Origin of the sequence: Streptomyces sp. C10-9-1 (genome assembly GCF_024497955.1) — a bacterium.
Lineage (GTDB): Bacteria > Actinomycetota > Actinomycetes > Streptomycetales > Streptomycetaceae > Streptomyces > Streptomyces sanyensis.
The window spans coordinates 1-113377 of the sequence record NZ_JANHKP010000009.1; the positions used below are offsets into that span (position 1 = coordinate 1).

Annotated in this window: 102 protein-coding genes, 2 tRNA genes and 1 riboswitch (1 of these 105 cut by a window edge); of the genes, 40 read left to right on the top strand and 64 right to left on the bottom strand. The window is 74.0% G+C overall.

What is annotated here, in order from left to right; genetic code table 11:
* A partial coding sequence (locus tag NPS70_RS14150; protein WP_374212000.1) for a trans-aconitate 2-methyltransferase occupies positions 1 to 764 on the bottom strand: 764 nt, incomplete at its 3' end.
* A gap of 80 nt (positions 765 to 844) precedes the next feature.
* On the opposite strand from NPS70_RS14150, the gene NPS70_RS14155 reads away from it, so the two are divergent.
* Positions 845 to 1459: a CGNR zinc finger domain-containing protein gene (locus NPS70_RS14155; RefSeq protein ID WP_256524573.1), complete on the top strand. Its 615-nt coding sequence runs from the start codon at positions 845 to 847 to the stop codon at positions 1457 to 1459.
* On the opposite strand, the gene sodX is transcribed toward NPS70_RS14155, so the two are convergent.
* The gene (gene sodX / locus NPS70_RS14160; protein ID WP_256524828.1) at positions 1378 to 1803 is read right to left on the bottom strand and encodes a nickel-type superoxide dismutase maturation protease; all 426 of its coding nucleotides are present in this window, start codon (positions 1801 to 1803) and stop codon (positions 1378 to 1380) included. The two genes, NPS70_RS14155 and sodX, sit on opposite strands and share 82 nt — an antisense overlap.
* A gap of 151 nt (positions 1804 to 1954) precedes the next feature.
* Here sodX and sodN point away from each other — a divergent pair, with 151 nt between their 5' ends.
* Entirely contained in the window at positions 1955 to 2350 is a 396-nt protein-coding gene (sodN, locus tag NPS70_RS14165) for a superoxide dismutase, Ni (RefSeq protein WP_256524574.1), read from the top strand.
* A gap of 106 nt (positions 2351 to 2456) precedes the next feature.
* On the opposite strand, the gene NPS70_RS14170 is transcribed toward sodN, so the two are convergent.
* Positions 2457 to 3023: a DUF4291 domain-containing protein gene (locus NPS70_RS14170; RefSeq protein ID WP_256524575.1), complete on the bottom strand. Its 567-nt coding sequence runs from the start codon at positions 3021 to 3023 to the stop codon at positions 2457 to 2459.
* Positions 3024 to 3125: 102 nt separating this feature from the next.
* Entirely contained in the window at positions 3126 to 4139 is a 1014-nt protein-coding gene (locus NPS70_RS14175; protein ID WP_256524576.1) for a LysR family transcriptional regulator, read from the bottom strand.
* Positions 4140 to 4341: 202 nt separating this feature from the next.
* On the opposite strand from NPS70_RS14175, the gene snpA reads away from it, so the two are divergent.
* Complete coding sequence (gene snpA, locus NPS70_RS14180; protein ID WP_256524577.1) at positions 4342 to 5007, top strand: snapalysin; 666 nt, start codon at positions 4342 to 4344, stop codon at positions 5005 to 5007.
* Positions 5008 to 5119: 112 nt separating this feature from the next.
* Here the strand turns inward: snpA and NPS70_RS14185 are convergent, their stop codons facing one another.
* The 3 genes from NPS70_RS14185 to NPS70_RS14195 all read right to left on the bottom strand — a co-directional run bounded on the left by NPS70_RS14185 (position 5120) and on the right by NPS70_RS14195 (position 8310).
* Positions 5120 to 5563 (bottom strand): DUF6304 family protein, encoded by a 444-nt coding sequence (locus NPS70_RS14185; RefSeq protein ID WP_256524578.1) that lies wholly within the window; start codon positions 5561 to 5563, stop codon positions 5120 to 5122.
* Positions 5564 to 5746: 183 nt separating this feature from the next.
* Positions 5747 to 6784, bottom strand: a complete 1038-nt coding sequence (locus NPS70_RS14190; RefSeq protein WP_256524579.1) for a family 2 encapsulin nanocompartment cargo protein polyprenyl transferase — start codon at positions 6782 to 6784, stop codon at positions 5747 to 5749.
* 107 nt (positions 6785 to 6891) lie between these two features.
* A complete protein-coding gene (locus tag NPS70_RS14195) occupies positions 6892 to 8310 on the bottom strand; it encodes a family 2B encapsulin nanocompartment shell protein (protein ID WP_256524580.1) in 1419 nt (472 codons plus the stop codon).
* 259 nt (positions 8311 to 8569) lie between these two features.
* Between NPS70_RS14195 and NPS70_RS14200 the strand changes: the two genes are divergently transcribed.
* The 3 genes from NPS70_RS14200 to NPS70_RS14210 all read left to right on the top strand — a co-directional run bounded on the left by NPS70_RS14200 (position 8570) and on the right by NPS70_RS14210 (position 11285).
* Positions 8570 to 9538 (top strand): 1-aminocyclopropane-1-carboxylate deaminase/D-cysteine desulfhydrase, encoded by a 969-nt coding sequence (locus NPS70_RS14200; RefSeq protein ID WP_256524581.1) that lies wholly within the window; start codon positions 8570 to 8572, stop codon positions 9536 to 9538.
* 320 nt (positions 9539 to 9858) lie between these two features.
* Complete coding sequence (locus NPS70_RS14205; RefSeq protein WP_018845530.1) at positions 9859 to 10272, top strand: anti-sigma regulatory factor; 414 nt, start codon at positions 9859 to 9861, stop codon at positions 10270 to 10272.
* Positions 10273 to 10295: 23 nt separating this feature from the next.
* Entirely contained in the window at positions 10296 to 11285 is a 990-nt protein-coding gene (locus NPS70_RS14210; RefSeq protein ID WP_305885882.1) for a SigB/SigF/SigG family RNA polymerase sigma factor, read from the top strand.
* A 91-nt stretch (positions 11286 to 11376) separates the two neighbouring features.
* On the opposite strand, the gene NPS70_RS14215 is transcribed toward NPS70_RS14210, so the two are convergent.
* Complete coding sequence (locus tag NPS70_RS14215) at positions 11377 to 11808, bottom strand: hypothetical protein (protein WP_256524583.1); 432 nt, start codon at positions 11806 to 11808, stop codon at positions 11377 to 11379.
* A 150-nt stretch (positions 11809 to 11958) separates the two neighbouring features.
* Here NPS70_RS14215 and NPS70_RS14220 point away from each other — a divergent pair, with 150 nt between their 5' ends.
* Together NPS70_RS14220 and NPS70_RS14225 are read left to right on the top strand one after the other, a co-directional pair.
* The gene (locus NPS70_RS14220) at positions 11959 to 12927 is read left to right on the top strand and encodes a diacylglycerol kinase family protein (protein WP_256524584.1); all 969 of its coding nucleotides are present in this window, start codon (positions 11959 to 11961) and stop codon (positions 12925 to 12927) included.
* 320 nt (positions 12928 to 13247) lie between these two features.
* On the top strand, positions 13248 to 13505 hold the full coding sequence (locus tag NPS70_RS14225) for a WhiB family transcriptional regulator (protein ID WP_003953983.1): 258 nt from the start codon (positions 13248 to 13250) through the stop codon (positions 13503 to 13505).
* A 197-nt stretch (positions 13506 to 13702) separates the two neighbouring features.
* Here NPS70_RS14225 and NPS70_RS14230 read toward each other — a convergent pair whose 3' ends face one another.
* The 6 genes from NPS70_RS14230 to NPS70_RS14255 form a co-directional block, all read right to left on the bottom strand.
* Entirely contained in the window at positions 13703 to 15178 is a 1476-nt protein-coding gene (locus tag NPS70_RS14230; RefSeq protein ID WP_256524829.1) for a PAS domain-containing sensor histidine kinase, read from the bottom strand.
* Positions 15179 to 15501: 323 nt separating this feature from the next.
* A complete protein-coding gene (locus NPS70_RS14235; protein ID WP_256524586.1) occupies positions 15502 to 16578 on the bottom strand; it encodes an SIS domain-containing protein in 1077 nt (358 codons plus the stop codon).
* A 77-nt stretch (positions 16579 to 16655) separates the two neighbouring features.
* On the bottom strand, positions 16656 to 18197 hold the full coding sequence (locus NPS70_RS14240; protein ID WP_256524587.1) for a glycoside hydrolase family 3 protein: 1542 nt from the start codon (positions 18195 to 18197) through the stop codon (positions 16656 to 16658).
* A 9-nt stretch (positions 18198 to 18206) separates the two neighbouring features.
* The gene (locus NPS70_RS14245) at positions 18207 to 19043 is read right to left on the bottom strand and encodes a carbohydrate ABC transporter permease (RefSeq protein ID WP_374212006.1); all 837 of its coding nucleotides are present in this window, start codon (positions 19041 to 19043) and stop codon (positions 18207 to 18209) included.
* Positions 19044 to 19069: 26 nt separating this feature from the next.
* Positions 19070 to 20086, bottom strand: a complete 1017-nt coding sequence (locus NPS70_RS14250) for a carbohydrate ABC transporter permease (RefSeq protein ID WP_256524588.1) — start codon at positions 20084 to 20086, stop codon at positions 19070 to 19072.
* A gap of 151 nt (positions 20087 to 20237) precedes the next feature.
* On the bottom strand, positions 20238 to 21524 hold the full coding sequence (locus NPS70_RS14255) for an extracellular solute-binding protein (RefSeq protein WP_256524589.1): 1287 nt from the start codon (positions 21522 to 21524) through the stop codon (positions 20238 to 20240).
* A gap of 284 nt (positions 21525 to 21808) precedes the next feature.
* Here NPS70_RS14255 and NPS70_RS14260 point away from each other — a divergent pair, with 284 nt between their 5' ends.
* The 4 genes from NPS70_RS14260 (at position 21809) to NPS70_RS14275 (ending at position 24206) form a co-directional block, all read left to right on the top strand.
* A complete protein-coding gene (locus NPS70_RS14260) occupies positions 21809 to 22573 on the top strand; it encodes a GntR family transcriptional regulator (RefSeq protein WP_256524590.1) in 765 nt (254 codons plus the stop codon).
* 311 nt (positions 22574 to 22884) lie between these two features.
* Entirely contained in the window at positions 22885 to 23088 is a 204-nt protein-coding gene (locus tag NPS70_RS14265) for a hypothetical protein (protein ID WP_256524591.1), read from the top strand.
* A gap of 141 nt (positions 23089 to 23229) precedes the next feature.
* The gene (locus NPS70_RS14270; RefSeq protein ID WP_256524592.1) at positions 23230 to 23400 is read left to right on the top strand and encodes a hypothetical protein; all 171 of its coding nucleotides are present in this window, start codon (positions 23230 to 23232) and stop codon (positions 23398 to 23400) included.
* Between the two features lie 56 nt (positions 23401 to 23456).
* Entirely contained in the window at positions 23457 to 24206 is a 750-nt protein-coding gene (locus NPS70_RS14275) for an AfsR/SARP family transcriptional regulator (protein ID WP_256524593.1), read from the top strand.
* Positions 24207 to 24272: 66 nt separating this feature from the next.
* On the opposite strand, the gene NPS70_RS14280 is transcribed toward NPS70_RS14275, so the two are convergent.
* From NPS70_RS14280 to NPS70_RS14310, 7 genes are read right to left on the bottom strand one after another with little or no spacing between them, the layout of a single operon-like run.
* A complete protein-coding gene (locus NPS70_RS14280) occupies positions 24273 to 25475 on the bottom strand; it encodes an endonuclease/exonuclease/phosphatase family protein (protein ID WP_256524594.1) in 1203 nt (400 codons plus the stop codon).
* Positions 25472 to 26479, bottom strand: coding sequence for a glycosyltransferase (locus NPS70_RS14285; protein ID WP_256524595.1), 1008 nt, complete (start codon positions 26477 to 26479; stop codon positions 25472 to 25474). Before NPS70_RS14285 ends, NPS70_RS14280 begins: the two co-directional genes overlap by 4 nt.
* A 38-nt stretch (positions 26480 to 26517) precedes the next feature.
* Complete coding sequence (locus tag NPS70_RS14290; RefSeq protein ID WP_256524596.1) at positions 26518 to 27411, bottom strand: UbiA prenyltransferase family protein; 894 nt, start codon at positions 27409 to 27411, stop codon at positions 26518 to 26520.
* A gap of 11 nt (positions 27412 to 27422) precedes the next feature.
* Positions 27423 to 28448 carry an NAD-dependent epimerase/dehydratase family protein gene (locus NPS70_RS14295; protein WP_256524597.1) on the bottom strand — a complete coding sequence of 342 codons (1026 nt, stop codon included), beginning with the start codon at positions 28446 to 28448 and terminating at the stop codon, positions 27423 to 27425.
* Positions 28442 to 29878, bottom strand: coding sequence for an aspartate aminotransferase family protein (locus tag NPS70_RS14300; protein ID WP_256524598.1), 1437 nt, complete (start codon positions 29876 to 29878; stop codon positions 28442 to 28444). Before NPS70_RS14300 ends, NPS70_RS14295 begins: the two co-directional genes overlap by 7 nt.
* On the bottom strand, positions 29829 to 30968 hold the full coding sequence (locus tag NPS70_RS14305) for a lysylphosphatidylglycerol synthase domain-containing protein (RefSeq protein WP_256524599.1): 1140 nt from the start codon (positions 30966 to 30968) through the stop codon (positions 29829 to 29831). Before NPS70_RS14305 ends, NPS70_RS14300 begins: the two co-directional genes overlap by 50 nt.
* Positions 30965 to 31963, bottom strand: coding sequence for a glycosyltransferase family 2 protein (locus tag NPS70_RS14310; RefSeq protein ID WP_256524600.1), 999 nt, complete (start codon positions 31961 to 31963; stop codon positions 30965 to 30967). The genes NPS70_RS14305 and NPS70_RS14310 overlap by 4 nt, the downstream gene beginning before the upstream one ends.
* Before the next feature lie 168 nt (positions 31964 to 32131).
* Between NPS70_RS14310 and NPS70_RS14315 the strand changes: the two genes are divergently transcribed.
* Positions 32132 to 33289: an endonuclease/exonuclease/phosphatase family protein gene (locus NPS70_RS14315; protein WP_256524601.1), complete on the top strand. Its 1158-nt coding sequence runs from the start codon at positions 32132 to 32134 to the stop codon at positions 33287 to 33289.
* Between the two features lie 37 nt (positions 33290 to 33326).
* Here the strand turns inward: NPS70_RS14315 and NPS70_RS14320 are convergent, their stop codons facing one another.
* The gene (locus NPS70_RS14320; RefSeq protein ID WP_256524602.1) at positions 33327 to 34265 is read right to left on the bottom strand and encodes an aldo/keto reductase; all 939 of its coding nucleotides are present in this window, start codon (positions 34263 to 34265) and stop codon (positions 33327 to 33329) included.
* 210 nt (positions 34266 to 34475) lie between these two features.
* Between NPS70_RS14320 and NPS70_RS14325 the strand changes: the two genes are divergently transcribed.
* The 6 genes from NPS70_RS14325 to NPS70_RS14350 all read left to right on the top strand — a co-directional run bounded on the left by NPS70_RS14325 (position 34476) and on the right by NPS70_RS14350 (position 41866).
* On the top strand, positions 34476 to 35462 hold the full coding sequence (locus NPS70_RS14325; protein ID WP_256524603.1) for a helix-turn-helix transcriptional regulator: 987 nt from the start codon (positions 34476 to 34478) through the stop codon (positions 35460 to 35462).
* Between the two features lie 161 nt (positions 35463 to 35623).
* Entirely contained in the window at positions 35624 to 35905 is a 282-nt protein-coding gene (locus NPS70_RS14330; RefSeq protein WP_256524604.1) for a DUF3311 domain-containing protein, read from the top strand.
* Complete coding sequence (gene mctP / locus NPS70_RS14335) at positions 35902 to 37536, top strand: monocarboxylate uptake permease MctP (protein WP_256524605.1); 1635 nt, start codon at positions 35902 to 35904, stop codon at positions 37534 to 37536. Before NPS70_RS14330 ends, mctP begins: the two co-directional genes overlap by 4 nt.
* 93 nt (positions 37537 to 37629) lie before the next feature.
* Complete coding sequence (locus NPS70_RS14340) at positions 37630 to 38130, top strand: GNAT family N-acetyltransferase (protein WP_256524831.1); 501 nt, start codon at positions 37630 to 37632, stop codon at positions 38128 to 38130.
* Positions 38131 to 38243: 113 nt separating this feature from the next.
* A riboswitch (cobalamin riboswitch) is annotated at positions 38244 to 38320 on the top strand.
* A gap of 160 nt (positions 38321 to 38480) precedes the next feature.
* Entirely contained in the window at positions 38481 to 40847 is a 2367-nt protein-coding gene (locus NPS70_RS14345; RefSeq protein ID WP_256524606.1) for a ribonucleoside-diphosphate reductase subunit alpha, read from the top strand.
* Positions 40847 to 41866, top strand: coding sequence for a ribonucleotide-diphosphate reductase subunit beta (locus NPS70_RS14350; RefSeq protein WP_256524607.1), 1020 nt, complete (start codon positions 40847 to 40849; stop codon positions 41864 to 41866). The genes NPS70_RS14345 and NPS70_RS14350 overlap by 1 nt, the downstream gene beginning before the upstream one ends.
* 87 nt (positions 41867 to 41953) lie before the next feature.
* Here the strand turns inward: NPS70_RS14350 and NPS70_RS14355 are convergent, their stop codons facing one another.
* From NPS70_RS14355 to NPS70_RS14395, 9 genes are all read right to left on the bottom strand, one after another.
* Entirely contained in the window at positions 41954 to 42691 is a 738-nt protein-coding gene (locus tag NPS70_RS14355; protein WP_256524608.1) for a D-Ala-D-Ala carboxypeptidase family metallohydrolase, read from the bottom strand.
* Positions 42692 to 42850: 159 nt separating this feature from the next.
* Positions 42851 to 43486 carry a peptide deformylase gene (gene def, locus NPS70_RS14360; protein ID WP_256524609.1) on the bottom strand — a complete coding sequence of 212 codons (636 nt, stop codon included), beginning with the start codon at positions 43484 to 43486 and terminating at the stop codon, positions 42851 to 42853.
* Positions 43487 to 43595: 109 nt separating this feature from the next.
* The gene (locus tag NPS70_RS14365; protein WP_256524610.1) at positions 43596 to 44603 is read right to left on the bottom strand and encodes a hypothetical protein; all 1008 of its coding nucleotides are present in this window, start codon (positions 44601 to 44603) and stop codon (positions 43596 to 43598) included.
* A gap of 211 nt (positions 44604 to 44814) precedes the next feature.
* Entirely contained in the window at positions 44815 to 46125 is a 1311-nt protein-coding gene (locus NPS70_RS14370) for an HD-GYP domain-containing protein (RefSeq protein WP_256524611.1), read from the bottom strand.
* On the bottom strand, positions 46122 to 47447 hold the full coding sequence (locus NPS70_RS14375; RefSeq protein ID WP_256524612.1) for an HD-GYP domain-containing protein: 1326 nt from the start codon (positions 47445 to 47447) through the stop codon (positions 46122 to 46124). The genes NPS70_RS14370 and NPS70_RS14375 overlap by 4 nt, the downstream gene beginning before the upstream one ends.
* A gap of 351 nt (positions 47448 to 47798) precedes the next feature.
* On the bottom strand, positions 47799 to 48095 hold the full coding sequence (rsrA, locus tag NPS70_RS14380; protein ID WP_187742314.1) for a mycothiol system anti-sigma-R factor: 297 nt from the start codon (positions 48093 to 48095) through the stop codon (positions 47799 to 47801).
* Positions 48092 to 48757 (bottom strand): sigma-70 family RNA polymerase sigma factor, encoded by a 666-nt coding sequence (locus NPS70_RS14385; RefSeq protein WP_256524832.1) that lies wholly within the window; start codon positions 48755 to 48757, stop codon positions 48092 to 48094. Before NPS70_RS14385 ends, rsrA begins: the two co-directional genes overlap by 4 nt.
* A gap of 329 nt (positions 48758 to 49086) precedes the next feature.
* Positions 49087 to 49716 carry an alpha/beta family hydrolase gene (locus NPS70_RS14390; protein WP_256524614.1) on the bottom strand — a complete coding sequence of 210 codons (630 nt, stop codon included), beginning with the start codon at positions 49714 to 49716 and terminating at the stop codon, positions 49087 to 49089.
* A 141-nt stretch (positions 49717 to 49857) separates the two neighbouring features.
* Positions 49858 to 50673, bottom strand: coding sequence for an SOS response-associated peptidase (locus tag NPS70_RS14395; RefSeq protein WP_256524615.1), 816 nt, complete (start codon positions 50671 to 50673; stop codon positions 49858 to 49860).
* A gap of 50 nt (positions 50674 to 50723) precedes the next feature.
* On the opposite strand from NPS70_RS14395, the gene NPS70_RS14400 reads away from it, so the two are divergent.
* The 5 genes from NPS70_RS14400 to hisN all read left to right on the top strand — a co-directional run bounded on the left by NPS70_RS14400 (position 50724) and on the right by hisN (position 55153).
* Complete coding sequence (locus NPS70_RS14400) at positions 50724 to 51452, top strand: M50 family metallopeptidase (RefSeq protein WP_305885885.1); 729 nt, start codon at positions 50724 to 50726, stop codon at positions 51450 to 51452.
* Positions 51453 to 51492: 40 nt separating this feature from the next.
* Complete coding sequence (gene aroA / locus NPS70_RS14405; RefSeq protein WP_256524616.1) at positions 51493 to 52824, top strand: 3-phosphoshikimate 1-carboxyvinyltransferase; 1332 nt, start codon at positions 51493 to 51495, stop codon at positions 52822 to 52824.
* 4 nt (positions 52825 to 52828) lie between these two features.
* A complete protein-coding gene (gene rsgA, locus NPS70_RS14410) occupies positions 52829 to 53857 on the top strand; it encodes a ribosome small subunit-dependent GTPase A (RefSeq protein ID WP_256524617.1) in 1029 nt (342 codons plus the stop codon).
* Between the two features lie 111 nt (positions 53858 to 53968).
* Complete coding sequence (locus NPS70_RS14415) at positions 53969 to 54292, top strand: multidrug efflux SMR transporter (protein ID WP_256524618.1); 324 nt, start codon at positions 53969 to 53971, stop codon at positions 54290 to 54292.
* 60 nt (positions 54293 to 54352) lie between these two features.
* The gene (gene hisN / locus NPS70_RS14420; protein WP_256524619.1) at positions 54353 to 55153 is read left to right on the top strand and encodes a histidinol-phosphatase; all 801 of its coding nucleotides are present in this window, start codon (positions 54353 to 54355) and stop codon (positions 55151 to 55153) included.
* A gap of 152 nt (positions 55154 to 55305) precedes the next feature.
* Here hisN and NPS70_RS14425 read toward each other — a convergent pair whose 3' ends face one another.
* The gene (locus NPS70_RS14425; protein ID WP_256524620.1) at positions 55306 to 57603 is read right to left on the bottom strand and encodes an MMPL family transporter; all 2298 of its coding nucleotides are present in this window, start codon (positions 57601 to 57603) and stop codon (positions 55306 to 55308) included.
* Positions 57604 to 57788: 185 nt separating this feature from the next.
* Between NPS70_RS14425 and NPS70_RS14430 the strand changes: the two genes are divergently transcribed.
* The 3 genes from NPS70_RS14430 (at position 57789) to NPS70_RS14440 (ending at position 60229) form a co-directional block, all read left to right on the top strand.
* On the top strand, positions 57789 to 58937 hold the full coding sequence (locus NPS70_RS14430; protein WP_256524621.1) for a histidine kinase: 1149 nt from the start codon (positions 57789 to 57791) through the stop codon (positions 58935 to 58937).
* Positions 58934 to 59593 carry a response regulator transcription factor gene (locus NPS70_RS14435; RefSeq protein WP_256524622.1) on the top strand — a complete coding sequence of 220 codons (660 nt, stop codon included), beginning with the start codon at positions 58934 to 58936 and terminating at the stop codon, positions 59591 to 59593. The genes NPS70_RS14430 and NPS70_RS14435 overlap by 4 nt, the downstream gene beginning before the upstream one ends.
* Before the next feature lie 237 nt (positions 59594 to 59830).
* Positions 59831 to 60229 (top strand): cyclic nucleotide-binding/CBS domain-containing protein, encoded by a 399-nt coding sequence (locus NPS70_RS14440; protein WP_256524623.1) that lies wholly within the window; start codon positions 59831 to 59833, stop codon positions 60227 to 60229.
* Between the two features lie 82 nt (positions 60230 to 60311).
* Here the strand turns inward: NPS70_RS14440 and NPS70_RS14445 are convergent, their stop codons facing one another.
* The gene (locus NPS70_RS14445) at positions 60312 to 61763 is read right to left on the bottom strand and encodes a catalase (protein ID WP_256524624.1); all 1452 of its coding nucleotides are present in this window, start codon (positions 61761 to 61763) and stop codon (positions 60312 to 60314) included.
* A gap of 156 nt (positions 61764 to 61919) precedes the next feature.
* Here NPS70_RS14445 and NPS70_RS14450 point away from each other — a divergent pair, with 156 nt between their 5' ends.
* Entirely contained in the window at positions 61920 to 62336 is a 417-nt protein-coding gene (locus NPS70_RS14450) for a Fur family transcriptional regulator (protein ID WP_256524625.1), read from the top strand.
* Positions 62337 to 62506: 170 nt separating this feature from the next.
* On the opposite strand, the gene NPS70_RS14455 is transcribed toward NPS70_RS14450, so the two are convergent.
* From NPS70_RS14455 to NPS70_RS14470, 4 genes are all read right to left on the bottom strand, one after another.
* A tRNA-Met gene (locus tag NPS70_RS14455) sits at positions 62507 to 62580 on the bottom strand.
* A gap of 124 nt (positions 62581 to 62704) precedes the next feature.
* Positions 62705 to 64771, bottom strand: coding sequence for a tetratricopeptide repeat protein (locus NPS70_RS14460; RefSeq protein WP_256524626.1), 2067 nt, complete (start codon positions 64769 to 64771; stop codon positions 62705 to 62707).
* A gap of 231 nt (positions 64772 to 65002) precedes the next feature.
* Positions 65003 to 65076: transfer RNA gene (locus NPS70_RS14465), tRNA-Met, on the bottom strand.
* 49 nt (positions 65077 to 65125) lie between these two features.
* Entirely contained in the window at positions 65126 to 68014 is a 2889-nt protein-coding gene (locus NPS70_RS14470) for a UPF0182 family protein (protein ID WP_256524834.1), read from the bottom strand.
* 136 nt (positions 68015 to 68150) lie between these two features.
* On the opposite strand from NPS70_RS14470, the gene NPS70_RS14475 reads away from it, so the two are divergent.
* Complete coding sequence (locus NPS70_RS14475; RefSeq protein WP_256524627.1) at positions 68151 to 68708, top strand: PPA1309 family protein; 558 nt, start codon at positions 68151 to 68153, stop codon at positions 68706 to 68708.
* 99 nt (positions 68709 to 68807) lie between these two features.
* Here NPS70_RS14475 and NPS70_RS14480 read toward each other — a convergent pair whose 3' ends face one another.
* The 4 genes from NPS70_RS14480 to NPS70_RS14495 all read right to left on the bottom strand — a co-directional run bounded on the left by NPS70_RS14480 (position 68808) and on the right by NPS70_RS14495 (position 72086).
* Entirely contained in the window at positions 68808 to 69896 is a 1089-nt protein-coding gene (locus NPS70_RS14480) for a PDZ domain-containing protein (RefSeq protein WP_256524628.1), read from the bottom strand.
* A gap of 84 nt (positions 69897 to 69980) precedes the next feature.
* Positions 69981 to 70157, bottom strand: coding sequence for a hypothetical protein (locus NPS70_RS14485; RefSeq protein ID WP_256524629.1), 177 nt, complete (start codon positions 70155 to 70157; stop codon positions 69981 to 69983).
* Between the two features lie 221 nt (positions 70158 to 70378).
* Positions 70379 to 70837, bottom strand: coding sequence for a molybdenum cofactor biosynthesis protein MoaE (locus NPS70_RS14490; protein WP_256524630.1), 459 nt, complete (start codon positions 70835 to 70837; stop codon positions 70379 to 70381).
* 136 nt (positions 70838 to 70973) lie between these two features.
* Positions 70974 to 72086: an SDR family oxidoreductase gene (locus tag NPS70_RS14495; protein ID WP_256524631.1), complete on the bottom strand. Its 1113-nt coding sequence runs from the start codon at positions 72084 to 72086 to the stop codon at positions 70974 to 70976.
* Positions 72087 to 72301: 215 nt separating this feature from the next.
* Between NPS70_RS14495 and NPS70_RS14500 the strand changes: the two genes are divergently transcribed.
* Both NPS70_RS14500 and NPS70_RS14505 read left to right on the top strand, forming a co-directional pair.
* Positions 72302 to 73795, top strand: coding sequence for a zinc-dependent metalloprotease (locus NPS70_RS14500; protein ID WP_256524632.1), 1494 nt, complete (start codon positions 72302 to 72304; stop codon positions 73793 to 73795).
* Positions 73792 to 74325 carry an NUDIX hydrolase gene (locus NPS70_RS14505; protein ID WP_256524633.1) on the top strand — a complete coding sequence of 178 codons (534 nt, stop codon included), beginning with the start codon at positions 73792 to 73794 and terminating at the stop codon, positions 74323 to 74325. The genes NPS70_RS14500 and NPS70_RS14505 overlap by 4 nt, the downstream gene beginning before the upstream one ends.
* 74 nt (positions 74326 to 74399) lie before the next feature.
* On the opposite strand, the gene NPS70_RS14510 is transcribed toward NPS70_RS14505, so the two are convergent.
* The 4 genes from NPS70_RS14510 to NPS70_RS14525 all read right to left on the bottom strand — a co-directional run bounded on the left by NPS70_RS14510 (position 74400) and on the right by NPS70_RS14525 (position 78205).
* Positions 74400 to 75155 carry an AIM24 family protein gene (locus NPS70_RS14510; RefSeq protein WP_256524634.1) on the bottom strand — a complete coding sequence of 252 codons (756 nt, stop codon included), beginning with the start codon at positions 75153 to 75155 and terminating at the stop codon, positions 74400 to 74402.
* Between the two features lie 18 nt (positions 75156 to 75173).
* Positions 75174 to 75854 carry an AIM24 family protein gene (locus NPS70_RS14515; RefSeq protein ID WP_256524635.1) on the bottom strand — a complete coding sequence of 227 codons (681 nt, stop codon included), beginning with the start codon at positions 75852 to 75854 and terminating at the stop codon, positions 75174 to 75176.
* Positions 75855 to 75867: 13 nt separating this feature from the next.
* Complete coding sequence (locus tag NPS70_RS14520; protein WP_256524636.1) at positions 75868 to 77418, bottom strand: TerD family protein; 1551 nt, start codon at positions 77416 to 77418, stop codon at positions 75868 to 75870.
* Positions 77419 to 77575: 157 nt separating this feature from the next.
* The gene (locus NPS70_RS14525; protein ID WP_256524637.1) at positions 77576 to 78205 is read right to left on the bottom strand and encodes a M48 family metallopeptidase; all 630 of its coding nucleotides are present in this window, start codon (positions 78203 to 78205) and stop codon (positions 77576 to 77578) included.
* A gap of 207 nt (positions 78206 to 78412) precedes the next feature.
* Between NPS70_RS14525 and NPS70_RS14530 the strand changes: the two genes are divergently transcribed.
* Positions 78413 to 79549: a TOMM precursor leader peptide-binding protein gene (locus tag NPS70_RS14530; protein ID WP_256524638.1), complete on the top strand. Its 1137-nt coding sequence runs from the start codon at positions 78413 to 78415 to the stop codon at positions 79547 to 79549.
* Positions 79550 to 79612: 63 nt separating this feature from the next.
* The gene (locus NPS70_RS14535; protein WP_256524639.1) at positions 79613 to 81034 is read left to right on the top strand and encodes an AarF/ABC1/UbiB kinase family protein; all 1422 of its coding nucleotides are present in this window, start codon (positions 79613 to 79615) and stop codon (positions 81032 to 81034) included.
* Between the two features lie 173 nt (positions 81035 to 81207).
* On the opposite strand, the gene NPS70_RS14540 is transcribed toward NPS70_RS14535, so the two are convergent.
* The 5 genes from NPS70_RS14540 to NPS70_RS14560 all read right to left on the bottom strand — a co-directional run bounded on the left by NPS70_RS14540 (position 81208) and on the right by NPS70_RS14560 (position 85054).
* Positions 81208 to 81423 (bottom strand): hypothetical protein, encoded by a 216-nt coding sequence (locus NPS70_RS14540; RefSeq protein WP_256524846.1) that lies wholly within the window; start codon positions 81421 to 81423, stop codon positions 81208 to 81210.
* A 124-nt stretch (positions 81424 to 81547) separates the two neighbouring features.
* Positions 81548 to 81871, bottom strand: coding sequence for a hypothetical protein (locus NPS70_RS14545; RefSeq protein WP_256524640.1), 324 nt, complete (start codon positions 81869 to 81871; stop codon positions 81548 to 81550).
* On the bottom strand, positions 81868 to 82236 hold the full coding sequence (locus NPS70_RS14550) for a WhiB family transcriptional regulator (protein WP_256524641.1): 369 nt from the start codon (positions 82234 to 82236) through the stop codon (positions 81868 to 81870). Before NPS70_RS14550 ends, NPS70_RS14545 begins: the two co-directional genes overlap by 4 nt.
* A gap of 165 nt (positions 82237 to 82401) precedes the next feature.
* Entirely contained in the window at positions 82402 to 82719 is a 318-nt protein-coding gene (locus tag NPS70_RS14555) for a hypothetical protein (RefSeq protein ID WP_256524642.1), read from the bottom strand.
* A 163-nt stretch (positions 82720 to 82882) separates the two neighbouring features.
* Positions 82883 to 85054, bottom strand: a complete 2172-nt coding sequence (locus NPS70_RS14560) for an ATP-dependent DNA helicase UvrD2 (protein ID WP_256524643.1) — start codon at positions 85052 to 85054, stop codon at positions 82883 to 82885.
* A gap of 301 nt (positions 85055 to 85355) precedes the next feature.
* On the opposite strand from NPS70_RS14560, the gene NPS70_RS14565 reads away from it, so the two are divergent.
* A complete protein-coding gene (locus tag NPS70_RS14565; RefSeq protein WP_256524644.1) occupies positions 85356 to 85613 on the top strand; it encodes a glutaredoxin domain-containing protein in 258 nt (85 codons plus the stop codon).
* A gap of 126 nt (positions 85614 to 85739) precedes the next feature.
* Here the strand turns inward: NPS70_RS14565 and nudC are convergent, their stop codons facing one another.
* From nudC to NPS70_RS14595, 6 genes are all read right to left on the bottom strand, one after another.
* Positions 85740 to 86687, bottom strand: a complete 948-nt coding sequence (gene nudC, locus NPS70_RS14570) for an NAD(+) diphosphatase (protein WP_256524645.1) — start codon at positions 86685 to 86687, stop codon at positions 85740 to 85742.
* Between the two features lie 142 nt (positions 86688 to 86829).
* Positions 86830 to 88227 carry a dipeptidase gene (locus tag NPS70_RS14575; RefSeq protein WP_256524646.1) on the bottom strand — a complete coding sequence of 466 codons (1398 nt, stop codon included), beginning with the start codon at positions 88225 to 88227 and terminating at the stop codon, positions 86830 to 86832.
* Between the two features lie 10 nt (positions 88228 to 88237).
* On the bottom strand, positions 88238 to 91987 hold the full coding sequence (locus tag NPS70_RS14580) for a UvrD-helicase domain-containing protein (protein WP_256524647.1): 3750 nt from the start codon (positions 91985 to 91987) through the stop codon (positions 88238 to 88240).
* A gap of 177 nt (positions 91988 to 92164) precedes the next feature.
* Positions 92165 to 93199, bottom strand: a complete 1035-nt coding sequence (locus tag NPS70_RS14585) for a hypothetical protein (RefSeq protein WP_256524648.1) — start codon at positions 93197 to 93199, stop codon at positions 92165 to 92167.
* A 110-nt stretch (positions 93200 to 93309) separates the two neighbouring features.
* A complete protein-coding gene (locus tag NPS70_RS14590; RefSeq protein WP_374212001.1) occupies positions 93310 to 96702 on the bottom strand; it encodes an ATP-dependent helicase in 3393 nt (1130 codons plus the stop codon).
* 119 nt (positions 96703 to 96821) lie between these two features.
* Positions 96822 to 97301 carry an MGMT family protein gene (locus NPS70_RS14595; protein ID WP_308315012.1) on the bottom strand — a complete coding sequence of 160 codons (480 nt, stop codon included), beginning with the start codon at positions 97299 to 97301 and terminating at the stop codon, positions 96822 to 96824.
* Between the two features lie 206 nt (positions 97302 to 97507).
* Between NPS70_RS14595 and NPS70_RS14600 the strand changes: the two genes are divergently transcribed.
* Both NPS70_RS14600 and NPS70_RS14605 read left to right on the top strand, forming a co-directional pair.
* Positions 97508 to 100354 (top strand): lysylphosphatidylglycerol synthase transmembrane domain-containing protein, encoded by a 2847-nt coding sequence (locus tag NPS70_RS14600; RefSeq protein ID WP_256524651.1) that lies wholly within the window; start codon positions 97508 to 97510, stop codon positions 100352 to 100354.
* A 230-nt stretch (positions 100355 to 100584) separates the two neighbouring features.
* Positions 100585 to 102174: an alpha/beta hydrolase gene (locus tag NPS70_RS14605; protein WP_256524652.1), complete on the top strand. Its 1590-nt coding sequence runs from the start codon at positions 100585 to 100587 to the stop codon at positions 102172 to 102174.
* Positions 102175 to 102253: 79 nt separating this feature from the next.
* Here NPS70_RS14605 and moeZ read toward each other — a convergent pair whose 3' ends face one another.
* From moeZ to NPS70_RS14640, 7 genes are all read right to left on the bottom strand, one after another.
* Positions 102254 to 103432: an adenylyltransferase/sulfurtransferase MoeZ gene (moeZ, locus tag NPS70_RS14610; RefSeq protein WP_256524653.1), complete on the bottom strand. Its 1179-nt coding sequence runs from the start codon at positions 103430 to 103432 to the stop codon at positions 102254 to 102256.
* A 61-nt stretch (positions 103433 to 103493) separates the two neighbouring features.
* Positions 103494 to 104255, bottom strand: a complete 762-nt coding sequence (locus NPS70_RS14615; RefSeq protein ID WP_256524654.1) for a spherulation-specific family 4 protein — start codon at positions 104253 to 104255, stop codon at positions 103494 to 103496.
* Positions 104243 to 105202, bottom strand: coding sequence for an NAD(P)-dependent oxidoreductase (locus tag NPS70_RS14620; RefSeq protein WP_256524655.1), 960 nt, complete (start codon positions 105200 to 105202; stop codon positions 104243 to 104245). The genes NPS70_RS14615 and NPS70_RS14620 overlap by 13 nt, the downstream gene beginning before the upstream one ends.
* A 129-nt stretch (positions 105203 to 105331) precedes the next feature.
* Positions 105332 to 106816 (bottom strand): hypothetical protein, encoded by a 1485-nt coding sequence (locus NPS70_RS14625; protein WP_256524656.1) that lies wholly within the window; start codon positions 106814 to 106816, stop codon positions 105332 to 105334.
* Positions 106813 to 108504, bottom strand: a complete 1692-nt coding sequence (locus tag NPS70_RS14630) for a DUF3492 domain-containing protein (RefSeq protein WP_256524657.1) — start codon at positions 108502 to 108504, stop codon at positions 106813 to 106815. The genes NPS70_RS14625 and NPS70_RS14630 overlap by 4 nt, the downstream gene beginning before the upstream one ends.
* Positions 108505 to 108780: 276 nt before the next feature.
* Positions 108781 to 109995: a DUF3152 domain-containing protein gene (locus NPS70_RS14635; protein ID WP_256524658.1), complete on the bottom strand. Its 1215-nt coding sequence runs from the start codon at positions 109993 to 109995 to the stop codon at positions 108781 to 108783.
* Between the two features lie 8 nt (positions 109996 to 110003).
* Positions 110004 to 110966: an alpha/beta fold hydrolase gene (locus tag NPS70_RS14640; protein WP_256524659.1), complete on the bottom strand. Its 963-nt coding sequence runs from the start codon at positions 110964 to 110966 to the stop codon at positions 110004 to 110006.
* A gap of 138 nt (positions 110967 to 111104) precedes the next feature.
* Between NPS70_RS14640 and NPS70_RS14645 the strand changes: the two genes are divergently transcribed.
* The 4 genes from NPS70_RS14645 to NPS70_RS14660 all read left to right on the top strand — a co-directional run bounded on the left by NPS70_RS14645 (position 111105) and on the right by NPS70_RS14660 (position 113059).
* A complete protein-coding gene (locus NPS70_RS14645; protein ID WP_256524660.1) occupies positions 111105 to 111323 on the top strand; it encodes a hypothetical protein in 219 nt (72 codons plus the stop codon).
* A 221-nt stretch (positions 111324 to 111544) separates the two neighbouring features.
* On the top strand, positions 111545 to 112186 hold the full coding sequence (locus tag NPS70_RS14650) for a TetR/AcrR family transcriptional regulator (RefSeq protein WP_256524661.1): 642 nt from the start codon (positions 111545 to 111547) through the stop codon (positions 112184 to 112186).
* A 118-nt stretch (positions 112187 to 112304) separates the two neighbouring features.
* Positions 112305 to 112532: a DUF3107 domain-containing protein gene (locus NPS70_RS14655; protein WP_256524662.1), complete on the top strand. Its 228-nt coding sequence runs from the start codon at positions 112305 to 112307 to the stop codon at positions 112530 to 112532.
* A gap of 251 nt (positions 112533 to 112783) precedes the next feature.
* Entirely contained in the window at positions 112784 to 113059 is a 276-nt protein-coding gene (locus tag NPS70_RS14660) for a hypothetical protein (protein WP_256524663.1), read from the top strand.
* Between the two features lie 78 nt (positions 113060 to 113137).
* On the opposite strand, the gene NPS70_RS14665 is transcribed toward NPS70_RS14660, so the two are convergent.
* Positions 113138 to 113377: the 3' end of a ferritin-like fold-containing protein gene (locus tag NPS70_RS14665; RefSeq protein WP_256524664.1), read on the bottom strand. It continues 486 nt past the right edge of the window; the window shows 240 of its 726 coding nt (coding positions 487-726); the start codon falls outside the window, past its right edge; it ends in the stop codon at positions 113138 to 113140.

A 113377-nucleotide genomic window follows, 5' to 3' on the forward strand; every position in this document is an offset into this window, starting at 1 on the left:
CGCAGGGCGAGCACCAGGGCGTCGCTGGGCGAGGCCCACACGGGGCGCGCCTCGGCGAAGCCGGCCGCGCGGAGCGCCTCGGCGTGCCACGCGGCGGACGGGGTGTCGCCGTCCGCGTGTTCCCCGTAGATCCGGAAGCGCTCGGCGGTCGGCGCGGCGAGGACCGGGTCCTCGGCGGCCAGCGCCCACCAGTCGGCCCAGTCCAGCGCGCCCGCCTCGCGGGCCCGTTCCATGGCCGCGTGGCGGTGGGCGCGCTCGGCCGCGTTGATCGCTGGGGTCGCCTCGTCCTTCATGCGGTCGGCGTTCATCAGGACGCCGCCCTCGCGCACGAGCCCCGCGAGCTGCCCGTAGAGCGCGGCCAGGGGCTCGCGGTGCAGCCAGTGCAGGGCGGTCGCGGTGAGCACGGCGTCGTACCGGGAGTGCGGCAGCGCCGCCGTCCAGTCCGGGCCGGTGAGGTCGGCGGCCACGAAGGAGACGCGGCCGTCGCCCTCGAAGGTGCCGCGCGCGATGGCCAGCAGGGCCGGGTCGAGGTCCACGCCGGTACTGGTGGCACGGGGGAAGCGGGTCAGCAGCCGGTCCGTGATGGTGCCGGTGCCGCAGGCCAGGTCCAGCACCCTGGGCTCGGGTCCGACCGTCGCCTCGACCATGTCGAGCATGACCCGGAACCGGTCCTCCCGGTCCGGCATGTACCACTCCTGCTGGCGGTCCCAGCTCTCCTGCCAGGCCCGCCAGTCGGTTGCCGCGCCCGTGCCCGTCTCCACCACCGGAATCCTTTCGTCCGTAATACCCTCGAACCTACTCCATCCGTTACGCCGACAGTAGACCCTTGCAGTAAGGACTACAAGTGGAACTGGCCCATTACTCGGACTACGCCGTACGCCTGGTCAACACCGAGGAGCCGACCCGCGGCAAGGACTCGCTGACGTCCGTCGACGCCGTCCGGGAGCTCTTCGGTGCCTCGATGCAGGCAGCCCGCCGGGCGACGGACGCGGACGTCACCCGCTTCCGCTCCGTGCGCGCCCGGCTCCGCGCGGTCTTCGCCGCGGCCGACGCGGGCGAGGAGACCCAGGCCGTCGACCTGCTCAACTCCCTGCTGCTGGAGTTCCCGGTCAGCCCCCAGATCTCCGGCCACGACCACCGGGACGAGGACGGCCGGCCGCTGTGGCACATGCACCTGGCGGACCACGCCTCCAACGCCACCTCCGGCTACGCGGCCATCGCCGCCATGGGCCTGGCCTTCCACCTGACCGAGTACGGCGTCGACCGCCTCGGGCTGTGCCAGGCCGCCCCGTGCCGCAACGCCTTCCTCGACACCTCGACCAACCGCTCGCGGCGCTACTGCTCCGACCGCTGCGCCACCCGCGCCAACGTCGCCGCCTACCGGGCCCGCAAGCGCCTGGAGACCGACCGGTCCGCCGACACCGTCCGCAGCGCCGACACCGCCCAGGAGGCCACGTAGAGCGGTGTGCGGCGGCGTCCCGGCAGCATGGGCCGGTAGCGGGCGCGCACCCGCGCGAGCACCAGCTCGTCGGGGACCGGGCCGAAGGCACGGCTGTCCACGACCTCGCCGTCCGGGTTGTCGCCGAGCACCCACCAGCCTCCGGACCGGCGCTCCGCCAGCCGCTTCACGACGAGCAGGTCCTGCTGGAGCGGATGGCGCAGCACCGCCACGTCGCCGGGGCGCAGCTCCGCCCCGTGGTGCACCAGCAACCGGTCGCCGTGGTGGAGCGTGGGGTACATGGAACGCCCGGTCACCTCGGCGATGCCGAACGGCGCTCGCGCCTCATGCCCCTGCTCGCCCATCGGGCCACCTCCGCTGTCCACCGTCTGTTCCGACACCGGTCCCGTCCTGGTACCGGACTTTTGCCCTAAGCCCCAGGGGGCACCCGAGAAAACGCGCTTCCCACGGAGTAATCTCCCACCTGAGAAGACGATCACGAGGAAGGACAGCTCCATGCTCTCCCGCCTGTTCGCCCCCAAGGTGAAGGTCAGCGCCCACTGCGACCTGCCTTGCGGTGTCTACGACCCGGCCCAGGCCCGTATCGAGGCCGAGTCGGTCAAGGCCGTCCAGGAGAAGTACCAGGCCAACGAGGACCCGCACTTCCGCGCCCGCGCCACCGTCATCAAGGAGCAGCGCGCGGAGCTCGCCAAGCACCACATCTCGGTGCTGTGGAGCGACTACTTCAAGCCCCCGCACTTCGAGAAGTACCCGGAGCTGCACCAGCTGATCAACGACACGCTCAAGGCCCTCTCGGCCGCGAAGGGGTCCACGGACCCCAAGACGGGCGAGAAGGCGCTGGAGCTCATCGCCGAGGTCGACCGCATCTTCTGGGAGACCAAGAAGGCCTGATCCCCTTCCCCGGGGACACGGCCCTGCGCGGCAGGGCCGCAGCCGGGGGCGAAGGGCCCGACCGCGATCAGCGGTCGGGCCCCTCTGCTTGCCCGGCGGACGACGGTCACGCACCCGGCACGAGGCGGTTCTCCAGCGCGCGGGGCAGCGGGTAGGCGCGTTCCGCCGGGAGCAGCCTCCGGCCCCTCGCGGTGTGAGCGCCCCGCACCAGGGAAGCCGCCTTGCGGACCTGCGGGGTGAGGTCGGTGAGACCGACGGTCCAGTCCTCGGCGAACGTACGCGTCAACTGGCGGCTGATGCCGACCTGGATGCTGTAGTGGTTGAGGGCCGCCCCCCGGAGCGAGCGCTCCGGGTCCCACTGGACGTGCACGGCCGCACGGGCCACGGCCGCCGGGTCCCCGGTCGTGAGCGCGGCACGCGACAGGGCCTCCTCCCAGCCGTCGCGCTTCATCCGCACCGCGAGAACGCGCTCCTGCCCCGGCTTGCGCGCCCAGTTGCTGCGGTGCATCAGCCACAGGAACGACGGCTTGATCCACGTCATCCTGTGGAACGAGAACGGCTCGACGAAGCGGCCTGCCCGCAGCGCCGCGTCGGCGATGGCGGACGGGTACGCCTGGTAGACCACGATCGTGCGAGCGTCGTAGTCGGCACGGATCTGATACGGGGGTGCCATGCACCGCACCCTGCCATCCGCACCGTGCGCTCCGCGATGTGTTTTGCCCGTCCGGCCCGTCACCGGTCCCCCGGGCACCACCAGCGCCCCCGGGCTCCGGCCTCAACCCGCCGCCGTCCCGCAGGCGTCCGCCCGGTCCGGTGCGGGGCGGTGGGTCCCCGGGGGCAGTCCGTCGAGGAGAGGGCTGCCGTGGCGTCCCAGCCACTGGCGGTAGGGGGCGGCACGGAGCGCGGCGTCGCGGTAGGCGGCGGAGAGGGTCTCGTACGCCGCACCGAACAGGTCGGGTGTCCCGGGGTGGGAGAACAGCAGCAGGCGTACGGCCAGCGGGTCCCCCCTGAGCGGGCGGATCGCCATGTCCTCCCGCGGCACGGAGGTGGGCTGGCACGGAGCGACGGCCTCGCCGACGGCGATCAGCGAGGCGGCCGTGTGGTAGTCCCCGTGCAGGACGGTCGGGTCGATGCCCGCCGAGCGCAGCACCCGGCTCAGCCCGTCCCACTCCCCGTCCACCGTCGGGTCGACCATCCAGCAGTCCTGGGCGAGGTCGGTCAGCTCGACCACCGCCGAGGCGGCGGCGGGGTGGTCGCGTGCCAGGGAGACGAACTGCGGCTCCCGCTGCACCAGCACCCGTGACTCCAGCCCGTCGGGCACCTGCAGGGGGCACCCCTCCACCTCGTGGACGAAGGCGACGTCCAACTGCCCCTCCGCGACCAGGCGCAGCAGCGCGTTGGCCGAGACGTCCATGTGGAGGGAGAGGTCGGTGCCGGGCAGCCGGACGCGCAGCCGGCGCAGCCATCCGGCCAGGGCGCGGCTGGCCGTCGAGCCGATCCGCAGCAGGGGCCCGCCCTCGTGCGCGGCCGCCGCCTTGGCCTCGACGACGAGCGCGGCCATCTCGCCGACCAGCGGCCGTGCACGGCTGAGCACGGACCGGCCGAGCGGGGTGGGACGGCATCCGGTGCGCTCGCGGGCGAACAGCGGGGCGCCGATGAAGTTCTCGATCCTGCGCAGCTGGGTGGTCAGCGAGGGCTGGCTGACGCCCAGCCGCCGGGCCGCTTTGTGCAGGCTGCCGGTGTCGGCGATGGCGCACAGCGCACGCAGATGCCTCACCTCGAGCTCCATGCGACGAGAGTAGGGCCGCCCCAACTGTCCCACCAGACACCGTTGTCGGGGCACCTGGGACGGATCGGGACAGGTCGCGGCGGAAACTCTCGGGGACCCCGATGCGCTCGTCCTATCACCCCTCGGCATCATCCCGCCGCGGGGCCTGCTCCCCCACACTCGCCCTACCGCACATCGTCAACCGGACGAGTAGGAGCCCCCCATGCGTCACCCCAGAGCGTTACTCTCCGCCGTGCTCGGCGTCGGCCTCGCCGCCGTGCTCGGGGCGGTCCCCGCGACCGCCGCACCCTCCGCCCCGGCCAACTCCCCTGCGGCCGCGTCGGACGTCTCCTCGTACGCGGCCTACGAAGGGTCCGCCGAGGACGCCAGGGCGACCGCCGCCTTCTTCGACGCGGTCGTGAAGTCGGTGGCCGAGAAGCGCGCCGCCAACCCCGGCGCCCAGGTCGTGACCGTGGTGTACAACGCCAGCCGGGCGCCCAGCTTCCGCACCCAGATAGCCAGCAGCACCCGGATCTGGAACAGCTCGGTCTCCAACGTCCGGCTGGTGGAGGGGTCCGGCGCCGACTTCTCCTACTACGAGGGCAACGACTCGCGCGGCTCGTACGCGAGCACCGACGGCCACGGCCGGGGGTACATCTTCCTCGACTACCGCCAGAACCAGATCTACAACTCCACGCGGGTCACGACCCACGAGACGGGGCATGTGCTCGGTCTCCCGGACCACTACTCGGGTCCGTGCAGCGAGCTGATGTCGGGCGGCGGCCCCGGCCCCTCCTGCACCAACGCCTACCCGAACTACCAGGAGCGCTCCCGGGTGAACCAGCTGTGGGCCTACGGCCTGGCGTCCGCCGTGGCCCGGGCCTCCTGACCCCCGGCACCCGCGGCAGGCGGCCTCCGGGCCGGGGGCGCGGTCCGCGCCCCCGGCCCGCGCCGACGAAGCGCCCCGCCCTCGTGGCGGGGCGCCTTCGTGCGTACGGGGCTCAGGTCCGGGCCGGCTCCGGGAGGACCGGTTCGGCCGCGGAGGGCAGTTGGCGGCGGATGCGGGCGAGGGCCTCGTCGAAGTCCCCGTCGGCGACCGCCGCCTCGTAGGCGGTCCCCCCGTAGTGGAGGGTGAGGCTGAGTTCGGAGCGGACCGGGGCGCCGCCCTCGGCAGCCGCCTCTCCGAGGGTCAGCAGGCAGCTGAGGGTGGCCGCCCGCTCGACGCCGTCGGCCCGTACGGGCAGCGGCATGTCCCACTCCAGTACGCAGCCCGTCAGGGCGGCCCCGGTGCCCCCGGCACGGAGGGCGGCGAAGGTGGCGCCCGCGTACGCGGTGCCTCTGACACATGTGCTCACGCGGCCGTCGGTCGCGGTGATCGCGACCGCCTCGGCCCCGGCCCGGTCGCGGTACCAGCCCGCCCAGACCTCTGTCGACTCCGATGACATGCGCGGACTGTAGCGCCAGACGGGCGCGTGACGCGTGCCAGGTGGCGTTCCCGGGCGGCTTCCGGCGGCCGGTGCGACCGGCTCGTACCCCGGTGCGCCCTTCGCCGCTTGCGTCCCCCGGTACCGCCGGGGGACGCGGCCGGTCCGCGCTCCTCCTCCCCCGGATGCTCGCGGTGGCGCGGCTCAGCAGCCGCGGCGGGTGACGAACTCGGCGAGCGCGAGCAGGTCCCCCGCCGCGTCCAGGTCGGGAACGGCGCGGGAGAGCTCGCCGAGGGCGCGCGACATGCGGTCCGCGGCCTGGAGTTGGGCCCAGTCGCGCCCGCCCGCCCGCTCGACGGCGTCGGCCGCGCGGGCCGCGGCGGAGGCGCCCATCGGCCCCCGGTACAGAGAGGCCAGCTCCTCCGCCGCCTCCGTGCCCGAGGCCAGAGCCGCGACCACGGGCAGGGACTTCTTGCGTGCGCAGAGGTCGGCGCCGGCCGACTTGCCGGTGCGCGCCGGGTCCCCCCAGATGCCCATCAGGTCGTCGATGAGCTGGAAGGCGAGACCGGCCTCCCTGCCGAAGGCGTCCATGGCGCGGACCTCCTCCTCCCCGGCGTCCGCGTACAGGGCGCCGAGCGCGCAGGAGGCGCCGAGCAGGGCACCGGTCTTGGCCGTGGCCATGCCGAGGCAGTCGTCGAGTGTCACCTCCTCGGGGGACAGCTCCTCGAAGGCGCAGTCGGCCTGCTGGCCGGCGCACAGTTCGATCACGCAGGCGGCCAGGCGTGCGGAGGCGGCCACCGAGCGCGGGTCCCCGTCCTCCGCGAGCAGGCGCAGGGCGAGCGCCAGCATGGCGTCGCCCGCGACGATGGCGTCGGCCGTGCCGAACACCGTCCAGGCGGTGGGCCGGTGGCGGCGGGTGGCGTCCTCGTCGATGACGTCGTCGTGGAGCAGGGTGAAGTTGTGGGCCAGTTCGACGGCCGCGGCCGCGCGCAGTGCGCGCGCCGGGTCCCCGCCCAGTGCACGGCACGAGGCCAGCACCAGGGCCGGCCGGATCGCCTTGCCCGCCCCGGAGGCGGCCGGGCTGCCGTCCGCGTGCTCCCAGCCGAAGTGGTAGAGGGCGACACGGCGCACCGCCCCCGGCAGGGTGTCCAGGGCGGAGCGGAGCTCGGGCTGCACCGCGCCACGGCTGCGCTCCAGCAGGGCGACGGCCTCGCGGCCCTCGGTGGTGTCCGAGATGGTCAACAGGCGGTCCTTTCGTTCAGGACGGGGCTGCGCCGGCCGGGCGCGAGGCGGCGGCCGTGCCCGGCGGCCGGGTCCTGCCCCGAGCGGGCAGGACCCCTGAGCACGCGTCAGCGCCAGCGGCTCACCTCGACGTTCTCCAGGACGCCGAGGGCGTCGGGGACGAGGACGGCGGCCGAGTAGTAGGCCGTGACCAGGTAGGAGATGATCGCCTGCTCGTCGATGCCCATGAAGCGGACCGAGAGGCTGGGCTCGATCTCGTCCGGGAGGCCGGTCTGGTGGAGGCCGACGACGCCCTGCTCCTCCTCACCGGTCCGCATGCAGATGATCGAGGTGGTGCGGGCCTCGGAGACCGGGATCTTGTTGCAGGGGAAGATCGGCACGCCCCGCCAGGAGGGCACCTGGTGGCCGCCGATGTCGACCGTCCCCGGGACCAGGCCGCGCTTGTTGCACTCGCGTCCGAAGGCCGCGATGGCCCGCGGGTGGGCGAGGAACATCCTGGAGCCGCGGCGGCGGGACAGCAGCTCGTCCATGTCGTCGGGGCCGGGGACGCCGTCGTGGGGCTGGAGCCGCTGGCCGTAGTCGCAGTTGTTCAGCAGTCCGAACTCGCGGTTGTTGACCAGCTCGTGCTCCTGGCGCTCGCGCAGGGCCTCCACCGTGAGCCTCAGCTGCTGCTCGGTCTGGTTCATCGGCTGGTTGTAGAGGTCGGCCACCCGGCTGTGCACCTTCAGCACCGTCTGGGCCACACTCAGCTCGTACTCGCGGGGCGCGGCGTCGTAGTCGACGTAGGTGTGCGGGACGACGGCCTCGCCGACATGGCCCGCCGAGAGGTCGATGGCGGCTTCGCCGTACGGGTTGGTGCGCTGCGAGGGCACCGCCGCGAAGCCCGCGAGATGGGCGCGCAGGGAGTCGGCGCGGTCCGCCAGGTTGAGCACGTCGTCGCGGGTGAGCACGAGGACGGTGCAGGCGGTCGCCGCTCGGGCCGTGTGGGGCCAGACGGCCTCGCGGTCGGTGAGCGACCGGTCGCCGAAGTAGGCGCCGTCGGCGAGCACCTCGACCACCGCCTCGTCGCCGTAGGGCCCCTCGCCGACCTGCTCGACCCGGCCGTGCGCCAGCAGGAAGACCCGGTCCGCCGCCTCCCCGCCGGCGGCCAGGATCTCGCCCGCGGCGAACTCCCGCTGCTCGCAGCGGTTGGCGAGTTCGGCGAGCGCCGCCTCGTCGCCGAAGCCGCGCAGGGCGGGGAGCTCCCCCAGCTCGGCGGGGATGACCTCGACCCGGCCCCCCGTCTGGACGAAGGTCACGCGGCCGTCGCCGACCGCGTAGCTGAGGCGGCGGTTGACCCGGTAGGTGCCGCCCTGCACCTGCACCCACGGCAGCATGCGCAGCAGCCACCGCGAGGTGATCTCCTGCATCTGCGGGGCGGACTTGGTGGTGGTCGCAAGATTCCGCGCCGCAGCAGTGCCGAGACTCTGCCGGGGCGTCTGCTGCTCGCGGACGTCCCCTGCGGAACCAACCGAACCGACCGTCATGTGAATCCCTCTCGATCAATTGCTGACCTGCGAGGAGAAGCCTTTCAGTACAGAGCGTCATCGCACCATTACACAAATGGGTGGGACTGGATCGGCACGCACGGGGAAGCGGCCGGATCGGCTCGCACGGCGTCCGAAAGCACGGGCACCCGGCGCTCGACGGGCCGGCGCCGCGGCGCACGGGCCCGGCAGGACCGGAGGGCCGCCGGTGCGGTCCCGGCGTGCGGGGAAGGCGCACAGGGCGCCCCACAATGGAGGCGTGAACCGCTCCGTGAATCGCGACGCGCTGCTGGGGCCGCGCCCGCCCTCCCCGCTCCAGGAACTCCGCGACCCGGCGTTCGACCGGCACGGGGTCAGGCTGCTGCTCAAGCGGGACGACCTGGTCCACCCCGAGCTCCCGGGCAACAAGTGGCGCAAACTGGCACCCAACCTCCGCGCCGCGGCGGGCCGCCCGCTGCTGACCTTCGGCGGCGCCTGGTCGCACCACCTGCGGGCGACGGCGACCGCCGGGCGGCTCCTGGACTGCCCGACCGTCGGCGTGGTCCGGGGGGACGAGCTGGCCTCGCGCCCGCTCAACCCCTCGCTGCGCGGCTGCGCCGAGGACGGGATGCGGCTGGTGTTCACCGATCGCGCCACCTACCGGGCGAAGGACGAGCCCGCGGTCCTCGCCCGGCTGCTGGCCGAGGCGCAGGCTCCCGAGGACGCCTACGTGGTACCCGAGGGCGGCAGCAACGCGCCGGCGGTGCAGGGCTGCGCGGAACTCGGCCGCGAACTGCGCGAGGCCGGGACGCGGATCGACGTGGCAGCGGTCGCGTGCGGCACCGGGGGCACGCTGGCCGGGCTCGCGGCGGGCCTCGGCGCGGGGCGGCGCGCCCTGGGCCTCGCGGTGCTGCGGGGCGGCTTCCTGGGCGGCGCGGTGCGCGAGCTCCAGGTCCGCGCGTTCGGCGGCCCGCGGGGCTCCTGGGACATGGAGGAACGTTTCCACTTCGGGGGGTACGCACGGTCGGCCCCCGAGCTGGAGGACTTCGCCTCCAGCTTCGAGGAGCGCCACGGGCTCGCGGTCGAGCGGATCTACGTGGCCAAGCTGCTCTACGGCCTCGCGGCCCTGGCGGCGGAGGGCGCCTTCGCCCCCGGCAGCACGGTCGCCGCGGTGGTCACGGGCCCGGGAACCACCCGGCGGCCGCCCCCCGGCGGGGCCGGGCCGGAAGGGCCGCCGGGCCCGGGATGACCCCCGGGCGGCGCCCCGGACGCCGGTACGGATGGTGCACGTGTGGCCATGGCGCTTTGTCGACGATTCGGCGCCATGGCCACGGGGTACGTCAACCATCCGCCGGTTCCGTGCAATTGGGCGGCGCAGACCACTAGCCACTGTGCGTACTCATGGGCTTACCATGAGTGATAGCCGCTGGCTCAGGGGTCCCCGGCGACAGGCAAGCACGGATCGCGATAGCGTCGCCAGGCCGGTACCGGTCGCGTGACCGCGTACCGCACCGCCGCGGGAACTCATCCCGCGCCCCAGAGAGAGCATGTGCCACCTTGGAGGTGAGGGTGTCCCAGATCGCAGGCGAGCCCGGGACCCAGGACTTCGTGGAAGTCCGACTGCCGGCCGCGGGTGCCTACCTGTCCGTGCTGCGAACGGCCACCGCCGGTCTCGCGGCACGGTTGGACTTCACCCTCGACGAGATCGAGGACCTGCGGATCGCGGTCGACGAGGCGTGCGCGATCCTGTTGCAGCAGGCCGTACCCGGATCGGTCCTCAGCTGTGTCTTCCGCCTCGTCGACGACTCACTCGAAGTGACGGTCTCGGCCCCCACGACCGACGGCCGGGCCCCGGAGCGCGACACCTTCGCCTGGACGGTGCTGTCGGCACTGGCCGGGAAGGTCGACTCCTCGGTCGCCGACGACCGTACGGTCTCCATCAGCCTGTACAAGCAGCGCGGCGCGGGGCCCGGGCCGGCGTGAGCAACGGAAACGGGGATGGTTCGATGCGGGAGGACGAGGAGCGTGCCCCCGGGGTGCTGAGCGCGTCGGCCGGCATCCCGGAGCAGCACGCGCGGCCGCACCCGATGGTGGACGAACCTGCGGAGCAGGCACCGGTGGGGAGCCCTCCCCCCGGCCTCCCAGGGGCAACTCCGGCCCGGGCGGAGCCCGGGGAGAAGGCGGACCGGATGAGCGAGCACGAGCAGCGGCACGAGCACGAGCGGCCGCAGCGGCAGGACGCGCACGACCGCAGCGGTGCACGGGCGATGTTCATAGAGCTGCGCTCCCTGCCGGAGCAGTCCCCGCAACGCGCCGAACTGCGCAACCAGCTCGTCCGGATGCACCTGCCGCTCGTCGAGCACCTCGCCCGGCGCTTCCGCAACCGGGGCGAGCCGCTGGACGACCTGACCCAGGTCGCCACGATCGGCCTGATCAAGTCGGTCGACCGGTTCGACCCGGACCGGGGCGTGGAGTTCTCGACGTACGCGACCCCGACCGTGGTCGGGGAGATCAAGCGCCACTTCCGCGACAAGGGCTGGGCGGTGCGGGTGCCGCGCAGGCTGCAGGAGCTACGGCTCGCCCTGACCACGGCGACCGCCGAGCTCTCGCAGCTGCACGGCCGCTCCCCGACCGTCCACGAGCTGGCCGAGCGGCTCGGGATCTCGGAGGAGGAGGTGCTGGAGGGCCTGGAGTCGGCGAACGCCTACTCGACGCTGTCCCTGGACGTGCCGGACACCGACGACGAGTCGCCGGCGGTGGCCGACACCCTCGGCGCCGAGGACGAGGCGCTGGAGGGGGTCGAGTACCGGGAGTCCCTCAAGCCCCTGCTGGAGGACCTGCCGCCGAGGGAGAAGCGCATCCTGCTGCTGCGGTTCTTCGGGAACATGACCCAGTCGCAGATCGCGCAGGAGGTCGGGATCTCGCAGATGCACGTCTCGCGCCTGCTGGCGCGGACCCTGGCCCAGCTGCGGGAGAAGCTCCTCGTGGAGGAGTAGGCCGACGCCGCGCGCGCAGCGGGCCACGCGAGGAGGGGAGCACCCGTGCGGGCGCTCCCCTCCTCGCGTGGTGCGGCAGGCCGGCCGGCGGTCAGGCGGAGGAGTCCCCGCCGCGCGCGCCCGCCGCGCCGATGCCGAGGGCCTGCGCCGTGGCCGGGTTGACCAGCAGCACCAGTCCGGCGACCGCGACGGCCGCCAGGAGGATGCCCAGCGGGATCAGTGCCCCGGTGGCGCGCAGCAGGGTCCAGGCCGGGATGAGCGCGATGAGCTGGGTGATGATGGCCGGACCCCGGCTCCAGGCGCGCCGCAGCAGCAGCCCCCGGGCGGCGGCCAGCGGGATCACGCCCAGCAGCGCGAGCGTCACACCGCCCGTCTCCGCGGCGGAGGAGCTGTCGGGGTCGCCCGCGACACCCATGACGAGCATGAAGAGGCCGCCGGCGACGAGCGCCAGGCCCTCGGCGGCGCAGACCGCCGCGGCGGCCGTCAGGCGGGAGGGGCGGGGGGTCGCTTCGTCACTGCTCACCCCAGCAGGGTAGCCGCCGCTCCCGGCGCGGCCGCGGGGGAAGGCGGCGGGGCGGCCGGCGCCCGCCCCCGACGGGCCCCCTGCGCACGGCGGCCCCGGTGGATCACCCCGGACTGGGCCGGATACCTCTCGGTAGGTACGCTGCATCGCATGCGTGCACTTCTCGTGGTCAACCCGGCGGCTACCACCACCAGTGCCCGCACCCGGGACGTGCTGATCCACGCGCTGGCCAGCGAGATGAAGCTGGAGGCCGTCTCCACGGAGTACCGCGGCCACGCCCGCGACCTCGGCCGGCGGGCCGCGGAGTCCGGCGAGATCGACCTGGTGGTCGCCCTGGGCGGCGACGGCACCGTCAACGAGGTGGTCAACGGCCTGCTGCACGCCGGGCCGGACCCGGAGGCGCTGCCCCGCCTGGCCGTGGTCCCCGGCGGCTCGACCAATGTGTTCGCCCGCGCGCTCGGCCTGCCGAACGACGCGGTCGAGGCGACCGGCGCCATCCTCGACGCGCTGCGGGACCGCACGGAGCGCACCGTCGGCCTGGGCCTGGCGGCCGGTACCCCGGGGACCGAGGACGAGGGCGTGCCGCCGCGCTGGTTCACCTTCTGCGCGGGATTCGGCTTCGACGCGGGGGTCGTCGGCCGGGTGGAGCAGCACCGTGAGCGCGGCAGGCGTTCCACACACGCCCTCTACGTCCGCCAGGTGCTCCGCCAGTTCCTCGACGAGCCCCACCGGCGGCACGGGACGATCGCCCTGGAGGGGCCCGACCTCGACCCGGTGCGGGACCTGGTGCTGTCGATAGTCTGCAACACCTCGCCCTGGACCTATCTGGGCAACCGCCCGGTGTACGCCTCCCCGAAGGCGTCCTTCGACACCGCGCTCGACATCCTGGGGCTGTCCCGCCTGTCGACCCCGGCCGTGGCCCGCTACGGCGCCCAGCTGCTCAGATCGACCCCGGAGCGGGGCCCCCGGGGCAAGCACGCGGTGACGTATCACGACCAGACGGACTTCACCTTGCATTCCAAGGTTCCACTGCCCTTCCAGATGGACGGTGACCACCTCGGCCTGCGCACGAGCGTGACGTTCACAGGCGTTCGCCGTGCACTGCGTGTGATTGTGTGAGTGGAAGGACCGAAAGTCCTTTATCTCGAACGTACGGGCGCGCATCCACCCCATAGAAGTACGGCTGTGACCTAGTCGACACCGAGGAATCAAAAAAAACTTTCCGGAAGGGGTTGTATCCGCCGCCGAGGTTTGCGAATCTCTACATGGCGATCGGGACGGCCCGCAACACCGGCCACCACAGGTCACCGAAACCCTTCCACGAATCCAGGACCCAGCGCTGGGCACCCCAGCTGTCGGCCCTTCCCTTGCGGAGGGATTCGTGAAAGCGTTCACATTCACAAGCAACGTGCAAGAAACACCAAGGAGAGGTAGCAGCCATGGACTGGCGTCACAACGCCGTTTGCCGCGAGGAAGACCCCGAGCTCTTCTTCCCCATCGGCAACACCGGTCCCGCGCTGCTGCAGATCGAGGAAGCCAAGGCCGTCTGCCGCCGCTGCCCCGTCATGGAGCAGTGCCTGCAGTGGGCGCTCGAGTCCGGTCAGGACTCCGGCGTCTGGGGTGGCCTCAGCGAGGACGAGCGCCGCGCGATGAAGCGCCGCGCCGCCCGCAACCGGGCGCGCAACGCGAGCGCCTGACGCCCCCTGCCACCGGCCTCCCCCGGCGGCGCGTGCACCCGACGGCACCCGTTCCGTAGACGGCGAGCACGCATCCACCGCCTTCGAGCCGCAGCGCGCAGTACCCGATGCGCATTCGCACATGCGAGCAACGAGCTTCGAGCCCCGGACCTGACGAAGGGTCCGGGGCTCTTCGCTGCGCGCGGGCGGTGGCCCGTTCAGCGCCGGTCCGCCACCGGCACGTCGAGCACCACGCGGGTGCCGCGCCCCGGTTCCGCCACCGGGAGCATGTCGAAGGTGCCGCCCAGCTCCCCCTCCACCAGGGTCCTGACGATCTGCAACCCCAGGTTTCCCGCCTGCCCGGAGTCGAAGCCCTCGGGCAGCCCGCGCCCGTCGTCCTGGACGGTGATCAGCAGCCGGCCGCTGCCGGGGCGTGCGTCCCCGCGCACCGCCGACACGTCGACCGATCCGTGCTCGCCGGGGGCGAAGGCGTGTTCCAGGGCGTTCTGGAGGACCTCGGTGAGCACCATCGACAGGGGGGTGGCGACCTCCGCGTCGAGGATGCCGAAGCGGCCGGTGCGGCGGCAGTCGACCTTCCCGGGCGAGATCTCCGCCACCATGGCGATCACCCGGTCCGCGATCTCGTCGAACTCGACGCGCTCGTCGAGGTTCTGCGAGAGGGTCTCGTGCACGATGGCGATGGAGCCCACCCGGCGGACCGCCTCGTTGAGCGCCTCCCTGCCCCGCACGGAGTCCATCCGGCGGGCCTGAAGGCGCAGCAGGGCCGCCACAGTCTGGAGGTTGTTCTTCACCCGGTGGTGGATCTCCCGGATGGTGGCGTCCTTGGTGATCAGCTCGCGTTCCCGGCGCCGCAGTTCGGTGACGTCCCGCAGCAGGACCAGCGAACCGATGCGCACGCCCTTGGGCTTGAGGGGGATGGCCCGCAGCTGGATGACCCCGCCGTTGCCCTCGACCTCGAACTCGCGCGGCGCGTAGCCGCTGGCGAGCTTCACCAGGGCCTCGTCCACCGGGCCGCGGGAGGGCGCCAGTTCGGCCGTGGTCTGCCCCAGGTGGTGGCCCACCAGGTCGGAGGCGAGCCCGAGCCGGTGGTAGGCGGAGAGCGCGTTGGGGCTGGCGTACTGGACGACCCCGTCGGCGTCGAGCCGGACCAGGCCGTCGCCGACCCGCGGCGAGGCGTCCATCTCGACCTGCTCCCCGGGATAGGGGAAGGAGCCCGCGGCGATCATCTGGGCGAGGTCGGAGGCGGACTGCAGGTAGGTGAGCTCCAGGCGGGAGGGTGTCCTCACGGTCAGCAGGTTGGTGTTGCGGGCGATCACGCCGAGCACCCGCCCCTCGCGGCGGACCGGGATGGACTCGACCCGCACCGGCACCTCCTCGCGCCACTCCGGGTCGCCCTCGCGCACGATGCGGCCCTCGTCCAGCGCGGCGTCCAGCAGGGGGCGGCGGCCGCGGGGCACCAGGTGGCCGACCATGTCGTCCTGGTAGCTCGTGGGGCCGGTGTTGGGGCGCATCTGGGCCACCGAGACATAGCGGGTGCCGTCCCGGGTGGGCACCCAGAGGACCAGGTCGGCGAAGGAGAGGTCGGAGAGCAGCTGCCACTCCGAGACCAGCAGATGGAGCCACTCGAGGTCGGACTCGCTGAGGGCGGTGTGCTGGCGGACCAGATCGTTCATGGAGGGCACAGCAGCGAGGGTACCCGCGGGCCGCGGCGCCGCGACGGGACCCTCAACCCGTACGGCACCGCAGCCCCGAGTTTCCCGGCCGACGGGTGTGCGGTCCTGTCAGCCGTTTCAGAGGTCTCGGCGCAGTCAGGGCAGAGAGCGTCGGGGACCTCGTTCCACCCCCCTGTGCGGTGGGGGAGGAGGCTCGGTGCGTGCCGCGCCCCCGGGGGCGCGACCCTTCCATTGTGGACTAGACCATTTGGCGCTGTCCATGCACCTGGAGAGTTTAGTTCCCGCGCCATACTTATGCACCGGGCAAATGGGACCGGCTGGTGTCAGCGTGTCTCGGTGACCTTCGCCAGGGCCCTCGGGGCGTCCGGGTCCTGCCCGCGGGCGATGGTCACCTCGTAGGCCATGAGCTGCAGCGGGAGGATCTCCAGCACCGGCTGGAGCTCCTCCGGGACGCCCTCGGTCGGCAGCACGAAGCCCGCGGAGGCGGCGGAGACCTGGGCGGCCGGCCCCACCACGAAGAGGTCCGCCCCCCGCCCGCGCAGCCGGTCCAGGACGGGTTGGAGGGCCTCGCCGCCCCTGCCCTGGGTGACCACGGCGATGACCGGGGAGACGTTGTCGACCATGGCCAGCGGCCCGTGCAGCAGATCCGCGCCGGAGTAGGCGAGGGCGGGGATGTAGCTGGTCTCCATGAGCTTGAGGGCCGCCTCCCTGGCCGTCGGGTAGCCGTAGCCGCGCGAGGTGATCACCATGCGCTCGGCGAAGCGGTAGCGGGCGGCGAGGGCGCGGACCTCGTCCTGGCGGCCGAGGACGCGCGAGGCGAGTTCCGGCAGCGCCCCGGCGGCGGAGGTGTCGCCGTCGCGCAGGCCCTCGGTGAACAGGTAGAGGGCCAGCAGCGAGGCGGTGTAGGTCTTGGTGGCGGGCAGCGCCTTCTCCGGGCCGGCGAGGACGTCGACGTGGAACTCGGAGACCGCGGCCAGCGGCGAGTCCGCGTTGTTGGTGACCGCGAGCGTGATCGCCCCGGCCTCGCGGGCCGCCCGGGTGGAGGCGACCAGGTCCGGCGAGCCGCCCGACTGGCTCACGGTGACGACCAGCACGTCCCTCAGGTCGGGCCGGGCACCGTAGGCCGTGGTGGTGGACATCGAGGTCAGGCCGCAGGGCAGGCCGAGCCGGATCTCCATGAGGTACTTGGCGTACAGCGCGGCGTTGTCGGAGGTGCCGCGCGCGGTCAGCAGCACGAAGCGCGGCCGCCGGGCCGCCACCTCCCGCGCCACCGCGCGGATCCGCGGCGCACCCTCGTCGAGGATGCGCCGCAGGACCGCGGGCTGCTGGGCCATCTCCCCGGCCATGACCCGGCCGGGGTACTCGTCGTGCTCGCTGCGATCGGCCGGGGTGGGGGGCATACCGGACCTCCAGGACGGTGGGGGTGCCGGGGTGCCCGGCACGGCGCCCGGCGCTCCCCCGGCACGGTTCGCCTCGGTCAGACCCCGGCTTCCCGGCCGGTGAGGACCTCGGCGGCGGCACGTCCGCAGACGCGGGCGGCACCGCGGGTGGCGATGTGCAGCGCCCCCCTCGGTTCGGCCCGGTCGATGCCCATCTCGACCACGGCGCTGTCGGGACGGGCCGCGAGCAGGGCGTCGAGGGCCCCGGTCATCCAGGGGTGGCGGTGGGCGTCGCGGACCACTGCGACGATCCTACGGTCCCCCGCGTTGCGCAGCACCTCTGCCACGAGTTCCGCGGCGGACGTCTCGCCGGTGTAGGTGCCGGTCGCCGTACCGGGCAGCAACCCGGCCAGCTCGGCGGCGATCCCCCAGGGCGTCTCGTCGCCGACCGCGAAGTTGGCGACGGGCGTCAGCGCCGCGACGTAGGCCGGGCCGGTGAAGGGCTCGAAGGGCCGCTCCCCCGGCGTGACCCGCACGGCCCGCCGCGCGGCGACGAGGCCGATGTCGGAGCCGGGCGCGGTCCCCTCCTGTGTCGCCGCGCCCGGCTCCGTCGCAGCCCCCCTGGCCTGGCGGGTCCACGCGGCGAGTGCGCGTACCCGCTCCGCCGCGTCCGCCAGCCGTTCCTCGGACAGCTCGCCCTTGCGCACCGCGGCGACGAGGGCGTCGCGCAGCTGCAGCACGGTGCCCTCGTCGTTCAGTCCGCCGCCGACGCAGATCGCGTCGGCTCCGGCGGCGATCGCGAGGACCGAGCCGCGCTCGATCCCGTAGGTGGCCGACACCGCGCGCATCTCGATGCCGTCGGTGACGATCAGGCCCTGGTAGCCCAGCTCCTCGCGCAGCAGACCGGTGAGGATCTGCGGGCTGACGGTCGCGGGGCGGGAAGGGTCGAGCGCGGGGAGCAGAATATGCGCACTCATGACCGCTTTGGAACCCGCGGCGATCGCGGCGCGGAAAGGCACCAGGTCACGGGCGTGGAGTGTGTCCAGGTCCACATCGACCCGGGGCAGGTCCTCGTGGGAGTCGACGTTGGTGTCGCCGTGCCCGGGGAAGTGCTTGGTGCAGGCGGCCACGCCGGCGGCCTGCATGCCCTCGATGTAGGCGACCGTGTGCCGTGCCGTCAGCTCCGTCTCGTCACCGAAGGCACGCACCCCGATGACGGGATTGTCCGGGTTGGAGTTGACGTCGGCGGACGGCGACCAGTTGAGGTCCACTCCGCAGGCGGCCAGCCTGCGGCCGAGTTCGTGGGCGACGGCCCGGGTGAGGTCCACGTCGTCGACGGCGCCGAGTGCGTAGTTGCCCGGGAAGGAGGAGCCGCCGCGCACCTCCAGCCGGGTGACGTCGCCGCCCTCCTCGTCGATCGCGATGAGGACGTCGTCCCGCTCGGCGCGCAGCTGCGCGGCGAGGGCGGCGATCTGCTCGGGGGACTCGATGTTGCGGCCGAACAGGCCGACCGCGGACAGTCCCTCGCCGATGTGGCGCAGCACCCAGTCGGGGGCGGTGGTGCCCGGGAATCCGGGCTGGAGGACCGTCAGGGCGTCGCGGGTGAGCGTGGCGGACGAACCGCGCAGAAGAGTCGTCATGGGGGCGCGTTATCCCTTCACCGCGCCGGCGGTCATACCGCCGACGGCCCGGCGCTGGAGGAACAGGAAGACGATGAGCACGGGAAGCGCGAACAGCGTGGAGGCGGCCATCGTGGCGCCCCAGTCGTCACCGAAGGCGGTCTGGAACTGGGTGAGCCAGAGCGTCAGGGTGTGCGCCTCCTTGTCCTTGTTGAGCACCAGGACCATCGCGAACTCGTTCCAGGCCGTGATGAAGCCGAAGAGCGAGGTGGACATCAGGCCCGGTGCGAGCAGCGGGAAGATCACCTTGCGGAAGGCCTGGCCGCGGGTGCAGCCGTCGATCTGGGCGGCTTCCTCCAGCTCCACGGGGACGGCGGCGATGAAACCGCGCAGGGTCCAGATGGTGAAGGGGAGCACCATGACGAAGTAGATCGCCGTCAGCAGCGGGATGCTGTTCAGCATGGCCCCGTCACGGGCGATCATGTACATCGCGATGACCATGACCTCCCAGGGGGCCATCTGCGCCATCATCACGACGAGGACCATGCCCTTGCGGCCCTTGAACTTCATGCGGGCGATCGCGAAGCTCGCCGCGAGGGCGACCAGCAGGGCCAGCAGCACCGCACCGAGGGTGACGATCAGGCTGTTGCGGACGAAGGTCCAGAACAGGTCGACACCGGTGGCCGTCGGGTAGTTCTCGAAGGTCGGGGTGAAGAGGAAGACCGGGTCCTTGCTGAGGATCTCGTGCTGGGGCTTCAGCGAGGACGAGAACATCCAGTAGACCGGGAAGAGGAACACGGCCGCCAGGGCGAGGGCGGTCAGGTTCTTCAGGATCGCCGCGGGCCTCAGCGGGGGGCGGCGGCGCAGGGACTGCGGGGTGCTGGTGGGAGTGCTCACTGCTCCTCCTCCTGCTTCAGGATCAGGCGGAAGTAGAAGGACATGGCCGCGAGCAGCATCACGATCGTCAGGATGGAGATCGCGGCGGCAAGGCCGTAGTGCTGCTGTCCGAGGCCCTCGATGTAGGCGTAGACGGGGAGGGTCTCGGAGCCGCGGTCGGGGCCGCCGAGGTTCATGGCGTAGACCTGGGCGAAGGCCTTGAAGACCCAGATGATCTCCAGGAAGGTGGTGATCAGGAAGAAGGGCTTGAGGTTCGGGAAGACCACGGACCAGAAGGTCCGCCAGCCGCCCGCGCCGTCCATCTTGGCCGCCTCGTACAGCTCGGAGCCGACGGTGGTCAGGCCCGCGTACATGTTGAGTGCCACGAACGGGACCGAGCCCCAGACCACCAGCAGGGTCACGATGACCAGGGTGGAGAAGCCCGTCTCGAACCAGTTGTGCTGCTCGTACCCGGCGAAGCCGAGCGTGCGCATCAGCCAGTTGACCACGCCGAACTGCTCGTCGAAGAGCCAGCGGAAGATCGTCACGGAGGCCACGATCGGCATGGCCCAGGCGAACATCAGGGCGAGCGAGAGGGTCAGCCTCATCGCCTTGCCGAGGCGGTTGAGCAGCAGGCCGATCAGCGTGCCGAGCCCCATGATCAGCGCGACGTTGGCCGCGGTGAAGAAGAGGCTGCGCAGGACGACGTTCCAGAAGTCCGGGTCGGACAGCAGCTTGGTGTAGTTGTCGACCCCGATCCAGACCGTCTCGCGGGTGATCATCTCCCGCCGGTTGAGCTGCTGGAGCGACAGGATCAGGTTCTTGACCAGCGGGTAGAGCAGCAGGACGGCCATCGAGGCGACGGCCGGGGCGATCAGGAGATAGGGCAGGATCCCGCTGGGCATCCTGCGCCTGCCGCGAGGAGGCGGCACTGCCTCGCCGGGGCCGGAGGCGGGTGGTGGAGTCTGCGACGCCGCCCCCCGGGGCGTGTCGACGGAGGCGGAGTCCACCGCCCCCTGGGAGTCCACGGTCATGGTCTTCTTCCTCGCGGTTCTGGGGCTGCTGCGCCGGCGGGGCGCGCTCCCGCCGAGCACGGGCCGCGCCCTCGGCCGAGGGCGCGGGTCACGGCACGGGCCCGGTGGTGCGACCGGCAGGGGCCTGGCCGCACCACCGGGTGCCGTGGACCTACTCCTGGTTGACGCGCTCGGTGATGACCTTGTCGGCCTCTTCACCGGCCTTCATCGGGTCGGTGCCCTTGAGGACCTTGGTCATGTAGTCCTTGATCGGGTTGGGCGCGGTCTCGACGTTCACCCAGCCCGGGGTCACCGGGGTGATCTTGCCGACGGGGGCGGCCAGGCCCATGGCCTCCGCGAAGGAGCCGGCCTCCGGCTTGAACTGCACGGAGTCGTTGTTCGGGAGCAGCGAGCCCGTGACGGCCTCGGCGTACTTGGCCATGTGCTCCTTGCCGGCGGCGAGGGCCAGCCACTCGGTGGCGAGGTCCTTGTTCTTCGAGCGTTCGGCGATGGCGAGGTTCGAGCCGCCGAAGAAGACGGAGCCGGGCGTGTCGGCCGTCTTGCCCGGGATCGGGAAGTAGCCGAAGTCGGCCTTGCCGCCGGCCTCCTCGATGGCGGTGATCGCGCCGCCGGCCTCCCAGCCGAGGCCGATCCAGGACGCGACGTCACCCTTGGGGACGATGTCCGTGGACTGCTGCGGGGTCGCCTCGTCCTTGTCCTGCGGAGCGGTGGAGAAGGACTGCAGCTCCTTGTAGAAGTTCATGGCGGCCACGGCCTCCGGGGTGGCCAGCGCGCCCTTCCACGTGTCGCCGTCCTTGACGGCGAGGTCGCCGCCCTCGTCCCACAGGAAGCCGGCGAAGACGTACCAGCTCTGGCCCGGCAGGTAGATCGGCTGGACGTCCGGGTCGGACTTCTTGATCTTCTCCAGGCCGTCGATCCACTCCTCGCGGGTCTTCGGCGGGGTCACACCGGCCTTCTTGAAGGCGGCCTTGTCGTAGACGACGACACGGTTGGCGGCGTACCACGGGGCGGAGAAGAGCTTGCCGTCCAGCTCGGCCGAGGCCAGCATGCCCTTGTTCCACCCGGCGTAGCCGAGCTTGTCCTTGTCGGCGGTGAGGTCCGCGAGACCGCCGGTGACCGCGTAGCCGGCGGTCTGGGTGTTGCCGAGCTCCAGGACGTCCGGCGGGGTGTCCTCGGAGAGGGCGGTGGTGACCTTCTCCTGGATGCCGTTCCACTGCTGCGTCTCGACCTTGACGGTGACGCCCTCGTGCTTGGCCTCGAACTCCTTGTTGACCTCGGCTATCCAGGCCTCGGGAGCGGAGCCGTCCATGACCCAGACGGTGAGGGTCTTCTCGCCCCCGGCGCTGCTGTCGCCGTTGTCGCCGCTGTCGGTACCGCACGCCGCGACGCTGACCATCATGCCCGCGACGCCGATCGCCGCGATGAGCCTGCGCTTCACGCAATCCTCCTCAGGGAGCCTGTCAACCCTGCCCACCGCGAAGCCTTACCTAAGGAGTAGTGCCTGTGGGGCTGGGACTTGGTCACTAGTGGTTTAGACCAGTAACCGGAGCTTGGCCTAGACCTTTTGGGGTGTCAAGGGTGTATAAGAAGGGCTGTCGCGTCCGTTATCGGACCGACACCTGAGGGAGGGCGCCGACCCGTGACCGGTACGTGCCACCATGTGAGCCGCTACAGACGGAGGAGCCGGTGACGGCACGAGTGCAGCAGTCGGAAAGGCGGGCCATGACCACGGACGGGGGTGGCACGGAGGCCGAGAACGGGACGAGCGCCCGCACCGCACGCGTGCCCAAGTACTACAGGTTGAAGCGGCACCTGCTCGACATGACCGAAACCATGCCCCCGGGCACCCCCGTGCCCCCGGAGCGGACCCTGGCGGCCGAGTTCGACACCTCGCGCACGACCGTACGCCAGGCACTCCAGGAACTGGTGGTGGAGGGTCGCCTGGAGCGCATCCAGGGCAAGGGCACCTTCGTCGCCAAGCCCAAGGTCTCCCAGGCGCTCCAGCTCACCTCCTACACCGAGGACATGCGCGCCCAGGGCCTGGAGCCCACCTCCCAGCTCCTGGACATCGGCTACGTCACGGCCGACGACACGCTGGCGGGCCTGCTGGACATCTCCACCGGCGGGCGGGTGCTGCGCATCGAACGGCTCCGGCTGGCGAGCGGCGAGCCGATGGCGATCGAGACCACCCACCTGTCGGCGAAGCGCTTTCCCGCGCTGCGCCGCTCCCTGGTCAAGTACACCTCGCTCTACACCGCGCTCGCCGAGGTGTACGACGTCCGCCTGGCCGAGGCCGAGGAGACCATCGAGACCTCGCTGGCGACCCCCCGCGAGGCCGGGCTGCTCGGCACGGACGTGGGCCTGCCGATGCTGATGCTCTCCCGCCACTCGCTGGACGCCCAGGGCGAACCGGTGGAGTGGGTGCGGTCCGTCTACCGCGGCGACCGCTACAAGTTCGTGGCCCGGCTCCAGCGCCCCCAGGACTGACGCGGGCCGGCCCGCGGCGACGGCGGCGGCCGCACCCCTGCCGGGGGTGTGGCCGCCGCCGTCGCTGGTGCCCCGGGGCCCGCACGGCACCTTGTTCCCGGCAGCAAGGTGACAGGCCCTGAGAACGCGCTGGTGGGCGGGGCGGGCGGTCGCCTCGGGCCGATGGCTCCAAGTGACCCGGACGGTTGCTGCCACCCGCGGCGCACTGACATCGCACGGGCGATCGAGCAGTCTGGGGACCGCCGGGAAGGGCCCTCCGAGAGCGGCCCCCGGCACCTCCCCGCCGTCGCGACCGATCGAGGTGTCCCGCCATGCGCGCCCACGTCCTCCTCTGCTCCCGCCGCCCCGCCGCCGGCCCGCTCGCCACCGCCGTCCTGGCCGCGGGCCTGTGCCTGGCGGCCGCGCCCGCCACCGCCGCCACCGCCCGGGCCGCCGGGAGTGCCCCGGCGGTGGTGGCGGCCCTGCCCGCGGCAGAGCAGCACGCCGCCGCGGCCGACGGCTTCTCGTGGGGCTGAGGGCACGCGCACGCCCCGCCAGGACCCGCCATCTTCCTCATCGGCGTCTCCCTGACCGCCTCCGCGCCCCGGGGCGGAACGGCCCCCGCGGCGCCCCGCGTCCGGGAGGCACTGTGCCTGGCCCTGCGCCCGGCGGACCGGGTGGAGACCGCCCGCGCCCAGGTCGTGGGGCACACCGTGCGCGTCGCGCTGTGCGTCGACGGCCCCGACGAGATCGAGGCCATCGGGCGGGCGCTGGACGTCTGCCAGCGCCTGCTCGCCGGTACCCCGGAGCTGCACCGGCACCTGATATCCGACTGCCGACTCCTGTGACCCCGCAGGTCACGTCCGAAGACCACGCACCGAACAGAGAACGGGGAACTCCTGCCGTGCTCGTCCACATCCTCGGCCCACTGCGCGCGACCGTCGACGGCGTACCGGTCTGCCTCGGCGGCAGACGGGCGCAGACGATCCTCGCCGTCCTCGCCCTCGAAGCGGGCCGGGCCGTCGGGCCCGACCGCCTCGTCGACGCCGTGTGGGACGGTCTGCCGCCCGCCAGCGCCCGCGCCCAGATCCGCATCTGCATGTCCGCGCTCCGCCGGGCCTTCGCCGAGGCGGGGGCCCCCGACGCCATCGAGACCCACACGCTCGGCTACCGGCTCCGCCTCGCCCCGCACGCCGTGGACGCCGCCGTCTTCGACACCCGGGTGGAGCGGGCGCGGGCGCTGGCGCGCGAGGGCCGGCGGGCGGAGGCCGTGATGGTGCTGCGCACCGCGCTCGCCCTGTGGACGGGCCCCGCACTGGCCGGTCAGACCAGCGCGGCCCTCCAGCCCGCGGTCCGGCGCCTGGAGGAGCACCGGGTCCGGGCGACGGAGGAGCGGGTGCGGCTGGAGATCGAGCTGGGCCGCCACGAGGACGTGATCGGGGAGCTGATGGCGCTCACCGCCGAGCACCCCTTCCGCGAGCGGCTGCACGGCCAGCTGATGCTGGCCCTCCAGCGCTCCTGCCGGACGGCGGAGGCCCTGGCCGCGTACCGCCGGATCCGGCGCTCCCTCGTGGAGGAGCTGGGGATCGAGCCGGGACCCGAGCTCAGCGGGCTGGAGCGGGCCATCCTGCTCGGCGGGCGGCGGAGCGCCTGAACGGCGCCGCCCGCCCCACCGGTGCCGCACAGCGTCGTGCGGCACCTTCTGCGTTCCCCTGCCCGGTCACAGGGTGATCCACAGGTCCTGCATCCGGTGTTCGGAGATCCCGTCCGTGGGCCGCAGGCTGTAGCGGTGCGCGGTGACGTCCCCCGCGGTGAAGGCCCAGTCCACCCGCCAGAAGGGCAGCGGCCGGTTGAGGACGCTGTCCCAGTCGAAGCCCGCCGGCGCACGGAACTTCCAGCTCAGGGGCAGGAAGTCGGTGTTCGCCTCCAGGGCGTCCCGGGCCAGGGAGCGCACGCCGTCCAGGTCGCGCATGGCCGCCGTGGCGTTGAAGTCCCCGGCGATGACCACCGGGTTGCGGTTCCTCCGCAGGTCCTCCTCCAGGCCCCTGATCTCCTCCCGGCGCCAGGCGAACTTGCGGCGGAAGTACGCGTCGTAGTCGAAGCCGGAGAAGAGGGCGAGGTTGTCGGGCGCCAACTGCACGGTGATGTGGACGTTGTAGACGCTGAGCACCCGGTCTCCGACCTGGAGGTCGGTGCGCATCACCTTGTCCCGCGCGAAGACCGTGCCGAAGGGCGGTGCCTCCGTGCGATCGAGCTCCACGCCGGGGCCGACGGGCGGTTTGGCGAGGATCGGGAACCGGGAGACCGTCAGCAGCTCGCCGCGGCGGGCGACGTGGTAGCCGGGGAACTCCTCGCGCAGCCGGTCGTCGTCGTCGAGCCGCCGGTAGCCGTCCTCGCCCAGGCCCGGCTGCCACCGCACGTGCTCCTGGAGTAGGTAGACGTCGGCGTCCTGGCGGTGCAGCAGTGCGTAGAGGCGGTCCTCGCCGCTGTCGGCGGCCCAGTACTGCGTGTTCAGCGAGACCACCCTCAGGGCGCCGGGCGGGACGGCGGCCTCCGTGCGGAAGAGCGCCGGCCAGTTGAGGCCCGAGCCGGTCAGCAGGGCGAGCACGAGGGCCGCCGCCGCGGTCCCGGCCGCGGCGGGGCGACGCCGCCCGCACGCCGCGGCGCTGGCGAGCAGCAGCGCGGCGGGGACCGCCATGAGGGCCAGCGGGGGGGCCGCGTCCAGCAGGATCGCCCAGTGCCAGCGCCCGCTGACCTGCCAGCGGACGACGGCGTACGCGAGCCACAGCACGGCGGCGGCCAGCAGCAGCCGCCCGTACCACAGGCGCAGCGCGCGGGCGGTCCGGCGCGCACGGCCCTCCTCCCGGACGGCGGGCGCCGGGGCGGCGGTACCCGCCCCGGGCCCGGCCTGCTGGACCGTCATACGGCACCCGCCCGCAGCTGGTACATCCGCCGGAAGCGCCGGCTGACCGCGTACTGGCCGAGCCCGAGGGCCAGTCCGGCCACGACGGCGGCGTTGACGAGCAGGTGGGCGACGGTGAAGAAGACGAGGAAGGGCACTCCCCGCTCGCGGCGGACGAAGCCGTACTGCCCGAGGTCCGCCAGCACCGTCCCGGCCACGGCGGCCGTCGACACCAGGGCGGCCCAGGGGGTGAGGAGCACCAGGGGCAGGGCCGCGACGGCGACGCCCGCGAGGAGCGAGGCGACGGCCCGGCCACCGGTCTCCATCCCCTGCATGGCCCGGCCCCGGTCCAGGTAGAAGGGCACCCGGAGCCTGCTGCGGACGAAGGCCTTGCGCAGCAGCGGCCGCATCCTGCTCTCGTCGGACAGGCGCCCGCGGATACGCGAGGTGAGCAGCATCGGCCACCGCGCGGCGAGCCGTTCGGCGTGGTCGATCTCCTCCGTCTGGCGCAGGGCCGGGTTGAACCACCCGGCGTCCAGGAAGGCGGACCGGCGTACGGCGCCGAGGGCGTAGAAGCCGCCGCTGACGAGCCCCTCGGCGCTCTTGCGCCAGTAGTGGTACTGGAGGATCCGGTACTGGCCGACGAGCGTCTCCGCGAACAGCGGTTCCTTGTCGGGTATGCCGAACACGGCGCCGTAGGAGGGGTGCTCCCCGAACAGGGCCACGGCCTGGGCGACGGCGTCGGGGTGCATGGTGAGGTCCGCGTCGAGAAAGAAGACGATCTCCCCGGAGGTGGAGCGCACACCGAGGTTCCGGCTGGCGCCTGGGCCCCCGTTCTCGGGTGCGCGCACCAGGCGGACGGGGTGGGCCGCGGCCCGCTCGGCGCAGCCGTCGGTGCTGGCGTCGTCGACGACGACGACCTCGATGTTCGGGTAGGTCTGGGCCAGGATCGATTCCAGGCACAGGTCGATGGTCCGGCGGTCGTTGTACATCGGGACGACCACCGAGACGAGGGGTTCGGGCATGGGGATGTCCTCGATCGGTGTGCGGAGGCGGAGGGGCGTCAGACGAGCACGGGCACGAGCAGCAGCGCGGCCCAGACGGAGGAGTTGGCGAGCATGGTCCGGTCCCGGAGCAGGGTGCGGACCGGCTCCCCGCCGCCCCCGTCGACGACGACGACCTGGAGGTAGCGGAACAGGGCGAAGAGTGCGCACGGCACGGTGAGCAGGGCGTGGTCGCCGAAGCCGGACTCGGTGCGCAGGTACATCAGGTAGCCGATCATCGTCAGGGCCGAGCACAGGACCAGGACGAGGTCGAGGAAGTGGGCCGAGTAGCCGACCAGGGCGGGCCGGTGCCCGGTGCCGGAGACTCCCAGCTCGTGGCGCCGCTTGCCGAGGATGAGGACCAGGCAGACGACGAGGACGGTGAGCACCAGCCACACCTCCACCGCCCGGCCGCCGGCCTGGTAGCCGCCCAGCAGGCGGAGCACGAAGCCGGTGGCGACCACGAACACGTCCAGCAGGGGCAGGTGTTTGAGCTTGAAGCTGTAGGCGCCGTTGACGGCGAGGTAGAGCAGGACCACGGCGGCGGTGCCCGTCCCGAGCACCGCCAGCGCCGGGACCAGCAGACCGGTCAGCACCAGGGCGGTGGTCACCGCGGACCCCATGCTCATCCGGCCCGAGGCGAGCGGGCGGTGGCGCTTCACCGGGTGGCGCTTGTCGCGTTCCACGTCCGCGATGTCGTTGAGCACGTACACCAGCGACGAGGCCAGCACGAAGGCCGCGGTGGCGAGCGCCACCCGCAGTCCGGTGTCCGGCTGCCACCCGGCGCCGAGCAGCGGGAGCGGCACGACCAGCAGGTTCTTCGGCCACTGGCCGGGTCTGACCAGTGCGAGCGGCGCGGGCAGCCGGCTGGTGCGGACCGCCGCGGGCTGGGTCTTCTCCCCCAGCTGAGTCATGGTGCTCCCCCTCAGAAGAAGATCTTCGCGGCGGACAGCAGGCCCTGCTTCCAGGGGTCCCGGCTGGTGCGGCCGGAGGCCGGGGCGCCCTCGGGGGCCTCGTGGCGCGCGGTGCGCCACCAGTGGTAGGTGCGCAGCACCGCGTCGGCGTTGGACAGCCGCGGGGTGAAGCCGAGCCGGGCCTTGGCCTTGTCGATGCTCACGTAGGAGTCGTCCATCAGTTTGTGCAGCAGCCGCCCGTAGACGGGTGAGAGCCGGGCGCGCTGGAGGACGCTGAGCACGGCGAGGGCGGGGCGGGCGGGCAGCCCGACGACCCGCTTGCCGTGGCCCGCGGCGTCGAGGACGGCCTGGAAGTCCTCGCGCAGGGTGCCGAACTCCGCGGCGGCGAGGTTGTAGGTGTCGTTCGCGACGTCGTCCTCGGCGGCGATCACCGTGACCACGGCGTCGACGAGGTCGTCGACGGCGAACATCTGGATGCGCACGTCGCCCCTGCCGAGGACGGGGAAGTGGCGGCCCTCCTCGGCCCATTCGAAGAGCATCGAGAACAGGCCCATCCGACCGGGCCCGACGAAGGTCTTGGGGCGGAGGATCGGGACGCACATCCCCTCGGCGCGGTACCGCTCGGCGACCTCCTCGGCGGCGGCCTTGGCCCGGCTGTAGGTGTCGACGGGTTCCCGGGGGTACTCCTCCGGTGTGGGCACCACGCTCGGCAGTCCGTAGACGGCCGTGGAGGAGATGTGCACCACGCGGGGGGTGCCGGCGGCGGCGGCCGCGGCGAAGACGTTCTCGGTGCCGCCGACGATGATCGAGCGGATCTGCTCGTCGGGGTAGCTGGGCAGCGCGGCGGCGGCGTGCACCAGGACGTCGGCGCCGTCGAGGGCGCGGTCCATGACGTCCCGGTCGCGGATGTCCCCGGTGAACTCCACGCCGGGGCCGGGGCGGAGGTCGACTCCGCGCACCCGGTGGCCGTCGGCGAGCAGCCGCTCCGCGAGCCGGGAGCCGAGCATGCCGGCCGCGCCGGTGAGGGTGATCACCACTGGGAACCCACCTTCTGCTTGATGAAGCGGGCGACCAGAGGGGACAGCCCGCGGTCGAGGACCTCGCCGAGCGCGTCGACGGTGCGCTCCGCCTCCGCCGGATCGGTGACCAGCGAGGGGCCGATGATCAGCGGGTTGAGGCCGTTGAGGGTGTAGTAGGCGTAGATGCCGTGGTCCTGGTAGAGCGCGTTGATCACCGCGCAGGTGACCAGCTTGGTCTTGAACCGCGGGTCGCGGGCCATGCCGCCGGGGGCGAGCTTGGCGACGAGGTCGAGCACCCGCGGGCCGCCGTCGACGAACACGCCCCACAGGGCCCCGGCGCCCGCCACCCGGCCGACGGCCTCGGGGTGCTCCTTGGCGATCCGCTCCAGCCCGGGTTCCAGGACGGCTCCCAGGGCCCGCGCGCGGGCCGGGTAGTCGTCCTCGACGGCGATGTTGACGGCCTCCAGCGCGGTGGCGCACTCCTCGCCGAACCCGTAGTAGGTGGTGGAGGTGGACTGCAGCAGGGCGTCGCCGAGGTTGTCGTACGCCTTGCGGAACACGCCCTCGCGGGCGACGAGGGCCGAGATCGAGGACTTGCCGCCGCCGAAGGACTTCGACGTGGTGAGCACGTCCGGGATCAGGTCCGGGTAGCGCATGAAGTGGAAGAGGGTGCCGGTCTTGCCCCAGCCGGTGTAGATCTCGTCGAAGATCAGGACGATCTTCTCCCGGTCGCACAGCTCGCGCAGCCCCCGCAGGAACTCCTCGGAGCACCACTGGATCGTGGAGGCGCTGAAGGGCTCGATCAGGATGGCGTAGACGTCGTCCGGGTGGGCGGCGACGGCCCGCTTCACGGAGCCGAGGTCGCCGTAGCGGAAGGTGTCGATCCCGGGGATGGTCGGGAAGCCGAACTGCGCCTGCCCGGTCAGTCCGCCGGAGCCGAGCAGCTTGCCGTGGAAGGCGCAGTCGGCGCGCAGGACGGTGGAGCGCCGTCCCTTGTGGTACTTGTACGCGAGCTTGACCGCCCCCTCGACGGCCTCCGCTCCCGAGTTCGGCAGGAAGGACATGTTGAGGTCGCCGGGCAGGACCTCGGCGAGGTTGTGGCCGAGTGCGGCGAGGTAGGGCGAGAAGTAGGTCTTGTGCACCTCCATCCGCCGCTCGCGGGCGAAGCGCTCCCGGGCGGCGAGGATGCGGGGGTGGTTGTGGCCGTGGTTCAGCACGCCCACGCCGCCGGTCATGTCGAGGATCCGCCGGCCGTCGGAGAGGGTCAGGTAGGCGCCCTCGGCACTGCTGACCAGTTCGCGGCCGAAGCCGAACGAGGTCATCAGGGAGACCTGGCTCTTGTTCACATAGCGGCGGTAGAGGTCGTGGACCTCGCCGACCTGGAGGTTCTCGGCTTCGTCAAGGGTGTACACGGGCTTCTCCCAGGGGGGTGAGGCGGTGCGGCGCATGCGGGTCGCCGTGCGGTGGGGCGGGTGCGGTGCCGGTGTCGGCGTGGGCCGTGTCCGGAGGGGTCCCGGTGCCGGTGTCCGGGGCGGTGGGCGTGTCCGGGACGGTGGGCGCGGGCGTGGTGGTGGCCGCGGGCATGCCGGTGTCCGGGGCGGTGGGCGTGGGCGTGGTGGTGGCCGCGGGCGTGGCGGGCCCCGGACCGGGCCGCAGCCGGCTCCAGCCGAGGACGACGCCGGCGCTGCCGAGCTCGGCGACCACGCAGACCAGGCGGCTGGCGATGGCGGCCGCGGCGGCGGGTCCGGCGGGAAGCACGGTGGCGAGGGCGGCGGTGATGGTCAGCTCCCGGACACCCCAGCCGTCGGGCACGATCAGGGCCAGGCTGCTGACCACGGTCGCGAGGGCGAAACCGCCGACGGCGGCGCCCAGTCCGGCCCAGGGCCCGGCACCCAGCGCCAGCACCAGGAACCACAGGTGCAGGCCGGAGGCCGTCCAGGAGGCGACCGCGAGGAGCACCGCCCGGCGGACCGCGCCGTCCGGGGGCGTGGCCACGGGCCGTCTGGCCAGCCGGGCGGCCGCGGCGACGGGCCGGGTGACCAGGGCGGGCCGGAGGGTGGCGGCGAGGAAGAACAGCGCGGGCAGGCACAACCACATCCAGTGCCCGGGCAGTGCCACGGGGGCCGCCGCGAGGCTGACGGCCGCACCGGTGAGCAGGGTCAGCGCCAGGCTCAGCACATACGCCGAGGTCATCTGGGAGCCGGGGACGCCCACCGCGCGGCCGTGCGCCACATGGGTGAGGACGCCCCAGACGCGTCCGGGCACGTACTTGCTGAGCTGGCCGAGGAAGTAGACCTTGGCCGCGTACAGGCCGCGGATCGGGTGGTCGCCGGGGAGCAGCACCCGCCAGGCGTGCACGGCGAGCACCAGTCCGGCGACGTTCGCGGCGAGGGAGGCGGCCAGCAGGGGCACCGCCTCGGCACGGGCGAAGGAGCGGGCGGCCTCGGGGCCCTCGCCCCGCACCACCAGGTACACGCCGACCAGGGCGGCGACCACGATGACCGGGGTCAGGATCCTGCGGAGCCGGTCGATCGTCACCGGGCCACCGCCCTTCCGGCTCCGGAGCGCGCCGCCGTGCGCGGCCGCAGGGCGGCCCGCAGGCCGCCCACGGCGGCTCCGGCCAGCAGCGCGGCGTGGTTGAGCAGGTGCACGGCGGCGAAGAACGGGACGAACCCGGCTCCGCGGCGACGGGCGGCGAAGCGCAGCAGCCCGAGGTTGGCGAGGCAGAAGGCGGCGAGCCCCGCGGCGGGCAGCCAGGGCAGGGCGAGACCCCACGGCAGCGCGGCGAACAGCCCGGCGGCGGCCAGTACCGAGGCGGGGCTGTTGGCCGTCAGGTTGCTGCGCCCGCCGCGGCGCGCGGACAGCAGGGCGGGCACCAGCAGGAGCGCGCGCCGGTAGGTCTCGGCGAGGAGCGGGCCGAGGCGGTGCTCCTCGTCGTGGCGTGCCATCACCCGCTCGGTGAGCACGATCCGGTAGTGGGGGGCCAGCCGGTCGCTGAACTCCAGGTCCTCCGAGTCCCTCAGCGACTCGTCGAAGCCTCCGAGGTGCTCGAACACACCGCGGGGCACGGCTGCCTGGGCGAAGAAGGCGGTCTCCACGGCCCCCGCGCCGCGTGCTCGCCACCAGTAGGCGTGGAGGACCTTGTAGTGCTCGACGGGCCCGTCGTCGAAGAGCGGTTCGGGGGCGATCACCCCGTGCACGCAGCCGCAGCCGGGGTCGGCGGCGAGGATCTCCAGGGCGTTGGCCACCGAGTCGGGGGTGAGTGCCTCGTCGGAGTCGAGGAAGAACAGCACCTCGCCCGTGGCCGCGGCGATGCCGGTGTTCCGCGCCGCGGAGACGCCCCTGTTGACGGGGCTGCGGATGAGCGTGCAGGGGTGGCGCCGCGCGATCTGCGCGGTGGTGTCCGTGCTCGCGTCGTCGACGACGAGGACCTGGTGCACGGGGTGGGTCTGGGCGTAGACGGACCGCAGGCAGGCGTCCAGGGTGCGGGCGGAGTTGTAGGCCGGTATGACGACCGACACGGTGTGCGTCATGGGACCAGTCCACCGGGCCCGCGTATTGGCCGGATATCACCGGCGTATCGCCCGGCCGACTGCGCCGGACGGGTCAACTACGGTGCATGGAGAAGCCCTTGCCGGCTGCTGTCGTTCCCGGCCGGGATGTCCCGGTCTCCTCCCCCGCGCCCCCTGCGAGAGGTGCCCATGCCCCGTCCCCCCGGCCCCGCCGTGCTCGGCGCCCGCCCGTCCGCCCGGCCGGCCGGCGAGGTGCCGCCCGTGCCCCGCCGGCGGCGGCGCACCGGGCTGCGCGTGCTCGTCGCCGCCTCCGTTGTCTGGGGGGTGTTCACGGTGCTGGGGCACCTGCTGAGCGGGCGGTGGTGGCCCTGGCTGCTGGCCGATCTGACGCCTCCCCCGCTGTTCGCCGCGGTGCCGCTGGTCCTGCTCGCGCTGTGCCTGCTCCCCCTCGCACGGGGCGCGCGCAGCCGGCTGGTGCCCCTGCTCGTCGTGGTGCTGCTGGCGGGTGTGCCGAGGGCCGGGCTGCACTGGGGCGCCCTGGTGCCCGGCGGCGGTCCGGACCCCGCACCGCCGGGCGCCCTGAAGGTGTTCTCGTGGAACACGCTGTACTGGGACACCACCGACGACCCGGGCGCCTTTTACCGCTTCCTCGCCTCCCGGGACGCCGATGTCTACCTGCTCCAGGAGTACCTGGCCTGGCGGGACGGCGAGCCGGCCCCCGTGGACCGGCTGGCCCGGCTGCGTGCGGAGTTCCCCGGGTACCGCGTGGTCGTGCTGGGCGAGCTGGTCACGCTGTCGCGCCGTCCGGTGGTGGCGGTGCCGCCGGTGGGGCGGGCACGGGAACTGACCCCGCGCAGCGGCTGGGCCGAGCGCTTCGAGCGGGGCAAGGTGCTGCGCACCGACATCGACGTGGGCGGCACGGTGGTGTCGTTCTACAACGTGCACGTCCCGGTGCAGCTGGACGTCCACCGCTCCGTGCTGAGCGGGGGCTTCTACCGGGTGGTCCGCGACCGGGACGCTCAGCGGCGGGAGCACTACGAGGCCCTGCTGGAGGACGCCCGGGCCAACCGGAACCCGGTGCTGATCTCCGGGGACTTCAACACCACCCCGGCCATGGGCGATCTGCGCGGGCTGCGGTCGGCCTTCCGGGACGCGCTGCCGGCCTCCTCGGGCCTGCTCCCCGGCACCTGGGACGCCGACGGGCCGGCGCTGTGGCGGCTGGACTGGACGTTCACCGGCGGGAGGCTCGCGGTCCACCGCTACGCCTTCGTCCCGCCCGAAGGGCTGTCCGACCACCGGGGGCAGGAGCTGCTGGTCTCCTCTGCGGACGGCGCTCCGGACGGGTGAGCGGGCGCGGGGGCCGCATGCCCCCGCGCCCGGCGGGTCAGCGGCCCGCCTCGTCCAGGCGGCGGCGCTGGTCCGCGTCGAGGGAGAGCGACAGGGCGCCCATGGCCTCCTCGACCTGCGCCACGCCGCTGGCGCCGACGACCGGCAGGACCGGCGGGTCGCTGTCCAGCAGCCAGGCCAGCACCACCTGGTTGACGGTCGCCCCGAGTTCGTCCGCCACGGTGCGCAGCGCGGCGAGCCGGGGCGGGGTGCCGGGGTGGTCGTAGGCGCCGGGGACCTCGACGTCGGAGCGCGTGTAGCCGCCGGCCAGCAGGGCGCTGTAGACCCACAGGCGCAGGTCGCCCTCGGAGCGCACGTAGTCCAGGAGTTCGCCGGTGACGTGGACGTGGGCGGAGGAGGGGAGCGGCATGTCCAGGCGGGGCTGGAGGTAGGAGTACCGGTACTGGAGGTGGCCGTAGCGCGGGCGCTCGCCCGCCAGGGCCCGGGCCCGCTCGACCCGCCACACGGCATGGTTGCTGACGCCCAGTTCCCGGGCCTTGCCGGCGTCGACGAGGTCGGCCAGGGCGGCCACGGTCTCGGCGGGGTCGACCGAGCGGTCCTCGATGTGGGTCCAGTACAGGTCGACCCGGTCGGTGCCGAGCCGCCGCAGGCTGGCCTCAGCCGCCGCGCGGAGGGCCTTGCCCGACAGGCCCTCGGCGTTCTCCAGGCCCGTGCCGGGGACGGCGGGGCGGGCGCCGGCCTTGGTGGCGACCACCAGGTCGTCCCGGTTGCGGCGCTCGGCCATCCAGCGGCCGATGACCGCCTCGCTCTCGTCGCCCGTACCGCCGTCCACCCAGAACGCGTAATTGTTGGCCGTGTCGATCACCGTGCCGCCCAGTTCCGCGAAGCGGTCGAGCACCGCGAACGAGGTGGCCTCGTCGACGGTGGTGCCGAAGGGAAGGGTGCCAAGGGCGATGGTGCGCTGCGGGACTGCCATGGACGCGGTCCTCCTCGGATGAGTCGTCTTTGGACTAGACCATCTTGGATCACCAGGGCGTCCGGGAGGGCGGTTTCCGGCAATCCCGCGGCTCCGTCCGATGTGCAGAATTGGTCTAGTCCTGAATCGGCCATCCGGCATAGCATCGCAGCATCTGCACGCCGCACCACGCACGGTCATGGAAGAACGACGCACGCTCCGGGGGGACGCATGCTGGAGGCGCTGGGGATACGGCAGTCGGCGGAGACGGTCTACCGGCTGATGCTCCAGAGGCCCGAGTTGGGGGTGGACGGCATGGCCCGCCACCTCGACTGGCCCGAGCAGGACGTACGTTCCGCCCTCGCCCACCTCGCCGAGGCGAAGCTGGTGGCCATGGGCGGCGAGGACGCCGACGAGGTCGCCCCCTTCAACCCGGAGGTCGGCTTCTCCTTCCTGCTCGCCCGGGCCGAGGCCGAACTGAGCCGCCGCAGGCGGCAGGTGGAGCTCGCCGAGCGGACGGTGGAGCAGATTCTCGCCACCTTCCCCGAGGGGTGCGACCGGGCCGCCCGCCATGACGTCGTCGACCGCATCCGCGGCGTGGACGCCGTCCGCGAGCGGCTGGAGTCCCTGGCCGCCACGGCCCGCACGGAATGCCTCTCGCTGCTCCCCGGCGGCGCCCAGCTCCCCGACACCATGGACGCCAGCCAGCCGCTGGACGAACTGGCCCTCGCCCGGGGGGTGCGCATCCGCTCCCTGTACCAGGAGAGCTTCCGCAACGACCCGCCCACCCTGGAGTACGTCCGCTGGTACTGCGGCCTCGGCGGCGCCGCGCGCACGGTCCCGGTCGTCCCCATGCTGATGGTGATCGTCGACCGCAAGGCCGCCCTGGTGCCCATGGACCCCCGCGACGGACGCGCGGGGGCGCTGGAGGTCCGCAGCGGCGGCCTGGTCAGCGCCCTGGTGGTGCTCTTCGAGCACCTCTGGGAGTCCGGCACCCCCTTCGGCGAGACACCCCGGCGCGACGCGCACGACCTCTCACCCCAGGAACGCGAGCTCCTGCTGCTCCTGGGGATCGGCAGCACCGACGAGATCGCCGCGCGCAGGCTCGGCGTCTCCCTGCGGACCGTCCGGCGGATGAGCTCCGAGCTGATGTCCCGCCTGGGGGCGCGCAGCCGGTTCGAGGCCGGGGTGCGGGCCGCGAAGGAGGGTTGGCTCTGAGACGAGCGGTCGCTCCGGCGCGCCGAACGGTCGTCACCGTGCGCTGAACGGTCGTCACCTGTCCGTTACCCGGACCGGGGTTCCGCACGGGGCACGGGTCCCCTAGATTTCCTGCGCGTTACACCAGGTGAACCGTGTGACCAGTGAGGGGAACGGACCCGATGTCGACAGAACCCGGGGCGCCGGACGCGCCCGCAGCACCCGAAGCGAGCCCGCCCGCCGTCACCCCGGTCCGCGTGGTCATCGGCCTCTGCCTGGCCGCGCCCTTCGTGGCGATGCTCTGGGTCGGGTCCTACGCGAAGACGGACCCCGAGCTCTTCGGCCTGCCGTTCTTCTACTGGTACCAGATGGCCTGGGTCGTGATCTCGACCGGGCTGACCATGGTGGCCTACACGCTGTGGCGCCGCGACCAGCGCGCACGCACGGGGGGTGCGTCCCGGTGAACGACGGCGTCAACGGCGTGGCACTCGCCGTCTTCGTCTTCTTCTTCGTCCTCGTCACGGTGATGGGCTTCCTCGCCGCACGCTGGCGCAAGGCGGAGAACGAGAACAGCCTCGACGAATGGGGCCTGGGCGGACGGTCCTTCGGCACCTGGGTCACCTGGTTCCTGCTGGGCGGCGACCTCTACACGGCCTACACCTTCGTGGCCGTGCCCGCGGCCATCTACGCGGCCGGGGCGGCCGGCTTCTTCGCCGTGCCCTACACCATCCTGGTCTACCCGCTGATCTTCACCTTCCTGCCCCGCCTGTGGTCGGTCTCCCACCGGCACGGCTACGTCACCACCTCCGACTTCGTCCGCGGCCGCTACGGCTCCAAGGGCCTGTCGCTCGCGGTGGCCCTCACCGGCATCCTGGCCACCATGCCGTACATCGCACTCCAGCTCGTCGGCATCCAGGCGGTGCTGGACGTGATGGGCGTCGGCGGGGGCGAGAGCACCCACTGGTTCGTCAAGGACCTCCCGCTGCTGGTCGCCTTCGGTGTGCTCGCCGCCTACACGTACTCCTCGGGGCTGCGCGCCCCGGCGCTGATCGCCTTCGTCAAGGACACCCTGATCTACCTGGTCATCGCCGTGGCGATCATCTACATCCCCATCAAGCTGGGCGGTTTCGACGCCATCTTCTCCGCGGCCGGGGAGAAGTTCTCCCAGGTGAACGAGGACACCGGCAAGCCCGTGGGCTCCCTGGTGCCCGGCGAGGCGGGCCACTGGGGCTACGCCACGCTGGCACTCGGCTCGGCGCTGGCGCTCTTCATGTACCCCCACTCGATCACCGCGACCCTCTCCTCGCGCAGCCGCGAGGTGATCCGGCGCAACACCACGATCCTGCCGCTGTACTCGCTGATGCTGGGGCTGCTCGCGCTCCTCGGCTTCATGGCCATCGCCGCCGGGGTCAACGTGGCCAACGGCCAGCTGGCCATCCCCCAGCTCTTCGAGAACATGTTCCCCGCCTGGTTCGCGGGGGTCGCCTTCGCCGCCATCGGCATCGGCGCCCTGGTCCCGGCCGCGATCATGTCCATCGCCGCGGCCAACCTCTTCACCCGCAACATCTACAAGGACTTCCTGCGGCCCGACGCGACCCCCGCGCAGGAGACCAAGGTCTCCAAGCTGGTCTCGCTGCTGGTCAAGGTGGGCGCGCTGGCCTTCGTCCTCACCATGGACAAGACCGTGGCGATCAACTTCCAGCTCCTGGGCGGCATCTGGATCCTCCAGACCTTCCCCGCCCTGGTGGGCGGCCTGTTCACCCGCTGGTTCCACCGCTGGGCGCTGATCGGCGGCTGGGCGGTGGGCATGGTCTACGGCACGGCGGCCGCCTACGGCGTCGCGAGCCCCACCCAGAAGCACTTCGGCGGCTCCTCCGCCGCGATCCCCGGAATCGGCGAGATCGGCTACATCGGCCTCACTGCCTTCGTCCTCAACATCGCGGTCACCGTGGTCCTGACCCTGGTGCTGCGGGCGCTCAAGGCTCCCGACGGCGTCGACGAGACGAGCCCCTCCGACTACACCGCGGACGCCGGCGACCCGGGTGTCGCGGCGAAGCTGCCGCCGGCCACGGCGGGCGCACCCGGCGGCCACTGACCGCCGCGGGCCCGGCCGAGGGCCGCCGCCTCCCACCGGGGACGCGGCGGCCCTCGGCCGTTCCGGTGATGCACACTGCCCTGCATGGACTGCATGGACATCACCATCAGGCGCGTCGAACCACGGGAGTTCACCGCACTGGGAGAACTGACCGCACGGGCGTACCTCGACGGCGGGCTGCTCGACTTCGGCGAGCGGGACCCCTATCTGGAGGTCCTGCGGGACGTCGCGGGCCGGGCTGCGCAGAGCGAGGTCTACGTGGCCGTGGACGGGGACGGCCGCCTGCTCGGCGGTGTCGCCTTCGTCCCCGCGGGCGGCCCCTACGCCGACATCGCCCGCCCCGGCGAGGCGGAGTTCCGGACCCTCGCGGTCGCCGAGGAGGCCCGCGGGCGCGGGGTGGGCGAGGCGCTGGTGCGCACCTGTGTCGCCCGTGCGAGGTCCGTTCCCGGATGCGTGCGGCTGGTCCTGTCGACCCAGCACGCCATGCGCCCGGCGCAGCGGATGTACGAGCGCCTGGGCTTCGTACGCACCCCCAAGCGGGACTGGACCCCGATCCCCGCGGTGCCCCTGCTCACCTACGCGCTGGAGCTCTGAGCACCGGCGCCCCGCACGGGCCGGCCCGGCCCCCTCTGCCGGGCAGACACAACATGTGGGGGTGGCGCAGCAAGCCGCCCCCCACATGTATGCTCATCCCGCTGTCGTCGCAGGGGAATCCGGTGGGACTCCGGGACTGTCCCGCAACGGTGTGCGCGGCAGGCCCTGCCTGCCCGCGAGTCCGAGGACCTGCCGACGGTGCGCCCGGTGCGACCGCTCCGGGCGCCCAGACGTCCGGGCCTCGCGGTTGGGCCGGTGGACGCCGTGCACCCCTGCCCGCACGCGCGGGCCCGCATGCGCGGCCTCTTCCTCCGCCGCCTGGCCCCGTGCCGAGCGAGGGAGAGCACCACGTGACCATCGCGCCAGCCGATCCGGTCTCAGAGACGCGGAACGACGGACCCGGGACCGCGCTGCTGCGGGTCCTCACGGACCTGACCGCGGATCTGCCCGACACCGACCCCGGCAGGGTGGCGGCCGCCGCGCTGCGCGGGCGACACGCGGGATCGGACGAGGCCGAGCTCCGCTCGCTCGCCACCGAGGCCGCCGCCGGCCTGATCTCCGAGGACCCGGCCTACTCCCGGCTGGCGGCACGGCTGCTCACCCTGAGCATCGCCGAGGAGGCGGCCGGGGAGGGCTCGGTCTCCTTCTCCGCCTCGGTCGCGGTCGGCCACCGCGAGGGGCTGATCGCCGACGGCACCGCTGCGTTCGCCGCGCGCCACGCCGCCCGGCTGGACGCACTGGCCGACCCCGCGGCCGACGACCGCTTCGGCTACTTCGGTCTGCGCACCCTCTACAGCCGGTACCTGCTGCGGCACCCCATCACCCGGAACGTCATCGAGACGCCCCAGTTCTTCATGCTCCGCGTCGCCGCGGGGCTCGCCGAGGCGACGGACTCCCCCGAGGGGGAGGCCCGCGCGGTGGACGAGGTCGCGGCGCTCTACGGGCTGATGAGCCGCCTGGACTACCTGCCGTCCTCCCCCACCCTGTTCAACTCCGGCACCCGGCACCCGCAGATGTCCTCCTGCTACCTGCTGGACTCGCCGCTGGACGAGCTGGACTCGATCTACGAGCGCTACCACCAGGTCGCCCGGCTGTCGAAGCACGCCGGCGGCATCGGGCTGCCCTACTCCCGCATCCGCGCCCGCGGTTCCCTGATCCGGGGCACCAACGGGCACTCCAACGGGATCGTGCCGTTCCTGAAGACCCTGGACGCCTCGGTGGCCGCGGTGAACCAGGGCGGCCGGCGCAAGGGCGCGGCCGCGATCTACCTGGAGACCTGGCACGCGGACGTCGAGGAGTTCCTGGAACTGCGCGACAACACCGGCGAGGACGCGCGGCGCACCCACAACCTCAACCTCGCGCACTGGATCCCGGACGAGTTCATGCGCCGGGTCGAGGCCGACGCCGAGTGGTCGCTGTTCTCCCCCTCCGACGTGCCCGAGCTGGTGGACCTGTGGGGTGCGGACTTCGACGCCGCCTACCGCCGGGCGGAGGCCGCGGGGCTGGCCCGCCGCACCCTCCCGGCGCGGGAGCTGTACGGCCGGATGATGCGCACCCTCGCGCAGACCGGCAACGGCTGGATGACGTTCAAGGACGCCTCCAACCGCACCGCCAACCAGACGGCCGAGCCGGGGCGCGTGGTGCACTCCTCGAACCTGTGCACCGAGATCCTGGAGGTCACCGACGACGGCGAGACCGCCGTCTGCAACCTCGGCTCGGTCAACCTCGGCGCGTTCGTCGACACCGCGGCCGGGGACGTGGACTGGGAGCGCCTGGACGCCGCCGTCCGCACCGCCGTCACCTTCCTCGACCGGGTCGTGGACATCAACTTCTACCCGACCGAGCAGGCGGGACGCTCCAACGCCCGCTGGCGGCCGGTGGGCCTGGGCGCCATGGGCCTGCAGGACGTGTTCTTCCGGCTGCGGCTGCCCTTCGACTCGCCCGAGGCCCGGGCGCTGTCCACGAGGATCGCCGAGCGCATCATGCTCGCGGCCTACGAGGCGTCCTGCGACCTGGCCGAGCGCAACGGCCCGCTGCCCGCCTGGTCCGAGACCCGCACCGCGCGCGGTGTGCTGCACCCCGACCACTACGGCACCGAGCTGAACTGGCCGGAGCGCTGGGAGGCGCTGCGCGCGCGGATCGCGGAGAAGGGGATGCGCAACTCGCTGCTGCTGGCCATCGCGCCGACGGCGACGATCGCCTCCATCGCCGGCGTCTACGAGTGCATCGAGCCCCAGGTCTCCAACCTCTTCAAGCGCGAGACGCTGTCGGGCGAGTTCCTCCAGGTGAACACCTACCTGGTGGAGGACCTGAAGCGGCTGGGCGTGTGGGACGCGCAGACCCGTGAGGCGCTGCGCGAGTCGAACGGCTCGGTCCAGGGCTTCACCTGGGTGCCGGAGGACGTCCGGGCGCTGTACCGCACGGCGTGGGAGATCCCGCAGCGCGGCCTGATCGACATGGCGGCGGCCCGTACGCCGTTCCTGGACCAGAGCCAGTCGCTGAACCTGTTCCTGGAGACGCCGACGATCGGCAAGCTCTCCTCGATGTACGCCTACGCCTGGAAGCAGGGTCTGAAGACCACCTACTACCTGCGTTCCCGTCCGGCCACCCGCATCGCCCGTGCGGCGCGCGCCGCCGTCCCCGTCCAGCAGACCGCCGACCCCGACGCCGTCGCCTGCTCCCTGGAAAACCCCGAGTCCTGCGAGGCCTGCCAGTAATGTCCACCCCCGGCACCACGAAGAACCTGCTCGACCCGGGCTTCGAGCTGACCCTGCGCCCCATGCGCTATCCGGACTTCTACGAGCGCTACCGCGACGCGATCAAGAACACCTGGACGGTGGAGGAGGTCGACCTCCACTCCGACGTCACCGACCTGGGCAAGCTGACCCCGGCGGAGCAGCACCTGATCGGCCGGCTGGTCGCCTTCTTCGCGACGGGCGACTCGATCGTGGCGAACAACCTCGTGCTGACGCTGTACAAGCACATCAACTCCCCCGAGGCGCGCCTGTACCTCTCGCGCCAGCTGTTCGAGGAGGCCGTGCACGTCCAGTTCTACCTGACGCTCCTCGACACCTACCTCCCCGATCCAGAGGACCGGGCCGCGGCCTTCGCCGCCGTGGAGAACATCCCCTCCATCCGGGAGAAGGCGCAGTTCTGCTTCCGCTGGATGGACCACGTCGAGGAGGTCGACAGCCTCCGGACCCAGGAGGACCGCCGCCGCTTCCTGCTGAACCTGATCTGCTTCGCGGCGTGCATCGAGGGCCTGTTCTTCTACGGTGCCTTCGCCTACGTGTACTGGTTCCGCTCGCGCGGTCTTCTGCACGGCCTGGCCACCGGCACCAACTGGGTGTTCCGCGACGAGACGATGCACATGAACTTCGCCTTCGAGGTCGTGGACACCGTCCGCAAGGAGGAGCCGGAGCTCTTCGACGACTCCCTCCGCCAGCAGGTCACCGACATGCTCAAGGAGGCCGTCGAGGCGGAGCTGCAGTTCGGCCGCGACCTGTGCGGGGACGGGCTGCCGGGCATGAACACCGAGTCGATGCGCGAGTACCTGGAGTGCGTGGCCGACCAGCGGCTGGTGCGGCTCGGCTTCGCCCCGGTGTACGGCTCGCAGAACCCGTTCTCCTTCATGGAACTCCAGGGCGTCCAGGAGCTGACCAACTTCTTCGAGCGCCGCCCGTCCGCCTACCAGGTGGCGGTGGAGGGCACCGTCGGCTTCGACGACGACTTCTGATCCGGTCCCCCGCCGCGGCGGCCCGCGCCTCCCACGGGGGGAGGCGCGGGCCGCCGCGGCGCGTCGGGGGGAGGGCCCGCGGCCCGGTCAGATGCCGCAGGCGGAGGCGGACCAGTAGCGGGACGAGCGGTGGTCGAGATGGGTGTGGTCGCCGTGGCCGGGGTAGCCCGGGCCGAGGATGCCGTTGAAGCCGTGGTTGCGCGCCGCCCGGGCGAGGGTGCACAGCGAGTGGGACCCGGAGCCGAGGTCGGCGGCGTCGCCGTACAGATGGCGGCTGTTGGTGGCCCCGCCCACCGCGCTGTTGCAGCTCTTGGAGCGGAAACCGCTGGTCACCCGGATCGGCTGGTCGCCGAGGGCGTGCCGCAGGGCCTCCAGTTTCCACATGGTGCGCAGCGCGTTGGACCTGGCCGTCGCGGCACTGACCGCGCCGCCCGACCAGGTGGAGTTGCAGCGGTTCAGTTCCGCGTAGCTGAAGTGCGCCGGCGTGCAGTCGCCGTCCTGGAGCTGGTAGATCTTGCCGAAGGTGGCCGGGCCGGCGACGCCGTCGGCGGCGAGGCCGTAGGCGGCCTGGAAGCGCCTGACGGCCGCGGCGGTGGCAGGCCCGTAGGAGCCGTCGATCGCGAGGACGGCGCCGGTCCCCGGGTACCCGGCGACGCGGATCTGGAGCTGGGCGACGTCCGATCCGGAGGCGCCCTGGGAGAGCGTGCGCGGCCAGGTGTAGCAGCTGTCGGCCCTGGCCGTCCCTGCGGTGGCCGCCATACCGGCGAACCCGATAGTCGTGAGCATGACAATTGAGAGCAGAAGGCGTGCCGTACGTCTCAGCATGGCGTCTCCCTGCCGTGAAATCGGTGTACCGACGAGACTGGCGTGGCGGTCGACGCGCGTCAACAGCGCCCGGGAAACTGCCGGTTGTCCGCCCGACGACACCCGGGTGACGCACCCGGGCGGGGCCGCCCGTCATGGGCGGCCCCGCCCGGGGAGGGGTCAGTCGTTCGCCACGACCGGGTAGCGCGGGGTCCCCTCCGCCATCTGCTTCAGGGCGTCCTTGCGCTCCCGCTTGGAGAGCCGGTCGATGTACAGGTACCCGTACAGGTGGTCGGTCTCGTGCTGCAGGCAGCGGGCGAAGTAGCCGGTGCCCCGGACCTTGATCGGGTTGCCCCGCAGGTCCTGGCCGCGGACCACCGCGTAGTCGGGACGGGCGAGCGAGGCGTAGGCCGTCGGCACCGACAGGCAGCCCTCGTTGGAGTCGTCCAGCCGCCGCTGCTCCGCCGGCAGCTCCTCCAGCACCGGGTTGCACACCACGCCGACGTGGCGCACGCCGTCGTCGTCGGGGCAGTCGTAGACGAAGACCTTCAGGTCGACGCCGATCTGGTTGGCCGCGAGCCCCACACCCTCCGCGGTCCGCTGGCTGGCGAACATGTCGTCGACGAGCGCGGCGAGCGAGTCGTCGAACCCGGTGACGTCCTTGCACTCCTTGTGGAGGACCGGGTTGCCCACGACCGTGATCGGACGCGAGGTGCCGCGCTCGCGGTGGGCGAGCTCACGCTCCTCGCAGTCCTCCGTGTCCACGACGAAGCCCTCTTCGTCGACCCTCTGGTCCGTCCCCTGCTGCGACGCCATGTCAGCCGTACGCCCTTCTCCGCTGTGGGAGTACTCATGTACCCGATGCCCGACGCGCTTCCCGGACCCGTGCCGGTCACGCTGTGTCGGTACAGCCTACGGGCAGGCGTCAGCAGACTTCCTCGAGATCCCGCCACGCGCGGGTGTCCGGGCTGTCGGCCACCCAGCCGTCCAGCAGCCCCCGCACCAGTCCCGCGGGTGCCGCTATCCCGCACTCCCGCTCCGGGGACCACAGCTCCCCCGCCGTGCGGTGGCCCAGCGGCCCGGGGTGCCCCGGCTCGCTGTGGTCGTGCGGGTCCAGGTGCTCGCCCTCGCCCTCCGCGCTCGGCATCCGCCCCTCGGAGCAGGACCGGCACAGCAGCCGCACCGAGGAGGACCAGTCCTCCGCGGCGAAGCCCGCGTCGGCGGCCAGCTTCTCCAGCGCGTCCCGGTCGGCCTCGGTGGCGGCCTCCAGCAGCACCACCCAGGTGGGCACCGGTGAGGGGGCCCACAGCTCGATCTCGTCGAAGACGGGGTACGAGGGGCCCGCACTGGTCGTGCGCTCGCCGTTGGGCACCCCGTCGTGCAGGACGACCTCGCCCCAGCGGCGCCCCGAGGACGGCAGCGGGATGGACAGCACCTCGATGCGGGCCGGGTCCAGCCTGCGGCCCCACACCACCTCGGCCTCGCCCTCGGGCGACAGGCGCACCGCGGCGCTGCCGAGGTCCATGCCGACCGGCGCACCGCCGGCCGCGGCCGGGTTGCCGCCCGCGGAGCGCGAGGGGACACCCGGGACCTTCAGCCCGTACGCCTGCCACGCGCGGCGGGCGAGCGGCCAGTCCTGGAGCGCGGTCGCCGCGATGCCGACGTTCCACCAGTCGGGGGCGCCCGACTCCTTGTCCAGCAGGGCCACCGCCCGCAGACCGGCGGCGCGCGCCTGCTCCCAGTCGTGGCGGAACTTGTGCAGCAGGGCCAGGTTGAACCAGGACTCCGAGAGCCAGGGCTCCAGGTCCGCCGCCTTCGTCAGCAGGGCGCCCGCGTCCTCGTACCGGCCGTCGCCGATCAGCGTGAACGCGCGGTCGGTGGCCTGCCGCCACGAGGCGGAGGGCCGATGCCGTACCTTCCCGAAGATCCTCACGATTCCCGCCTGCCGGTCGCTCGGGCCAGTGCCCCCGGACGCATGCCTGTGTGCGCCTGCTGCCAGTGCCTTCTTTCGCATCCAACCATGCCCGGTCGGGGCCTCGCTCATTACCCGTGGGTTACCCCGGTGGACCCCGGAGCGGGACCGGGCCCCACGCGGCGCGCGGCCCCGGTCAGCGGGCCCCGGCCGCCGCGGTGCGGGGGCGGGCTCAGCGCCTTCCCCCCGCCCCGGCCGACTCGCCCAGGACCCGGGCCAGGCTCTCCACCACCTCCGGAGCGAAGTCCCGCCCGGTCCCCAGGCGCAACTGCTCCAGAGCGGCGAGTGCCCCGCCCGCACTGCCTCCGCTTCCCCCGGAGAGGTCCTCGTATGCGTTGGCGGCGCGCACGATCCTGGCGGCCGGGCACTGCTCCCGGTAGGGGTCGGCCTGCTGCTCCACCACGGCCGCCACCCCCGCGGGAACCCCGGTGCGGCGCACCACCGCTCCGCCGAGCAGGGCTATCCGGCGCTGCTCGGCGCGCGGCAGCAGGACGGTGGCCCCTCCCGGCACCGGGTCGACCAGCGACAGCTGCCCGATGTCGTGCATCAGCGCGGCGTACTCCAGCACGGCGAGTTCGTGCCCGGGCAGACGGAGCTCCCGGCCGACGGCCAGGCTGAGTTCGGCGACCCGGCGGGCGTGGCCGGCCGGGGTGTGGCCGCCGATCTCGGTCGCCCGGGCCAGCGAGGCGATGGTCTGCCGGTAGGTGGTGCGTGCGGCCGCGCAGCGGCGGAAGGAGAGCTGGGTCAGCAGCAGCGGCAGGCAGAACACCGGCAGCGCCCACAGCCCGGCCGCCCCGGCGGCGAGCGCCAGGACGGCGGCCGCCGCACCGACCGCGGCACCGGTCCCCCCGAGGGCGCGCAGCTCCTCGCGCAGGACCGGGCCGTACGGGCCCCCGGTGCGCGCCCGCAGGAGCGCGGCGGCCAGCACGGCGTCGCACAGCACCGCGAGCCCCGCCACGAGCAGGACCGGCAGCGCGGGAGCAGGTCCGCGCCCGACCGTGTTCACGAACTCCCCGGCGGTGGGGAGCGCCGCGCAGCAGACGCCCGCGAAGGCCGTCGTCAGCACCCGGCGCACCGCGTGGTCCGGCGCCCCCGGCTCCCCGCGGGCCGCCTGCGGCACGGCGCCCACCAGGACCGCGGCCAGCACGACGGCCACGGCCTGCAGGGCGCCGTGGGCGGCGCTCTCCCCGGCGCTCCCCGCCAGCAGCGCGTAGGCGAGCGCGGCGGCCGCCCCCAGCGGGGCGGGTTCCCTGCCCAGCGGCTCGTGCAGCGGGTACGGGGCGCCGGAGGCCGCGGGCCGGCGGGCGAGTTCCCCGGCGGCCGCGAGGAGCCCGAAGGCGAGCGCGGTCCCCGGCTCGGCCGGCCCGTGGCGGGCGATCCACAGCAGCGCCAGGACGGCGGTGCACAGCGCCGCCGCGCGGAGCAGGGGGACCACCGCCGCGGGGAGCGGGCCCCCACGGCCGTCCCGGGCACGGGCGGTCATCCGGCCGGCACCCCGCGCGGGCCGGGGCGGGCGGCGGGCGGTACCGCCTCGTCCGAGGTCACGGCCGTCTGCCAGCCCTCCCGCTGCACGGCCCGGGTCAGCGCCCGGACCATCCGCGGGTCGAACTGGGTGCCCGCACAGCGCCCCAGCTCCTCCAGTGCCTCCGGCACGGGGCGGGCCCGCCGGTAGGAGCGGGTGGAGGTCATGGCGTCGAAGGCGTCGGCGACGGCGACCACGCGGGCCGCCTCCGGGATCGCCTCCCCGGCGAGTCCGTAGGGGTACCCGGTGCCGTCCAGACGCTCGTGGTGGTGCAGGATCGCCTCCCTCGCCTCCCCGAGGAAGCCGATGCCCCGCACGATCTCGTGCCCGTACTCCGGATGCAGCTCCACGGTCCGGCGCTCCGCGGGCGTCAGGGGGCCGTCCTTGCGCAGCACCCGGGTCGGGACGCCGAGCTTGCCGACGTCGTGGAGGATCCCGGCGAACCGGATGGTCTCCAGCCGCTCCTCCCCGAGCCCCAGTTCCCCGGCGATCAGCGCCGAGGCGCGGCCCACCCGCTCGCCGTGCCCCCGGGTGTACCGGTCCTTGAGGTCCACCGCCTGGACCAGCGCGCGAATGGTCGCCTGGTGCGCTGCCCGCTCGCGGTGGTACTGGGCGAAGGTCCGGCAGGAGAGGTACACGGGAGGCAGCACCATCAGCGCCGCCGGTGGCCCGTACGGGCTCTTCCACAGCACGGCCATCGTCAGTCCGGCCAGTCCGTGGACGCAGTGGGGGGCGGGCGAGGGCAGGAGCGGGCGCCGGGCACCGGGCGGCACGCGCTCGGCGGCCGCCCGGACCACGGCGTCCAGCACCGCGGCCACGAGGCAGAAGACGAGCACCGCGGCGAGCGCGGGGGCCAGCACCCAGGGGAAGTCCGCGGCGCCGAGGGAGCGTTCGGGCCCGGGGCGCAGCCGCCCGTACACCGCCGCGGCCGCACCCGTGGCCAGACCCAGGCGGGCCGCGCGCCACGCGCGCCGCAGTCGGGGACCGGGCTCCTCGGCGCCTCCCGCCAGGGAGCCGGGGACGGCGACCAGCACGGCGGCGGACGGGGGCAGCAGGAAGGCGGCGGCCAGCAGCACGGGGAAGAAGGAGCCCGCCCCGACGGGAGGGAAGCGGCCCGCCGCGGTGCCGCGGGAGGGCAGCTCGCACAGGGCGTGGACCGCCGCGAGCAGCCCGACCGCCGCCCAGGGCACCGCCGGGTCCCCGGCCGCCGGTGCCGCACAGGCCCCGGCGGCGAGGACGACACCGGTGACGACGGCACGGGCCGCCTTCGGAATGGCCGTCACTGCCCCCACGTCCCCCTCGACTTCCGGCGCCACACCACGGGATGACGTCATCCCGTGGATCGGCGCGCGGCGTCGGACGAGGTGCACCGCACGGTGGGGGCGCCCCCGTACCGGGGTGCGTCCGGGCGGTGCGCCGACGCGGCGGGGAGCCGTGGGCGTCCTCGCGGACCCGCCGGGGATGACGTGACAGACCCTAGGCGGCGCCGGGGGCGCGGGGGTACGCGAGCGGGGGCAATAGGCCCGTACGGGTGATACCGGCGCGTACGGGGCACGGGGCGCCGTGGTGGCGCTCCGCCGGAGCGGCCGTGCCCCGGTGCGGGGCCCCCGCGGGCAGGGACCGCGGGGACGCGGTCACTCCTGGGCGGTGGCGACGTCCTGGTCGGGCACGGCCTGGCCGGACCGGATCAGGTCGATGCGGCCCATCACCTTGGCCCGCAGGTCCGCGGGCACGTCGTCCTGACCGCAGCAGCGCTTGACCAGCTTCTTCACCGCCTGCTCCAGGCCGTACTTCTCCAGGCACGGGGAGCACTCCTCGAAGTGCACCTCGAACTTGGTGCAGTCGCTGTCGGGCATCTCGTGGTCGAGGAACTCGTAGAGGTGGTCCAGGACCTCAGAGCAGTCCGTCTCATGCGGCTCTCCGCAGCTCATGAGCCCGAGCCTTTCGCGTCGTTCGACTCCCCCGCACCGGCCGGGACGAGCCCGCGCTCGCGGGCGTAGTCCTCCAGCATGCCGCGCAGCTGGCGGCGGCCGCGGTGCAGGCGGGACATCACCGTACCGATGGGTGTCCCCATGATGTCCGCGATCTCCTTGTACGCAAACCCCTCGACGTCGGCCAGGTAGACCGCGATCCGGAACTCCTCCGGAATCGCCTGCAGGGCCTCCTTGACGTCGGAGTCCGGCAGGTGGTCCATGGCCTGGGACTCGGCGGAGCGCAGACCGGTCGACATGTGCGACTCGGCACGGGCCAGCTGCCAGTCCTCGATCTCCTCCGCGGCGCTGCGCTGGGGCTCGCGCTGCTTCTTGCGGTAGGAGTTGATGAACGTGTTGGTGAGGATCCGGTACAGCCACGCCTTGAGGTTGGTCCCCTCGCGGAACTGGTGGAACGAGCCGTACGCCTTGGCGTACGTCTCCTGCACGAGGTCCTCCGCGTCCGCCGGGTTGCGGGTCATCCGCAGTGCGGCGGAGTACATCTGGTCGAGGTACCCGAGGGCATCGCGCTCGAACCGCGCGTTGCGCTCGCCGGCCGTCTCCCGGGGCCGCGGCGCGCCGCCCTCGTCGGTCCCTGCGTCGGTCCCAGTGACCGGACCCACCTCCTCCAACGCCGTGGCGGAGCCGAGACCGGACCCGCTCGAATCGGAGAATAGTCGACCTTGGTCCGCGGGGGCCTGCTGATTGCGGCCTGCCACCGCGGCGGTCGAACCGCTCGTGCCCTGCGGCAGCACCGTCCACTCCAGACCGTCGGCGCGCCTGCCTGCCGGGCAGAAGGTCGTACCCATGCGGTGGACTCCCTACTCCATGCTCGTCACTGACACCCCGCTCAACAGCACGGGGCGGCGCCGCATTCCCGTCCCGGTGCGCGGCGGCACGCGGCCGTCGGGCGGGCCCCGCCGCGGGGCGCGCACGGCCGGTGCGACCGTTCTCACAGCCCGGCGGCCCACGCGGCCACGGCGCCGGTGACGGTGTGCAGTGCCTCCTCCTGGGTCACGGCGGAGCGCCGGGGGACGGCGAATCCGTGGTCCGCGTCCGGGACCTCCACCAGGCGGTACGGCCCCTCGGGGAACTCCCCCGGCCGGCCGAAGGGGTCCCGGCCGCCCTGCACCACGAGGAGCGGCACCCCGCTGCCGAGGAGTTCCCCGGCCCGGGAGCGCTCCGGGCGGCCCGGCGGGTGCAGCGGGAAGGACAGGGCGAGGACGGCGGCCGCGCCGAGTTCCGCGGCGGTTCGGCAGGCCACCCGCGCCCCCGCGCTGCGGCCGCCCGCGACCACCGGCGGCCCGGCCCCGGCGAGCACCGGCCAGACTCCGCGCCAGCCGGTGTCGAGCGTCTTCGGCGCCGGGGCGACCTTCCTGCCCGCGACCCGCCAGGGCTGCTCGACCAGGGCGACGGTGACCGAGTGGCCCGGCAGCTCGGCGGCGATCGCCGCGAGGTCCCTCGCCTCGATGCCGCCGCCCGCGCCGTGCCCCAGGGCCAGCACCAGGCGCGCGTCCTTCGCGGGGTACCAGCTGACGCGGGCGTCCCCCGCTTCCGTCCCGACCGTCTCCGTGCGCTTCACGCCCCCATCCTGCCGTGTGCGGCGGCGGAAGGTGCCTCCGCCGCGGCCGGTGCCCCCGGAGGCGGGGCGCACCTCCCCGGGGCCGGTCCGGGCACCGTGGCGGCGCGGCGGCGCGGCGGCGCGGCGGCGCGGCGGCGCGGCTCAGAAGAGGACCGGCTCCTCGGGGCCGGAGAGCTCCTCCAGCAGCTCCGGCCCGTTGTTGCGCACGTTGCTGACCGCCGTGGGCACCGGGTAGGCGCGCATCAGGCCCTCCGGCGGCGGCGCGAGGAGCGCGGCGAGGTCCCCGGGCTCCGTGCGCGAGGGGTCCAGCCAGGCGTCCCAGCGGTCCGGGGTCAGCATCAGCGGCATCCTGGGGTGGATGTCCGCGAGCGTCGCGGGCCCCGCCGCCGGCGCGACGCCCAGCGGCCCGGTCTCCGCCTCGGTGGTGATCACCGAGCAGGTCGCCCACCACGCCCGCGGGTGCCCGTCGGGCAGCGTGCGGTCGCGCCAGAACTCGTAGATGCCCGCCATCGCGAAGACCGAGCCGTCGGCCGGGGTGACGAAGTAGGGCTGCTTGCGCGGCCGCTTGCGCTTGCCCTCCACCTCCTTGGCCCGCTCGTCGGCGCCCGTGACCCACTCGTAGTAGCCGTCGGCGGGCAGGATGCAGCGGCGGGCCGCGAAGGCCCTGCGGAACGAGGGCTTCTCGTGCAGCGTCTCGGCGCGGGCGTTGATCATCCGCGCGGCTCCGTCGGGGGACGTGGACCAGGAGGGCACCAGTCCCCAGCGAAGGGTGCGCATCTGGCGAACCGGCCGCCGCTCGGCTGCGTCCTTCAGAGGGCGTTCGAGGATCGCCTGCACCTCCTTGGTGGGCGCCACGTTCCAGTCGGGTGCGAGCGCCTCCTCCGGTTCCCACTTCTCGACCTGGAACAGCCCCACCAGATCCTCGGGGCTGCGGCTGGCTGCATAACGTCCGCACATAAGTGCCACACTGCCACTTCGATACGCCGTCCGAGGGAGCCGCCCGCGAAATGGTCACCACACACATCGCCGCCGGGGAGCTGGACGGGCTCTGGGACCGTCTCACCGGCACCCAGGAGGCGCCCTCGCTCTGGCTGGTCGCCGCGACGGGGGTGCTGGCGCTGGCCGCCGTGCTGCCCGCACCGCTGTGGCGCTTCGCGCGCAACGCGGTCACCATCGCCCACGAGGGCGGCCACGGGCTCGTGGCCCTGCTCACCGGGCGCCGGCTGGAGGGCATCCGGCTGCACTCGGACACCAGCGGCCTGACCGTCAGCCGGGGCAGGCCCGGCGGTCTGGGCATGGTCCTGACGGCGGCCGCCGGCTACACCGCGGCCCCGCTGCTGGGGCTCGGCGGGGCGTGGCTGCTCGCCGCGGACCACGTCACCCTGGCGCTGTGGGCGGGCACCGCCCTGCTGGCGGCGCTGCTGGTGATGGTCCGCAACGCCTACGGCGTGCTCACCGTGACCCTCACGGGGGCGGCCTTCCTCCTCGTGTCCTGGCTCACCGGACCTGCCGTGCAGTCCGCCTTCGCCTACACCGCCGTGTGGTTCATGCTGCTGGGCGGTGTGCGGCCGGTCTTCGAGCTCCAGACGAAGCGGCGGCACGGCGGGGCCGCGGACTCCGACGCGGACCAGCTCGCCCGGCTCACCCATGTGCCGCCGCTGGTGTGGCTGGCCTTCTTCCACCTCGTCGCGTTCTGCGCGCTGATCGGCGGCGGGACTTGGCTGCTCGGCCTGTGAGGCCCGGGGAGGGGCCCGCCGAACCACTAGAGTGAAGGCCATGACCGAGACCGTGCACCCCCTGTGGCCTGCCCCCTACGCCGACGGGCCCGTCGACGCGAAGATCACCGTGCCCGGCTCGAAGTCGGTCACCAACCGGGCGCTGGTGCTCGCCGCGCTCGCCTCCGAGCCGGGCTGGCTGCGCCGGCCGCTGCGCTCCCGGGACACCCTGCTGATGTCCGCGGCGCTCCAGGCCATGGGCGTGGGCATCGAGGAGACCGTCTCCTCGACGACCACCGGCGGTTCCGGCGAGGCATGGCGGATCATCCCCTCCGGCCTGCACGGCCCGGCCTCGGTGGACGTCGGGAACGCCGGCACGGTGATGCGCTTCCTGCCTCCGGTCGCCACGCTCGCCGACGGCCCCGTGCGCTTCGACGGCGACCCCCGCTCCCACGAGCGGCCGCTCGGCGGGGTGATCTCCGCGCTGCGCGCGCTCGGTGCCCGGATCGACGACGACGACCGGGGCACCCTGCCGATGACCGTGCACGGCGGCGGCGCGCTGGAGGGGGGCTCGGTACGGATCGACGCCTCGTCCTCCTCGCAGTTCGTCTCGGCGCTGCTGCTGTCCGGACCCCGCTTCAACCAGGGCGTGGAGGTGCGCCACGTCGGCGGCGTACTGCCCTCCCTGCCGCACATCCGGATGACCGTGGACATGCTGCGCGCCGTGGGTGCGCAGGTCGACGAGCCCGAGACCGGGGGCGAGCCCGACGTCTGGCGTGTGTCGCACAGCGCGCTGCTGGGCCGCGACCTGACCGTGGAGCCGGACCTGTCCAACGCCCAGCCGTTCCTGGCGGCGGCGCTGGTCACCGGCGGCCGGGTCACCATTCCGGACTGGCCGGAGCGGACCACCCAGCCGGGTGACGCGCTGCGGCACATCTTCACCGAGATGGGCGGTTCCTGCGAGCTGACCACGACTCCCGACGGCACCGCGCTGGTGTTCACCGGCAGCGGCCGGATCCACGGCATCGACATCGACCTCGGCGAGGTCGGCGAGCTGACGCCCGGCATCGCGGCGGTCGCCGCGCTCGCGGACTCCCCGTCGACGCTGCGCGGCGTGGCGCACCTGCGCCTCCACGAGACCGACCGGCTCGCGGCGCTGACCAAGGAGATCAACGGGCTCGGCGGCGACGTCACCGAGACCGAGGACGGCCTGCACATCCGCCCCCGCCGCCTGCGCGGGGGCGTGTTCCACACCTACGACGACCACCGGATGGCGACCGCGGGTGCGGTGATCGGCCTGGCGGTGAAGGACGTGCAGGTCGAGAACGTGGCCACGACCGCCAAGACCTTGCCCGACTTCCCGCAGATGTGGGCCGGGCTGCTCGGGGTCTGACGCCATGCGCCGCTACGGCAAGCACACCGACGAGGACGACATCCGCTCGCGCCCCAACCGCAAGGGCAACCGTCCCCGGACCAGCATCCGCCCCAAGCACGAGGACGCCGCCGAGGGCATGGTGCTCACCGTGGACCGCGGGCGGCTGACCTGCCTGGTCGAGGACCGCGCCGTGGTGGCGATGAAGGCGCGGGAGCTGGGCCGCAAGGCGGCCGTCGTCGGCGACCGGGTCGCCATCGTCGGCGATCTGTCGGGGGCGAAGGACACCCTCGCGCGGATCGTGCGGATCGAGCCGCGCTCCTCCGTGCTGCGCCGTACGGCCGACGACGACGACCCCTTCGAGCGGGTGGTCGTGGCCAACGCGGACCAGTTGGCGATCGTGACCGCGCTGGCCGACCCCGAGCCCCGGCCCCGTCTGATCGACCGCTGCCTGGTCGCGGCCTACGACGGCGGGCTGGAGCCGCTGTTGGTGCTGACCAAGTCCGATCTGGCAGGGCCGGAGGCCCTGTTGGAGATGTACGGCGCGCTGGGTGTCCCGTATGTGGTCACCACGCGGGAGGAGTTCGTGGACGGCCTGGCGGCGGACCGGGTGCGCGAGCATCTGGTGGGCCGCACCACCGCCTTCGTCGGCCACTCGGGGGTGGGGAAGACGACCCTGGTGAACGCGCTGGTGCCCGAGGACCGCCGCCGGACCACCGGACACGTCAACGCGGTGACGGGCCGGGGCCGCCACACCACCACCTCGGCCCTCGCTCTGCCGCTCGCGGCCCCCGGCGGTGCCCGGGAGGCGGCCGGCTGGGTCGTCGACACCCCGGGGGTGCGCTCGTTCGGGCTGCACCACGTCGACCCCTCGCGGGTGATCCACGCCTTCCCCGACCTGGAGCCGGGCACCGAGGGCTGCCCGCGCGCCTGTTCGCACGACGAGCCCGACTGCGCGCTCGACGCCTGGGCGGCCGAGGGCCACGCGGACCCCGCCCGACTGCAGTCGCTGCGGCGCCTGCTGTCGACACGGGAGCGACGCGAGGGGGACTGAGGCCGACCGAGTCGGCGCCCTCCACCGTGTTGGCGCCGCACGGCGGACCGACACGGGCATAATCGCCCACGTCGGACACCCGGTCGGCGACGTGTGGGAGGCCCAGGAACGATGGCGTGGCTGCTGGTGGTGGTCGCCGGATTCCTTGAGACGGGCTTCGCGGTCTGCCTCAAACTCTCCCACGGCTTCACCCGGCTGTGGCCGACGGTCGCCTTCGCGATCTTCGCCCTGGGCAGCTTCGGACTGCTGACCCTGTCGCTGAAGAAGCTGGACGTGGGACCCGCCTACGCGGTGTGGACGGGGATCGGCGCGGCAGGCACCGCGGTCTACGGCATGGTCTTCCTGGGGGACGTGGTCTCCACGTTGAAGATCATCTCGATCTCCCTGGTGATCGTGGGTGTGATCGGCCTCCAGCTCTCGGGCTCCTCCCAGTGAGGCGCCACCGGCGCGGCCGGCGGCCCGTGGGGGCCGGAGCGCACCGATAGGGTGGAGGCCATGCCCGATTACCACGACGACCTGCGTCTCGCCCATGTCCTCGCGGACGCCGCCGACGCCGTCACCTCCGAGCGCTTCAAGGCACTGGACCTCAAGGTCGAGACCAAGCCGGACATGACCCCGGTCAGCGAGGCGGACAAGGCGGCGGAGGAGCTGATCCGCGGGCAGTTGCAGCGGGCCCGCCCCCGCGACGCCATCCTCGGCGAGGAGTACGGCATCGAGGGCACCGGACCACGCCGCTGGGTGGTGGACCCGATCGACGGGACCAAGAACTACGTGCGCGGCGTGCCGGTCTGGGCGACGCTCATCTCGCTGATGGAGGCCGGGGAGAACGGGTTCCAGCCGGTGGTGGGCGTGGTGTCGGCCCCGGCGCTGGGACGCCGCTGGTGGGCGGCGAAGGGCTCGGGGGCGTACACCGGGCGCAGTCTGACGGCCGCGACCCGGATGCACGTCTCCAAGGTGGAGCGGATGGCCGACGCCTCCTTCGCGTACTCCTCGCTCTCCGGGTGGGAGGAGCAGGGCCGGCTGGACGGGTTCCTGGACCTGACCAGGGCCTGCTGGCGCACCCGGGGCTACGGTGACTTCTGGTCCTACATGATGGTCGCCGAGGGGTCCGTCGACCTGTGCGCCGAGCCGGAGCTGTCGCTCTGGGACATGGCCGCGCCCGCGATCGTGGTCCAGGAGGCGGGCGGCTCGTACACGGGGCTCGACGGGACCCCGGGTCCGCACAGCGGGAACGCGGCGGCGTCGAACGGGCTGCTCCACCGGGAGCTGCTGGGCTACCTGAACCAGCGCTACTGACACCGCGGACGGGCCGCGCCGTTCCCGGTGCCGGGTGCCGCGGTCCGGCGCGGCACCCGCCCGACGGCCCCGCAGGCGCGTTGACGTCCGCCGGATCGCGCCGGAGCCCCGGCCCCTCGCACCCCGGCCGGTGGGCGGAGGGGCCGGCGGCCTCAGCGGACGGGAAGGGTGACGTCCCCCTGCGGCGGGCTCCCGGGAACGGACCCGTCCGCCTGGCCGTCGCGGTTCCGCGGACCGTGGTCGCCGTCCGGTCCCCCGGCGCCGCCGGGCACGGCGCCCTCGACGTCGACGGACGGCAGGAGGCGGTCGAGCCACGCCGGCAGCCACCAGCAGGCCCCGCCCAGCAGCTTCATCGCGGCGGGGACGAGCACCATGCGCACGACCGTCGCGTCCACGGCGATGGCGGTCGCCAGGCCGAGGCCCAGCATCTTGGTGGTCGGATCCTCACCGAGGACGAACCCGAGGAAGACCGCCACCATGATGAGCGCGGCGGAGGTGATCACCCTGGCCGTTCCGGCGAGGCCGCGCACCACGGAGCCGTCGTTGTCACCGGTCGCCAGGTAGTGCTCACGCACCCGGGAGAGCAGGAACACCTCGTAGTCCATCGACAGTCCGAAGACGATGGCGAACATGAACATCGGGATGAACGAGACGATCGGCACCGGCGACGCGAGTCCGATCAGCGAGGCCCCCCACCCCCACTGGAACACCATCACCAGCACGCCGTAGGCGGCGCCGATGCTCAGCAGGTTGAGCACCGCGGCCTTGAGCGGCACCAGCAACGACCGGAACACGACCGTGAGCAGCAGGAACGACAGCACGACCACCGCGCTCACGAACAGGACCAGCCGGTCCTTCACCCGGTCGCCGAGGTCCGCGAAGGCCGCCGTCTGCCCGCCGACATGGGCACGGGCCTCGCTGCGGCCGAGCACCCGGGGGAAGACCTCGGAGCGCAGCCGCTCCACCGTCGCCCGGGTGGCGTCGTCCTGCGGTGCGGTGGTGGCGACGGCCATCAGGGTGGCCACGTCCGCGTCCGTGTCGACCCGGGGCGGGGCCACCGCGGCGATCCCCGGGTCCGCGGCGACGGCCCGGTGGAGCGGTTCGACCACCGACGCGTCGCCGGCGAGGTCGACCGCGATGGCGAGCGGGCCGTTGGCCCCGGGACCGAACCCCTCGGCGACCAGGTCGTAGGCCTGCCGTTCCGTCCGCGACACCGGCAGCGTGCCCTCGTCGGGGAACCCCAGACGGAGCGTCAGGACGGGTGCGGCGAGTGCGGCCAGCAGCAGCGTGCCGCCGACGGTGTAGGCCACGGCGTGACGCGCCACGTGGGTGCCCCAGCGGTGCCAACGCTGCCGGGTGCGGGGGCCGCTTCCGCCGCGCCCCGCCCGGGCCCAGGGCAGGCCGAACCGGTCGATCGACCGTCCGGCCAGTCCGAGGAAGGCCGGCAGCAGGGTGACCGAGGCGGCGACCATGATGAGGACCACGGCGGCGATCGCGATGCCGGCCGCGGTGATGAAGGGGATGCCGGCGAAGCCGAGCCCCAGGATGGAGACGACCACGGTGCCCCCCGCGAAGACGACGGCCCGGCCGGCGGTCGCGACCGCGCGTCCGGCCGACTCCCCGACGTCCATCCCGGCGGCCAGGTGCTCGCGGTGGCGGGTGACGATGAAGAGCGCGTAGTCGATGCCGACGCCGAGTCCCACCATCGACGCGATCACCGGCGCGAAGCTCGGTATCTCGACGAGGTACGTGACCAGCGGCATGGCGCTTGTGCCCAGAGCCAGGCCGAAGAGCGCCATGCCGATCGGCAGGCCCATCGCGATCAGCGACCCGAAGGCGACCAGGAGGATGACCACCGCGGCCAGCAGCCCGATCACCTCACCGGTGCCGGTCTCCGGTTCCGCGAAGGAGACGAAGAGGTCGCCACCCGCCTCGATCCGGACGGCGTCGTCGTGCCGGTGGGCCGCCAGGACCCCCCGGAGGTCCTCCAGGTCCCCGGCGTCGAGGTGCTCGATCACCGGGTACCGCAGCGTCACCAGCGCCACCCGCCCGTCGGGCGAGACGTCGCCCCGGGCGACCGCGGCCCCGGGGCCGGCGCCGAGTCCGCCGACCGGGTCGGTGGCCGCCAGGACCGACGGCAAGGCGACGAGCTCGGCGCGGACCTCCGCGAGCGCCCGGCGGGCGGCGGGGCTGTCGAAGAAGGTCTCCGAGGACCCGCGCGGTGTGGCCGTGACCCGTGCGGTCAGGCCGGCGTCCGTCGAACCGGCCGCCGACAGCAGTTCGACGGCGCGCTGCGAGTCGAGCCCCGGCGCCTCGAGGGTGTCCTCCAGATCGCGACCGGCCATGGCCGAGGCGGTGATGACGACGACTGCGGTCAGCATCCAGGCGCCGACGGCCCGCCATGGATGCCGGGCCGCGAACCGGCCGAGCCGGAACAGCAGGGACGACACGTCAGTGCTCCTTGGTGGTTCGGGGTGTACCGGACGCGGGTTCGTGCACGCCGGGTTCGCCATGGTGTCGGCCCGACCACCCCGCGCACCTCGGCGCACGGGCCGGGAACCGCCGCCGGAAGCACGATGTCCCCGCGGTACTTTCGGCCGATCCGCGGGGGCGCGCGCGCACCTACGATGACCGCGTGCGAGACCTCATACGAGCCCTGTGGGACGAGCCCGGTGCGCCGGGCCCGCCTCCCGTCGGCTGGCGTGACCGGGCGCTGGTCGCGGTGCTCCTGCCCGTCGCCGCCCTGGAGGGGCTGCTCCGGCCGGACGTCCCGTGGCGGACGCTGTCCCTGCTGGTCTGCGCCGGTCTGGTCCCGACACTCCTGCTGCGGCGGGCCAGGCCGCTCCTCGCGGTCGTGATCGCGTTCGGCACGCTGTTCCTGACGCAGGTCTGGGCACTGGTGATGGGCGGCATCCCGCCGGCGCTCAACACCATGGTCTTCGTTCTGCTGCTTCCCTACTCCCTCTTCCGCTGGGGGTCGAAGCGCCAGGCGCTCACCGGACTGCCGGTGATGCTCCTGCCGGCCGTGCTCTCGGTCCCCCTCACCAGCACCGGCCCGGGCGACGCGATCGCCGGGTTCGCGATCCTCTTCGCGTCGATGGCCCTGGGCGAGGCGGGGCGGTACCGGGCGTACGCCCGCGTACGGCAGCTCGATCAGGTCAGGCTGATCGAGCGCGAGCAGCTGGCCCGCGATCTCCACGACACGGTCGCCCACCATGTGTCGGCCATCGTGATCCGGGCCCAGGCCGGGCTGGCGGTGTCCGCGACCGACCCCGCGGCCGCCGGGAAGGCGCTGCGGGTGATCGAGACCGAGGCGTCGCGCACCCTGGCGGAGATGCGTTCCATGGTCCGCCTGCTGCGGCGCAGCGGTGAGCCGGCGGACCTCTCCCCCGCGCCGCTCGTCGGCGATCTGGGCTCCCTTCCCCAGGTCGCCGCGGGGCCTGCGCTCGACGTCGAGATCACCGGGGACGTCGGCAGCCTGGCGCCGGCGCTCTCCACGGCGGTGTACCGGCTCGTGCAGGAGTCGGTCACCAACGCACGACGGCACGCCCGTCACGCCTCGCGCATCGCCGTGTCGGTCGCGGCCGACGAGCGGTCGGTCCACCTGCGCGTGAGCGACGACGGCGACACCGTCCACCCCCGCTCGGGCGCCGTGCCCGGCTATGGTCTGCTCGGGATGGCGGAGCGGGCCGACCTGCTCGGGGGGTCGCTCAGCGCCGGCCCGAACCCCGGCCGCGGATGGACCGTGACCGCCGTGCTTCCGAGGAGCGGATCGGCATCGTGAGCGTGCGGGTGATGGTCGCCGACGACCAGGAGATCGTGCGGACGGGGCTCACCATGATCCTCGGGGCGCAGCCCGGCATCACCGTCGTCGGCGCGGCCGCGGACGGGCACCGGGCCGTCGAACTCGCCCGGTCCCTGCGCCCCGACGTGTGCCTCCTCGACATCCGGATGCCCGGCATCGACGGCATCGAGGCGACCCGGCGGCTCACCGCGGACGGCGGCAGCGGCTGCCCGGCGGTCGTGGTGATCACCACCTTCGACCTCGACGAGTACGTCCACGCCGCCCTCAAGGCGGGCGCCCGCGGCTTCCTGCTCAAGGACGCGGGCCCGGAGATGCTCGCGCAGGCCGTGCATGCCGCCGCGCGCGGCGACGCACTGATCGCCCCGAGCGTGACGGCACGGCTGCTCGCCGCGTTCGCCCGCTCCGGGGCGGCCGGGAGGGCCCCGGTGCAGCCGCTCGAGGCACTGACCCCGCGCGAGGAGGGCGTCCTGGCCGCGGTGGCCCGGGGGCGCACCAACGCCGAGATCGCCGCCGAGCTGCACATCAGTCTCAGCACGGTCAAGACCCATGTCGCGCGCCTGATGGACAAACTCGGCGCCCGCAACCGCGTCGAGATGGCGATGTGGGCGTACGAGACGGACCGGGCCGGGGGCTGACCCTGGGCGGATCGGGCGGCGGGCACCGTCCGGTCCGCACCGCTGCGACCGAAGGGAACGGGCGCTCCGCGCTCGACGTGCTGTTCGCGGCGCCCGGCTGCGGAAGCCCCCGCCCTCGGGCCTCGCGCGCCCTCTTGCCGCCTCGCGACGGTGCTGCGACTCTGGGAGTCCCCCCACTTGTGAATTTGTGAACCGGTTCTCGAAGGAACCGGCCCGCGAAGGAGGTGGCTCGAATCCATGCTCGTCCGTGACGCCATGAGCACGGTGGTCCTGACCATCGGACCCGCCCACACACTGCGCCAGGCGGCCCGCCTGATGGCCGCGCGCCGCGTCGGTGCGGCCGTCGTCCTCGACGGCGACTCCGGCCTCGGCATCCTCACCGAGCGCGACATCCTCAACGCCGTCGGGGCGGGCCAGAGCCCCGACCTGGAAACCGCCGGCGCCCACACCACGACCGAGGTCGTCTTCGCCACCCCCTCCTGGACACTGGAGGACGCGGCCGAGACCATGGCGCACGGCGGCTTCCGCCATCTCGTCGTGATGGACCGGGGAGAGCCCGTCGGCATGGTCTCCGTGCGGGACATCATCCGCTGCTGGGCGCCGGCCCGACGCCACGCGGGCACCGTCGTCGGTTGAGGCGGCACCGCGGCGGCCGCCGCGGACACGCCGCGGGCCGGACCCGGGAAGGGTCCGGCCCGCGGAGCCCCGGCAGGCGGGGTCAGCCGCGCAGTGCCTGGACCGCGGCCTCCAGCCGCTTGCCGAAGTCCCCGTCGGCCTGACGGAAGTTGCCGATCGCGCGCTCGGCGATGTCCTCGCGCGAGACCTTGGCGATGAAGCCGGCCAGGTTCTCGACCAGGCGGCCCTTCTCGTCCTCCGACATCAGCCGGTAGAGGGTGCCCGCCTGGACGAAGTCGTCGTCCTCGGCGTGCACGGGGGCCGCGTGGTCGCCGGTGACGCCCGAGACCGGGGTGGGCCCCCAGAGCGGCCGGCCGGTCTGGAGCGGCCCTCCGAAGCTGTTCGGCTCGTAGTTCTTCGTGCCCTTGTGGCGGCCGTCGTAGAGGAAGCCGTCGCGGCTGTTGGTGCGCGCCTCGGTCGCGTGCGGGCGGTTCACCGGCAGGTGGTCGGCGTTGATGCCGACGCGGTAGCGGTGGGCGTCTCCGTAGGCGAACAGGCGGCCCTGGAGCATCTTGTCGGGGGAGGGGCCGATGCCCGGGACGAAGTGCGCGGGGCTGAAGACGGACTGCTCGACCTCGGCGAAGACGTTCTCCGGGTTGCGGTTGAGCTCCAGGCGTCCGATCTCGACCGGCGGGTAGTCCTCGTGGGGCCACACCTTGGTGAGGTCGAAGGGGTTGAAGCGGTAGCCCGCCGCGTCGGCCGCGGGCATGATCTGCACCTGCACCGTCCAGGACGGGAACTCGCCGCGCTCGATGGCCTCGCGCAGGTCGCGCTGGTGGGAGTCGGGGTCCGTGCCGGCGAGCCGGTCGGCCTCGCCCTGGGTGAGGTTCCTGATCCCCTGGTCGGTCTTGAAGTGGTACTTGACCCAGAAGACCTCTCCGGCCTCGTTGGTCCACTGGAAGGTGTGCGAGCCGTAGCCGTTCATGTGGCGGTAGGAGGCGGGGATGCCCCGGTCACCGAAGAGCCAGGTCACCTGGTGGGTGGACTCGGGGCTCAGACCCCAGAAGTCCCAGACGTTGTCCGGCTCCTGGCTGCCCGTGTACGGGTCGCGCTTCTGGGTGTGGATGAAGTCGGGGAACTTGATGGCGTCCTTGATGAAGAACACCGGGGTGTTGTTCCCGACGAGGTCGTAGTTGCCCTCCTCGGTGTAGAACTTCAGCGCGAAGCCCCGCGGGTCGCGCACCGCGTCGGCCGCGCCGAGGTTCCCGGCCACCGTGGAGAAGCGCAGGAAGGTCTCGGTCTGCTTGCCGACCTCGGAGAGGAAGGCGGCGCGGGTGTAGGGCGTCACGTCGGCCGTGACGGTGAACGTGCCGTAGGCACCGGCACCCCGGGCGTGGACGACGCGCTCCGGGATGCGCTCACGGTTGAAGTGCGCGAGCTTCTCCAGCAGCAGCTGGTCCTGGACGAGCACCGGTCCGCCGACGCCCGCGGTCTCGCTGTTCTGGTTGTCGGCCACCGGTGCCCCGGCCTCCGTGGTGAGCGGTCCCTGCGTCACGTGCGCCTCCTGCGTCCTCGTTGCCCGTCGCCGTGCACCCGGTCCTGTCCCCGGTGTGCACTGAACCCGATCCTACGATGGACTTTGTCTAAGTAAAGTGCACATCCAAAGTCACACCTGTTCGGGATCTCGCCCCTCGCTGTTACGCTGGTGCCCATGAGTGACCTGTTGGAACGACTCCGCGGACGCGGCTGGCGCCTGACCGCCCAGCGGCGTGTCGTGGCCGAGGTCCTCGACGGCGACCATGTGCACCTGACGGCCGACGAGGTCCACGCGCGCGCCGTCGAGCGCCTGCCCGAGATCTCTCGGGCCACGGTGTACAACACCCTGGGCGAACTGGTGAGCCTCGGCGAGGTGCTGGAGGTGGCCACGGACCGGCGCGCCAAGCGCTACGACCCCAACGCCCACCGCCCCCACCAGCACCTGGTGTGCGCGCGCTGCGGCGCCATCCGCGACGTCCACCCCTCGGGGAACCCCCTGGCGGACCTCCCCGAGACGGAGCGCTTCGGCTTCACGGTCTCCGATGTCGAGGTGACCTACCGGGGCGTGTGCCCGCGGTGCGCCGCCGCCTAGCGGCCCGCGCCCCGCTGCGACGCTCCCGCGAAGACCCCGGCCCACCGCCGGGGTCTTCCGCCGTCCCGGGCCCGCGAACCCCGGGGAGGGCCACCGGGGACGGCCGCCCCCAGGACGGCGGACATGCCGAAGGCCCGGATCCTGATCAGGATCCGGGCCTTCGGATTCAGTAGCGGGGACAGGATTTGAACCTGCGACCTCTGGGTTATGAGCCCAGCGAGCTACCGAGCTGCTCCACCCCGCGTCGGTGAACACCACCCTACGGGACGCCGACGACCAGTGCAAATCCCTTCCGGGCACCGTGGCACAGGCCACTTCGGCGAGGTCCCGGCCGGGCGGGCGGCGCCGTCGGGCGCCGCCCGCCCGGCTCAGGCCGTGAGCTCCTGCAGCAGGGCGTCGCGCAGCCGTGCGGCCCGCTCGGCCACCTCGGCGGGCCCCAGATCCACGGCCCTGGCGCACCAGCGCTGCCCCTCGGCCAGCTCGCCCCGGCGCGCGGCCAGCAGGGCCAGACGCAGTGCCGCACGGCCGTGCCCCGCACGGGCGGCCCGGGTCCACCACAGGGACGCCTCCCGCTCGCTGCCCTCACGGGCGAGCAGCAGCCCGAGGTTGAAGGCGCCGCTGCGGCTCCCCGCCTCGGCCGCCTCCCGGTACCAGCGGGCCGCCTCGGCCCCGTCGCCCCGGGCGGCGGCGAGCATGCCCACCCGCACCTGGGCCCGGCGGTGGCCCTGGCGGGCCGCGCGCTCGTACCACTCCTCGCACTCGCTCTTGGCCGCCACGGGCTCACCGAGCGCGGGGGCACCGGGCGGGGGGCGGCGGGCGTCGAGCAGCGCGGCCAGCCGGAACGCGGCCTCCGCGCTCCCGCCGCCCGCCGCACACCGCAGGTGCCGCTCGGCCTCGTGCTCGTCGCCGTCTTTCAGCCGGGCGATGCCGACCTGGAGCGCGGCCTCGGTGTGGCCCGCCGCCGCGGCCCGCTCGTACCAGTCGAGCGCGGTGCGGTCGTCGTCGCGGCCCGCGTGGAGGATGCCCAGGTTGAACGCGGCGTCCACGCTGCCCGCCTCGGCGGCCTTGGAGAACCAGGGCTCGGCGCCCACGTGGTCGCCCGCCTGGAGGAGCAGCACCGCCAGCGCGTTGGCGGCCTCGCGGTGGCCCGCGTAGGCGGCGCGCCGGTACCACTGCTCGGCCTGGGCCGTCCGGTCCTGGGACGCGCACAGCAGGCCCAGGTTGTAGGCGCCGTTGACGTCCCCCGCGTCCATGGCCGCGCGGTACCAGCGCTCCGCGGTCTGCGCCTCGCCGCGGGCGGCATGCAGCGCGCCGAGGGCGTTGGCGGCGTTGCCGTCCCCGTCCTGCGCGGCGCGGAGCCACCACACGGCGGCGCTCTCCTCGTCGCCCGCGTCGCGCAGGAGGAAGCCGAGGGCGCAGGCGGCCCGCGGCTCCCCGTCCTTGGCCGCCGTCAGGTACCAGCGGCCCGCCTCCTTCAGGCGGCCGCGGCGCTCCAGGATCACGCCGAGGTGGAGCGCCGCCCTCCGGTGGCCCCGGGCGGCGGCCTGGCGGTACCACTGGGCCGCCTCGTCGAGGAGCGCCGCGGCGACCCGCGCGGCTGCGGGCTCCGGCGCGGACACGGACGGGGCGGCGCGCTCGGCCGGATCCGGCGAGCCGTCGCGGGCCGCTCCGCGGCCGACGGTGCCGCCCGGGTCCTTGCGGCCCGTGCGGGTGTCCGGCGCCGTGCCGCGGGAGTCCGCCACGGGCCGGCCGGCGAGCGCGTGGCGGCCGGTGTCGGCGAGGGCGGCGGTCCCCGCCGTCCGGGCCCCCCCTTCCGCCGCGCGCGCCTCCAGGGCGCGGGCCAGCCGGTAGGCCGCCTCCCGGTGGCCCTGCTCGGCGGCCGTCCGCAGCCAGCGCTCGACGCCCTCCTCACCGCGGTGCTCGAGCAGGTCGGAGAGGGCGTAGGCGCCGAGGGCGTGGCCCTGCTCGGCGGACTGGCGCAGCCAGTACTCCGCGGCCGGCTCGTCGCCGCGCTCGCGGAAGTGCCGCCCGAGCGCGTGCGCCGCGGCGGCCGAACCGGCGACGGCCGCGATGCGCCACCAGCCGGCCGCCTCCTCCGGATAGCCGCGCTGGTGCAGCAGGACACCCAGGTTGTTGGCGGCGGCACGGTCACCGTCGGCGGTCGCGGCACGGAGATAGGGCTCGGCCCCGTCCAGGTCCCCCCTGCGGAGCAGCAGCGCACCGAGCACGCTCATGGAGGAGGTGTCACCGCGCTCGGCGGCACCCCGGTGGCGGGCCTCGGCGCCGGCGGTCTCCTCGGCGTCGTGCTCACCGCCCAGCCCCTCGACCCGGTCGGCGAAGTCGGCGGAGGCCGTCGCGTCCGCCACGTTTCCGGCATGCGGCTGCTCGAACCGCCCTGTCTCCAACAGCGTTGCCCTGTCCCCCATGTTTCCCATCGTCACACCACCCGCAACCCGCGCACACCTGGTATACCGCAGCCTGAGAGGTCACTTCGGCGTTTTGTCGACATGCCCACAGAGAGACAAGTCAAACACGTCGAGGCCCAACTGACGCCGCGCGGCACGCACTTCGCCCGGGTTGCCTCCGAAGAGACCGCCGTGGACGGGGGCACGGACACACACGCCGAGAGGGCCCGGATCCTGATGGATCCGGGCCCTCTCCTTCAGTAGCGGGGACAGGATTTGAACCTGCGACCTCTGGGTTATGAGCCCAGCGAGCTACCGAGCTGCTCCACCCCGCGTCGTTGTGATCTCACCGTACCACGACGCGGGGTGGGGCTTCGACCGAGGTCAGCCGCCGTCTGCCGGGGACTCCTCCAGGCGTCCTTCGGCGTCCGCCGCCCGCTGGAGGGCGTTCTGGAGGTCCTGCTGGGCCTTGCCGTAGGCCGTCCAGTCGCCGTTCTTGATCGCCTCCTGGCCGTCGGCGTACGCCTTCTGCGCGTCGGCGATGGCGTCCTTCAGGGCCGCGTCGCCGGTGGCCGGGGGCTCCTCCGTGTCGGCGGGCGGCTCACCGGTGTCGGGCGGAGTGGTGGTCCCGTCGCCGGCGCTCTCCTCTCCGAACACCTGCGACAGCGCCCCGCTCAGGTCGTTGGCGAACCCGATCTTCTGGCCGTAGACCACCGCCACCTTGCTGAGCAGGGGGTACTCCGAGCCACGGCCCTGGGCGTAGATCGGCTCGACGTACAGGAAGCCGCTGTCGAGCGGCACCGTCAGCAGGTTGCCGTACTTGATGGTCGAGTCGGCGCCCTTGAGGTCGCGCACGAAGTTGGCGATGGGGTCGTGGCGGTTGAGCCGGCTCTGGATCTGCTCGGGGCCGTCGACCTTGTCGTCGGTGACCCGCATCAGCCTGATGGTGCCGTAGTCCTTGCTCGTGGCGTCCGCGTCGACCGCCATGAACGCCCTGAGGTTGGGGCGCCCGCTCGGGGTGAACGTCGTGGTCAGCGAGAACTGCTGCTCCGTCTGGCCCGGCAGCTTCATCGACAGGTAGTACGGCGGGACCGCGTTGCTGTCGGACTTGGTCGGGTCGTTGGGGACCTGCCAGGCGTCGCTCGCGTTGTAGAAGGGCGCGGGCTCGGTCACGTGGTACAGGCTCAGCAGCTCGCGCTGGACCTTGAAGATGTCCTGCGGGTACCGCATGTGGGACTTCAGCTCGTCCGGGATGTCGCCCTTGGCCTTGACCGTGCCCGGGAACGCCTTCATCCAGGTCTTCAGGACCGGGTCGTTCTCGTCCCACTCGTAGAGGGTGACGGTGCCGTCGTAGGCGTCGACGGTCGCCTTCACCGAGTTCCGGATGTAGTTGACCTGGTTCTGCTGGGCGACGACCGCCCGCTGCCGGTCGGTCAGCGAGTCCGCCGTGGTGTCACCGAGGGTGGTGCGGGAGGCGTACGGGTAGCCGTTGGTCGTGGTGTACGCGTCCACGACCCACTGGATCCGCTTGCCCACGACCGCGGGGTAGGCGTCGCCGTCGATCGTCAGCCAGGGGGCGACGGCCTCGACGCGCTCCTTGGGCGTGCGGTTGTAGAGGATCTTCGAGCCCTCGCCGATGGCGCCCGAGTACATGATCTGCGGCTCGCTGAAGGCGACCGCGTACGCGGCGCGGTTCAGCGGGCCGGAGAGGTCGATGCCGCCCTCGCCCTCGTAGCTCGTGGTGACCTGGCCGCCGCCGTCGCGTTCGTAGTCGAGCTCCTTCTGCGGTCCGCCCACGATCGAGTACTGGGTGGTCTTCTCGCCGTAGTAGATCCGCTGCTCGTACTCGCCGAGGCTGCCCTCGGAGGGGATGCCGGACTCGGTGAACTCGGGCGCGCCCGTGATCCCCTTGGCCGTGCTGGTCCCCTTCGCCGCCACGGCGCCGTAGCCGTGGGTGTAGGTGAAGTGGTCGTTGATCCAGTTGCGCTTGTCCACGCCCTGGAGGTTGAGCTCGCGCAGACCGATGACCGTGTCCTGGCCGTCGTAGCGGTCCACGTCCAGCGTGGCGGGGAACTGGTAGTACTTCCGCTCCTGCTCCAGCTGCTGGAAGGTGGGCGAGACGATGTTGGGGTCGTTGATCCGGTAGCTGGCCGCCGCGTCCGCCTGGGCCCGCTGCTTCCTCGCGTCCGTGATCTCGCCGCGGCCCGTGTAGTCGGTGGGCTTGACCTGGTCGATGCCGTACGCCTTGCGGGTGGCCTCGATGTTCTTGCGGATGTACTCGGCTTCCTTGGCCTGCTCGTTGGGCTGGACCTGGAACTTCTGGACGATCGCCGGGTACAGGCCGCCGATCAGGATCGCCGACAGGACCATCAGTCCGAAGCCGATCACCGGCAGCTGCCACGTGCGGCGCCAGAGCGTCGCGAAGAAGAGCACGGCGCAGATGATCGCGATGCAGAAGAGGATCGTCTTGGCCGGCAGGTAGGCGTTGGCGTCGACGAAGCGCAGGCCCGTCCAGTTGCTGGTGGCCTTGAAGTCGCTGGACTTCACCGCGAGCCCGTAGCGGTCCAGCCAGTAGGCGACCGCCTTGAGCGACACGAACAGCCCGAGCAGCACCGACAGGTGCCCGGTGGCCGCCCCCGTGGCGCGCGCGCCCGGGCTGGTGACGCGCAGGCCGCCGTAGAGGTAGTGGGTGACCGCGGCGGCGATCAGCGACAGGATGACCGCGGCGAACCCGAAGCCGAGGAGGAAGCGGTACCAGGGCAGGTCGAAGGCGTAGAAGGCCACGTCCATCGAGAACTGCGGGTCCTTCTCACCGAAGGGGACCCCGTTGACCCACATCAGCCAGGTCCGCCACTGGCCCGTGGCCGAGGCGCCCGCGATCAGCCCGACCAGCGCGGTGACGCCGAGGAGCACCCACTTCCTGTAGGGGGCGATCCCCATGCGGTAGCGGTCGAGGCTCTGCTGTTCCAGCGACATGGCACTGAGCGGCGGGCGCAGCCGGTACGCGAGCCAGATGTTCAGCCCGACGGCCACCGCCATGAGCAGGCCGAAGACGGCGAAGAGGCCGACCTTGGTCCACAGGGTGGTGGTGAAGACGGAGGAGTACTCGACGGAGCGGTACCACAGCCAGTCGGTCCAGAACCCGGAGAACATGACGAACACCATGGCCAGCACGGCCAGGACGCCCAGTGTGATGAGCAGGGTGCGGACGCGCCGGGAGGGGCGGCCCACTCTGATCCGTGGCCCGGTCGGGCCTCCGCCGCGGTCCGGCATCTGGAAAGCCAACGTGCGCACCTCGATGTTCGCGGTCGTCTGAAACGGCCCCGGGAACCTGGAGCCTCACTCATGCAACTTACCGAGGCTTTACCTAGTTCCCGCACGGGGCCGGGAAGGAGGCAGGATATTGGCCATGTCCAACGTTTCCTCCTCCGGCCCCCCCATGGCCGCGAGTCCGCTCACCCGTGCCGTCCTGGAGATCGACGAGTACGCGGCGGGTCTCGGCTGGGACCAGCCGGCCCGTCTCTTCGCCCTCGTCGACACCGCCCGCCTGCGTTCGCAGGAGCCCGACCTCGCCGCGCAGCTCGGCCTGGACGAGGGCGACACGGCCGCCCCTCTGACCCCGATCGAGCAGGACGAGATCCCCGCCGGTGCCGCCCTGGACGAGTTCCTGGGCACCATCGCCTGGCCCGACGCCGTGGCCGGCTGCGCCCTCACGGTGGAGCGGCTGATGCTTCCGCAGAGCGCCGAGGCCTCGGTCCCGGACGGCCTCGACGGCTCCGCGCTCACCGACTGGGTGGCCTCCCACCCCGACCGCCAGGAGGTGCGGATGACCGTGGCCGTCCTGCGCGACGGCACCCGGGAGTCCGCACTGCGGCTCCGCGAGAAGGACTCGCCGAACGAGGTGCTGACCGGGGCCGGACTGGTGCCGGGCCTGGCCGAGGCCCTCGCGGCGACCTTCGAGGACTGACCCCCGCCCGCGCCGAACCGTACGCCGCCGGGGTGCCGCGGGCCGTCGGCCCGTCGGTGCCCCGGCCCCGCGCGGCGCCCGGGTCGGGCCCGGCCTGCCTCAGCCCACGGTGCAGGCGGGCAGCCCGGCGGTGTCGCCCTCGCGGATCCGCTCCAGGGCGCCGGTGGCGTCCTCGATGGTGTCGACCTTGACCAGGGTGAGTCCCTCGGGGGTGTCCGAGGCGGCGGTCGCGCAGTTGGCGCTCGGGGTCAGGAAGTACTCGGCCCCCGCGTTCCGTGCGCCGACCAGCTTCATCTCGATCCCGCCGATCGGGCCGACCTCGCCGGCCTCGTCGATGGTGCCGGTGCCCGCCACGAACTCCCCGCCCGTCAGGTCCCCGGGAGTGAGCTTGTCGACGATCCCCAGCGCGAACATCAGTCCCGCGCTCGGCCCGCCGACGTCGGCCAGGTGGATGTCGATGGTGAACGGGAAGGTGTGGTCGGTGCCCGCCTGGATGCCCACGACGGCCCGGCCGTCGTCCTCGGCCGCCTCGGTGGTCACGGTGACCTGCTCGGTCTTCCGCGGCTCGCGCCCGGCCTTCTCGGCGGCCTCCGCCTCGTCGGCCGGGACGATGGTGAAGACCACCTTCTCGCCGGGCTCGCGCTCCACCACGAGGTCCGCCACGTCGCCCGGCTCCTCGACCTCGGTGCCGTCCACGGCCCGGATCACGTCGCCCGCGTGCAGCACGTCCTCGGCAGGGGCCCCCTTGACCACGGCGGCGACGACGACCCGCGAGGCCACCGGGATGTCGAGTTCGCTCAGCGCCGCGACCTTGGCGCTCTCCTGCGACTGGCTGAACTCCTCGGCGTTCTCCTGGGTGGACTGCTCCTCGGTCTTGCCGTCCGGGTAGAGGGTCTCGTGCGGGACGACGACGTTGTCGTGGGTGAGCCAGCCGTACACGGCCTCGAAGAGGTTCATCCGGTAGTCGGCCCCGGTCACCCGCACCGTGGTCATGTTCAGGTGGCCGGTCGTCGGATAGGTGGTGCGGCCCGAGATCTGCAGCACCGGTTCGCCGTCCGCGGACCCGAGGGTGTTGACCGTCGGCCCGGGCGACATCTCCGCGTAGGGAACCCGGAAGAACACGCCCGCGCAGAGCAGCACGATGAAGACGAGGGTGGAGGCGAGCATCGTCGCGGTGCGGCGTGGCATGGAACGACAGTACGGGACAGAGCTGTGCGAGGGCGGCCGGGGCCGCTGCCCGGGAGCCGTGCAAACAGCCCGCGAATGCCGCGGTCAGTTCCGCACGGCATCCGAACCGGAGCCCGCCCGCTCCATCGCGTCGCGGAACCGGGCGTAGCCGGCGAGCTCGGCGACGTCCCCGCTGGTACGGTCGCGGGATGCCCAGCCCGCCCATATCGCGGCTCCGACAGCGGCGAAAAGCGGAATCAGCAACCAGGCCAGAACTGCCATCGCGACCTCCCTACCCCATGAGCGAACGCAACTGAGTGATCAGCAGATTAGTGGTCTGCCGGATCAACGCTCGCGGCAGGGGCCGGGTTACGCAAATCGGGGCCCAAGGGCTCCGTCCGGGTTTGACGGCCGCCACGGGCCACGAACGGAGCATCGCCCCTCGGGCCGGGACGCCGCGCGCCCCGGCCCGAACCGGACCGGTCTCCCCGGGGGCGTCGGCGCTACGCGCCCACCCACTCCTCGGTCCCGTCGGAGAACTGCTGGTGCTTCCAGATCGGCACCTCGTGCTTGAGGTCGTCGATCAGCATGCGGCAGGCCTCGAACGCCTCCCCCCGGTGCGGGCACGACACGGCCGCGACCACCGCGAGGTCACCCACCGCGAGGTCACCCACACGGTGGACGGCGGCCAGCGCCCGTACGGGGTAGCGCGCGGCCACCCGCTCGGCGATGCGCCGCATCTCGGCCTCGGCGCTCGGGTGGCAGGAGTAGCCGAGGGCGTCGACGTCCGCGCCGCCGTCGTGGTTGCGCACCGTGCCGACGAAGAGGGCCGTGCCGCCGGCCGCGGTGTCCCCCACCGCCGCGAAGACCTCGTCGACGGAGAGCGGGGCGTCGCGGACGGCCAGCAGCCTGATCGGGTCCTGTGCGGCCAGTTCACCGGGGTGGTCGTGCGTGGGTGCCATGGCGCCATCGTGCCGCACCGGGCCGCCCCCGAGGAATAGCCGCTCCGACGGTTCCCGCCCGCCGGGCCTTGGAGCCTCCTACAGCCGGGGGAGGTCCCGCACCGGGCGCCCCCGCACCGGCGGCCGCCCGGGCGGGTCAGATGCGGCGGCGGGCCTTGCGCGCCCGGCGGACCAGCGCCGCCGTGCCCAGCAGGGCGACGGTGGCACCGGCGGCGCCCGCGGCCGTGGCGTCCTTGCGGCCCAGGCGGCGGCCCGCGACCGTGTGCCGTCCCTCGACCTCCTCCAGGAGCGCGGCGAGCACCTCCTCGTTGGTCCACCGGGGCCGCCAGCCGGCGTCGTGCAGCCGGCTGACGCTGACCACCCACGGATGCATCGTGTAGGCCAGGTCCCCGGCCGGGGAGGGGGTCAGGCCGATGCGGTGGAGGCGTGCGGCCGCCCCGAGCGCGACCGCCGAGGGGAGTTCCATGCGCCGGATGCCGCTGAGCTCCTCGACCTCCTCCTGTTCCAGCCAGCCGTCGCAGCCCACGGCCAGCTCGCCCTCCACACGCTCCAGCACGGCGTACTCCAGCGCGGTGACCAGGTCCTCGACGTGGCAGAACTGCCAGGTGGGCCGGGAGCCGGCCACCACCAGCAGCCGGGGCGACTCGAAGTAGCGCGTCAGGGCGGTGTCGGTGCCTCCGACGAGCACGGCGGGACGCAGCACGGTGACGTTCAGACCGGGGTGGGCCCGCGGGGCGCGCCGCGCCAGCCGTTCGATCTCCAGCAGGTCGCCCACCCCGGTCGCCTCGGCGGTCGCCTTCAGCTCGGCGTCCTCCGACAGCGGCACGTCGTTGTCGTCGAGCGCCCCGTAGACCATGGCCGAGGTGCAGAGCACGACCCGGTGGACCCCGGCGGCCGCGGCGGCCGTCAGCACGGTCTGGGTGCCGCGCACGTTGTAGGCGGTGCGGGCCGCGGGATCGGACTCCAGGTCCAGGTCGAGGGCGAGGTGCACCACGACGTCGGCGCCGCGGAGCTTCTCCGCGATGGCCGGGTCGCGCACGTCGAGCACGTGCCAGTGGGCCTCCGGCACCTCGCCCCGGCGCTCGTCGATCGCGATGACCTTCTTGATCTCGTCCGAGGCCGCGAGGCGCCTCACGAGCAGGTCGCCGACGCCCGTCGCGGCACCGGTGACCGCGACGACGGGACCGCGCCCCGGCGCCGGGGTTGAGTGGTTTCGCGCTGCGCGAACCTGCGGATCTGGGGAACTCACCAGGCGTCTCCAGCGGTTGTCTTCAGTACGCAAGCGAACGACGCATACGCACCAGGTGAGTGTCCATCCTGCCGCAGGCGGCCGGCCGGCGGGGCACCGAGGCCGCAAGCGGCCCGGCGCCGCAGCCGCCGGGGCGCCCGGCCGCTTAGGCTGGGTGGTGTTGTCGGGAGTCGCCGTCGGCTGGCAGCCGACGGCCCTACGAGCCGAGGAAACCCGTGAGTGACACCCCATTCGGATTCGGCCTTCCGCCGGAGGAGCCGGAGGACGGCGACGAGGGCAAGAAGAGGAATCCCGGAGGTGGCCAGGGCTCCGGAGGGTCCCCTGGCAACCCCTTCGGGTTCGGCATCGGCCAGGGCGGCGGGGACAATCCCTTCGCCGCCATGTTCGGCTCGCTGAACCCCAGCGACCTGGGCGCGGCCTTCCAGCAGCTCGGCCAGATGCTCAGCTTCGAGGGCGGCCCGGTGAACTGGGACATGGCCCGCCAGATCGCCCGGCAGACGGTCTCCCAGGGCACGCCGAACGGCACCAAGGACGCGAGCGTCGGGCCCGTGGAGCGCACCGCCGTCGAGGAGGCCGTCCGCCTGGCCGACCTCTGGCTGGACGGCGTGACCTCCCTGCCCTCGGGCGCGGGCACCGCCGTGGCCTGGAGCCGTGCCGAGTGGGTCGAGGCGACCCTGCCCGCATGGCAGCAGCTGGTGGACCCGGTCGCGGAGCGTGTCGGCGCGGCCATGGGCGACGTCCTGCCGGAGGAGATGCAGGCCATGGCCGGGCCGCTGCTCGGCATGATGCGCTCCATGGGCGGGGCGATGTTCGGGCAGCAGATCGGGCAGGCCGTGGGCGTGCTCGCCGGTGAGGTCGTGGGCTCGACGGACATCGGCCTCCCCCTCGGCCCGGCCGGCAAGGCGGCCCTGCTCCCCCTGAACATCGAGGCGCTCGGCAAGGACCTCGGTGTGCCCCGGGACGAGGTCCGGCTCTACCTCGCGCTGCGCGAGGCGGCCCACCAGCGCCTCTTCGCCCATGTGCCGTGGCTGCGCTCGCACCTCTTCGGTGCCGTCGAGGGCTACGCCCGCGGCATCACGGTGGACACCGGCAAGCTGGAGGACGTGGTCGGGCAGTTCGACCCCACCCACCCCGAGCAGCTGCAGGAGGCCCTTCAGCAGGGCATGTTCCAGCCGGAGGACACCCCGCAGCAGAAGGCCGCGCTCGCCCGGCTGGAGACCGCGCTCGCGCTGGTCGAGGGGTGGGTCGACGCGGTGGTCCACGCCGCGGCCGCCTCGCGCCTGTCCTCCGCCGGCGCGCTGCGCGAGACGCTGCGCAGGCGCCGTGCCTCCGGGGGCCCGGCGGAGCAGACCTTCGCCACGCTGATCGGCCTCCAGCTGCGGCCCCGCAGGCTCCGGGACGCCTCCCGGCTCTGGGCCTCGCTCACCGACGCGCGCGGTGTCGACGGGCGGGACGCCCTCTGGGAGCACCCGGACATGCTGCCCACGGCGACCGACCTGGACGACCCGGACGGCTTCGTCCACCGCGAGCAGCTGGACTTCTCGGAGCTCGACAAGATGCTCGGCGAGGCGGCGGGCGGGCGCGGTCCCCAGGAACGCCCGGCCCCCGAGGCGGGCACCGGTAAGGGACCGGCGGGGGAGGACCGCGGCGCCCCCGGGGACGGCGGCGACAAGGACGGCGGGACGGACGCGGACGGCAGGGGCGAGTGAGCCTCCACGAGGACGCGGCCCTGGTCCTGAAGGAGTACCGGGGCCCCGACGAGGAACAGGCCGCGCTGCGCCTGGCCTACCTCGACCACCTGGCGGAGCACGCCGGCGGCATGTGGAAGTCCTGCGACGCGGGGCATCTCACGGCCAGCGCGCTGGTGGTCGACCCGGCGCGCGGGCGGGTCCTGCTGACCCTGCACCGCAAGCTCGGCATGTGGCTGCAGATGGGCGGGCACTGCGAGCCGGACGACCGGACGCTGGCCGCGGCGGCGCTGCGCGAGGCGAGGGAGGAGTCGGGCATCGACGAACTCAGCCTGCTGCCGGGCGGCCCCGTCACGCTGGACCGGCACCCCGTCCCGGCACCGTGCCACCGCCACCTGGACGTGCAGTACGCGGCCGTGGCTCCGGCCGGGGCGACGGCCGCCCTCAGCGAGGAGTCCCTGGACCTGCGCTGGTTCCCCTACGAGGAGGTCGCCTCCGTGGCCGACGCCTCGGTCGTCCGGCTCCTGGCCCGCACCCGGGCGCTGCTGTAGGGCGGGCCCGCACCCGGGCCTCGCGCCGGGCCGGCCCGGGCGCCCGCCGCGCGCGGGTGCCCGGGCCGGCCGCGTCAGCTCCAGACGTTGTTGCGGTTCTGCCCCTGGGCGCCGTGCTGGCCCACTCCGTACTGCGCCCGCAGCCCGGAGCCGAGGTCGGCGTGCTGCGGGGGCATGACCTCGCTCGGCTGCACCAGGGCGAAGCCCTGGCCGAGGAAGCTGAGCTCCCAGCCCTCCCCCGTGCTGCCCCGGCGGCGGCGCACGCGCGAGGAGTGCGTCTGGGCCTGCATCTGCACCCGCAGTCCGGAGGACCAGGCCACGACCGCGTCGGCGTCGGCGTTGACGTACGTGTCCGGGGTGACCCGCATCATCAGGGGCTGCCCGGAGGTCATCAGCGCGACGCGGCCGCGCCCGGAGATGTTGAGCTGGTACTTGCCGGAACCGGAGATCCCGTACTGGCTGTCCACCGCGATCACCTCGGTGTGCAGACCGGAGTCCAGGGCCAGCACGTAGGCACTGTCCACGGTGATGCCCTCGGAGTCCACGTCGACGAGGTGGATGTGCTGCGCGAGGTTGGCGAGGTAGACGGTGCCCTGGCCCGAGCAGCGCATCAGGTCCAGTCCCTCGCCCGTGTGGGCCCGGGCCCGGCGCTGGCCGCTGCTCTGGTACTCGCCGTCGAAGTCGACGAGCCCCTGGTAGGCCACCATGGCGCCCTTACGGGCGAGGACGTCCTCGTGCCCGCTGAGCGCGACCCGCAGCAGCTGCGGGTTCTGCACGACGTACCGCTCCTGGGACTGCTGCTCGGCATGGCCGAAAAGCGAACTCTGCATGATCTGTCCCGCTCCCCCTCAGCCCCGGATCCGGAGGCGGTCGGTGCTGTCCTCGCTCGGCTGGACCACGACGATCCCCTCGCCGGAGAACGCCATCTGGTAGGCCTCGCCGCTCCCCCGCCCGATGAGGGAGGACGCCTTGAAGCTGCGCTTGCCCTTGACCTTGAGGTTGGGCGACCAGGCGACGAGCGCGTCCGGGTCGACGTAGGTCTCGTCCTCGCCTCGTCCGCAGTCGACCACGATCGGTGTCCCGCGCGAGGTGAGGGCCACCCAGCCGGTGCCGCCGATGGTGACGTTCCACAGGCCCTGCCCCGCGAACTTGGCCAGCCCCTTGACCTTCTCCACCCCCCACTGGAGGTGGGCGTCGAAGGCCAGCACGTTGCTGCCGTTGACCGACAGGGAGTCGTTGTCGAGGTTGATCACGACGACGTCCGCGCCGTAGTCGGCGAGGTACAGCAGGCCGTCGCCCGAGCACCTCATCAGGGGCGTGCCCTCACCGGTGAGCCACTGGGCCGCGATCTGCCGTACGGCGCTCGGGTTGGGCTCGTACTGCACGAAACCCTCGTAGGCGACCATCGAGCCCGTGCGGGCGTACAGGTCCTGGCCGCCGGCCATGGCCACCTTGAGCATGGCCGGGCCGTGGTTCTCCATCCGGGCCGCGACGGGCGTCGGGGCGTAGCCCGCGAGTTGCTGGTTCATTCTCCGGGCTCCCTCAGACCTCGTAGGGCTGGACGACGATGAAGTTTCCGGGAGCTCCCCGGAACTGGAGGTTCACGGTCTCCCCGCTGTGGCCGGGGTAGGCGTTGCGGCGCAGCCGGACCTGGCTGGAGAGGATCACCTGGGAGGCCGCCGACCAGGCGACGATCGCGTTCGAGTCGGCGAAGGTGGTCGGCGTCACCGGCAGGACGACGGGCACGCCGCGGGTCTTGACGACGACGGTGCCGGTGCCGTGGAACATCATGGTGAACAGCGCACCGCCCGGGATGCCGTGCCCCTCGATCCGGCGGACCTCGTGCTGGAGCGTCTCGTCGAAGGCGAGGACGTTCTCGGCGGAGACGCAGATCCCGTCGCCCTGGAGCTCGACGGCGTGCAGATGGGCCGCCTCCTCCGCGAAGAAGACCTGGCCGCGGCCGGTGCAGCGCATCAGCTGCATCTCCTGGCCGGTGGCGTTGCCGACGACGCGGCCGGAGAACCCGGCACCCCGGTAGCCGAAGTCCACCTTGCCCTGGTACATCACCATGCTGCCCTGGCGTGCGAGCACCGGTGTGCCGCCGACGGTGAGGTCGGCCCTCATCAGCTGCTGGTTCTGCGACGTCCAGCGCTGCCCGGTGGGCGCCTCACGGTAGGCCTGGAGTGCCGCCTGCAGGCCGGGGCCGGCCTGGGGGGTGCCCTGCGGCACCCCTGCGGGCGGGGCGCCGGGCGGCGGCCCGGGAGGCGGGGTCTGGCCGGGCACCTGGCCGAACGGCGGCTGGGCCGGCTGCCCGTAGGGGGCCGGTGCCGGGGCGGGCGGCGGGACGGTGCCGGGCGCCAGGGGGGCCGCCATGGTGGGGGCGCTGTGCACCGGGGCCGCGACCGCGGGCTGCGGGGGCCCGGGGGGAGCGCCGAAGGACGGGGCGGGAGGCTGCGGGGCCTGCGGCACGTGGGGTGCCTGGGGGGCACCGAAGCCCGGCGCCGGACCCGCGGGCGGGGCGAAGGCCGGGGGCGCGGCGGAACCCGGCTGCGGCGCGGGCTCCTCCTCGGCGACCTCGCCGCCGAAGTTCTTGAGCAGCGCGTCGAGGCCCCCGTCGAAGCCCTGGCCCACGGCGGCGAAGCGCCATACGTCCTTGCGGTAGAAGTCGCCGAGCATCACCGCGCGCTCGGTGCTGAACTCCGAGCCGGTGAAGGCGTAGCGGACGACCTCCTCTCCGCCCGCGACGATGCGGAGGTAGCCGGGGCCGATCTGCGACATCTGCCCCGCGCCGTCCACGGTGGCGGTGAAGGAGAGCTTGTGGATGTGCTCCGGGATGCGGTCGAGCGTGACGCGGAACGACTCGGTGTCGCCGGCCTGTGCGCCGAGCAGCTGAACGGATTCCTCGGGCGTCTTCGGCTGGTTGAAGAAGACGAAGTACCGGTCGTCGGAGAGCTGCTCGTCGGCGTCCAGACCGAAGCAGCTGATGTCGAATGTCAGACCGGGAGCGGCGATCTGGACGCCGACGTACAGATCCGTTCCCGGAGTGAGATCACTGAGCTTGGCCTTGTGGCCGCGTTGGAATTCCCTGGCCATGCGTGACGACCGTCCCCCATCCCGAGACAATGAATGCGTCGCGCCAGGCTATCCGCTGGCGGCGAGATCGAGCCAAGCCGGTACGCATTCGGTACACAGCTGCCACGGCTGCCGCACAGAAGGGGCTGCTCCCCGGGGCCGGAGGCCGCGGGGGTGCTCAGTCGACGGGCGGCTCCGGGCCGCGCGGGAGGCGTCCGGCGGCGGCGACGCCCTCCAGGTAGCCGCGGGCGCGCTCGGTGCGCGGGTACGCCTCCAGCAGCTTCCAGAAGCGGGGCCCGTGGCCGGGCACGAGCAGATGGGCCAGTTCGTGGAGCAGGACGTAGTCGAGGACGTACTCGGGCATGCCCTGGAGACGGTGGGACAGCCGGATGCTGCCCTCGGCGGGGGTGCAGGACCCCCAGCGCGCGTTCTGGTTGGTGACCCACCGCACCGACGTGGGCCTCGCCCGCCCCTGGTAGTACTGCCGGGAGAGCCGCTCGGCCCGCTCGGCCAGGTCGGTGTCGCCGAGCGCCCGGCGGCTCTCCTGGGCTTCGAGCTTCTTCAGCATGACGCCGACCCAGCGCTCCTCCTCGGCCTCGGACATCCGGGCCGGGATCAGGACGACGGTCCGGTCGCCCTCGCGGTAGGCGGAGACCGTGCGGCTGCGGCGGCTGCTGCGCCGGACCTCCACGCGGCCCTCGGCGACCGCGGCGCGGGCGGGACCGCTCGCATCGGCGCGGCGCCGCTTCCCCGCGCCGCGGGCAGGGGGCTGCCCCGTGGCGGTGCGGGGGGACGGATCGACGGGCACGCCCCGACGTTACCCGCTGCCCGCACCGGACGTCCCGACCGCGGCACGGTTCCGCGCGGTCCACTCCACCGCGGCGGGAATAGAACGACTAATCCCCCGGCCTGTGGACAACTTTCCCCGCCGCCTCGCCGGAAGCGGGATTCTGTGGAGGCCGACCGCACCAATCCGGCGGTCGGCGACGGATTTCCACGGGGAACGGGGACCGATATGCATCCCATGCTGAAACCGGCGCTGCGGCGGGCGTGGCGGGACCGCCAGTCGGTCCAGTTCGGAGTGACCCCCGAACGGGCTGTCACCGTAGGGCCGTTGGACACCGTCACCGGATCGCTCGTCGAACTCCTCGACGGCACCCGCGGGCTGGATCTGCTCCGGGCCGAGGCGCGGGCGGCAGGTCTTCCGGAGGGCCGGGTCGACGCCCTGGTCCGCCGGCTGGCGGAGGCGGGGCTGCTCGACGACACGGAGGCGGCGAGCGCCTCGGCCGCACTGCGCGAACGTCCCGCGCTGCGCGAACGCCTCCGCCCCGACCTGGCCTCCTTGTCGATGGTCCATCCCGAGCCGGGCGCGGCCTTCGCCCGCCTCGCGGCACGGCGGGCCACCCGGGTGGCGGTCCGGGGTGCGGGCCGGGTCGGTGCGACCGTGGCCGCCTGCCTGTCCGCAGCCGGGATCGGCACGGTCGACGTCCATGACGGCGGGGTGGCCGAGCCCGGGGACGCGGCGCCCGGCGGGCTGCCGGCGTCCGAGGCCGGGGAGCGGCGGGACGCGGCCGCCCGGCGACTGGTGCGCGCACAGGCACCGGACCGGCCTCCCCGGGCGGGCGGAGGCGGGCGGGGTGCCGCACGGGATCCGGGGCTGGCCTTGGTGGTGGTGGCGCCGCGCGACGGCCTCGGGGCCTACGCGCCGGATCCGCGCATGGCGCAGGACTGGATCGGCGCAGGGGTCCCCCACCTGTACACGGGTGTGGTCGAGGCCACCGGAGTGGTGGGGCCGCTGGTGCTGCCGGGTGCCACTCCCTGCGCGGAGTGCCAGGAGCGCGCCCGGGCCGAGCGGGATCCGGCGCGCTCCATGCTGCTCGCGCAGTGGCGCTCCGGGCGGCGGAGGTCCGTGCCCGCCGCCTGCGACGTCGCACTGGCGACGGCGGTCGCCGGGCTGGCCGCCGCCCATGCGCTGGCCTTCCTGGACGGCGGCCTCCCGGAGAGCGGCGGCGCCCGCTGGGAGGTGTCGCTGCCGGGGCTGCGCTGGCACTCCGAGAGGCTCGCGGCCCACCCCGAGTGCCCCTGCGGAGCGGCACGGGGCGGCCACGGGGGTGACGGCGGCGGCGCCGCTCACGAGAGAATGCACGCGTGACCGCCGCCAACGGAGCTGCTCCGTGCGGCACATACGACAGCCGACTGGGTTTTGGAGGGGTGCATGTCTGATCTTCCTCGGAAGGCGGTCACCCGGACCGCCAAGCTGGCCGCCCTCCCCCTGGGCTTCGCGGGCCGGGCGACCTGGGGCATCGGGAAGAGGATCGGAGGGAAGTCGGCGGAGATCGTCGCCCGGGAACTCCAGCAGCGCACGGCGGAGCAGTTGTTCAAGGTGCTGGGCGAGTTGAAGGGGGGTGCCATGAAGTTCGGGCAGGCGCTGTCCGTCTTCGAGTCGGCGCTCCCCGAGGAGGTCGCGGGGCCCTACCGCGCGGCTCTCACCCGCCTGCAGGAGGCGGCGCCGCCGATGCCGACCGCCACGGTCCACGGCGTGCTGGCCGCATGCCTCGGGGAGGACTGGAGGGACCTCTTCACCGAGTTCGAGGACAGCCCCTCGGCGGCGGCGTCCATCGGCCAGGTGCACCGGGCCGTGTGGCACGACGGGCGCCGGGTCGCGGTCAAGGTGCAGTACCCGGGTGCGGGGGAGGCGCTGCTGTCCGACCTCACCCAGCTGAGCCGCTTCGCACGCCTGCTGGGGCCGCTGGTCCCCGGCATGGACGTCAAGCCCCTGATCACGGAGCTGCGCGACCGGGTCGCCGAGGAACTGGACTACGGGCTGGAGGCCGAGGCGCAGCGCCGCCACGCGGCGGAGTTCGCGAACGACCCCGACGTGGTCGTGCCCGACGTGGTCCACCACGGGGAGCGGGTGCTGGTCACCGAGTGGATCGACGGCACCCCGCTGTCGGACGTCATCGCGGAGGGCACCGGCGAGGAGCGGGACCGCGCGGGCCAGCTGCTCGCACGGTTCCTGTTCTCCGGTCCGGCGCGCACCGGCCTGCTGCACGCGGACCCCCACCCGGGGAACTTCCGCTTCCTGGCGGATGCGGACGGCGGCGAGCCGCGTCTGGGCGTCCTCGACTTCGGGACGGTGGACCGGCTGCCGGGCGGCCTGCCGCCGACCATCGGCCTCTGCCTGCGGCTGGCACTCGACGGGGAGGCCGACGCCGTGTACCGGCTGCTGTGCGAGGAGGGCTTCGTCAGGGAGTCGATCGAGCTCGACCCCGACGCCGTCCTGGAGTACCTCCTTCCCGTCATCGGACCGGCGGCGGAGGAGGAGTTCACCTTCAGCCGCGGCTGGATGCGCAGCCAGGCGGCGCGGATAGCGGATATCCGCTCGCCCGCCTACCAGTTGGGCAAGCAGCTGAACCTTCCGCCGTCGTATCTGCTGATCCACCGGGTGACACTGAGCACCATCGGGGTGCTGTGCCAGCTGGATGCGACGGTGCGGCTGCGGGAGGAACTGGACGCGTGGCTGCCCGGCTTCCCGCGGACGGGGACAGGCGACAGTGCCGGGGAGGGAGGAGAGGCGCTCCGGGGCGGGAGCGGCACCCCTCGGGGCGCTGACGACCCTCTGGGCGCGGGCGCCTGACCTGCCGCCAGGCCAGGTGGTCACCGCGACCTGGCAGGGCGTACGGGGAGTCCCGCACGGATTCCTTCGGCGTCTCGGCGGCGGGAGCCGCGAGCCACCGGAGGCGGCCTTCCGGGGCCGCGCCGCGCCCGGCCGCCGTCATCGACGGGTGACGGCGGCCGCCCCGGGGGCTCTCACCACCAGGACGTGTCCAGCCGTCCCTCGATGGATCTGATGTTGGTCCGGGCGCACTCCTCGCAGACATGGCGCCGGGTGCCGTCCTCCACGGAGAAGGTCCAGGTGAGGGGGACGCCCTCGGCGACCTTGCCGCACCGGGAGCACACGGTCCGGCCGTCGGTCCGCTCTTCTCCGCTCGGCCCTTCGGGGTCCGGTGACTCGTCCTGATCCACCCGGCGACGATATCCCCGTGCGCCGCCGCGAGCGCGCACAACGCACCGTAGGGCCGTGCCGGGCGTGCAACGCGCCGCGGGGGCCGATCCGTTGGACCGGCCCCCGCGGCGGAGCGCCCTGGGGTCAGTGCATGACCGCCATCGCCAGGGCACGGCGGGCGCGCATCGACACCCGCTCGGCCCGGCGCTGCATCCGCCGCGCGGCGAGCAGGCGTGCCGCCTGGCGTCCCGCGTCGGCTTCCTGCCTCCGGTCGTGCATATGCGCACGCGCCAGGGCTTCTGGGATGAGTTGCATCTCACGGTTCCTGTTCTGACGCGAGGTGTTCGCGCCGATGGTGGTGGCGTCCGGGGTAGCGGAGCCGTACGGCTCCGGGGTGGAGGGGGTCATCGGGGCCTGCTTCTGGGGATCGTGCGTGACGGGTCGGTCGATGGTTCCGGTGGCGTTCATGCCGCGACCGGGTTCTTGCGCGGGCGGCCGCGCGGCCGCTTGCGGGCGACGACCACGCCCTGGACGAACAGCTCCCCGCCCCAGACACCCCACGGCTCGCGCCGCTCCTTGGCCCCGGCGAGGCATGCCTCCATCAGCGGGCAGGTGCGGCACAGGGACTTGGCGTACTCGACGTCGGCCGGGGACTCGGCGAAGAAGACCTCCGGGTCGTAGGAGCGGCAGGGCACGGGTACGCCCAGGTTCTCGATGGCGTCGTCGAGCGCGGTGAGCGCAGTGAGCGGAGTCAAGGCGGATTCCTCGGAAGAAGCGGGCGGAGCGATCGTCGCGGCGGGCGGTACGGACGGGGCGTGCGCTTCGAGTTGCACGGTGTGGAGTTCCTCGTCTTGGTCGTTCCGGCCTGTGGGCCGGGTGTGGCTGCTGTCGGGTCTGGTCCCGAGACCCTTCGGTCCGTGATCCCACCGGGGAAAACAGAAGGGCCGCGGATCCCGGGTGGGGTTCCGCGGCCCTGAAGGCGCCGGCCTGATCATGGATCAGGCTGGATCACTCCAGGGTTCGAGCCCACGGAAGGCCCACTTCGAGTGGTGGTGCGTCATCTGCTGCGTGGCACTGGCCGCCGCAAGGGCATAGGCCGGGGCCTCTGCCGCTGCTACTCCCGCTTCCAGTGCCTTGGTCGGTCGCTCATTGCGCTCCAGGACCGCGAGACCACCCAGCCGGGAGGCGGGGATCATGGCGGGGGCGACGGACAGACCGGTGCCCTGGAAGGCGGACGAGAAGCCGAGCGTGCAGCGGGAGACGACCGAGGGATCGGTCACGATGGCGGTGCTGGTGCTGGTCTTGATGCTGATCACTTCAATCGCCTCCTCTCGGCGTCTCGGGACCGGGGTGAGCCGGTCGCGGTATTCGGATAAGTACAGCACGAGGACAGGGCTTCAGAGAAGCCGCTGTTCTCGTGGTTAAGAACCTATGGGGCCTGCCCGGGCGGGCGCAAACTATTTTCCCGACGAGTTTGCCTCAGTCCCCGTCCTCCACCGTCTCAAGCTCCTCACCTGCGCAGATGGCCAGGACATCGGCGCCGAAGCGGTCCAGCTTGCGCCCGCCGACCCCGGAGATCGAGGCGAGCTCGCCCTCGCTGCCGGGAACCGCCTCCGCGATGGCCATCAGTGTCTTGTCGGTGAACACGCAGTAGGCGGGCTGTCCGAGCTCCCTGGCCTGCCCGGACCGCCACTCGCGGAGCCGCTCGTACAGGCCCTCGTCCATGTCCGAGGGGCAGTCCTCGCAGCGCATCAGCTTCATCTCGCCCGCGTCCGTCAGCGTCTTGCCGCAGACCCGGCAGAGCACCGGGCCGCGCCGCCTGCGGCGACCGCCTCCGCGCTCGACTCCGCCCGCTGCCCCGGCGCTCCTTCTGCCGGGCGCCGCCGAACCGGGGCGCAGGCCGCTGAGGAAGCGGCTGGGGCGGCGCGAGGCCCGCCCGCCGGGAGAACGCGAGAGCGCCCAGGACAGGCAGAGGTGGACACGGGCCCGGGTGACGCCGACGTAGAGCAGCCGCCGCTCCTCCTCGACCTGCTCGTCCGTCTTGGCGTAGGTGATCGGCATCATGCCCTCGGTGAGGCCGACCAGGAAGACGGCGTCCCACTCGAGTCCCTTGGCCGAGTGGAGAGAGGCGAGGGTCACGCCCTGGACCGTGGGCGCGTGCTGTGCGGCGGCGCGCTCGTCCAGCTCGGCCACGAGGTCGGCGAGGGAGGCCGCCGGGCGGACCCGCGCGAAGTCCTCGGCGAGCCGCACCAGGGCGGCCAGCGACTCCCAGCGGTCGCGCACCGACCCGGACCCGGCCGGGGGCTCGGTGGTCCAGCCCTTGGTGGAGAGCACGGCGCGGACCTGGGAGGCCAGCCCCTCGGCGTCGTCAAGGAGGGAGTCGTTGGAGCCCGCGCGGGCCGCACCCCGCAGGGCCACACCCGCCTCGCGGACCTCCGCGCGTTCGAAGAAGCGCTCGGCACCGCGCAGCTGGTAGGGCACGCCCGCGTCGGCGAGCGCCTGCTCGTAGACCTCGGACTGGGCGTTGACCCGGTACAGGACGGCGATCTCCCCGGCCGGCACCCCGGCGTCGATCAGCTCGCGGATCCTGCGGGCGGTGCCCTCGGCCTCGGAGGGCTCGTCGGCGTACTCGGCATAGGCGGGCTCGGGGCCCGCATCGCGCTGGGAGACCAGCTCCAGGCGGTGCTCGGCGGCGCGGCCGCGGGCCTGTGCGAGCAGCCCGTTGGCCAGGTGGACGACCTGGGGCGTGGAACGGTAGTCGCGCACCAGCTTGACGACGGTGGCGTCGGGGTGACGGGTGCGGAAGTCCAGCAGGTGGTCGGGGGTGGCACCGGTGAAGGAGTAGATGGTCTGGCTGGCGTCGCCGACCACGCACAGGCTGTCCCGGTCCCCGAGCCAGAGCTCCAGCAGCCGCTGCTGGAGCGGGCTGACGTCCTGGTACTCGTCGACGACGAAGTGCTGGTACTGGCGGCGGACCTGGTCGGCGATGTCGTGCCGGTCCTGGAGGATGCCGACCGTGAGCAGCAGCACGTCCTCGAAGTCCATGGCCGAGCGGTCGCGCTTGAGCTGCTCGTACATCGCGTAGACCTGGCCGATCTCCGCCGGGTCGCGGGGGGCGTCGCGGTGGGACTTGGCGACGGCGGCCGGGTAGTCCGCGGGCACGGTCTGGGTGACCTTGGCCCACTCGATCTCGCCCGTGACGTCCCGGAGCTCGTTGCGGTCGAGGCGGATGCGGCAGCGCGCCGCCGACTCGGCGACCAGCTGGACCTTGCGCTCCAGCAGGCGGGGCAGTTCGCCGCCGACCGCCTTGGGCCAGAAGTACTGGAGCTGGCGCAGGGCGGCCGAGTGGAAGGTGCGGGCCTGCACGCCCCCGGCGCCCAGCTGGCGCAGCCTGCCGCGCATCTCGCCGGCGGCCCGGTTGGTGAAGGTGACGGCGAGCACGCTGGCGGGCTGGAGTATCCCCGCGCGGACCCCGTAGGCGATGCGATGGGTGATCGCACGCGTCTTGCCCGTGCCGGCTCCGGCCAGCACGCACACCGGGCCGTGCAGGGACGTCGCGACCTCGCGCTGCTCGGGGTCGAGCCCGGAGAGCACCGCGTCGGCCGTCTCGGGGACCTGCGGGAAGAGTGAGGAGTGCGTTGCTGCTGTCACCCCGCCATGCTGCCAGGTCCGCCGGGACGGGTGCGCCGGGTTGTCCACAGGGCGGGCCGATTGTTCGTACCGGGCTGCCCGGTACGGGGGGGGAGCAGCGGGGCGCGGCGCCCGTGCGGCGGCCCGGTGGGCGGGGGCCGCGGGCCGGGCGGGGCCGGGCGTCGGCGAGGCCCCCTCGCGATCCCGGCTCCGCGGCGGGAATCGCCGGGCCGTCCCGGGCGTTCTACCCCCTGCCGCCGCGATCCCGCGGCGGCGCGGCCGTGAGGCCGGGCCCCCGCCAGACCCGAGGAGCGCACAGACGATGCAGGGCACCGTGACGATGTACAGCACCACCTGGTGCGGCTACTGCCGCCGCCTGAAGGGCCAGATGGACCGCGAGGGCATCGCCTACACCGAGGTCAACATCGAGCTGGACGCGGAGTCGGCGGCGTTCGTGGAGAAGGCGAACGGTGGGAACCAGACGGTTCCGACGGTCCGCGTGGTGCCCGCCCAGGGCGGCTCCGAGGTGGTCATGACCAACCCCAGCCTCGCCCGGGTCAAGCAGGCCCTGAGCGCCTGAGCGCCCGCCGGGTCGGACCCGGCGGGCGGTGGCCCCGACGGCCCGGGGAAACCGGGGAGCGGCCGTCGGGGCCCCGGCATGCCCGGCCGGGCACCGCCCGGCCCCGCCCGGGGGCCGGGCGGCCCCTCAGAGCGCGTCGCCCGGCTTGGGCAGCGGTCTTCCGTACCAGAGCTCGACGAGCCGGGAGGCGATGGAGATGCCGTACGGGGGCAGCACCTCGCCCGACTCGAAGGCCGCCCGCAGCTCCTCCCGGGAGAACCAGCGGGCCTCCTCGATCTCCTCACCGTCGACCCGGATCTCCGAGGAGGTGGCCCGGGCCGTGAACCCGAGCATCAGGCTGGACGGGAAGGGCCAGGGCTGGCTGGCGACGTAGGTCACCTCGCCGACCGTCACACCGGCCTCCTCGTACGCCTCCCGGCGCACCGACTGCTCGATGGACTCGCCCGGCTCGACGAAGCCCGCGAGCGTCGAGAAGCGCCCCTCGGGCCAGTGCACCTGCCGGCCCAGCAGTGCCCGGTCCTCCTCGTCCGTCACCAGCATGATCACCGCGGGGTCGGTGCGCGGGTAGTGCTCCGCGCCGCAGGCCGGGCAGCGCCGGATGTGCCCGGCGGCCGCGATCACCGTGCGCTCGCCGCAGCGGGAGCAGAAGCGGTGGAGCCGCTGCCAGTTCTCCAGGGCGACCGCGTGCACCAGCAGGCCGGCGTCCCTCGGGCCGAGCAGCAGCCCGGCCTCCCGCAGTCCGGCGGGACGCGCCGACTGGTCCATCCGCCCGGGCAGGGTGTCCTTCTGGAGAGCGAAGTACCGGACCCCGTCCTCGTCGGTGCCCAGGAAGTAGCGGTGGGTCTCCGTGAGAGGGGCCTCGAAGGAGGGGGTCGTCACCAGCTCGGTGCGCCCGTCGGGGGTGTCGTCGACGAGGGCCTGGCCGCCGGAGACCACGAAGACGCGGGTCTCGGGATGGCTCCACGCCGCGGCGAGCCACGCCTCGTCCAGGCGGTTGTGCGCTTCTCGGTCGATGCCGCTGGGCGCGGTCAGGCCGATGGGGCGGGCCCCGGTGGCGTAGCGGTCGGTGCTCACGGTCTTCTTCCAACTCCCCCGGTGGATGGCTGTCGTGCCGGGTCGGCTCGCGTCGGGTTCGGGTCAGGTGGCGTCGGTCGGGTGGTTCGGGCCGGCCGGCCCCGGGGCGGGGTGGCCCCGTGCCCGGTCGGTGCCGGTCGGGTCAGCGCAGGGTCCGTGCGAGGTCCTCCCAGAGGTAGGCCGCGGCCTCCACGCCCTTGAGGAGCAGATCGAGCTCCACCTTCTCGTCGGGGCCGTGCCACCCGTCGGAGGGCACGGAGATGCCGAGGAAGAGCACGGGCGCGCCTAGGACGTCCCGGAGGTCGGCGGCGGGTCCCGAACCGCCCTCGCGGGTGAAGCGGATCTTCGCGCCGTCGAAGGCGCGGCCCATCGCGCGGACCACGGACCCCAGTGCCGGGTGGTCGAGCGGGGTGAGGCAGGGGCGGGTGGCCCCGCTGAAGTCGATCTCGTGGCGGATGCCGGGCGGGACCCGGTCCGCCACCCAGTCGGCCACGGCGCGCTCGACGGCGTCCGGCTCCTGCCCGGCGACCAGCCGGAAGGAGAGCTTGACCACGGCCGACGCGGGGACGACGGTCTTGCCGCCGGGGCCCTGGTAGCCGCCGCCGATGCCGTTGACCTCCGCGGTGGGGCGGGCCCACAGCCGCTCCAGCGTGGAGTAGCCGCTCTCGCCCAGGGTGCCGTGCGAGCGGGCGGTGCGCAGCCAGGCCGCCTCGTCGAAGGGCAGCTCCGCGAAGAGCTCGCGCTCCGCGTCGCTCAGCGGGACGACGCCGTCGTAGAAGCCGGGGACGGTGACCCGTTCGTCCTCGTCGTGGAGGGCGGCGACGATCCGGGCGGCGACCGTGGCCGGGTTGGGGACGGCGCCGCCGAAGGACCCGGAGTGGATGTCCTGGTCGGGCCCGCGGAGGGTGATCTCGCACTCGGCGAGGCCGCGCATCCCCGTGCAGACGGTGGGGGTGTCCTCGGACCACATGCCGGTGTCGGAGACGACCACGGCGTCCGCGGCCAGGCGGTCGGCGCGGCGCTCGGCGAGGTCGCGGAAGTGCGGCGAGCCGGACTCCTCCTCCCCCTCGACGAGCAGCTTGAGGTGGACGGCCGGGGCCGTGCGGCCGGTGGCGGCCAGGTGGGCGCGGACCCCGAGGGTGTGCAGGAGGACCTGGCCCTTGTCGTCGGCCGCGCCGCGGGCGTACAGGCGCCCGCCGACGGTCTCCGGCTCGAAGGGGTCGGTCCGCCAGCCGTCCTCGCGGGCGGCGGGCTGGACGTCGTGGTGGCCGTAGACCAGCACGGTGGGCGCGTCCGGATCGTCCGAGGGCCAGTGCGCGAAGACCGCCGGGGCGCCCGGCGTCTCCCAGACCTCGGCGACCGGGAACCCGGTCTCCGCCAGCTTCCCGGCGAGCCACTCGGCGCTGCGCCGGACGTCCCCCGCGTGCTCGGGCTGCGCCGACACCGACGGGATGCGCAGCCACTCGGCGAGGTCGTCGAGGAAAGCGCTGCGCTGCTGGTGGACATGGGTGCGGACGGCGCTGTCCGGGGTCTGGCTCATGCCCTTGAGCCTATCGGTCCGGGGGGTCGGCCCCGTCGGCCGTCCCACCCAGCAGGATGCGCTCCAGCCCCTTGCGGCCGGGCAGTCCCCCGGGGCGGACGACCTCCCCCGTCCGGACGAAGACGAAGGCCGCGGTCACCGCCTCCAGGGGCACGCCCCGCTGCTCGGCCCATGCCAGCCGGTAGACCGCCAGCTGGAGCGGGTCGGCGCGGCCGTCGCGGGCCGTCTTCCAGTCCACGATCTCGTACGTCTCCGCACCGGGGCGGCCGCCGGTGCGGTAGACGGCGTCGATCCGGCCGCGCACCACCCGCCCGGCGAGGGTGAACTGGAACGGCGCCTCGACCCGGTAGGGCGTCCTGCGGGCGTAGTCGGTCCGCGAGAAGGCCTCCTTGAGGGCGGCGAGGTCCTCCTCGTCGGCGATGTCCAGGTCCGGGGTGTCGCCGCCGGGCAGCTCCTCCGGGCCGAGCAGGGGCAGGGGCAGGGCCTCGTAGCGCGACTCCACCCAGGCGTGGAAGCGGGTGCCGCGGCGGGCTGCGGGCTGCGGCGGGCGGGGCATGGGGCGTGCCAGCTCGCGGGCGAAGCCGTCGGGGTCCGCCGCGAGGCGCATCAGCTGGGAGGCGGACAGGGACGGGGGCAGGGGTACGTCGCGGACCGTCGCGCGGGCGCGCCGGAGCTCCCCGGTGAGGGCGTCCAGGTCGCGGTCCCAGGAGGCGAGGACGCGCGCCTCCTCGGGCGTGAGCGCGGGGCCGGGGCCCCCGAGGCCGTCCGCCGCGGCGGGGCCCGCGGGCGAGGACTCCTCGGCGGGCGCGGGGGGCTGGTGCGGGACGACGGGGTCCGCGGGCACCGCCGAGCGGGACGGGGCGCCCGCGGGGGCGCCCGGACGCTCCGAGGCAGGGTCCTCGGGGACCCCGTCCGCGCGGACGTCGGGTCCGCCGGGGGCGCCAGGGGCATCGGGGGCGCAGGAGGCGGGCGGCCGGGTGCCGCCGGAGCGGTCGCCCGCGAGGGCCCCGTCCGGGAAGGGATCGTCCGGGAAGGGATCGTCCGGCAGCACGTCGCCGATGAGCGGGTCCTCGTCGAACGGATCCTCGTCGAACGGGTCCTCCGGAAGCAGCTCCTCCTCGGGCGGCGGCTCCATGGCCCAGGCGCCGTCGTCGGGCCCGTCCGGTACCGGGCCCGCCGGGGCGCGCCCGCCCGGCCCGGACCCGGCGGCCGCCTCCCGCGGCCCGCCCTCATGCCCGCCGGGCCCCTCCCCGGCGGAAGGGCCGCCGTCCGGCCCGGCCGCCAGGTGCGCCAGCACCCGTGCGGCCGCCTCCCTGCGGAGCGCCAGCGACCCGGGATCCAGCGGCAGGGGCCACCGGGGGTCGGGGGCGGCGGACCGCAGGGCCGGGTTCTCCGCGTCCTCGGGCGGCTCCTCGGCCCACTCCTCGATCTCTCCGAAGCCCTGCACGCAGTGGTCGTGGAGGGCCTGGAGGAACCCGGAGGGCCCCCGGCGGCGCTTCTGCCCGGGGCCCCACCAGTGGCCCGAGCCGAGCAGCAGGGAGCGCGGGCGGGTGAAGGTCACGTAGCCCAGGCGCAGCTCCTCGGTGTGCTGGTGCTCCTTCATGCCCGCCTTGAAGTCCTTCAGCCCGCGGGCGTCCCAGGAGCCGACGGCCGGGAGGGTCGCGGCGTCGCCCCGCAGACCGTGCGGCAGCACCCTGGGCTGCGCCGTCCACGCCTCGCGCGGCGCCTCGCTCGGGAACCGTCCGGAGACCAGGCCCGGGACGGCGACGACGTCCCATTCGAGGCCCTTGGACTTGTGGGCGGTCATCACCTTGACCGTGTTGCCGCCGCCGGGCAGGGCGTTGTCCAGGCCCTTCTCGTACTGCGCCGCCGTGCGCAGGAAACCGAGGAAGGCCAGCAGGGTGCTCTCCCCGTCGAGCGCGGCGAAACCCGCCGCGACGTCCATGAAGTTGGCCAGCGTCTCCCGCCGGCGGGCGGCCAGGGCCCCCGGCGAGGCGGACAGCTCGACGTCCAGGCCGGTGGCCGTGAGCACCCGGTGCAGGACGTCCATCAGCGGGTCGGCCAGGCTCCGGCGCAGCTCGCGCAGCTCGGCCGCGAGGCGCGCGAAGCGGACCCGGGCGTCGGCGGAGAAGGGCAGCCGGTCGTCGGGGGCGCCCTGGGAGTCGAGGAAGGTGTCGAGGGCGTCCGCGAGGGAGACGACCTCGGCCGGGTCGGTGCCCTCGACGGCGGCGGCCAGGCGGCGCTCGGGGTCGTCGTCCCCGTCGTCGCGGTGGACCAGCAGGCGGGCGCGGCGGCCGAGGAGGGCGAGGTCGCGGGGGCCGATGCGCCAGCGGGGGCCGGTGAGCAGGCGGACCAGGGGGGCGTTGGCGCCGGGGTCCTGGAGGACCTCGCAGACGGCGACCAGGTCGGCGACCTCGGGCAGGTGGAGCAGCCCGGAGAGCCCGACGACCTCCACGGGGACCTCGCGGGCGACGAGCGCGGCCTGGATCTCCGCGAAGTCGCCCGCGGTGCGGCACAGCACGGCGATCTCCCCCGGTTCGGTGCCCGTGCGGACGAGGTGGGCGAGGGAGTCGGCGAGCCAGGCGACCTCCTCCGCGTGGGTGGGCAGCAGGGCGCAGCGCACGAGGCCGTCGTGCTCGGCGCCGGGAGCGGGTCTGAGCGCCTCCACTCCCTCGTGCATGGCGCGCAGCGGAGCGGCCAGGCCGTTGGCGAGCCGGAGCAGGCGGCCCCCGCTGCGCCGGTTCTCGCCGAGCGCGAAGCGGGCCGCGGGGGTGCCGTCGGCGAACGGGAAGTGCCGGGGGAAGTCGTCGAGGTTGGCCACGGAGGCGCCGCGCCAGCCGTAGATCGCCTGGCAGGGGTCGCCCACCGCGGTCACCGCATGCCCGGTGCCCTTCCCGAAGAGGCCGGAGAGCAGCAGCCGCTGGGCGACGGAGGTGTCCTGGTACTCGTCGAGCAGCACCACCCGGAACTCCTCGCGCAGCAGCGCTCCGACCTCGGGCCGGGTGAGCGCGAGCTCGGCGGACAGGGCGATCTGGTCGCCGAAGTCGAGCAGGTCGCGGGCGCGCTTGGCGGCCCGGTAGCGGAGGGTGAGGTCGAGGAGTTCCCGGCGGGCCCGCGCGGTCTCGGGGACCTTGCGCAGGTCGGCGTTGGTCAGCCGGGCGGCGTCCAGGGTGTCGAGCAGGGCGGCGTCGTGGGCGTCGAGCCGCTCGGGGGGGACCAGGTGCTCGGCGAGTTCGGCGTCCAGCGCCAGCAGGTCGCTCACGAGGGCGGGGAACGAGCGGGTGAGCGCCGGGTAGGGCCCGGGTGCCTCCCGCAGCACGCGTGCGGCGAGCTGGTAGCGGGTGGCGTCGGCGAGCAGGCGGGCCGTGGGCTCCAGTCCGATGCGCAGCCCGTGGTCGGTGAGCAGCTGCCCGGCGAAGGCGTGGTAGGTGGAGATCCGGGGTTCGCCGGGCGGCTCGTCCGGGTCGACCGGGTCCGGGTCGGTCACCCCGGCCCGTACCAGGGCGGTGCGGACCCGTTCGGCGAGCTCCCCGGCGGCCTTGTTGGTGAAGGTGAGTCCGAGGACCTGCTCCGGTGCGACCTGCCCGGTGCCGACCAGCCAGACGACCCGGGCCGCCATGACGGTCGTCTTCCCGGACCCGGCACCGGCCACGACGACCTGCGGCGCGGGCGGTGCGGTGATGCAGGCCGTCTGCTCCGGGGTGAACGGGATCCCGAGGAGCTCCTTGAGCTGCTCGGGGTCGGTGATGCGTGGGGGCACCCGGAGAGGCTAACGGGGGGCGCGGACAACGTCCGCCCCGACCGCTCCCCCGCCGGTCCGGGCTCCGCGCGGGGAGCCCGCACCGGCGGGCGGCACCGCCAGGCCGGGGCGCGGTGCGGGCCGGCCGGGCGGCGCCGCCAGGCCGGGGCGCGGTGCGGGACGGCGGGAGCGCCCCGCTCAGGAGACGGAGGCACCTCCGGGCCGGGTGGCGGCCTCGAAGCCCGTACCGGTGTCGGGGCCGGTTCCGGTGTCGCCCGGGGTCCCGGTCTCCTCCCCGGTGCCGCCGCCGGAGGACGGGTACGGGTCGGGGTCCGGTGCCGGATCGGATTCCGGCGGCGGCGTGGAGCCGGGTTCCTCGCCGGGTTCGCCGGTGGCCTCACCGGAGGGGCCCGCGTCGAAGGGGTCCGCGCCGCCCAGCTCCTCCAGGTCGACGACCTCGCCGGCGGGTGGTGCGGTCACCTCCACCGGGCGGTCGAAGTCGGAGAAGGTCAGGGTGCCGGGCTCGTCCCCGCCCGCCTTGACCACCCGCAGCAGGTAGGGCCTGCCCTCGGTGGCGACGTAGGCGGTGGTGGTCTCGTAGCCGGTGCGCCTGACCAGCGCCACGGCCGGTACGCCGTCGACCTCGGTCTCCTCGCCGAGGGTCATCCCGGGGCGCTCCCTGCGGTCCTCGTCCAGCCGGGCGAAGGTCTCGTCGAGGTCGCACACGCCCCGCATGCCCTCGACGGCTCCGGGCGGCATCCTGATCCACCGGTCCTTCATCAGCTCCACCAGGGTCTCCCCGCCGCTGTCCGGTGCCTCCTGCGCGCGCTCGCCCATCGAGGCCCGCCAGAAGGCCTCGTCCCCCTTGATGTAGAGGACGCTGCTCAGCCGCCGCAGGTCGGCCCGGCCGCCGCGGACGCCGAGGTGGCCGGTGCAGTTGTCCCGGTCGTCCATGGCCAGGTCGACGGTCACCGCCTCGCCCTCGCTGCGCACCCCGCCCTTCATCCGCAGGGCGCCCGCCTGCCGCGTGGTCGTGAGCGCGCGGTCGGCGATGCGGTCGGCGGTCAGGCCCCGGAACGGGCCGGAGGTCGCCCCGCCGGTCGCCGCCACCGGCTCCTTGCGCCCGCCCGCGGCACCGGCGCGGGCGTCGCCGCCGCCGGAGCAGCCCGCCAGCGCGGTGGCGGTGCCGATGCACGCGACCGCCAGGGCGAGGGCCTTCCTCGTGGCCACCATGTGTCACTCCTCGAAGATCCGCCTGCGCAGCCCCCCGAGGGGGCTGCCGTGGACCTTCATTGGAGGGGTGCCGAGCCCCCCACAGGGGGCCATATGCCGCAAAACACCGATCATTCCACTATTTGGCGGCCCTCCGGGCGGGCGCTGCACGCGCTGGTGAACGCGCAGTGGTCGCAGTGGCGGCCGGCGGACGGCGTGAAGCGCTCGTCCAGCACCCGCCCGGCCGCGGTCGCCAGCAGGTCGCCGACCCAGTCGCCGTCGAGCGCCTCCTGCCGCTGGACCTTGGGCAGCGCCTCGCCCCCCTCCTTCGCGGATGCGGCCTGGCGCAGGTGCACCAGCTCGGCGCCGCCGGGCCCGGGCCGGGCGCCGTCGAAGACCTCGTCGACGGCACCCTCGCGCACGGCGAGCTGGTAGACGGCGAGCTGGGGGTGGCGGGCGACCTCGTCCCGGGTCGGGGCCTGCCTGCCGGTCTTGAAGTCCACGACGTAGGCGCGGCCCCCGGCGTCCCGCTCGACGCGGTCCATGGAGCCGCGCACCCGGACCTGGACGCCCCCCGCGTCCAGCGTCACGTCGAAGTCGTGCTCCGTGGCGGCCGGCTGCCGCCCGCCGCGGTCCAGGACGTGCCAGTGCAGGAAGCGCTCCAGCGCGGCGCGGGCGTGCTCCTTCTCCTGGGCGGACTTCCACGGCGCGTCGAAGACGAGCCCGTCCCAGACCGCGTCGAGCCGCTCCATCAGCACGGCGAGGTCGGCCGGGCTGCGGCCGGACGCGACCTCGTCGGCCAGCACGTGGATGACGTTGCCGAAGCCCTGGGCGGCGGTGGCGGGCGCGTCGGCCTTGACCTCCCGGCCCAGGAACCACTGGAGCGCGCAGGTGTTGGCCAGCTGGTCCAGTGCGCTGCCGGACAGGGCGACGGGGCGGTCGCGGTCGCGCAGCGGCACGGCGCTGTGCGTCGGTTCGTCCATGCCCCACCAGCGGGAGGGGTGCGCGGAGGGGACGAGGGGCTGGCCCTCCTCGTCGGCGAGCGCGGCCAGCCGCGCCAGGCGCCGCGCGGCGGCGTCCCGCAGGGCAGGGGACGCCCGGGGGTCCACGGTGGTGGCCCGCAGCTCGGCGACGAGCGGGGCGACGGCCAGCGGGCGGCGGGCCCGGCCGGTCACGTCACGCGGTTCCACGCCCAGCTCGGACAGGAACCTCGACGGCTGGTCGCCGTCGTCCGCGGGCGCCTTCACCGCCGTGGCCACCAGCCGGTCCCGGGCCCGGGTCGCGGCGACGTAGAACAGGCGGCGCTCCTCGGCCAGCAGGGCGCCGGGGGTCAGCGGCTCCGCCAGGCCGTCCCGGCCGATGCGGTCCGCCTCCAGCAGCGAGCCTCGGCGCCGCAGGTCCGGCCAGAGCCCCTCCTGGACCCCGGCGACCACGACGAGCCGCCATTCCAGGCCCTTGGAGCGGTGGGCGGTCATCAGGCGCACGGCGTCGTGGCGGGCCGCCCGCCGGGTGAGGGTGTCCGCGGCGATGTCCTGCGCGTCGAGTTCCTCGATGAGGTTCAGGGCCCCGCGCCCGCCGGTGCGCTCCTCCGCCCGGGCGGCGGTCTCGAAGAGCGCGCACACGGCGTCCAGGTCGCGGTCGGCGTTGCGGCCGGCCGCGCCGCCGCGGAAGGCCGCCCGCTCCAGCCGCTGCGGCCAGGGGGTGCCGTCCCACAGGAGCCAGAGCGCCTCCTCGGCGGTGCCGCCGCCCTCCAGGGTCTCGCGGGCGGCACGCAGCAGCGCGGCGAGGCGCGAGGCACCCCGCGCGTAGGCGGGGTCGTGGGCCACGAGGCGCTCGGGCTCGGCGACCGCGCGGGCGATCAGCGCGTCGGAGGGAGGCGGCACGCGGTTGCCGCCGGCCCGCTCCTCGTCGCGCAGGGCCCGGCCGAGGCGGCGCAGGTCGGAGGTGTCCATGCCGCCGAGCGGGGAGGTCAGCAGCGCGATGACGGTCTCCGCCTCGACGCCGCCGGGCCCGGCGGCGGGGGCGCCGTCCTCGGCCCCGGGGGCGTCCGCCGGCGCGGCTCCGCCGTCGACCGCGGCCCCGCCCCCCGGCGCCGGGGCCAGCGCCCCGGACGCCGCCACCCGCAGAGCCGTGAGCAGGGGCGCGACCGCCGACTCGTGGCGCAGGGGCACATCGTCGCCGGAGACCTCCACGGGCACGCCCGCCGAGGTCAGCGCCCGTCGCAGCGACGGGATCGTCCGGCCCCCGGCACGCACCAGCACGGCCATCTCCTGCCACGGGACGCCGTCCTCCAGATGGGCGCGGCGCAGCAGGTCGGCGATCCCGTCCAGCTCGGCGGAGGCCGTGGGGTACGTGTACGCCTCGACCCGGCCCCCCTCGCGGACCGCGGCCGGGCCCCGGTGCGCGCGGACGCGCTCCGCGGGGAGCCTGGTGAGCGGCATCCTCGCGGTGAGCAGGCGGGTCGCCTCCAGCAGCGCGGCCCCGCTGCGCCGGGACGTCCCGAGCACGGCGACCCGCGCGGGGCGGCCGTCGCGCCGGGGGAAGGCGTCGGGGAAGTCGAGGATGCCTCCGACGTCGGCGCCGCGGAAGGCGTAGATCGACTGGTCGGGGTCGCCGAAGGCGACCAGGGTGCGCCCGCCCCCCGCCAGGGCGTGCAGCAGCCGCACCTGCGCCGGGTCGGTGTCCTGGTACTCGTCCACGAAGACGGCGTCGTAGGGCAGGTCCCCGGGAGAGAGCTCGCGCTCGGCGAGCAGCACGGCCCGGTGCACCAGCTCGGCGTAGTCGAGCACGCCCTGCATGTCGAGCACGTCCAGGTACTCGGCGAGGAAGCCGGCGGCCGCGGCCCAGTCCGGGCGGCCGGTGCGGGCGGCGAAGCGGGCCAGGGCCTCGGGCCCGAGTCCCAGTTCGCGGCTGCGCGCGAGCACGGCGCGCACCTCGTCGGCGAAGCCCCGGGTGGTCAGGCAGGCGCGCAGCTCCGCGGGCCAGCGCACGGCGTCCAGCCCGAGGCGCTCCAGGTCGACGTGGCCGGCGAGCAGCTCGCGGAGGGCGACGTCCTGCTCCGGGCCGGAGAGCAGGCGCAGCGGCTCCGCGAACAGCTCGGCGTCCTGGTGGGCGCGGACGAGGGCGTAGCAGAAGGAGTGGAAGGTGGTGGCCTGGGGGCCGTGCGCGCCGCCGAGGCGCAGCGCCATCCGGTCGCGCAGTTCCACGGCCGCCTTCCGGCTGAAGGTCAGGACCAGGACGCGCGCCGGGTCGCCGCCCCGGGCGATCCGCTCGGCGACCGCCTCCACCAGGGTGGTCGTCTTGCCGGTGCCCGGCCCCGCGAGGACCAGCAGCGGACCCTCGCCGTGGTCAACCACCGCGCGCTGCGCTGCGTCCAGAACAGGGGGGTCCACGGGGGCCGGCGGGGTGCGCACCAGCCGGTACGCGCCCGGGGGCCTCCCCTTGTGCCCCTGCGGGCGCGGGGGGGAACCCTGCCGTACCCGCTGCGGGGACGGTGTACGCCCGGTGGTGGAGGAGGAGCTCACGTGGATCGCCGGTCCTGGTGGGAGTGCTGGTGTCGGGGGCGCGGTGCGCTCCGCGCCCCGGCGACGCTACGCCACGCCGCGGGCGGGGTGCAGCCGCCGGTTCGTCTCGCCCGTACCGCTCAGGGTGCGGCCGTGCCGTGGCCGCCCGCCGGAAGCCGTCCGGTGTGTGCCCCGTCGTGAGCCGCCCCGTCCGCCCGGCCGGCGGCACCGCGCGCCGCGGGGCCGTCCGCGCCCGAAGGGCCCTTCGTCCGGCCGTCCCACCGGGCGCGTCCCATGTCCAGCCTCGGCAGGCGCGCGGCCGCTCCGGGCGGCGCCTCGCGCAGCGGCGTCCCCTCGGCGCGGTAGTGCTCCAGGGCCTGCCGCTCGTGGCCCGGCAGCAGCCTGCCGTCGGCGCGCACCACCCGCCACCAGGGCACGGCGGCACCGTAGAGCGCCATGGCCCGGCCGACCTGCCGCGGCCCTCCGTCGCCGAGCCATTCGGCGACGTCGCCGTAGGTCATGACCCTGCCCGGGGGAATCTGTTCGGCGGTCTCCAGGACCCGGTCCGCGTACTCGGGGTACTGGGGGAACGCGGGCGGCCCGCCCTTCCGGTCGTCCATCCGCCCCATCCTGCCGCATGGCACCGACAGCCCCCGGAGCAGGTGGACAATCGCACGGAAACCCCTATCAGTAGACTTTTCCGACACCCGGCATCCCCGCATCGCCCCCTGATACCCCTCTCCGCCGTCCGGGCGTGCCACCATCATGCGGGCGGTGACTGGTGATACGAGATCAAGAAGAGACCGATTCGGCGAAGGAGCAGGGCGTGCAGCCTTCCAAGGCAGCGGACGGCCCTGGGCCCGGGCCGCAGCCGGACGCACCCGTTCCGCCGCGCTCCGGCGACGCCGCCGGTGCCCGTTCCGACGACCGCCGCAGCACCGGTGACCGCGCCGGGCGGGAGCAGGGTGCCGATCGGGCACCCGGCGGGGGGAGCACCCCCGACGAGGCGGCGGACGGGCCCGGGGCCCGTGTGCACAGCGCGGCCCCGGCCGGCTCGACGGCCGTGGGCGAGGGCACCGGCACACTGCTGAACGACCGCGTCTCGGGTGACGAGCCGCTGCTGGCCGCCCGGGTCCACCGCCCCTCGGACCTGATGCGCCTGCTCGGCGGCATCCTCGCCATCGCCGTCGTCCTCGCCGTCGCCGCCTTCGCCCAGGGCACCACCACCGGCCTGGAGTCGGACATCAGCAAGGGCACCGGCCAGGCCCCCGACCTGCTGGTGAAGCTGGCCGGCCTGGTCTCCAGCATCGCGGTGCTCCTGGTGCCGGTCGCCTTCGCCATCGAGCGGCTGGTGAAGCGCGACGGCCTGCGGATCGCCGACGGCGTCCTGGCGGCCGTCCTCGCCCACGGCGTGACCCTCGCGACCGACCTGTGGGTCTCCCGCGCGGCACCCGGCACCCTCCAGGACGCCCTCACCCAGCCGCAGGCGGGCGGCCTGACCGACCCGGTGCACGGCTATCTGGCCCCCGTGATCGCGTACATGACGGCGGTGGGCATGGCACGCCGCCCGCGCTGGCGGGTCGTGCTGTGGGTGGTGCTGCTGCTGGACGCCTTCGCGATGCTGGTCGCCGGCTACACCACCCCGTTCTCGATCATCCTGACGGTGCTGCTGGGCTGGACGGTGGCCTACGGCACCCTGTACGCCGTCGGCTCGCCCAACGTCCGCCCCACCGGGCAGACGCTGCTCGCCGGTCTGCGGCACGTGGGCTTCAGGCCCGTGAGCGCGATGCGCGCCGAGGAGACCCCCGACAGCGCCGAGCAGGACCGCGGCCGCCGCTACCTGGTCGCCCTGGAGGACGGACCGCCGCTGGACGTCACCGTCGTCGACCGGGAGCAGCAGGCCCAGGGCTTCTTCTACCGGGTCTGGCGGCGCCTGACGCTGCGCTCCATCTCCACCCGCCGCTCCATCCAGTCACTGCGCCAGGCGCTGGAGCAGGAGGCCCTGCTCGCCTACGCCGCCATCGCGGCCGGGGCGAACGCCCCGAAGCTGATCGCCACCTCCGAGCTCGGCCCCGACGCCGTGATGCTGGTCTACGAGCACCAGAGCGGACGGCTGCTGGACTCCCTGGCCGACGAGGAGATCACCGACGAGGTGGTGCTGGGCGCCTGGCGCCAGGTCCGGGCACTGCACTCGCGCCGGATCGCCCACCGGCGGCTGACCGGGGACGCGGTCCTGGTCGACGCCGACGGGCGGGTGGTCCTCACCGATCTGCGCGGCGGCGAGATCGCGGCCGGGGACCTGGTGCTGCGGATGGACGTGGCCCAGCTGCTGACCACCCTGGGCCTGCGGGTGGGGCCGGAGCGGGCGGTCGCCGCCGCGGTGGAGGTGCTCGGCCCGGACACGGTCGCCGACAGCCTCCCGCTGCTCCAGCCGATCGCCCTGAGCCGGTCCACCCGCGCCACCCTTCGCCAGCAGGCACGGGAGCGGGCGCAGCGGGAGCGGGAGGCCGTGCTCGCGGCCTCCGCGGCGGTGCGCCGCGCCCGCTCCGAGGGGGAGGGCCCGGCGGAGGGCAAGGACGGCCGCAAGGCGGCCCGCAAGGTCGAGAAGGCGGAGCGCCAGGCGGACAAGCGGGCCGTGGACGAGGCTCTGGACGAGGCGCGCGAGGAGGACCTGCTCTCCCAGATCCGGGCGCAGATCCTGCTGATCCGCCCGCAGGCGCCGGTGGAGCCGGTCCGCCTGGAGCGGATCCGGCCGCGGACCCTGGTGAGCTTCATCGCGGGAGCCGTCGCCGCCTACTTCCTGCTCTCCCAGATCGCGGGCATCGACTTCCGCACGGTCTTCGACAACGCCCACTGGGGCTGGGTGGCGGCCGCGCTCGCCTTCGCCGCCCTGAGCTACCTGGCGGCGGCGATGAGCCTGCTGGGCTTCGTCCCGGAGCGCGTCGGCTTCCGGCCCACGGTGCTGGCGCAGGTGGCCGGCTCCTTCGTGAAGATCGTGGCCCCGGCCGCCGTCGGCGGTGTGGCGCTCAACACGCGCTTCCTCCAGCGCTCGGGCGTGCGCCCGGGGCTGGCCGTCGCGAGCGTGGGCGCCTCCCAGCTGTTCGGACTCGGGGCGCACATCCTCCTGCTGCTGCTCTTCGGCTATCTGACGGGCACCGAGCGCACGGCCTCCTTCACCCCCTCGCGGACCGTCATCGCGGGCCTGCTGACGGTCGCCGTGCTGGTGCTGGTCGTGACCGCGATCCCGTTCCTGCGCAAGTTCGTCGCCACCCGGCTGCGGTCGCTGTTCGCGGGCGTCGTGCCCCGGATGCTGGACGTGCTCCAGCGGCCGGGCAAGCTGCTGACGGGCATCGGGGGCATGCTGCTGCTCACCGGCGCGTTCGTGATGTGCCTGGACGCCTCGATCCGCGCGGTCGGCGGCGGCGCCCAGCCGATCAGCTACGCCAGCATCGCGGTGGTCTTCCTCGCGGGCAACGCGATCGGGTCCGCCGCCCCCACCCCCGGCGGCGTGGGCGCCGTCGAGGGCGCCCTGCTCGGCGGCCTGGTCCTGGTCGGGGTGCCCAAGGAGATCGCCGCACCCGCGGTGCTGCTCTACCGGCTGATGACGCTGTGGCTTCCGGTGCTCCCCGGCTGGTTCGCCTTCAACCACCTCTCGCGCAGGGGTTCGCTCTGACCCGCGCCGGAGCACGTGCCCCGGACCTCCACGGCGCTCGGGCCCCCGGCGGCGCGGAGCCGCCGGGCGGGAGCCGCGGCCGTTCACGGAGCCTCGGCCGCGTCCAGCACCCCGGCTCGGGCATCACCCGGTCGGCGGAGCAGGACCACCCGTGGGGAGCAGGCCCCGGGGCACCACCCGCATGGCCCGTCGCCCGCGCGGCGGACGGCCGCCGGGCGCAGGATGGCCGCATGCCGACGACCCTTCCCCCCGCCTCCCGCCGTGCCGGACGCCCCCGACGGGCGGGGCGCGCGGTGACCGGGGCCGCCGCGGCCCTCGCCGTCCTGCTGGCCGCGGCGGGCTGCTCCGACGGCGGGGACGGCGACGAGCCCCCGCGCGACTACGCGGCCCAGAAGCTCGACTGGCAGCCCTGCCCCGCGCCCTCGGACGCGGAGGGCGGCGGTCCTCCGCCCTCGCCGCTGCCCGGCGGGACGGCCTGGGAGTGCTCGTTCATGGAGGCCCCGCTCGACTACGGCGACCCGCAGGGCGAGACGATCGAGCTGGCCCTGATCCGCGCCCGGGCGCGGGACGCGGACCGCCGCATCGGCTCCCTGGTGTTCAACTTCGGCGGCCCCGGTGGCTCCGGCGTGGCCACCCTCCCGGCGGCCGCCGCCGACTACGGCACCCTGCGCAGCCGCTACGACCTGGTGAGCTTCGACCCCCGGGGCGTCGGCCGGAGCGTGCCGGTGGAGTGCCTGGACGACCGGCAGATGCAGGAGTACGTCGCCGAGGACGCCACCCCCGACGACGCCGAGGAGGTGGAGCGGTTCGTCGAGGGACTGGAGACCTTCGCGGACGCCTGCGAGGACAACTCCGGGGAACAGCTCCCCCACGTCGGCACGCTGAACGCGGCCCGCGACATGGACCTGATGCGGCAGGTCCTCGGCGACGAGCAACTCCACTACTTCGGCATCTCCTACGGCACCGAACTGGGCGGGGTCTACGCCCACCTGTTCCCGGGGAACGTGGGCCGGGCGGTGTTCGACGCGGTGGTGGATCCGGGCGAGAGCGCGGCGCAGAGCTCGCTCGGTCAGGCGGAGGGCTTCCAGCTCGCCCTGACCAACTTCCTCACCGACTGCGTGGAACGCGGTGACGACTGCCTCCTGCCGGGATCCACGGCCGGCGAGATCCAGGACTGGATCATCGGCTTCCTGGACGGGCTGGACAGCCGGCCGATCCCGGGCATCGGCGACCGGATGCTCACCCAGAGCCAGGCGCTCAACGGCATCGCGCAGACGCTCTACTCGCAGGAGTACTGGGAGTACCTGGAGCAGGGGCTCGACGAGGCCGAGGGCGGCAACGGGGCCCTGCTCATGGCCTTCTCGGACGCGCTGACCGGCCGCAACGAGAACGGGACCTACAGCAACATCCAGGCGGCGGGCGCGGCCATCGGGTGCGTCGACTCCGAGGAGCGCTACACCCTGGAGCAGACCAGGGAGCGGCTGCCCGCGTTCCGCGCGGCCTCGCCGGTCTTCGGCGACTTCCTCGGCTGGGGCCTGATGGGGTGCACCGAGTGGCCGGTGCCGGGCACCTGGACGCACCCGGACGTCTCGGCCCCGGGCTCCGCGCCGATCCTGGTCATCGGCAACACCGGCGACCCGGCCACCCCCTACGAGGGGGCCCGGGTGATGGCCGAGGCCCTCGGCGAGGACGTGGGGGTGCTGATCACGTACCGGGGCGAGGGGCACGGCGCCTACGGCAACAGCGCGTGCGTGGACCGCGCCGTGGACGGCTACCTGCTGGAGGGGACGGTGCCGCGCGACGGGACGGTGTGCCGCTGAGGGCGCACCCCGCAGCGGACGGCGCGGGGCCCGGACCGCCCTCGCTCGGGCGGTCCGGGCCCCGCGGCCCCTCGGGGGGTCAGTAGACCGGCTTCTCCGGCTCGACCTGGTTCACCCAGCCGATCACGCCGCCGCCGACGTGCACCGCGTCGGCGAAGCCCGCGGACTTGACGACCGCGAGGACTTCCGCACTGCGGACACCCGTCTTGCAATGCAGGACGATCTTGCGGTCCTGGGGCAGCTCCGCGAGGGCGTTGCCCATCAGGAACTCGTTCTTGGGGATCAGGCGGGCGCCCGGGATCGAGACGATCTCGTACTCGTTGACCTCGCGGACGTCGATGATGTCGATCTTCTCGCCGCCGTCGATCCACTCCTTGAGCTGCCGGGGAGTGATCGTGGAGCCCGCGGCCGCCTCCTGGGCCTCCTCGGAGACGACGCCGCAGAAGGCCTCGTAGTCGATGAGCTCGGTGACGGTGGGGTTCTCGCCGCAGACCGCGCAGTTCGGGTCCTTGCGGACCTTGACCTGCCGGTACTGCATCTCCAGGGCGTCGTAGATCATCAGACGGCCGACCAGCGGCTCGCCGATGCCGGCCAGCAGCTTGATCGCCTCGTTGACCTGGATGGAGCCGATGGACGCGCAGAGCACGCCCAGCACGCCGCCCTCGGCGCAGGAGGGGACCATGCCCGGCGGCGGGGGCTCCGGGTAGAGGCAGCGGTAGCAGGGGCCGTGCTCCGACCAGAACACCGACGCCTGGCCGTCGAAGCGGTAGATCGAGCCCCACACGTACGGCTTGTTCAGCAGCACGCACGCGTCGTTCACCAGGTACCGGGTCGCGAAGTTGTCGGTGCCGTCCACGATCAGGTCGTACTGGGCGAAGATGTCCATCACGTTGTCGGCCTCGAGCCGCTCCTCGTGGAGGACGACGTCGACGTAGGGGTTGATGCCCTTGACCGTGTCGCGGGCGGACTCGGCCTTGGAGCGGCCGATGTCCGACTGGCTGTGGATGATCTGACGCTGGAGGTTCGACTCGTCGACCTCGTCGAACTCCACGATGCCGAGGGTGCCGACACCGGCCGCGGCCAGGTACATCAGGGCCGGGGAACCGAGACCTCCGGCACCGACGGCCAGCACCTTGGCGTTCTTGAGCCGCTTCTGCCCGTCCATCCCGACATCCGGGATGATCAGGTGGCGCGAGTACCTGCGGACCTCGTCTACGGTGAGCTCGGCAGCCGGCTCGACCAGGGGTGGCAGCGACACGGGGACTCCGTCGGTTGGGTACGTACGGTTGTTCTTCTCCGTAACACTGCCACGCCCCTTCTCATTCCGAGACACCTGGTCCGATCTGCGAGACGATTTCGTCCCAGTAGCCGGGCAGCGCCTCGAAGGGGTGGGTATGCCCCTTTCCTCCCGCGGCATGGCCGCGGTCCGTGAAGAAGATGGTCCCGGCCCCCTGCCAGCGGGCGATCCGGGTGGCCTCCTCCAGGTGCGTCCGGGGCACCCCGTGGACGAAGTGGGCGAACCGCTCGGGCGGGTAGTGCGCCGTCCACTCCGCGACCTGCGACCACCGGTAGTCCGCCCAGGCGCCGCTGAAGGTGACGAGCTGGTCGGCCGCCTCGGCGTACCCCGGGTACGGATGGGTGCCATGCCCGAGGACCAGGTGCCCGCCGTCGAGCAGGCCGTCCAGGGTGGCCGTCAGCCGCCGGACCTGCGGGAGGTCGGCGCGCTCGGCGGGGCAGCGGTTCAGGAGGAAGCCGCCGACCCGGTACCAGTCCGCGAAGCACTGGGCCTCGCGGACCAGCTCTCCGAAGGGCCGCGCCCCGTGGGCCAGGTCGAGGTGCCCGAGCACCCGGACCCGGGCGCCGGCCAGCCGCCCCGTCGCCTCCAGGCAGTGCGGGTCCGGGCGGTCGCCCGGACCGTCCGCGACGTTGAGCACCACCCAGTGCAGCGGAGTGCCCGGCCGGGCGAGCTCCGCCCACTCGACGGGGGCGAGCAGCGGGTGCGCGTAGCCGGGGACACCGAAGCCCAGGGACTCCGCCCCGGTGGCCGACAGCGGCGAGCCGGTGCGCGTCAGATGCGGCATGCCGCCTCCATCCAGATGTCGGCCAGCGACTCCTCCAGGTTGATCCGCGGGCGCCAGCCCAGCCGGTCGCGCGCCGTCCGCACGTCGGCCTGCTGCCAGGCGCCGCAGCCGTCCGGGTAGGGGGAGGGGGAGGCGGCGAGCTGCTCGGCGTGGGACTCGGAGCGCGGTGCGCCGATCACGGGCCGCAGGTGCGGTGCGTCGAGTTCGTGGAGGGCTCCCGTGTAGCCCGCGACCCGCGCGAGGACGGCGGCCGCGTCCCGCAGCCGCACGGCCCGCCCCGTGCCGATGTTCACCACGCCCTGCGCGGCCGAGAGCGAGGCGGCGTGCACGGCGCGGGCGACGTCGCGCACGTCGACGAAGTCCCGCTGCACACCGAGCCCGCCGAGCTTGAGCTCGCCGTCCCCCTGCTGCATCGCGCGGCGCATCGCCTCCGCGAGGCGGCCGAGCGGGGATCCGGCGGGCGTGCCCGGCCCCACGGGCGAGAAGACCCTGAGCACGACGGCGTCCAGACCGGAGCCGAGCACCAGCTCGGTGGCGGCCAGCTTGCTCACGCCGTAGGGGCCGCCGGGCCGCGGGACCGCGTCCTCCGCGGTGGAGGAGCCGGTCTGCGAGGGGCCGTACTCCGAGGCGCAGCCGATCTGCACGAGCCGCGCCCCGCAGCCGCTGCGCCGCAGGGCCTCGCAGACCGTGGCGACGGCGACGGTGTTGTGGCGGGTCAGGTCGCGGGCCCCGCCGCGGGTCGCGCCCGCGCAGTTGATCACGACGCCGGGGTGGACGGCGCTCAGGAAGCGGGTCAGCGCACCGGGGCTGCCGCCCGCGAGGTCGAAGCGCACGTCGGCGTCGTCGCCCCGTCCGAGGGCCGTGAGGTGGACGGCGGGGTCGGCGAGCAGGCGATCGGTCACGAAACGGCCGAGGAAGCCGTTGGCACCGAGCAGGAGCACCCTCATCGCGCGCCCTCCTGCGACCGACGGGCTGTCAGCGGGTGTAGCGGGGTCATGCACTGTCTCCTTAGGGGGATTCACTGGCGGTTCGGCGGCGGACGCGCGGTGCCGGCCCCGGCCGCGCCGCCGGTGGGGTCAGGGGGTGTGCGCCGAGGCGCGGGTCAGCAGCGCGAAGGCGCGGGCCAGCAGGGCCAGGGCGGCAGCCGTGCAGGCCAGCACGGGGACGGCGGCCGGTCCCGCGGATCCGGCCAGCGCCTCGACCGGCCGCGCCAGCGGCTCCAGTCCGGGCAGCCGACCGGCCAGCAGCAGGGCCGGCGCCAGGGCTTCGACGGCGCAGGCCGCGGCCAGGGCCGCCGAGGCGGTCCCGGGGAAGCCGTGCACCGCGAGCAGCCGGGCGAGGAAGAGCAGGACGCCCAGGGCGGCGGCCCCGGCGAGCCCGGTGCCGGGCGGCACCAGCACCCCGGTGGCCAGGAGCAGCAGCCCCAGCGCCCCGGTGAACAGGGCCGACACGGCGAGGAGCAGGGGCCGCGTCGCCGCGGCGAAGGCGTCGAGGCCGCGGCTGAGGGAGAGCCTGCGCCGGGACCGGACGGCGAAGAGGTGGGCACACCAGGCGGCGGGCAGGACGGCCGCCGCGAGCGGGACCAGCGGTACGGGGGTGAGGGCGGGCGGCCCCTGGGGTCCGCCTCGGGCGAGCGCGTCGACCAGGCCCTGGCCGCAGACGGCGTAGGCGATCAGCCACAGCGTCCACAGCCGTGCGGGGGCGGTTGCGCGGCGGCCCGCGCGGAGCGGCCCGGAGCGCAGGGCGAGCAGCAGCGCGAGCAGGGTCGCCGCCGCGCCGGCCGCGGCGACGGGGATCCGCAGGGCGCCCCCGGCGGCCTCGGCGCCCACGACGGCGAGGGCGCAGACCGCACCGGGTGCGGCGGCCCGCAGCAGCGGGCCCGCGCCGGGGCCCCGGGAGCCGTCGTCGCCCTCTTCGGGCCCCGGCGGGACGGGCGCGGCCGGTCCGTTCGGCGGGGTGCGGTCGGTGCGGGCGAACATCTCCTCGGCGAGCGAGAAGACGTCCCGGTGGCGGTAGCGGGCGGCGGTGCGGTCGGTGACCCCGTGGGCCTCCAGGCCCGCGGCGATCTCCAGCGGGTCGACCGCGTCGGCGCACAGCTCGCGGTGGCGGTGCAGCAGCCCCTTGACGGGGTCGCCCCCGCGGCGGGGAGGCGCCGGGGCGCGGTGGCCGGAGGCGAAACGGTCCCGCAGGGGGGCGGTCGCCGCGCCGGCGGTGGAGCGCTGCTCCTCGGCGCGGGCGGAACCGGTGCGGGAGCGGGCGGAACCGGCGCTCCGGGAGCGGGCCGGGGCGGGCGCCGGGCCGTCGGATGCGGGCGCCGCCGGGGGGCACGGCTCCGGGCCGGCGGCCCGCGGCGCGGCACCGGGGGCGTCCCCGTCGCGGGCGCTCCGGCGCGGGACGGCGCCCGCCGAGGGGTCGCAGATCGCGTCCAGGGCGGCGAGGGCGGCCCGCACGGCGTCCACATGGGCGGTGTCGCCCGTGCCCGCCGCCCCGTCCCGCTCCTCGGCGGCCCTCCGCTCCCCCGCCTCGGATGCGGTCGCTCCCGTGGGGTGTGCCGCGGTCATCGGTGTACCTCCTTCGCGTCGGGCGCCGCGTCGGGGCCCGACGCCCAGGCGGGAACGTGTCCGGCGCCGCTCCACCGGCCGGGAAGGCGGCTCTCCGCGGGGTGGGCGAAGGGCACCGGGTCGCCGGCCGCGTCCACGGCCTCGGCGGCGCGCCGGACCGGGGAGTGCGAGATGAGCTCCAGGTAGAGGCCGCCGAAGGCCGTCAGGTTCTGTTCTGCGGTGAAGAGTTCGAGGGCCCGGGCGCGGGCCGCCGCGCCGAGACGGGCGCGGCGCTCGGGGTCGCGCAGCAGCGCGAGGCAGGCGTCCGCGAGGGCGCGCGGGTTGCGCGGGGGCACCACCAGCCCGGTGCCGCCGATCGCCTCGACGACGGCGCCCGCGTCGGTGGAGACGGTCGCCCGGCCGCAGAGCATCGCCTCGACCAGGGTGGCGGGGAAGCCCTCGACCACGCTGGAGTGCACCACCAGGCACCCGGCGGCATAGGCGTCGGCGGGCTCGGGCGCCTCGGGCGAGCCGATCTCCTCGAAGGAGACCGGGTTGTCCCCGACCGCGTGGGCGCCCTCCGCCTCGTCCGGGAAGAGCTGGGCGGCGAGGGCACGGCACTGCGCGAGGTACCCGGCTGCGGGGCCGTCGCCGCGCACGCCCTGCGGGGGCGTGGTGAACAGCCGCAGCCGGGCGGCGGGTTCGGCCTTGCGGACCTCGGCGAAGGCGTGCAGCAGGGCCACCAGGTCCTTGCCGGGCCCGGGACGGCCCACCCACACCAGGGTGCGCTCCTCTCCCTCCGGCCCCTCGCCGACGGCGGCGAAGCGCTCCGCGGCCAGTCCGGGGTGCACCGTCCGCAGCCGGGTGCGGTCGGCCCCGCACTGCTCCTGCCAGCGCCGGGCGTGGGCGTTGCCCGAGGTGACCAGGGCCGCCTGGGTGTAGACCTCGCGGGCGAGGCGCCGGTGGAAGGCGGCGAGCAGGGCGCGGACGGCCGGGGCGCGGACGTCCCCCCGGGCGGCGAGATGGTGGGTCCGCACCTGCACGCCGTACTCGGTGACCAGCAGCGGGACCCCGCAGAAGCGTTTGGCCACCAGGCCGGGCAGCGCCCCGGGGCCGCCGGAGACGGCATGGCAGAGGTCGGCCGCGTCGAGGGCGCCGCCCCGGTACCAGTCGAAGGACAGCGGCCGCAGGGCGTGCTCCAGGGCGTCGGCCCCCCGGAGCAGGTCCGCGGCGGTGGCGTCCCGCAGGGCGCGGTGGGCGCCCTGCGTCCGGCAGGCGGACTCGACGGCCCGCAGCGCGGGCTCCGACCGCAGGGCGGCGGGGAGCCCGCCGTGGGTCCGGGCGAGTTCGGCGAGGCCGTAGAGCGCCTCGGCGAACCCGTCGGCGCCGTGGGCGGGCCCGTCGGGCCGGGCGCCGCCGTCGGCGCACACCGCCCGCAGCAGTTCGGCGAGGAGTTCGGCCGCGCGCCGGCGTCCGCGGCGCCCGGGGGCCGCGCCGCCCTCCGGCGGAGCCCAGGGGGAGGCGGTGGCCGCCAGCCGGGCATGGCGCGGCAGCGGCAGCAGGCCGGAGCGCTCCTGCTCGGGGCCGCTGCTCGCGGCGTAGACGTCGAACTCGTGCCGGGCGAGGCCGTGGACGAGCCGTTCGCACCAGAGCCGGTTCTCACCCTTCGCGTAGGGGTAGCCACCATGGGTGACCATTCCGATCCGCACGCGTACACCCCCGATCTCCCTTGTGGACGGCCGCCGTTGCTCCCGGCGGTTTCACAGCGGGACGACGTTATGCGGAGGCGGCGGTGGCGCGACGGACGGTTGTCCGTCGCGCCACCGGAAGGGGTGAATGCACGTAACTTTCGCCGCGGCGTCGCGTTCTGTTGCGATAGAGTCGCGCTTCGTCACGCGGAGTCATCAACGAGGACTCGGGAGAGCACCTCGGCAGGAGGATCCGGTCGGGCGGCGCGGCAGGCGCGGCGTCCGCGCGGCGCGCGGTCAGTCCCCGGGGTGCACCCAGGGGTTGGCCCGGCAGGCCACGCCGTTGATCTCCAGGGTCTTGGTCTGCTGCTGCATCACCGGGGCGAGGGCGCCCGGGGTGGTGCAGTTCACGTGGTTGTGGCCCAGGCGGTGGCCCACCTCGTGGTTGATCAGCATCTGCCGGTACTCCAGCATCAGCTCCGGACCGTAGGTCTCGGCGCCGCGCGCCCAGCGGAAGGCGTTGATCATCACGCGCTCCGTGGCGGCCGAGTCGCAGGAGACGTTGTCCACCGTGGTGTCCAGGCCCGACTTGGCGCACCAGACGCCCGTGGTGCCCGGGCTGGCCAGAGTGATCACGAACTCCGGCTCGCCGGAGGAGATCCGCTCGAAGGTCATCGCCCCGCCGTGCGACCAGCTCCGGTCGTCGTTGAGGGTCTCCTGGACCGCCCGCGCGAACACCGAGGAGTCCAGGGGCAGCCCCTTCTCCACGTCGATCCGGTAGCGGACCGTGCGCCCGGTGCCCGGCGCGCGGTCCGCTCCGGGCACGGCCTCGAACTCCCCGGAGCCCTCCAGCCCGGGGTCGATCTCGAACTGGGAGGCCATCAGCTGCTCGTAGCTCGGCGGCGCCGCGGGCCGCGACGGCCGGGCATCCGCCTCGGAGGGAGTGGGCCTGCCCTCCGAACGGTCCGGCCGCACCTGCTCCGCGCCGCGCTCCTGCCCGGCGGACTGGGCCCCGATCTCCTGCGGGCCGCCGTCGGCCACCTGGCCCGCCACGACGACCGCGAGCACGGTGGTGACGGCCGCCGCGGCGATTCCTGTCGCGGTCCGCCCCCTGCCACCGCGGGCGGGGGGACCGGCCCCCTCGGCCGGGTCCCCCGCCCCGGCAGGCGGACCGCCGCCCGGGCGGGCCTCCCGGGCGGTGTCGGGAGCGTCGAAGGCCTCCAGGAACTCCCGGCGCGGGCCCGGTATCCGGGGCGCGGCGCCCGTCGCGGGCGGCGCGGCGGTGCGCTGCCGCGGACCCGCGCCGGCGCCCCAGTCCTGCGGCCCGCCCCACCCGCCGCCCGCCTCGCGGTGCTCGGGGTGGCCGCCCCGGACGCCGTCGGCCTCCGGCACGGGGGCCTGCACCCCACCGCGGCGGCGCCTGCCGGTGCCGGGCCGGTCGGCCGCGGCGGCCTCCCGCGCCCCGGTGCCGGCGCCCTTGGGCACGGGGCCCTTGCGGCTGTGTCGTCCCACGCCCCGGATCAGCTCCCACCGCAGTCGTCGAGCAGGCCCCGCACGGCCTGGGCGACCGCCTCGGGGTACTCCATCATCGCAACGTGCCCGGCCTCCGGGAGCGTCAGCAGCCGGGAGTCCCGGAAGGCCGCCGCCGCCTTGCGCGCCATACGGTACGAGACGAGGCGGTCCCTGCGCCCGTAGACGAGCAAGGTGGGGGCGAGCACCCGCTCGGCCTGCCGCCACAGGCCGTGCTGGCCGCCGAGGGTGTAGGCGTCGACCAGACCCCGCGCCGACCTGGACATCGCCTCCCAGAAGTAGGGGAGGCCCATCCTGCGCTCCATCTCGGCGACGGCGTCGCGCAGGGCCTGGTCCGTCACCCGTCCGGGATCCCCGTAGCACAGGGCGAGCACCCCCCGGGTGCGCTCCTCGGCGGACCAGCCCGCGGTCGCGCGGGTCAGGAGCCGGGCCGTGCCGGGCATCGCCAGCAGCGCCGTCGGGACGGCGGTGCGCTGCACCCGCAGCTCGGGGAGGGCCGGCGAGACCAGGGTGAGGGTGCGCACCAGGTCGGGGCGGACGGCGGCGACCCGGGTGCAGACCGCGCCGCCGAGCGAGTTGCCGACCAGGTGAACGGGGCCGCGGCCGTGGGCGTCCAGGAGGCGGACGACGGACCGGGCGTGGCCCCGTACCGAGTAGTCGCCGTCCTCGGGCGGCGGGGAGACGCCGAAGCCGGGCAGGTCGACGGCCTCGGCGTCCACCACGTCCTGCAGCAGCGGCATCAGCGCCGACCAGTTCTGGGAGGAGCCGCCGAGCCCGTGCACGAAGAGCGCCGGGGGCGCCCCGGTCCGGGCGGGCGGACGGGCGCGGACGCTCAGCGTCAGGCCGGGCAGGGCGACGGAGCGCAGCTCCTCCCCCTCGGCCACGCGGACCCCGGAATCCGGGGCCGCCGCCCTGGCGACCGCGGGGGCTCCCGGCAGCTCGGTCGAAGACATGCGGGCAATGTTACGAGACGATCACGCCGGGCCCGGTGTGTCGGGTGTCACAGCCCGCCCGCCCACCGCGTAGCGCCCGGGTTCCGCAGCTCCTAGGCTCGTAGGCATGGGGGCGCAGGCGAGGGAGAGCGGTGCGGCATGACAGTCGATCCCACTGAACCGGAGACCTTCACCCAGAACGGCGACTCCGCCGCCGAGGACTCGGAGGTGCCGGAGGCGGACGCCGCGGAGCAGCACACCGAGGTCCGCTCCGAACGGGACGATCCCGTCGACCGCACCGACCCCGCCTCGTCGAACGAGGCGGACGCGGCCGAGCAGGCCCGCGTGGTCTCGCTCGACGAGGACGACTACCGGTGAGACGGCCGTCCGCGAACGGGGGGGACCGGGCGCCCCGGCAGCCGCGGTTAGCGCCGTTATGTCCCCCCGCCGCCGGTCGGGCGGCTTCCACGGCTGTCCGGTCCGTGAAATTCTGCGTCCGCACCGCGCGCCCGGTCATTACCGAAAAGTACGATGGCGGGCGCGGCGCACAGCGCACACGGAACGAACGACTGTGCTTGTTCACCACACTGGGAGGCGGCGTGACAGCCATCGAGCAGACAGAGGCGGCGCGCCCGCGGGGCACCCGCCTGCCGCGCCGAGCCCGCAGGAACCAGCTCCTGGGCGCGGCCCAGGAGGTCTTCGTGGCGCAGGGGTACCACTCCGCCGCCATGGACGACATCGCCGAGCGGGCGGGCGTCAGCAAGCCCGTGCTCTACCAGCACTTCCCCGGGAAGCTGGAGCTCTACCTGGCCCTGCTGGACCAGCACTGCGAGGCGCTGCTGCAGGCGGTGCGGACGGCGCTGGCGTCGACGACCGACAACAAGCTGCGCGTCGCGGCGACCATGGACGCCTACTTCGCCTACGTCGAGGACGAGGGCGGCGCCTTCCGGCTCGTCTTCGAGTCGGACCTGACCAACGAGCCCGCGGTGCGCGAGCGCGTGGACCGGGTGTCGCTCCAGTGCGCGGAGGCGATCTCGGAGGTCATCGCCGAGGACACGGCGCTGTCGAAGGACGAGTCGATGCTGCTCGCCGTCGGCCTCGGCGGCGTCTCCCAGGTGGTCGCCCGGTACTGGCTCTCCAGCGGCTCCGCGATCCCGCGGGACACCGCGGTGCAGCTGCTGACCTCGCTCGCCTGGCGCGGCATCGCGGGCTTCCCTCTGCAGGGCGCGGAGCAGCACTGAGCGCTGTTCGCTCCTGGCGTGTGCGCGGGGCGCCGGAGGGCCCGGCCAGCGGGCTAGTGTGTGCTGCGTACGGCGCGGTTCACCGCGCAACGCACGGACCGTTCGGAGGGACATAGCCGTGGAGATCAAGATCGGCGTGCAGCACGCACCCCGGGAGATCGTGCTGGAGAGCGGGCAGTCCGCCGAGGAGGTCGAGCGCGCGGTGGCCGATGCGCTGGCCGGCAAGGCGCAGCTGCTCAGCCTCACGGACGAGAAGGGCCGCAAGGTCCTGATCCCGTCGGATCGCCTGGCCTACGTCGAGATCGGCGAGGCGGCGGCGCGGCGCGTGGGCTTCGGCGCCCTGTAGCGCGCGGCACACGCCGGAGGGGGTCCCGCGGAACGGTCCGCGGGACCCCCTCCGGCATGTGCGGGGACGGCCGGCCGGGGCCGCGGCGCGGTCCCCGGCGGGCGGTCGGCGACGGCCCCGATCCGGGCTCCGCGCGCCTCCCGCGGAAGGGGCCGCCGTGTCCGCCGGGAGAGGGTTGTGGCCGGTGCGCCACGGGTAGGACGGGCAGTGACCGACCGTCCCTGCCCGACACCGGCGTGAGGTGATCTGACGTGCTCCTGGAAGCGCTCGGTTCCATCCTGATCGGCCTGGCCCTGTCCTGGGCCGCGACCCGCCGCCTCCCCGAACGCCTTCCCTCCCGCCGTGCGGTCTTCACCACCGGCACGCTGGGCACGCTCTTCGGCGCCTACGTCACCCACGTCGCCGTCGGCCCCGGCAACGCGGTGGCCGTGCTGATCGGCTCCGCGGCGATCGGCGCCGTGCTGCTCTCGCTGCTCGTGCGCCCGTCAGGGTCGGCGCGGCGGCTGCACCGCGCCTTCCCCTTCTGAGCCCCGCCGACGGCTGAGCCCTGCCCGGCGGGCGGGGCCCCGGGGTGGCCGTGCGGCCGAAGCCGCCCGGTCGGCGGTTCAGGCGGCGAGACCCAGCGCCGCCATCCGCTTGGTGTGCGCCTTGGTGATCCGGGAGAACATCTCCCCCACGGCCGCGAGGTCGAAGCCGTCGGCGACCCCGCCGACCAGCATCGTGGACAGGGCGTCGCGCTCGGCCACCACGCGCTGCGCCTGGGAGAGGGCCTCCCCCATGAGCCGCCGGGCCCACAGGGCGAGCCTGCCGCCGACGCGCGGGTCGGCCTCGATCGCCGCACGGAC

What these genes read in the sequence shown, in the direction of transcription:
- sodX (WP_256524828.1), bottom strand. Translation starts at nt 1,803, where the DNA reads ATGGGCGAGCAGGGGCATGAGGCGCGAGCGCCGTTCGGCATCGCCGAG.
- sodN (WP_256524574.1), top strand. Translation starts at nt 1,955, where the DNA reads ATGCTCTCCCGCCTGTTCGCCCCCAAGGTGAAGGTCAGCGCCCACTGC.
- NPS70_RS14170 (WP_256524575.1), bottom strand. Translation starts at nt 3,023, where the DNA reads ATGGCACCCCCGTATCAGATCCGTGCCGACTACGACGCTCGCACGATC.
- NPS70_RS14175 (WP_256524576.1), bottom strand. Translation starts at nt 4,139, where the DNA reads ATGGAGCTCGAGGTGAGGCATCTGCGTGCGCTGTGCGCCATCGCCGAC.
- snpA (WP_256524577.1), top strand. Translation starts at nt 4,342, where the DNA reads ATGCGTCACCCCAGAGCGTTACTCTCCGCCGTGCTCGGCGTCGGCCTC.
- NPS70_RS14185 (WP_256524578.1), bottom strand. Translation starts at nt 5,563, where the DNA reads ATGTCATCGGAGTCGACAGAGGTCTGGGCGGGCTGGTACCGCGACCGG.
- NPS70_RS14195 (WP_256524580.1), bottom strand. Translation starts at nt 8,310, where the DNA reads ATGACGGTCGGTTCGGTTGGTTCCGCAGGGGACGTCCGCGAGCAGCAG.
- NPS70_RS14210 (WP_305885882.1), top strand. Translation starts at nt 10,296, where the DNA reads ATGCGGGAGGACGAGGAGCGTGCCCCCGGGGTGCTGAGCGCGTCGGCC.
- NPS70_RS14220 (WP_256524584.1), top strand. Translation starts at nt 11,959, where the DNA reads ATGCGTGCACTTCTCGTGGTCAACCCGGCGGCTACCACCACCAGTGCC.
- NPS70_RS14225 (WP_003953983.1), top strand. Translation starts at nt 13,248, where the DNA reads ATGGACTGGCGTCACAACGCCGTTTGCCGCGAGGAAGACCCCGAGCTC.
- NPS70_RS14230 (WP_256524829.1), bottom strand. Translation starts at nt 15,178, where the DNA reads ATGAACGATCTGGTCCGCCAGCACACCGCCCTCAGCGAGTCCGACCTC.
- NPS70_RS14235 (WP_256524586.1), bottom strand. Translation starts at nt 16,578, where the DNA reads ATGCCCCCCACCCCGGCCGATCGCAGCGAGCACGACGAGTACCCCGGC.
- NPS70_RS14240 (WP_256524587.1), bottom strand. Translation starts at nt 18,197, where the DNA reads ATGACGACTCTTCTGCGCGGTTCGTCCGCCACGCTCACCCGCGACGCC.
- NPS70_RS14250 (WP_256524588.1), bottom strand. Translation starts at nt 20,086, where the DNA reads ATGACCGTGGACTCCCAGGGGGCGGTGGACTCCGCCTCCGTCGACACG.
- NPS70_RS14260 (WP_256524590.1), top strand. Translation starts at nt 21,809, where the DNA reads ATGACCACGGACGGGGGTGGCACGGAGGCCGAGAACGGGACGAGCGCC.
- NPS70_RS14265 (WP_256524591.1), top strand. Translation starts at nt 22,885, where the DNA reads ATGCGCGCCCACGTCCTCCTCTGCTCCCGCCGCCCCGCCGCCGGCCCG.
- NPS70_RS14280 (WP_256524594.1), bottom strand. Translation starts at nt 25,475, where the DNA reads ATGACGGTCCAGCAGGCCGGGCCCGGGGCGGGTACCGCCGCCCCGGCG.
- NPS70_RS14285 (WP_256524595.1), bottom strand. Translation starts at nt 26,479, where the DNA reads ATGCCCGAACCCCTCGTCTCGGTGGTCGTCCCGATGTACAACGACCGC.
- NPS70_RS14290 (WP_256524596.1), bottom strand. Translation starts at nt 27,411, where the DNA reads ATGACTCAGCTGGGGGAGAAGACCCAGCCCGCGGCGGTCCGCACCAGC.
- NPS70_RS14300 (WP_256524598.1), bottom strand. Translation starts at nt 29,878, where the DNA reads ATGCGCCGCACCGCCTCACCCCCCTGGGAGAAGCCCGTGTACACCCTT.
- NPS70_RS14310 (WP_256524600.1), bottom strand. Translation starts at nt 31,963, where the DNA reads ATGACGCACACCGTGTCGGTCGTCATACCGGCCTACAACTCCGCCCGC.
- NPS70_RS14315 (WP_256524601.1), top strand. Translation starts at nt 32,132, where the DNA reads ATGCCCCGTCCCCCCGGCCCCGCCGTGCTCGGCGCCCGCCCGTCCGCC.
- NPS70_RS14320 (WP_256524602.1), bottom strand. Translation starts at nt 34,265, where the DNA reads ATGGCAGTCCCGCAGCGCACCATCGCCCTTGGCACCCTTCCCTTCGGC.
- NPS70_RS14325 (WP_256524603.1), top strand. Translation starts at nt 34,476, where the DNA reads ATGCTGGAGGCGCTGGGGATACGGCAGTCGGCGGAGACGGTCTACCGG.
- NPS70_RS14330 (WP_256524604.1), top strand. Translation starts at nt 35,624, where the DNA reads ATGTCGACAGAACCCGGGGCGCCGGACGCGCCCGCAGCACCCGAAGCG.
- NPS70_RS14340 (WP_256524831.1), top strand. Translation starts at nt 37,630, where the DNA reads ATGGACATCACCATCAGGCGCGTCGAACCACGGGAGTTCACCGCACTG.
- NPS70_RS14350 (WP_256524607.1), top strand. Translation starts at nt 40,847, where the DNA reads ATGTCCACCCCCGGCACCACGAAGAACCTGCTCGACCCGGGCTTCGAG.
- NPS70_RS14355 (WP_256524608.1), bottom strand. Translation starts at nt 42,691, where the DNA reads ATGCTGAGACGTACGGCACGCCTTCTGCTCTCAATTGTCATGCTCACG.
- def (WP_256524609.1), bottom strand. Translation starts at nt 43,486, where the DNA reads ATGGCGTCGCAGCAGGGGACGGACCAGAGGGTCGACGAAGAGGGCTTC.
- NPS70_RS14370 (WP_256524611.1), bottom strand. Translation starts at nt 46,125, where the DNA reads ATGACCGCCCGTGCCCGGGACGGCCGTGGGGGCCCGCTCCCCGCGGCG.
- rsrA (WP_187742314.1), bottom strand. Translation starts at nt 48,095, where the DNA reads ATGAGCTGCGGAGAGCCGCATGAGACGGACTGCTCTGAGGTCCTGGAC.
- NPS70_RS14395 (WP_256524615.1), bottom strand. Translation starts at nt 50,673, where the DNA reads ATGTGCGGACGTTATGCAGCCAGCCGCAGCCCCGAGGATCTGGTGGGG.
- NPS70_RS14400 (WP_305885885.1), top strand. Translation starts at nt 50,724, where the DNA reads ATGGTCACCACACACATCGCCGCCGGGGAGCTGGACGGGCTCTGGGAC.
- aroA (WP_256524616.1), top strand. Translation starts at nt 51,493, where the DNA reads ATGACCGAGACCGTGCACCCCCTGTGGCCTGCCCCCTACGCCGACGGG.
- rsgA (WP_256524617.1), top strand. Translation starts at nt 52,829, where the DNA reads ATGCGCCGCTACGGCAAGCACACCGACGAGGACGACATCCGCTCGCGC.
- NPS70_RS14415 (WP_256524618.1), top strand. Translation starts at nt 53,969, where the DNA reads ATGGCGTGGCTGCTGGTGGTGGTCGCCGGATTCCTTGAGACGGGCTTC.
- hisN (WP_256524619.1), top strand. Translation starts at nt 54,353, where the DNA reads ATGCCCGATTACCACGACGACCTGCGTCTCGCCCATGTCCTCGCGGAC.
- NPS70_RS14440 (WP_256524623.1), top strand. Translation starts at nt 59,831, where the DNA reads ATGCTCGTCCGTGACGCCATGAGCACGGTGGTCCTGACCATCGGACCC.
- NPS70_RS14450 (WP_256524625.1), top strand. Translation starts at nt 61,920, where the DNA reads ATGAGTGACCTGTTGGAACGACTCCGCGGACGCGGCTGGCGCCTGACC.
- NPS70_RS14460 (WP_256524626.1), bottom strand. Translation starts at nt 64,771, where the DNA reads ATGGGAAACATGGGGGACAGGGCAACGCTGTTGGAGACAGGGCGGTTC.
- NPS70_RS14470 (WP_256524834.1), bottom strand. Translation starts at nt 68,014, where the DNA reads ATGCCGGACCGCGGCGGAGGCCCGACCGGGCCACGGATCAGAGTGGGC.
- NPS70_RS14475 (WP_256524627.1), top strand. Translation starts at nt 68,151, where the DNA reads ATGTCCAACGTTTCCTCCTCCGGCCCCCCCATGGCCGCGAGTCCGCTC.
- NPS70_RS14480 (WP_256524628.1), bottom strand. Translation starts at nt 69,896, where the DNA reads ATGCCACGCCGCACCGCGACGATGCTCGCCTCCACCCTCGTCTTCATC.
- NPS70_RS14485 (WP_256524629.1), bottom strand. Translation starts at nt 70,157, where the DNA reads ATGGCAGTTCTGGCCTGGTTGCTGATTCCGCTTTTCGCCGCTGTCGGA.
- NPS70_RS14490 (WP_256524630.1), bottom strand. Translation starts at nt 70,837, where the DNA reads ATGGCACCCACGCACGACCACCCCGGTGAACTGGCCGCACAGGACCCG.
- NPS70_RS14510 (WP_256524634.1), bottom strand. Translation starts at nt 75,155, where the DNA reads ATGCAGAGTTCGCTTTTCGGCCATGCCGAGCAGCAGTCCCAGGAGCGG.
- NPS70_RS14515 (WP_256524635.1), bottom strand. Translation starts at nt 75,854, where the DNA reads ATGAACCAGCAACTCGCGGGCTACGCCCCGACGCCCGTCGCGGCCCGG.
- NPS70_RS14520 (WP_256524636.1), bottom strand. Translation starts at nt 77,418, where the DNA reads ATGGCCAGGGAATTCCAACGCGGCCACAAGGCCAAGCTCAGTGATCTC.
- NPS70_RS14530 (WP_256524638.1), top strand. Translation starts at nt 78,413, where the DNA reads ATGCATCCCATGCTGAAACCGGCGCTGCGGCGGGCGTGGCGGGACCGC.
- NPS70_RS14535 (WP_256524639.1), top strand. Translation starts at nt 79,613, where the DNA reads ATGTCTGATCTTCCTCGGAAGGCGGTCACCCGGACCGCCAAGCTGGCC.
- NPS70_RS14545 (WP_256524640.1), bottom strand. Translation starts at nt 81,871, where the DNA reads ATGAACGCCACCGGAACCATCGACCGACCCGTCACGCACGATCCCCAG.
- NPS70_RS14565 (WP_256524644.1), top strand. Translation starts at nt 85,356, where the DNA reads ATGCAGGGCACCGTGACGATGTACAGCACCACCTGGTGCGGCTACTGC.
- NPS70_RS14575 (WP_256524646.1), bottom strand. Translation starts at nt 88,227, where the DNA reads ATGAGCCAGACCCCGGACAGCGCCGTCCGCACCCATGTCCACCAGCAG.
- NPS70_RS14585 (WP_256524648.1), bottom strand. Translation starts at nt 93,199, where the DNA reads ATGGTGGCCACGAGGAAGGCCCTCGCCCTGGCGGTCGCGTGCATCGGC.
- NPS70_RS14595 (WP_308315012.1), bottom strand. Translation starts at nt 97,301, where the DNA reads ATGGACGACCGGAAGGGCGGGCCGCCCGCGTTCCCCCAGTACCCCGAG.
- NPS70_RS14605 (WP_256524652.1), top strand. Translation starts at nt 100,585, where the DNA reads ATGCCGACGACCCTTCCCCCCGCCTCCCGCCGTGCCGGACGCCCCCGA.
- NPS70_RS14615 (WP_256524654.1), bottom strand. Translation starts at nt 104,255, where the DNA reads ATGCCGCATCTGACGCGCACCGGCTCGCCGCTGTCGGCCACCGGGGCG.
- NPS70_RS14620 (WP_256524655.1), bottom strand. Translation starts at nt 105,202, where the DNA reads ATGAGGGTGCTCCTGCTCGGTGCCAACGGCTTCCTCGGCCGTTTCGTG.
- NPS70_RS14625 (WP_256524656.1), bottom strand. Translation starts at nt 106,816, where the DNA reads ATGACCGCGGCACACCCCACGGGAGCGACCGCATCCGAGGCGGGGGAG.
- NPS70_RS14640 (WP_256524659.1), bottom strand. Translation starts at nt 110,966, where the DNA reads ATGTCTTCGACCGAGCTGCCGGGAGCCCCCGCGGTCGCCAGGGCGGCG.
- NPS70_RS14645 (WP_256524660.1), top strand. Translation starts at nt 111,105, where the DNA reads ATGACAGTCGATCCCACTGAACCGGAGACCTTCACCCAGAACGGCGAC.